Annotated in this window: 99 protein-coding genes, 5 tRNA genes, 1 other RNA gene and 2 pseudogenes; 72 read left to right on the top strand and 35 right to left on the bottom strand. The window is 74.3% G+C overall.

Annotated elements, in window-relative coordinates; all coding sequences use genetic code 11:
- Window positions 1-135 precede the first annotated feature (135 nt).
- The 4 genes from ACFQ80_RS04440 to ACFQ80_RS04425 form a co-directional block, all read right to left on the bottom strand.
- Window positions 136-1,926, bottom strand: a complete 1,791-nt coding sequence (locus ACFQ80_RS04440; protein ID WP_430562701.1) for an acetyl/propionyl/methylcrotonyl-CoA carboxylase subunit alpha — start codon at window positions 1,924-1,926, stop codon at window positions 136-138.
- A gap of 176 nt (window positions 1,927-2,102) precedes the next feature.
- On the bottom strand, window positions 2,103-2,765 hold the full coding sequence (locus ACFQ80_RS04435) for a nucleoside triphosphate pyrophosphatase (RefSeq protein ID WP_430562700.1): 663 nt from the start codon (window positions 2,763-2,765) through the stop codon (window positions 2,103-2,105).
- 50 nt (window positions 2,766-2,815) lie between these two features.
- Window positions 2,816-3,742, bottom strand: a complete 927-nt coding sequence (locus ACFQ80_RS04430; RefSeq protein ID WP_430562699.1) for an AEC family transporter — start codon at window positions 3,740-3,742, stop codon at window positions 2,816-2,818.
- A gap of 33 nt (window positions 3,743-3,775) precedes the next feature.
- Window positions 3,776-5,509: a DUF885 domain-containing protein gene (locus tag ACFQ80_RS04425; protein WP_430562698.1), complete on the bottom strand. Its 1,734-nt coding sequence runs from the start codon at window positions 5,507-5,509 to the stop codon at window positions 3,776-3,778.
- 71 nt (window positions 5,510-5,580) lie between these two features.
- Here ACFQ80_RS04425 and ACFQ80_RS04420 point away from each other — a divergent pair, with 71 nt between their 5' ends.
- Window positions 5,581-6,774, top strand: a complete 1,194-nt coding sequence (locus ACFQ80_RS04420; protein WP_430562697.1) for a glycerate kinase — start codon at window positions 5,581-5,583, stop codon at window positions 6,772-6,774.
- Window positions 6,775-6,778: 4 nt separating this feature from the next.
- On the opposite strand, the gene ACFQ80_RS04415 is transcribed toward ACFQ80_RS04420, so the two are convergent.
- The 4 genes from ACFQ80_RS04415 to ACFQ80_RS04400 are packed head-to-tail and all read right to left on the bottom strand — an operon-like array spanning window position 6,779 to window position 9,836.
- Entirely contained in the window at window positions 6,779-7,351 is a 573-nt protein-coding gene (locus ACFQ80_RS04415; RefSeq protein ID WP_430549708.1) for a hypothetical protein, read from the bottom strand.
- Window positions 7,348-7,590: an acyl-CoA carboxylase epsilon subunit gene (locus ACFQ80_RS04410; RefSeq protein ID WP_430549709.1), complete on the bottom strand. Its 243-nt coding sequence runs from the start codon at window positions 7,588-7,590 to the stop codon at window positions 7,348-7,350. Before ACFQ80_RS04410 ends, ACFQ80_RS04415 begins: the two co-directional genes overlap by 4 nt.
- Window positions 7,587-8,159 carry a hypothetical protein gene (locus ACFQ80_RS04405; RefSeq protein WP_430562696.1) on the bottom strand — a complete coding sequence of 191 codons (573 nt, stop codon included), beginning with the start codon at window positions 8,157-8,159 and terminating at the stop codon, window positions 7,587-7,589. The genes ACFQ80_RS04410 and ACFQ80_RS04405 overlap by 4 nt, the downstream gene beginning before the upstream one ends.
- A 45-nt stretch (window positions 8,160-8,204) precedes the next feature.
- Window positions 8,205-9,836: an acyl-CoA carboxylase subunit beta gene (locus ACFQ80_RS04400; RefSeq protein ID WP_430562695.1), complete on the bottom strand. Its 1,632-nt coding sequence runs from the start codon at window positions 9,834-9,836 to the stop codon at window positions 8,205-8,207.
- A 120-nt stretch (window positions 9,837-9,956) separates the two neighbouring features.
- On the opposite strand from ACFQ80_RS04400, the gene ACFQ80_RS04395 reads away from it, so the two are divergent.
- Complete coding sequence (locus ACFQ80_RS04395) at window positions 9,957-10,835, top strand: biotin--[acetyl-CoA-carboxylase] ligase (protein ID WP_430562694.1); 879 nt, start codon at window positions 9,957-9,959, stop codon at window positions 10,833-10,835.
- A 13-nt stretch (window positions 10,836-10,848) separates the two neighbouring features.
- Entirely contained in the window at window positions 10,849-11,910 is a 1,062-nt protein-coding gene (locus ACFQ80_RS04390; RefSeq protein WP_430549713.1) for an adenylate/guanylate cyclase domain-containing protein, read from the top strand.
- A 24-nt stretch (window positions 11,911-11,934) separates the two neighbouring features.
- Here the strand turns inward: ACFQ80_RS04390 and ACFQ80_RS04385 are convergent, their stop codons facing one another.
- Window positions 11,935-12,792, bottom strand: coding sequence for a helix-turn-helix transcriptional regulator (locus tag ACFQ80_RS04385; RefSeq protein ID WP_430562693.1), 858 nt, complete (start codon window positions 12,790-12,792; stop codon window positions 11,935-11,937).
- 149 nt (window positions 12,793-12,941) lie between these two features.
- Here ACFQ80_RS04385 and ACFQ80_RS04380 point away from each other — a divergent pair, with 149 nt between their 5' ends.
- Window positions 12,942-13,697, top strand: a complete 756-nt coding sequence (locus ACFQ80_RS04380) for an SDR family NAD(P)-dependent oxidoreductase (protein WP_430562692.1) — start codon at window positions 12,942-12,944, stop codon at window positions 13,695-13,697.
- 6 nt (window positions 13,698-13,703) lie between these two features.
- On the opposite strand, the gene ACFQ80_RS04375 is transcribed toward ACFQ80_RS04380, so the two are convergent.
- Entirely contained in the window at window positions 13,704-14,516 is an 813-nt protein-coding gene (locus ACFQ80_RS04375) for an SOS response-associated peptidase (protein WP_430562691.1), read from the bottom strand.
- Between the two features lie 92 nt (window positions 14,517-14,608).
- Here ACFQ80_RS04375 and ACFQ80_RS04370 point away from each other — a divergent pair, with 92 nt between their 5' ends.
- Window positions 14,609-15,838: a multidrug effflux MFS transporter gene (locus tag ACFQ80_RS04370; RefSeq protein WP_430562690.1), complete on the top strand. Its 1,230-nt coding sequence runs from the start codon at window positions 14,609-14,611 to the stop codon at window positions 15,836-15,838.
- Between the two features lie 28 nt (window positions 15,839-15,866).
- Here ACFQ80_RS04370 and ACFQ80_RS04365 read toward each other — a convergent pair whose 3' ends face one another.
- Entirely contained in the window at window positions 15,867-17,219 is a 1,353-nt protein-coding gene (locus ACFQ80_RS04365; protein ID WP_430562689.1) for a permease prefix domain 1-containing protein, read from the bottom strand.
- On the bottom strand, window positions 17,219-17,599 hold the full coding sequence (locus ACFQ80_RS04360) for a PadR family transcriptional regulator (RefSeq protein ID WP_430562688.1): 381 nt from the start codon (window positions 17,597-17,599) through the stop codon (window positions 17,219-17,221). The genes ACFQ80_RS04365 and ACFQ80_RS04360 overlap by 1 nt, the downstream gene beginning before the upstream one ends.
- Window positions 17,600-17,773: 174 nt before the next feature.
- Between ACFQ80_RS04360 and ACFQ80_RS04355 the strand changes: the two genes are divergently transcribed.
- Together ACFQ80_RS04355 and ACFQ80_RS04350 are read left to right on the top strand one after the other, a co-directional pair.
- Window positions 17,774-20,080 (top strand): esterase-like activity of phytase family protein, encoded by a 2,307-nt coding sequence (locus ACFQ80_RS04355; RefSeq protein WP_430562687.1) that lies wholly within the window; start codon window positions 17,774-17,776, stop codon window positions 20,078-20,080.
- A gap of 81 nt (window positions 20,081-20,161) precedes the next feature.
- Window positions 20,162-21,436, top strand: coding sequence for an LCP family protein (locus tag ACFQ80_RS04350; protein ID WP_430562686.1), 1,275 nt, complete (start codon window positions 20,162-20,164; stop codon window positions 21,434-21,436).
- A gap of 19 nt (window positions 21,437-21,455) precedes the next feature.
- Here ACFQ80_RS04350 and ACFQ80_RS04345 read toward each other — a convergent pair whose 3' ends face one another.
- Window positions 21,456-22,406: a LysR family transcriptional regulator ArgP gene (locus tag ACFQ80_RS04345; RefSeq protein ID WP_430562685.1), complete on the bottom strand. Its 951-nt coding sequence runs from the start codon at window positions 22,404-22,406 to the stop codon at window positions 21,456-21,458.
- Window positions 22,407-22,490: 84 nt separating this feature from the next.
- On the opposite strand from ACFQ80_RS04345, the gene ACFQ80_RS04340 reads away from it, so the two are divergent.
- A complete protein-coding gene (locus ACFQ80_RS04340; protein ID WP_430562684.1) occupies window positions 22,491-23,120 on the top strand; it encodes a LysE/ArgO family amino acid transporter in 630 nt (209 codons plus the stop codon).
- A 96-nt stretch (window positions 23,121-23,216) separates the two neighbouring features.
- On the opposite strand, the gene ACFQ80_RS04335 is transcribed toward ACFQ80_RS04340, so the two are convergent.
- Entirely contained in the window at window positions 23,217-24,440 is a 1,224-nt protein-coding gene (locus ACFQ80_RS04335; RefSeq protein ID WP_430562683.1) for a pyridoxal phosphate-dependent aminotransferase, read from the bottom strand.
- A gap of 95 nt (window positions 24,441-24,535) precedes the next feature.
- Between ACFQ80_RS04335 and ACFQ80_RS04330 the strand changes: the two genes are divergently transcribed.
- From ACFQ80_RS04330 to ACFQ80_RS04275, 12 genes are all read left to right on the top strand, one after another.
- Window positions 24,536-25,228: a TetR/AcrR family transcriptional regulator gene (locus ACFQ80_RS04330; protein WP_430562682.1), complete on the top strand. Its 693-nt coding sequence runs from the start codon at window positions 24,536-24,538 to the stop codon at window positions 25,226-25,228.
- Complete coding sequence (locus ACFQ80_RS04325; protein WP_430562681.1) at window positions 25,225-26,127, top strand: alpha/beta fold hydrolase; 903 nt, start codon at window positions 25,225-25,227, stop codon at window positions 26,125-26,127. Before ACFQ80_RS04330 ends, ACFQ80_RS04325 begins: the two co-directional genes overlap by 4 nt.
- Before the next feature lie 114 nt (window positions 26,128-26,241).
- Window positions 26,242-27,504 carry a CpaF family protein gene (locus ACFQ80_RS04320; RefSeq protein ID WP_430562680.1) on the top strand — a complete coding sequence of 421 codons (1,263 nt, stop codon included), beginning with the start codon at window positions 26,242-26,244 and terminating at the stop codon, window positions 27,502-27,504.
- A complete protein-coding gene (locus ACFQ80_RS04315) occupies window positions 27,504-28,361 on the top strand; it encodes a type II secretion system F family protein (protein ID WP_430562679.1) in 858 nt (285 codons plus the stop codon). The genes ACFQ80_RS04320 and ACFQ80_RS04315 overlap by 1 nt, the downstream gene beginning before the upstream one ends.
- Complete coding sequence (locus tag ACFQ80_RS04310) at window positions 28,358-29,299, top strand: type II secretion system F family protein (RefSeq protein ID WP_430549729.1); 942 nt, start codon at window positions 28,358-28,360, stop codon at window positions 29,297-29,299. Before ACFQ80_RS04315 ends, ACFQ80_RS04310 begins: the two co-directional genes overlap by 4 nt.
- Before the next feature lie 59 nt (window positions 29,300-29,358).
- The gene (locus ACFQ80_RS04305; RefSeq protein ID WP_430562678.1) at window positions 29,359-29,544 is read left to right on the top strand and encodes a hypothetical protein; all 186 of its coding nucleotides are present in this window, start codon (window positions 29,359-29,361) and stop codon (window positions 29,542-29,544) included.
- A 1-nt stretch (window position 29,545) separates the two neighbouring features.
- A complete protein-coding gene (locus ACFQ80_RS04300) occupies window positions 29,546-29,950 on the top strand; it encodes a VOC family protein (RefSeq protein ID WP_430562677.1) in 405 nt (134 codons plus the stop codon).
- A complete protein-coding gene (locus ACFQ80_RS04295) occupies window positions 29,947-30,444 on the top strand; it encodes a TadE family protein (RefSeq protein WP_430562676.1) in 498 nt (165 codons plus the stop codon). Before ACFQ80_RS04300 ends, ACFQ80_RS04295 begins: the two co-directional genes overlap by 4 nt.
- A gap of 131 nt (window positions 30,445-30,575) precedes the next feature.
- Window positions 30,576-30,980: a pilus assembly protein gene (locus tag ACFQ80_RS04290; RefSeq protein ID WP_430562675.1), complete on the top strand. Its 405-nt coding sequence runs from the start codon at window positions 30,576-30,578 to the stop codon at window positions 30,978-30,980.
- On the top strand, window positions 30,977-31,444 hold the full coding sequence (locus ACFQ80_RS04285; RefSeq protein WP_430562674.1) for a hypothetical protein: 468 nt from the start codon (window positions 30,977-30,979) through the stop codon (window positions 31,442-31,444). Before ACFQ80_RS04290 ends, ACFQ80_RS04285 begins: the two co-directional genes overlap by 4 nt.
- Before the next feature lie 97 nt (window positions 31,445-31,541).
- Window positions 31,542-31,985 (top strand): RrF2 family transcriptional regulator, encoded by a 444-nt coding sequence (locus tag ACFQ80_RS04280; protein ID WP_430562673.1) that lies wholly within the window; start codon window positions 31,542-31,544, stop codon window positions 31,983-31,985.
- 77 nt (window positions 31,986-32,062) lie between these two features.
- Complete coding sequence (locus ACFQ80_RS04275; protein ID WP_430562672.1) at window positions 32,063-33,277, top strand: globin domain-containing protein; 1,215 nt, start codon at window positions 32,063-32,065, stop codon at window positions 33,275-33,277.
- A 9-nt stretch (window positions 33,278-33,286) separates the two neighbouring features.
- Here ACFQ80_RS04275 and ACFQ80_RS04270 read toward each other — a convergent pair whose 3' ends face one another.
- Window positions 33,287-33,823 (bottom strand): putative glycolipid-binding domain-containing protein, encoded by a 537-nt coding sequence (locus ACFQ80_RS04270; protein ID WP_430549737.1) that lies wholly within the window; start codon window positions 33,821-33,823, stop codon window positions 33,287-33,289.
- Between the two features lie 104 nt (window positions 33,824-33,927).
- On the opposite strand from ACFQ80_RS04270, the gene ACFQ80_RS04265 reads away from it, so the two are divergent.
- The 8 genes and pseudogenes from ACFQ80_RS04265 (at window position 33,928) to ACFQ80_RS04230 (ending at window position 41,963) form a co-directional block, all read left to right on the top strand.
- The gene (locus tag ACFQ80_RS04265; protein WP_430562671.1) at window positions 33,928-34,311 is read left to right on the top strand and encodes an ankyrin repeat domain-containing protein; all 384 of its coding nucleotides are present in this window, start codon (window positions 33,928-33,930) and stop codon (window positions 34,309-34,311) included.
- 70 nt (window positions 34,312-34,381) lie between these two features.
- Window positions 34,382-35,497 (top strand): peptide chain release factor 2, encoded by a 1,116-nt coding sequence (gene prfB, locus ACFQ80_RS04260; RefSeq protein ID WP_430549739.1) that lies wholly within the window; start codon window positions 34,382-34,384, stop codon window positions 35,495-35,497.
- A 208-nt stretch (window positions 35,498-35,705) separates the two neighbouring features.
- A pseudogene (gene ftsE / locus ACFQ80_RS04255) lies at window positions 35,706-36,383 on the top strand (cell division ATP-binding protein FtsE); the annotation flags it as partial.
- A 281-nt stretch (window positions 36,384-36,664) separates the two neighbouring features.
- Window positions 36,665-37,576, top strand: a complete 912-nt coding sequence (gene ftsX, locus ACFQ80_RS04250) for a permease-like cell division protein FtsX (RefSeq protein ID WP_430549740.1) — start codon at window positions 36,665-36,667, stop codon at window positions 37,574-37,576.
- 8 nt (window positions 37,577-37,584) lie between these two features.
- Entirely contained in the window at window positions 37,585-39,048 is a 1,464-nt protein-coding gene (locus ACFQ80_RS04245) for a peptidoglycan DD-metalloendopeptidase family protein (RefSeq protein WP_430562670.1), read from the top strand.
- A 102-nt stretch (window positions 39,049-39,150) separates the two neighbouring features.
- On the top strand, window positions 39,151-39,651 hold the full coding sequence (gene smpB / locus ACFQ80_RS04240) for an SsrA-binding protein SmpB (protein WP_429762444.1): 501 nt from the start codon (window positions 39,151-39,153) through the stop codon (window positions 39,649-39,651).
- 130 nt (window positions 39,652-39,781) lie between these two features.
- Window positions 39,782-40,149: a transfer-messenger RNA gene (ssrA, locus tag ACFQ80_RS04235) on the top strand.
- A 101-nt stretch (window positions 40,150-40,250) separates the two neighbouring features.
- The gene (locus ACFQ80_RS04230) at window positions 40,251-41,963 is read left to right on the top strand and encodes a beta-N-acetylhexosaminidase (protein ID WP_430562669.1); all 1,713 of its coding nucleotides are present in this window, start codon (window positions 40,251-40,253) and stop codon (window positions 41,961-41,963) included.
- A gap of 17 nt (window positions 41,964-41,980) precedes the next feature.
- Here the strand turns inward: ACFQ80_RS04230 and ACFQ80_RS04225 are convergent, their stop codons facing one another.
- The gene (locus tag ACFQ80_RS04225; protein WP_430562668.1) at window positions 41,981-42,979 is read right to left on the bottom strand and encodes a DUF4349 domain-containing protein; all 999 of its coding nucleotides are present in this window, start codon (window positions 42,977-42,979) and stop codon (window positions 41,981-41,983) included.
- 202 nt (window positions 42,980-43,181) lie between these two features.
- Between ACFQ80_RS04225 and ACFQ80_RS04220 the strand changes: the two genes are divergently transcribed.
- From ACFQ80_RS04220 to ACFQ80_RS04170, 11 genes are all read left to right on the top strand, one after another.
- Window positions 43,182-44,333 carry an ROK family protein gene (locus tag ACFQ80_RS04220; RefSeq protein WP_430549744.1) on the top strand — a complete coding sequence of 384 codons (1,152 nt, stop codon included), beginning with the start codon at window positions 43,182-43,184 and terminating at the stop codon, window positions 44,331-44,333.
- Between the two features lie 85 nt (window positions 44,334-44,418).
- Window positions 44,419-45,768: an extracellular solute-binding protein gene (locus tag ACFQ80_RS04215; RefSeq protein ID WP_430562667.1), complete on the top strand. Its 1,350-nt coding sequence runs from the start codon at window positions 44,419-44,421 to the stop codon at window positions 45,766-45,768.
- Between the two features lie 109 nt (window positions 45,769-45,877).
- Window positions 45,878-46,807, top strand: a complete 930-nt coding sequence (locus tag ACFQ80_RS04210) for a carbohydrate ABC transporter permease (protein WP_430562666.1) — start codon at window positions 45,878-45,880, stop codon at window positions 46,805-46,807.
- Window positions 46,804-47,745, top strand: a complete 942-nt coding sequence (locus ACFQ80_RS04205) for a carbohydrate ABC transporter permease (RefSeq protein WP_430549746.1) — start codon at window positions 46,804-46,806, stop codon at window positions 47,743-47,745. Before ACFQ80_RS04210 ends, ACFQ80_RS04205 begins: the two co-directional genes overlap by 4 nt.
- Before the next feature lies 1 nt (window position 47,746).
- Window positions 47,747-48,763: an ROK family protein gene (locus tag ACFQ80_RS04200; RefSeq protein ID WP_430562665.1), complete on the top strand. Its 1,017-nt coding sequence runs from the start codon at window positions 47,747-47,749 to the stop codon at window positions 48,761-48,763.
- The gene (locus ACFQ80_RS04195; protein ID WP_430562664.1) at window positions 48,760-50,091 is read left to right on the top strand and encodes an extracellular solute-binding protein; all 1,332 of its coding nucleotides are present in this window, start codon (window positions 48,760-48,762) and stop codon (window positions 50,089-50,091) included. Before ACFQ80_RS04200 ends, ACFQ80_RS04195 begins: the two co-directional genes overlap by 4 nt.
- A gap of 114 nt (window positions 50,092-50,205) precedes the next feature.
- Window positions 50,206-50,988, top strand: a complete 783-nt coding sequence (nagB, locus tag ACFQ80_RS04190; RefSeq protein ID WP_430562663.1) for a glucosamine-6-phosphate deaminase — start codon at window positions 50,206-50,208, stop codon at window positions 50,986-50,988.
- A gap of 74 nt (window positions 50,989-51,062) precedes the next feature.
- Window positions 51,063-51,380 carry a DUF3039 domain-containing protein gene (locus ACFQ80_RS04185; protein WP_380244530.1) on the top strand — a complete coding sequence of 106 codons (318 nt, stop codon included), beginning with the start codon at window positions 51,063-51,065 and terminating at the stop codon, window positions 51,378-51,380.
- A gap of 89 nt (window positions 51,381-51,469) precedes the next feature.
- Entirely contained in the window at window positions 51,470-53,251 is a 1,782-nt protein-coding gene (locus ACFQ80_RS04180; protein WP_430562717.1) for a DEAD/DEAH box helicase, read from the top strand.
- Window positions 53,252-53,327: 76 nt separating this feature from the next.
- Complete coding sequence (locus ACFQ80_RS04175) at window positions 53,328-54,008, top strand: TetR family transcriptional regulator (RefSeq protein WP_430562662.1); 681 nt, start codon at window positions 53,328-53,330, stop codon at window positions 54,006-54,008.
- Window positions 54,001-56,730: an MMPL family transporter gene (locus tag ACFQ80_RS04170; protein WP_430562661.1), complete on the top strand. Its 2,730-nt coding sequence runs from the start codon at window positions 54,001-54,003 to the stop codon at window positions 56,728-56,730. Before ACFQ80_RS04175 ends, ACFQ80_RS04170 begins: the two co-directional genes overlap by 8 nt.
- On the opposite strand, the gene ACFQ80_RS04165 is transcribed toward ACFQ80_RS04170, so the two are convergent.
- Window positions 56,717-58,165: a nicotinate phosphoribosyltransferase gene (locus tag ACFQ80_RS04165; protein WP_430549752.1), complete on the bottom strand. Its 1,449-nt coding sequence runs from the start codon at window positions 58,163-58,165 to the stop codon at window positions 56,717-56,719. The genes ACFQ80_RS04170 and ACFQ80_RS04165 overlap by 14 nt on opposite strands.
- Window positions 58,166-58,314: 149 nt before the next feature.
- Here ACFQ80_RS04165 and clpS point away from each other — a divergent pair, with 149 nt between their 5' ends.
- From clpS to ACFQ80_RS04140, 5 genes are all read left to right on the top strand, one after another.
- Window positions 58,315-58,656 (top strand): ATP-dependent Clp protease adapter ClpS, encoded by a 342-nt coding sequence (gene clpS / locus ACFQ80_RS04160; protein ID WP_430562716.1) that lies wholly within the window; start codon window positions 58,315-58,317, stop codon window positions 58,654-58,656.
- Window positions 58,653-59,363, top strand: a complete 711-nt coding sequence (locus ACFQ80_RS04155) for a DUF2017 family protein (RefSeq protein ID WP_430562660.1) — start codon at window positions 58,653-58,655, stop codon at window positions 59,361-59,363. The genes clpS and ACFQ80_RS04155 overlap by 4 nt, the downstream gene beginning before the upstream one ends.
- A 135-nt stretch (window positions 59,364-59,498) precedes the next feature.
- On the top strand, window positions 59,499-60,302 hold the full coding sequence (gene murI, locus ACFQ80_RS04150; RefSeq protein ID WP_430562659.1) for a glutamate racemase: 804 nt from the start codon (window positions 59,499-59,501) through the stop codon (window positions 60,300-60,302).
- Window positions 60,299-61,105, top strand: a complete 807-nt coding sequence (locus tag ACFQ80_RS04145; protein WP_430562658.1) for an MBL fold metallo-hydrolase — start codon at window positions 60,299-60,301, stop codon at window positions 61,103-61,105. Before murI ends, ACFQ80_RS04145 begins: the two co-directional genes overlap by 4 nt.
- A 17-nt stretch (window positions 61,106-61,122) precedes the next feature.
- Window positions 61,123-61,530, top strand: a complete 408-nt coding sequence (locus tag ACFQ80_RS04140) for a DUF3054 domain-containing protein (RefSeq protein ID WP_430562657.1) — start codon at window positions 61,123-61,125, stop codon at window positions 61,528-61,530.
- Between the two features lie 17 nt (window positions 61,531-61,547).
- On the opposite strand, the gene rdgB is transcribed toward ACFQ80_RS04140, so the two are convergent.
- Window positions 61,548-62,237 (bottom strand): RdgB/HAM1 family non-canonical purine NTP pyrophosphatase, encoded by a 690-nt coding sequence (gene rdgB, locus ACFQ80_RS04135; RefSeq protein WP_430562656.1) that lies wholly within the window; start codon window positions 62,235-62,237, stop codon window positions 61,548-61,550.
- 2 nt (window positions 62,238-62,239) lie between these two features.
- Window positions 62,240-62,995, bottom strand: a complete 756-nt coding sequence (gene rph, locus ACFQ80_RS04130) for a ribonuclease PH (RefSeq protein WP_430549758.1) — start codon at window positions 62,993-62,995, stop codon at window positions 62,240-62,242.
- Window positions 62,996-63,032: 37 nt separating this feature from the next.
- Here rph and ACFQ80_RS04125 point away from each other — a divergent pair, with 37 nt between their 5' ends.
- From ACFQ80_RS04125 to ACFQ80_RS04115, 3 genes are all read left to right on the top strand, one after another.
- Window positions 63,033-64,703 (top strand): ATP-binding cassette domain-containing protein, encoded by a 1,671-nt coding sequence (locus ACFQ80_RS04125; RefSeq protein ID WP_430562655.1) that lies wholly within the window; start codon window positions 63,033-63,035, stop codon window positions 64,701-64,703.
- A gap of 73 nt (window positions 64,704-64,776) precedes the next feature.
- A complete protein-coding gene (locus ACFQ80_RS04120; protein ID WP_430562654.1) occupies window positions 64,777-65,748 on the top strand; it encodes a ketopantoate reductase family protein in 972 nt (323 codons plus the stop codon).
- Window positions 65,745-66,371, top strand: coding sequence for a CGNR zinc finger domain-containing protein (locus tag ACFQ80_RS04115; RefSeq protein ID WP_430562653.1), 627 nt, complete (start codon window positions 65,745-65,747; stop codon window positions 66,369-66,371). The genes ACFQ80_RS04120 and ACFQ80_RS04115 overlap by 4 nt, the downstream gene beginning before the upstream one ends.
- On the opposite strand, the gene ACFQ80_RS04110 is transcribed toward ACFQ80_RS04115, so the two are convergent.
- From ACFQ80_RS04110 to ACFQ80_RS04100, 3 genes are all read right to left on the bottom strand, one after another.
- On the bottom strand, window positions 66,356-66,913 hold the full coding sequence (locus tag ACFQ80_RS04110; protein WP_430562652.1) for a dihydrofolate reductase family protein: 558 nt from the start codon (window positions 66,911-66,913) through the stop codon (window positions 66,356-66,358). The genes ACFQ80_RS04115 and ACFQ80_RS04110 overlap by 16 nt on opposite strands.
- Before the next feature lie 67 nt (window positions 66,914-66,980).
- A complete protein-coding gene (locus tag ACFQ80_RS04105; protein WP_430562651.1) occupies window positions 66,981-67,622 on the bottom strand; it encodes a Pr6Pr family membrane protein in 642 nt (213 codons plus the stop codon).
- Complete coding sequence (locus ACFQ80_RS04100; RefSeq protein ID WP_430549761.1) at window positions 67,619-68,191, bottom strand: NUDIX hydrolase family protein; 573 nt, start codon at window positions 68,189-68,191, stop codon at window positions 67,619-67,621. The genes ACFQ80_RS04105 and ACFQ80_RS04100 overlap by 4 nt, the downstream gene beginning before the upstream one ends.
- A 111-nt stretch (window positions 68,192-68,302) precedes the next feature.
- On the opposite strand from ACFQ80_RS04100, the gene trxA reads away from it, so the two are divergent.
- Both trxA and ACFQ80_RS04090 read left to right on the top strand, forming a co-directional pair.
- Complete coding sequence (gene trxA / locus ACFQ80_RS04095) at window positions 68,303-68,680, top strand: thioredoxin (protein ID WP_430549762.1); 378 nt, start codon at window positions 68,303-68,305, stop codon at window positions 68,678-68,680.
- Between the two features lie 86 nt (window positions 68,681-68,766).
- Window positions 68,767-68,849 (top strand) — tRNA-Leu (locus tag ACFQ80_RS04090).
- A gap of 20 nt (window positions 68,850-68,869) precedes the next feature.
- Here the strand turns inward: ACFQ80_RS04090 and ACFQ80_RS04085 are convergent.
- Entirely contained in the window at window positions 68,870-69,280 is a 411-nt protein-coding gene (locus tag ACFQ80_RS04085) for a MarR family winged helix-turn-helix transcriptional regulator (protein WP_430562650.1), read from the bottom strand.
- A gap of 120 nt (window positions 69,281-69,400) precedes the next feature.
- On the opposite strand from ACFQ80_RS04085, the gene ACFQ80_RS04080 reads away from it, so the two are divergent.
- Window positions 69,401-70,486 carry a GNAT family N-acetyltransferase gene (locus ACFQ80_RS04080; RefSeq protein WP_430562649.1) on the top strand — a complete coding sequence of 362 codons (1,086 nt, stop codon included), beginning with the start codon at window positions 69,401-69,403 and terminating at the stop codon, window positions 70,484-70,486.
- A 21-nt stretch (window positions 70,487-70,507) separates the two neighbouring features.
- On the opposite strand, the gene ACFQ80_RS04075 is transcribed toward ACFQ80_RS04080, so the two are convergent.
- Window positions 70,508-71,014: a peroxiredoxin gene (locus ACFQ80_RS04075; RefSeq protein ID WP_430562648.1), complete on the bottom strand. Its 507-nt coding sequence runs from the start codon at window positions 71,012-71,014 to the stop codon at window positions 70,508-70,510.
- Between the two features lie 166 nt (window positions 71,015-71,180).
- On the opposite strand from ACFQ80_RS04075, the gene ACFQ80_RS04070 reads away from it, so the two are divergent.
- From ACFQ80_RS04070 to ACFQ80_RS04025, 10 genes are all read left to right on the top strand, one after another.
- Window positions 71,181-71,477, top strand: coding sequence for a GroES family chaperonin (locus ACFQ80_RS04070; RefSeq protein WP_429762689.1), 297 nt, complete (start codon window positions 71,181-71,183; stop codon window positions 71,475-71,477).
- 41 nt (window positions 71,478-71,518) lie between these two features.
- Entirely contained in the window at window positions 71,519-72,721 is a 1,203-nt protein-coding gene (locus ACFQ80_RS04065; RefSeq protein ID WP_430549766.1) for an acyl-CoA dehydrogenase family protein, read from the top strand.
- Between the two features lie 113 nt (window positions 72,722-72,834).
- Window positions 72,835-72,910 (top strand) — tRNA-Lys (locus ACFQ80_RS04060).
- An 88-nt stretch (window positions 72,911-72,998) separates the two neighbouring features.
- Window positions 72,999-73,074: transfer RNA gene (locus ACFQ80_RS04055), tRNA-Lys, on the top strand.
- 202 nt (window positions 73,075-73,276) lie between these two features.
- Complete coding sequence (locus ACFQ80_RS04050) at window positions 73,277-77,254, top strand: metallophosphoesterase (RefSeq protein ID WP_430562647.1); 3,978 nt, start codon at window positions 73,277-73,279, stop codon at window positions 77,252-77,254.
- Complete coding sequence (locus tag ACFQ80_RS04045) at window positions 77,251-78,522, top strand: HupE/UreJ family protein (RefSeq protein ID WP_430562646.1); 1,272 nt, start codon at window positions 77,251-77,253, stop codon at window positions 78,520-78,522. The genes ACFQ80_RS04050 and ACFQ80_RS04045 overlap by 4 nt, the downstream gene beginning before the upstream one ends.
- Window positions 78,523-78,539: 17 nt before the next feature.
- Entirely contained in the window at window positions 78,540-78,956 is a 417-nt protein-coding gene (locus ACFQ80_RS04040) for a pilus assembly protein CpaE (protein ID WP_430549769.1), read from the top strand.
- 35 nt (window positions 78,957-78,991) lie between these two features.
- On the top strand, window positions 78,992-79,771 hold the full coding sequence (gene trmB, locus ACFQ80_RS04035; protein ID WP_430562645.1) for a tRNA (guanosine(46)-N7)-methyltransferase TrmB: 780 nt from the start codon (window positions 78,992-78,994) through the stop codon (window positions 79,769-79,771).
- Window positions 79,772-79,923: 152 nt separating this feature from the next.
- Window positions 79,924-80,271, top strand: a complete 348-nt coding sequence (locus ACFQ80_RS04030; protein ID WP_430549771.1) for a DUF485 domain-containing protein — start codon at window positions 79,924-79,926, stop codon at window positions 80,269-80,271.
- 5 nt (window positions 80,272-80,276) lie between these two features.
- Window positions 80,277-81,920, top strand: a complete 1,644-nt coding sequence (locus tag ACFQ80_RS04025; protein ID WP_430549941.1) for a cation acetate symporter — start codon at window positions 80,277-80,279, stop codon at window positions 81,918-81,920.
- 65 nt (window positions 81,921-81,985) lie between these two features.
- On the opposite strand, the gene ACFQ80_RS04020 is transcribed toward ACFQ80_RS04025, so the two are convergent.
- The 3 genes from ACFQ80_RS04020 to ACFQ80_RS04010 all read right to left on the bottom strand — a co-directional run bounded on the left by ACFQ80_RS04020 (window position 81,986) and on the right by ACFQ80_RS04010 (window position 84,533).
- Window positions 81,986-83,023: a glycine betaine ABC transporter substrate-binding protein gene (locus ACFQ80_RS04020; protein WP_430549772.1), complete on the bottom strand. Its 1,038-nt coding sequence runs from the start codon at window positions 83,021-83,023 to the stop codon at window positions 81,986-81,988.
- A gap of 119 nt (window positions 83,024-83,142) precedes the next feature.
- Window positions 83,143-83,856 carry an ABC transporter permease gene (locus ACFQ80_RS04015; protein ID WP_430549773.1) on the bottom strand — a complete coding sequence of 238 codons (714 nt, stop codon included), beginning with the start codon at window positions 83,854-83,856 and terminating at the stop codon, window positions 83,143-83,145.
- On the bottom strand, window positions 83,853-84,533 hold the full coding sequence (locus ACFQ80_RS04010) for an ABC transporter permease (protein WP_430562644.1): 681 nt from the start codon (window positions 84,531-84,533) through the stop codon (window positions 83,853-83,855). The genes ACFQ80_RS04015 and ACFQ80_RS04010 overlap by 4 nt, the downstream gene beginning before the upstream one ends.
- Before the next feature lie 96 nt (window positions 84,534-84,629).
- Here ACFQ80_RS04010 and ACFQ80_RS04005 point away from each other — a divergent pair, with 96 nt between their 5' ends.
- Both ACFQ80_RS04005 and ACFQ80_RS04000 read left to right on the top strand, forming a co-directional pair.
- Window positions 84,630-85,670 (top strand): ABC transporter ATP-binding protein, encoded by a 1,041-nt coding sequence (locus ACFQ80_RS04005; RefSeq protein ID WP_430549775.1) that lies wholly within the window; start codon window positions 84,630-84,632, stop codon window positions 85,668-85,670.
- A 9-nt stretch (window positions 85,671-85,679) separates the two neighbouring features.
- A complete protein-coding gene (locus ACFQ80_RS04000; RefSeq protein ID WP_430562643.1) occupies window positions 85,680-86,585 on the top strand; it encodes a RimK family alpha-L-glutamate ligase in 906 nt (301 codons plus the stop codon).
- Between the two features lie 21 nt (window positions 86,586-86,606).
- Here the strand turns inward: ACFQ80_RS04000 and ACFQ80_RS03995 are convergent, their stop codons facing one another.
- From ACFQ80_RS03995 to ACFQ80_RS03985, 3 genes are all read right to left on the bottom strand, one after another.
- The gene (locus ACFQ80_RS03995) at window positions 86,607-87,338 is read right to left on the bottom strand and encodes an ankyrin repeat domain-containing protein (protein ID WP_430562642.1); all 732 of its coding nucleotides are present in this window, start codon (window positions 87,336-87,338) and stop codon (window positions 86,607-86,609) included.
- Window positions 87,335-88,615: an MFS transporter gene (locus ACFQ80_RS03990; RefSeq protein WP_430562641.1), complete on the bottom strand. Its 1,281-nt coding sequence runs from the start codon at window positions 88,613-88,615 to the stop codon at window positions 87,335-87,337. The genes ACFQ80_RS03995 and ACFQ80_RS03990 overlap by 4 nt, the downstream gene beginning before the upstream one ends.
- Before the next feature lie 77 nt (window positions 88,616-88,692).
- Window positions 88,693-89,079 (bottom strand): DUF1801 domain-containing protein, encoded by a 387-nt coding sequence (locus ACFQ80_RS03985; protein ID WP_430549779.1) that lies wholly within the window; start codon window positions 89,077-89,079, stop codon window positions 88,693-88,695.
- 174 nt (window positions 89,080-89,253) lie between these two features.
- Between ACFQ80_RS03985 and ACFQ80_RS03980 the strand changes: the two genes are divergently transcribed.
- From ACFQ80_RS03980 to ACFQ80_RS03970, 3 genes are all read left to right on the top strand, one after another.
- The gene (locus ACFQ80_RS03980) at window positions 89,254-90,474 is read left to right on the top strand and encodes an MFS transporter (protein ID WP_430562640.1); all 1,221 of its coding nucleotides are present in this window, start codon (window positions 89,254-89,256) and stop codon (window positions 90,472-90,474) included.
- A 64-nt stretch (window positions 90,475-90,538) separates the two neighbouring features.
- Window positions 90,539-91,012, top strand: coding sequence for an SRPBCC domain-containing protein (locus ACFQ80_RS03975; RefSeq protein WP_430549781.1), 474 nt, complete (start codon window positions 90,539-90,541; stop codon window positions 91,010-91,012).
- Window positions 91,009-91,341: an ArsR/SmtB family transcription factor gene (locus ACFQ80_RS03970; RefSeq protein WP_430549782.1), complete on the top strand. Its 333-nt coding sequence runs from the start codon at window positions 91,009-91,011 to the stop codon at window positions 91,339-91,341. The genes ACFQ80_RS03975 and ACFQ80_RS03970 overlap by 4 nt, the downstream gene beginning before the upstream one ends.
- Window positions 91,342-91,437: 96 nt before the next feature.
- On the opposite strand, the gene ACFQ80_RS03965 is transcribed toward ACFQ80_RS03970, so the two are convergent.
- The 4 genes from ACFQ80_RS03965 to ACFQ80_RS03950 form a co-directional block, all read right to left on the bottom strand.
- A tRNA-His gene (locus ACFQ80_RS03965) sits at window positions 91,438-91,510 on the bottom strand.
- 71 nt (window positions 91,511-91,581) lie between these two features.
- Entirely contained in the window at window positions 91,582-92,220 is a 639-nt protein-coding gene (orn, locus tag ACFQ80_RS03960) for an oligoribonuclease (protein WP_430562639.1), read from the bottom strand.
- 154 nt (window positions 92,221-92,374) lie between these two features.
- Window positions 92,375-92,554, bottom strand: a complete 180-nt coding sequence (locus ACFQ80_RS03955; protein ID WP_430549784.1) for a hypothetical protein — start codon at window positions 92,552-92,554, stop codon at window positions 92,375-92,377.
- Window positions 92,555-92,759: 205 nt separating this feature from the next.
- Window positions 92,760-92,833, bottom strand: a tRNA-Arg gene (locus ACFQ80_RS03950).
- A gap of 68 nt (window positions 92,834-92,901) precedes the next feature.
- Between ACFQ80_RS03950 and ACFQ80_RS03945 the strand changes: the two are divergent.
- Window positions 92,902-93,135 (top strand): annotated as a pseudogene (locus ACFQ80_RS03945) (group I intron-associated PD-(D/E)XK endonuclease); the annotation flags it as partial.
- Between the two features lie 26 nt (window positions 93,136-93,161).
- On the opposite strand, the gene ACFQ80_RS03940 reads toward ACFQ80_RS03945, so the two are convergent.
- The gene (locus ACFQ80_RS03940) at window positions 93,162-93,542 is read right to left on the bottom strand and encodes a winged helix-turn-helix transcriptional regulator (protein ID WP_430549785.1); all 381 of its coding nucleotides are present in this window, start codon (window positions 93,540-93,542) and stop codon (window positions 93,162-93,164) included.
- A gap of 140 nt (window positions 93,543-93,682) precedes the next feature.
- On the opposite strand from ACFQ80_RS03940, the gene ACFQ80_RS03935 reads away from it, so the two are divergent.
- The 6 genes from ACFQ80_RS03935 (at window position 93,683) to ettA (ending at window position 101,053) form a co-directional block, all read left to right on the top strand.
- A complete protein-coding gene (locus ACFQ80_RS03935; protein WP_430562638.1) occupies window positions 93,683-94,579 on the top strand; it encodes an NAD(P)-dependent oxidoreductase in 897 nt (298 codons plus the stop codon).
- Window positions 94,576-95,442: an NAD(P)-dependent oxidoreductase gene (locus tag ACFQ80_RS03930; RefSeq protein WP_430562637.1), complete on the top strand. Its 867-nt coding sequence runs from the start codon at window positions 94,576-94,578 to the stop codon at window positions 95,440-95,442. The genes ACFQ80_RS03935 and ACFQ80_RS03930 overlap by 4 nt, the downstream gene beginning before the upstream one ends.
- A gap of 60 nt (window positions 95,443-95,502) precedes the next feature.
- Window positions 95,503-97,179: a GTPase gene (locus tag ACFQ80_RS03925; RefSeq protein WP_430562636.1), complete on the top strand. Its 1,677-nt coding sequence runs from the start codon at window positions 95,503-95,505 to the stop codon at window positions 97,177-97,179.
- Complete coding sequence (locus ACFQ80_RS03920) at window positions 97,176-98,765, top strand: GTPase (RefSeq protein ID WP_430549789.1); 1,590 nt, start codon at window positions 97,176-97,178, stop codon at window positions 98,763-98,765. Before ACFQ80_RS03925 ends, ACFQ80_RS03920 begins: the two co-directional genes overlap by 4 nt.
- Window positions 98,766-98,813: 48 nt before the next feature.
- Window positions 98,814-99,242 (top strand): single-stranded DNA-binding protein, encoded by a 429-nt coding sequence (locus ACFQ80_RS03915; protein WP_430549790.1) that lies wholly within the window; start codon window positions 98,814-98,816, stop codon window positions 99,240-99,242.
- A 128-nt stretch (window positions 99,243-99,370) separates the two neighbouring features.
- Window positions 99,371-101,053, top strand: coding sequence for an energy-dependent translational throttle protein EttA (gene ettA / locus ACFQ80_RS03910; protein ID WP_430549791.1), 1,683 nt, complete (start codon window positions 99,371-99,373; stop codon window positions 101,051-101,053).
- The last annotated feature ends 48 nt before the right edge of the window (window positions 101,054-101,101 follow it).

Here is a 101,101-nt window from a genome sequence, read left to right as displayed (position 1 = left end):
CCCGTGCTACCTCGCGGGGACCCGTGCTACCTCGCGGGGACCCGTGCTACCTCGCGGGGACCCGTGCTACCTCGCGGGGACCCGTGCTACCTCGCGGGGACCCGTGCTACCTCGCCGAGGGGGTGCTCCCTCGGGTCAGTCGACGATCTCGCAGATGGCGGCTCCGGCGGTGACGCCGTCGCCGGGCGCGGCGGACAGCGAACGCACGGTGCCGGCCTTGTGCGCCAGCAGCGGCTGCTCCATCTTCATGGCCTCGAGCACGACGACGAGGTCGCCCTCGGCCACCTGCGCGCCGTCCTCGACGGCGACCTTGACGATGGTGCCCTGCATCGGTGAGGCGAGGGTCGCGCCGCTCGCCGCGGAGGACGCGCGGCCGTTGCCGCGGCGGGCGGGACGGCGGGCGGCGCTCGCGCGGCGCGCTCGACCGGCGGCCACGCCGAGCCCGGCGGGCAGCACGACCTCGAGCCGTCGGCCGCCGACCTCGACGACGACGCGCTCGGCCAGCTCCTCGGCCGGCTCCTCGGCGTCGGGCACCGGCGCCGGGGCGGCCGGGGCGAGCTTGCCCAGCTCGTCGGCGAAGTCCGTCTCGATCCAGCGGGTGTGCACGCGGAACGCCGAGCCGTCGGTGGGGACGAAGTCCTCCGCCTCCATCACCGCGCGGTGGAACGGCACGACGGTGGGGATGCCCGCGACCTCGAGCTCGCGCAGCGCGCGGCGGGCGCGCTGCGCCGCCTGCTCGCGGGTGGCGCCCGTGACGATCAGCTTGGCGATCATCGAGTCGAAGGCGCCCGAGATCGTGTCGCCCTCGACGACGCCCGTGTCGACGCGCACGCCCGGGCCCGACGGCCAGCGCAGCGTGGAGACGGTGCCGGGGGAGGGCAGGAAGCCCGCGGCCGGGTCCTCGCCGTTGATGCGGAACTCGAAGGAGTGACCGCGCGGGGCGGTGCTGTCGTACCCGAGCGGCTCGCCCGCCGCGATGCGCAGCTGCTCGCGCACGAGGTCGATGCCGGTGATCTCCTCGGTGACCGGGTGCTCCACCTGGAGGCGGGTGTTGACCTCGAGGAACGACAGGGTGCCGTCCGTCCCGACGAGGAACTCGCAGGTCCCGGCGCCGACGTAGCCCGCCTCGGTGAGGATGGCCCGCGAGGCGCGGTCGAGCTCGGCCTCCTGCTCCGGGGTGAGGAACGGCGCGGGCGCCTCCTCGACCAGCTTCTGGTGGCGGCGCTGCAGCGAGCAGTCGCGGGTGGAGACCACCACGACGTTGCCGTGCGCGTCGGCGAGGCACTGCGTCTCGACGTGCCGGGGGCGGTCGAGGAAGCGCTCCACGAAGCACTCGCCGCGACCGAACGCCGCCACGGCCTCGCGCACCGCGGACTCGTACAGCTCGTCGATCTCGTCGGCGCTGCGGGCGACCTTGAGGCCGCGGCCGCCGCCGCCGAACGCCGCCTTGATCGCGATCGGCAGGCCGTGCTCCGCGGCGAAGGCGTGCACCTCGTCCGCGCCGTTCACGGGGTCGGACGTGCCCGGGACCAGCGGCGCGCCCGCGGCCTTCGCGATGTGCCGCGCGCTCACCTTGTCGCCGAGGGACTCGATCGCCGCGGGCGGCGGGCCGATCCACACCAGGCCGGCGTCGAGGACCGCCTGGGCGAACTGGGCGTTCTCCGACAGGAACCCGTAGCCGGGGTGCACCGCGTCCGCGCCCGAGCGGCGCGCGACGTCGAGCAGCTTCTCGACGTCGAGGTAGGTGTCGGCCGCGCGCTGGCCCTGCAGCGCGAACGCCTCGTCGGCGAGCCGCACGTGCAGCGCGTCACGGTCGGAGTCGGCGTAGACGGCGACGGAGGCGATCCCGGCGTCGGTGCAGGCACGGGCGATGCGGACGGCGATCTCGCCGCGGTTCGCGACGAGGACCTTGCTGATGGTGGGCACGGCTCACGGTAACGCGTGCGCCGCCGTCCTCCGGCACCTGCGGGACGCCCGCGCCGAAGTCTGTGCCGGGTACCAACGACGATCCGGGCCGTTTGGAGGGATCCCACATGGACCCGGGCGGTAGGTGGTGCCGGATGCTCCCGGAGTTGGTGGTTTCGACAGTGGATTCGACAGGCTCAGCGGGGGTCGCGGAGCGAGCGCCAGGGGACCTCCAGCTCGCCCAGCAGCTCGCGCAGCAGGGGCAGGCTCAGCCCGACGACGCCGTGGTGGTCGCCCTCGATCCGGTCCACGTACGGGCCGCCGAGGCCGTCGATCGTGAACGCGCCCGCCACGTGCAGGGGCTCGCCCGTCGCGACGTAGGCGTCGATCTCGTCGTCGTCGACGTCGGCGAAGTGCACGGTGGTGGACGACGAGGCGCCGAGCGTGCCGCCCGTGCCGCCGTCCTCGGGCGCGCGGAGGTCCACGAGCCAGTGGCCGGTGTTCAGCACGGCCGCGCGGCCGCGCATCGCGCGCCAGCGGCGGCGGGCGTCCGCGGCGTCGGCCGGCTTGCCCAGCACCTCGCCGTCCAGCTCGAGCATCGAGTCGCAGCCGAGCACGAGGGCGGACACCTCGTCGTCGTCCTCCTCCAGGCGCGCGCTCACGTCCTCCGCCTTGGCCTGGGCCAGGACGAGGACGGCGTCCGCGGGCTTGAGGTCGCCGCCGAACCCTGCGCGCGCCGCGCCGAGCACGGCGGGCTCGTCGACGGCGGAGACGACGACCCGGGGCGTGACGCCGGCCGCGGCCAGCGTGGCCAGGCGGGCGGGGGACTGGGAGGCGAGGACGAGGCTCACGGAAGGCACGGGTCGCACCCTACCGATCGGACGGCGGCCGGACCGGCGACCGGACCGGCTCAGCCCGTGTGCAGCAGCAGGGACGACACCAGCAGGACGACCGGCGAGGCGACGGTCGTGACCAGGATCGTGTCGCGCGCCAGCAGCTCGCCGGTCCGGAAGCGCGCCGCGTAGTTGTACACGTTCTGCGCCACGGGCAGCGCGGCGAGGGTCACGGCCGAGGCGACCTGCGCGGCGTCCAGCCCGAACGCGTACCGCGCGAGGACGAACGCGACCGCCGGCATGACCGCGGCCTTGAGCACGGACGCCACCACGACGGCCGTCCGCCCGCCAGGCTGCTGGAACGGGCGCGACCCGTGCAGCGACATCCCGAACGCGAGCAGGATCATCGGCACCGCCGCGCCGCCGAGGATCTCCAGCGGCGCGAGCACGGGCGCCGGGACGTCCCACCCGGTCAGCGAGACGACGGCGCCCGCGAGCGACCCGAGGATGATCGGGTTGCGCACCGGCTGCGCGAGCACGAACCGCACCGACACCCGCCCGGACGTCTGGGCGTCCAGCACCAGCAGCGTCACGGGGGCGAGGATCAGCAGCTGCAGCAGGATCACCGGCACGACGACGGCCGGGTCGCCCAGCACGTACACGGCCACGGGGAGGCCGATGTTGTTGGCGTTCACATAGCCGGCCGAGACGGCGCCGATCGTCGCCTCCGCGGCGGGCCGGCGCAGCCACAGCAGGTTGGCGACGACGAAGAGCCCGGCGACCGCCACCGCGGAGAGCGCCTGCACCAGCAGGGGCGCCTGGAAGAGCTCGCCGACGTCGGCGTCCGCGATGACAGTGAACAGCAGCGCGGGGCTGGCGACGAAGAACCCGATGCGGTTGAGCGCGGTCCGGGCGTCGGGGCCGCCGAGGCGCAGGCGCGCCGCGACGTACCCGACGGCGATGACCACGCCGATGATCGCGAAGCCGGTGAGGATGCCTTCCATGCCGGTCGACCTGCGGGGCGGGGGCGCGCCGCGTCAGCGGGCGTCGCGCAGGGCGCCGGTCAGCACGTCGAGGCCCACCGAGCCGAGGCTCAGCGCCCGGGCGTGGAACGCCCGCAGGTCGAACTCCTCGCCGCGCGCCCGCGCCGCGGTCCGGGCGTCGTCGCGGGCCTGCTCCCACAGGCGCTGGCCCACCTTGTACGACGGTGCCTGGCCGGGCCAGCCCAGGTAGCGGTTGAGCTCGAACCGCACGAACGACTCGGGCATGTTGACGTTCGCCTGGAGGAACGGCCACGCCTTGTCCGCGTTCCACACGCCCCCGCCCCAGCGCTCGGGGGCGGGCTTGCCGAGGTGCACGCCGATGTCGAGCACCACGCGGGCGGCGCGCATCCGCTGCGCGTCGAGCATGCCGAACCGGTCGCCCGGGTCGTCGAGGTGGCCGAGGTCGGCCATGAGCCGCTCGGCGTACAGGGCCCAGCCCTCGCCGTGCCCGGAGACCCAGCACATGAGGCGGCGCCACGAGTTCAGGGTGTCGCGCGCGACGACGGCGGCCGCGCACTGCAGGTGGTGGCCGGGGACGCCCTCGTGGTAGACGGTCGTCTTCTCGCGCCAGGTGTTGAACTCCGTGACGTCGGCGGGCACGGACCACCACATGCGGCCCGGCCGCGAGAAGTCGTCGCTCGGGGGCGTGTAGTAGATGCCGCCGGTCTGGGTGGGGGCGATGCGGCACTCGATGGTGCGCACGGGGCCCTCGATGTCGAAGTGCGTGCCCGCGAGGTCCTCGATCGCGGCGTCGGCGGTCTCCTGCATCCAGCGGCGCAGCGCGTCCGTGCCGTGCAGCGTGCGGGCCGGGTCGGCGTCCAGAGCGGCGACCGCGTCCTCGACGCTCGCGCCCGGGCCCGCGATCTGCCGGGCCACGGCCTCCTGCTCGGCGACGATGCGGGCGAGCTCGTCGAGACCCCACTCGTACGTCTCGTCGAGGTCCACCTCGGCGCCGAGGAACTCGCGGGAGAAGCGCGCGTAGCGCTCGCGGCCCACGGCGTCGCGCTCCGGCGCCTGCGGCGCGAGGTCGCGCTCGAGGAACTCGGCGAGGCGGGCGTAGGCACCGCGCGCGGCCGTCGCGCCACGCTCCAGCTCGGCGCGCACGAGGCTGCACGCGGCCGACTCGTCGAGCACCGCGGCGGCGTCCTCGCCGCGCACGAGGCCCAGGAAGAAGGAGTCCTCGCCGGCGAGCTCGCGCGACTGGGACACGCCCTCGCGCACCTGCCGGATCGCGGCGACCTGGCCGCGCCGCGCCGCCTCGGTGAGCGACGCGACGTAGCCGTCGATCGCGTCGGGCACCGCGTTGAGCCGCGCGGCGACGTTCTCCCAGGCCTCGACCGAGCCGGTGGGCATGAGGTCGAAGACGTCGCGCAGCTGCTGCACCGGCGACTCGATGTTGTTGAGGCTCGCCAGCGGCTCGCCCGCGTCGTGCAGCTCGAGCGCCAGGCCCACGCGCTCGCGCATCGCGGCCAGGGTGACCTGGTCGACGGCGTCGAGCCGGCCGCCGTCGCGCTCGGCCGCGTCCAGCTCGCGCAGCACGGCGCGGTCGGACTCGGCCCGGGCCTCGTGCCCGGCGGGGGACAGGTCGGTCATGCGGTGGTCGTGACCCGGCAGGCCGATCGCCGTGGCGAGCAGCGGGTCGAGCTCGGCGGACCGGGCGACGTACGCGTCGGCGACGGCGTCGACCGCGGAAGGGGTGCGGGGCGGGAGGGGGGTGCTCGAGGTCACAGGACGCACCCTATCGACCCGGCCCGAGACGGCGCGCCGCCTTTCCACCCCGCCGGGTACGGTCTGTCCTCGTGCACGAGGACGTGAAGAACACCCCCGGCCCCCGGACCCGACCCCTGAACGTGGTGGTCGCCCCCGACTCGTTCAAGGGCAGCGCCACGGCGACGCAGGTGGCCGCGGCGCTCGCGGCCGGGGCCCGCGCCGCCCTGGGCGCCGACGCCGACGTGCGCGCCGTGCCGTTCGCCGACGGCGGCGAGGGCACCCTGGACGCGATCCTCGGGGCGTGGGGCGAGGACCCGCGCACCTGTGCCACGACCGACGCGCTGGGCCGGCCCACGACGGCGCGCTACGGCGTCTCGCCCGACGGCCGCACCCTCGCGGTCGAGGCGGCGGAGGCCTACGGGCTGCCGAAGGTGTCGGACGTCGCGCTGCGTCCGCTGGACGCGACCAGCCACGGCGTCGGCACCGTGGTGCTCGCCGCTCTCGACGCCGCGCCGGAGGCCGAGGAGGTCGTGCTGTTCGTCGGCGGCTCCGCCACGACCGACGGCGGCGCGGGCGTGCTCGAGGCGCTCGGCGCGGTGCTGCTCGACGCCGACGGCTCGGCGGTGGCGCCGGGCGGCGGCGGCCTGCGCTCGCTGGCGCGGATCGACCTGGACGGCCTCGACCCCCGCGCCCGCGCGCTGCGGTGGCGCATCGCGTGCGACGTCGACAACCCGCTGCTCGGGCCGCGCGGCGCGGCCGCCGTCTTCGGGCCGCAGAAGGGCGCGACGGCCGGCGACGTCGCGGTGCTCGACGACGGGCTCGCGCACCTCGCCGACGCGCTCGCCGCCGCGACCGGTCACGACGCCCGCGACCTGCCCGGCGCCGGAGCCTCCGGCGGGCTGCCGGTCGGCCTGTCCGCCGCGCTCGGGGCCGAGCTGGTGCCCGGCGGGGAGCTCGTCGCCGAGGCGGTGGGGCTGGCCGAGGCACTGGCGGGGGCCGACCTCGTGCTCACCGGGGAGGGCCGCCTCGACGAGCAGTCCCTGCACGGCAAGGTCGTGGACACCGTGGCGCGGCTCGTGGCCGGCCGGGCGGCGGTCGTCGTCGTGGCGGGCGGCGTGGAGCTCACGCCCGCGCAGGTCGCGGACGCCGGGATCGCGGCGGCGTTCTCCCTCGCACCGGGGCCGCGCACGCTCGCCGAGCTCTCCCGCGACGCCGTGGTCGAGCTGGAGCGCACGGCGGCGCACGCGTGCCGGCTGTTCGCGGCGGGCCGCGCCTCGCGCTGACGCGTCAGCGCTTGCGGGTGCGCCGACGCACGGCGTCGGCCCAGCCGCGGTGGTACCGCACCACGACGGTCTCGGTGCCCGGCGCCCACCAGACGGCGACGGGGTCGCCGTCGCGCGGCGGCGGGAGCTGCTCCTCCTCGTCCCGGCGCACCAGGTGAGAGAAGGCGCGGTCGGCGGTGCCGTCGTCCGTCGGGTAGGACACGAGGCCGCTGAGCAGGAGGCCGGAGCTCGTGCGGCGCTCGTTCACCGAGACCGTCCCCGTGGCCGCCCGGGGGGCCGCGCCGAACGCCGCGGCGTCGCGCCCCTCGGCGGCCTGGCGCTGGTCGTCCCGGTAGCGGACCAGGGCGGCGACGGCGGTGATCATGAGGCCGGCGAGCATGGCCATGAACAGCCAGAGCTCGACCTCGCCGGACGGGTCCTCGATCGTGCGTCGCAGCACGTAGAGGGCCGCGGTCACGACCAGGGCGGGCGCCCACAGCCACCGTCGCAGCCAGCCCGGGCGCGGAGGAACGGGCAGCTCCGCCAGCGGGGCGTCGACGTCGTCGGGGCTCTCGACCTGCTGCCAGACGACGCTCACGAGTGCAGGCTCCAGCGCCACGCGTCGGCGTTGTGCCGTCCCCAGCGACCGCCGAAGCTCTTCGCCGTCACGCCCGCGCCGTTGCCGCGCACCGTGCGGGCGCGGTTGGTCCACTCCTCGACCGGCGTCTCGTCGTCGGGCAGTCCGCTCGCCGACGCGACCGCCGCGAGCCCGGCCACGAGGGCGGCGACCTCGACGTCGTCGGGCCGCCCGCGCACCACGCGCACCTCGTTGCTCATCGGGCACCTCCGAGCGGGTCGTCGCCGTCCTCGTCGTCCAGCTCGTCGTCCAGGTCGTCGTCGCCGAACTCGACGGCCGCCCCGCGCGACGTCGCCCACTCCGCGACCTCGTAGCCGCCGTCGAACAGCCGCTGCGCGACGTCGCCGCCGGCCTCGTCCAGCAGCTCGACGACGCCGTCCAGGGTGCCGGGCGAGCCGGGTGCCGGGTCGGCCACGACGAAGCCGAGGTAGAACACCTCGGCCGGCACGGCGCCCTCCGGGGCGTCGTGCGCGTGCTCGGGCTCCTCGTCGTCGCCCTCCCACACCGAGCTCGTGAGGTCGGGGTGCATGCCGAGGCCGTCGTGCAGCGCGTCGAAGACGGCGGCGTTGAGCTGGCCCACCCGGTTCTCCAGCGCGAGCACCCGCGGGTCCTCGTCCGCCTCGGAGGCGCCGAACTCGGCGCGCACGCCGACCGCGGTCTGCACGTACTCGTGCAGGGCGGCGGCCAGCGCGTCGACGGCGTGGTGCATGGGCTCGGGGTCGACCGACCCCAGCGGGGCGGGTCCGTGCGTGGCGTCCTCGTGGCTCATCTGCTCATTCTTCCCGGTTTCGACGGTGCTCAACCACCGGCGGCGTCACAGGGGGATGTTGCCGTGCTTCTTGGGCGGCAGGCTCGCGCGCTTGGTGCGCAGCGCCCGCAGCGCGCGCACCACCTGGACCCGCGTCTCGGACGGCCGGATGACGGCGTCCACGTAGCCGCGCTCGGCCGCGTCCCACGGGTTGACGATCGCCTCGGTGTACTCGTCGGTGAGGCGCTGCCGCTCCGCCTCGACGTCGCCGCCGGACTCCGCGACCTCCTTGAGCGCCGAGCGCTGCAAGATGTTCACCGCCCCCGACGCGCCCATGACCGCGACCTGCGCCGTCGGCCAGGCGAGGTTGACGTCCGCCCCGAGCTGCTTGGAGCCCATGACGATGTACGCGCCGCCGTAGGCCTTGCGCGTGATGACGGTGACCAGCGGCACGGTCGCCTCGGCGTACGCGTAGATGAGCTTGGCGCCGCGGCGGATGATGCCCTGGTGCTCCTGGCCGACGCCGGGCAGGAAGCCGGGCACGTCGACGAACGTCAGCACGGGCAGGTTGAACGCGTCGCACGTGCGCACGAACCGGGCCGCCTTCTCCGCGGCGTCGATGTCGAGCGTGCCCGCCATGGACAACGGCTGGTTGGCGATGATGCCCACCGACTGCCCCTCCACGTGGCCGAAGCCGATCAGCACGTTCTGCGCGAACAGCGGCTGCACCTCGAGGAACGACTCCGGGTCGAGGACGGCCTCCACGACGGCCCGCATGTCGTAGGGCTGGTTGTCGCTGTCGGGGACGAGGACGTCGAGCGCCTCGTCGTCCTCGGTGACCTCCAGAGGCGTCTCGTCCTCGGGCGGGAACGACGGCGCGTCGCCCAGGTTGTTCTGCGGCAGGTAGCCCACGAGGTGGCGCACGTAGTCGATCGCGTCGTCCTCGTCCGCGCCCAGGTAGTGCGCCACGCCGGACTTGGCGTTGTGGGTGCGGCCGCCCCCCAGGGTCTCGAAGTCGACGTCCTCGCCCGTCACCGTGCGGATCACGTCCGGGCCGGTGATGAACATGTTGGACGTGCCGTCCGCCATGACGATGAAGTCGGTCAGGGCGGGGGAGTAGACGGCGCCGCCCGCGCTGGGGCCGAGGATGAGCGAGATCTGCGGGATCACGCCGGAGGCCGCGACGTTGCGCCGGAACATCTCGGCGAACTGCGTGAGCGCGGCCACGCCCTCCTGGATGCGCGCGCCGCCGCCGTCCGAGATGCCGATGATCGGCACGCCGGTGCGCAGCGCGAGGTCCTGCACCTTGGCGATCTTCTCGCCGTGCACCTCGCCCAGCGAGCCGCCGAAGACCGTGAAGTCCTGGCTGAACACGCACACCTGGCGCCCGTCGATCGTGCCGTGGCCCGTCACGACGCCGTCGCCCGCCACGCGCCGCTTGTCGAGGCCGAAGTTGCGGCTGCGGTGCACGGCGAGGGCGTCGAGCTCGACGAAGCTGCCCTCGTCCAGCAGCGCCTCGATGCGCTCGCGGGCCGTCTTCTTGCCGCGCGGGTGCTGCCTGGCCTTCGCCTTCTCCTCGGCGTCGGTCACGGCCTGGGACCGGCGGCGCTCCAGGTCGGCGAGCTTGGCGGCGGTGCCGGAGAGGGCGGGCGGCTCGATGTCGGTCGTGGGGCCGGTCGAGGGGGTGGCATCGTTCACCCGACCGACCCTAGTTGGTGGGTTGCCACGCATCGATGCGCGACAGGCTGCGGCCCGCCCGGATTCTTTGGAGGGACCCCACAAAGGGTCGGTGGCCGGCCGATGGGGCACGATCGGACCGTGACCAGTGCTCCTCGCCGTGACCCCCTCGACGTCCCCGCGCTGCGCCGCGCCCTGCTCGCGCCGGCGGGCCCCCTCGCCCGCCTCGACGTCGTCGAGGTCTCCGGGTCCACGAACGCCGACCTCGTCGCGGGCGTGCGGCGGGCGCCGGGGGAGTGGCCGGCGCCCGCGGCCCTCGTCGCCGAGCACCAGGTCGCCGGGCGGGGCCGTGCGGGGCGCGCCTGGGAGACGCCGGCACGCGCCGCGCTCACCGTCTCGGTGCTGCTGCGTCCGCGGCTCGGTCCCGCCCGGCTGGGCTGGCTGCCCCTGCTCGCCGGGCTCGCGGTCGCCCGGGCCGTCGACGCCGCCGGGGTGCCCGGCGCCGCGGTGAAGTGGCCCAACGACGTGCTGCTGCCGGCCGCTGACGACGTGGCCGGGCTGGGGCCGTTCCGCAAGGTCGCGGGGGTGCTCGCGGAGGTGGTGCCGGCCGCCGGGGTCCAGGGCGTCGTCGTCGGCGTCGGGCTGAACGTCGACCAGGCCGCGGCCGAGCTGCCCGTGCCGACCGCGACGTCGCTGGCGCTCGCGGGGGCGGGGGCCTCCCGCGAGGCCCTGCTCGAGGCGCTCGTGCGGGGCCTGGTCGAGGCCGTCGGCGCGCTGGAGGACGCCGGGGGCGACGCGGGCGCGGCGGGCCTCGCGGCGGCGTACGCGGCGCGGTCGGCCACGCTCGGTCACCCGGTGCGCGCCGAGCTGGCCGGTGGCACCGACGTCGTCGAGGGCGAGGCGCTGCGGGTCGACGCGGACGGCAGCCTCGTGCTCGCGACGGGCGCGGGCGAGCGGGCCGTCACCGCCGGCGACGTGCACCACCTGCGCCGCTCCCAGCCGGGGCACAGCCCGCGCTGACTACAGTGGGGGCGTGACGAGCGACACCACGACGGGACCCGGCCTGCCGACGGACGACGACGCCCGGCGGGCGGGGGACACCGCGGCGCGGCTGGACGAGGCGATCCTCGGTGGTCCCCGCCGGTACACGCTGTCGGACCTCGTGGAGGGCACCGGTCTGTCGCAGGAGTTCATCGAGAACTACTGGCGCTGGCTGGGGCTGCCGGTCACCCACCCCACCGAGGTGGGGTTCACCGACGCGGACATGCGGGCGCTGCGCGAGATCGGCGAGCTCGTGGACACGGAGCGGCTGGACGAGCAGGCCCAGATGACGCTCATCCGCTCCCTCGGGCACACCACCGACCGGCTGGCGCTGTGGCAGGTGGAGGCGTTCGTGGAGCACCTCAGCCGCCGCGACGGCCTCGACGACGTGAGCGCGCGGCTCGCCGCCATCGACCGCATGCCGGACCTCACCTCGCAGCTCTCCCGTCAGCTCGAGCACGCCTGGCGACGCCAGCTCGCCGCGCTCACGGGGCGGCTGGCCACCGAGTTCGGGGGCGCGCGGCGCGGCACGCAGGAGGCCCACGGCGACGAGCTGCCGCTGCCGCGCGCCGTCGGGTTCGCGGACATCGTGTCGTTCACCAAGCGCACCGCGGGCCTCGGGTCGCAGGAGCTGTCGGAGTTCGTGCAGCTCTTCGAGTCCCGGGCCCGCGACGTCATCACCGAGGCCGGCGGCCGCGTGGTCAAGACCATCGGCGACGCGGTGCTGTTCGTGGCCGACGACGTGACGACCGGCGCCGAGGTGGCGCTCGGCCTGGCGGCCCCGCACGCGACCGAGCCCGAGATCCCCGTGCGCGTCGGGTTCGTGTGGGGGCGGGTGCTGTCCCGGTTCGGCGACGTGTTCGGCTCCGACGTCAACCTGGCCTCCCGCATCACGGAGCTCGCGGAGCCGGCCACCGTGCTGGTGGACCCGCACACCGCGTCGCTGCTCGCGTCGTCGTCCCGCTACGCCCTGACGGCGCAGCCGCCGCAGGAGGTGCAGGGCATCGGCGAGATCACGCCGGTGCGGCTGCAGCGCGCCTACACCGGGGCCTGACGGCCGCGCGGCGGCGGACCGCCGTCAGGAGGCGTCCGAGCGCACCACGCGGAGGGTGCGGTCGCCGACGGCCAGGTCGTCCAGCGCCCGCTCGGTCGCCGCGTCCGCCGGGAGCAGCAGCTCGATCCGCAGGTGCTCGCCGCCGCCGGGGACCAGCACCTGCGGCACCACGCGCAGGGCGCCGGCCTGCGGGTGGGTCAGCCGCAGCACGGCGTCCCGTCCCCGGTCGGCGACGGGGCGGGCCCAGCGCTCGGTGAACGCGGCTCCCGCCAGCACCGTGAGAGCGTCCACCAGCTCGCCCAGGATCGGGTCGGACGGGACCGACTCGCGCTGCAGGTCGGCCACCACGCGGTCCGCGACGGCGTCCCAGTCGGGGAGGAGGTCGTGGGCCCGGGGGTCGGTGAGGACGACGGGCGCCAGCCGCGGCTCCCCGTCGTCGAACAGGCCAGCGGGCGCGAGGAGCGCCCGGTAGGCGGGGGTGCACGCGAGCACGGTGCCGAACCGGTCGAGCAGGACGGCAGGGGCCGGGGCGAGCCGGTCGAGCACGGCGCGGGTGGTGGCCGGGACGTCGTCGTCCGGCGCGGTCGCCAGGCAGACGCCCGACCCCTGGACGTCCTTGGCGGCGAGCAGCAGCACGCGCCGTTCGTCGTGGCCGAGCCGGAGCGCGTCGGCGAGCGCGCCCATCACGGCGGGTGACGGGTGCCGGTCACGCCCCTGCTCCAGGCGGGTGAGGTACTCCACGCTCACGCCGGCGAGCACCGCCAGCTCCGCTCGCCGCAGGCCCGGGGTGCGGCGGCGCCCGCCCTCGGGCATCCCGACGTCCCGCGGGCGCACGTCCTCGCGGTACGCGCGCAGCAACGAGCCGAGGTCGCGGTCGGTCATGCGGCCAGGGTAGGCGCGCCGCGGCGTCGGAGAGTGGCCCTGGCGCGGCCAGCATGGCGGCGGCCTCCATGTGCCGTGTCGGCCGCGCGACGGTGGACGGCGTCGGCACCGACCGGTGGCCGACGCACATCCGTCGCGAGGAGAGCAGCATGGACCTGGGACTGCAGGGGCGCACCGTCGTCGTCACGGGGGCGTCCGGGGGGATCGGGCGGCACGTCGCCGCCCTGTTCGGAGCGGAGGGCGCCGACGTCGTCGTCACGTACCGCGAGTCGAAGGACGACGCCGCGCGGGTCGCGGAGGAGATCGGTGGACGCGCGCTCGTCGTCCGCTACGACCAGACCGAGGACGGCGCGGCCGAGGGGCTGCGCGACGCCGCCCTCGCGTGGACCGGCCGCGTCGACGTGCTGATCAACAACGCGGTGAGCTGGAGCCCGCCGGGGGCGGACGGTCCGCGTGACTTCGAGGACGTGCCCGACGACGCCTGGCTGGAGCCCGTGCGCGCGAACGTCGAGGGGGCCGTGCGGCTGACCCGCGCGGTCGCGCCGACGATGCGCGCGCAGCGGTGGGGACGCCTCGTGCACCTGTCGTCCATCCTGGTGCGCGACGGCGACGAGGGCACGACGTACTACGCCACGGCCAAGGCGGCGCTGCACGGGTTCAGCCGGTCGGTCGCGTTCGCGCTCGGGCGCGAGGGCGACATCCTGTCGAACGTGGTGCTGCCCGGCCTCACCCGGACGGTGCGCAACGCGGGGATCGTCGAGGCGTTCGGCGAGGCCTCGGCGGCGCGCGCCCCGCTCGGCCGGCTGCTCGACGCCCGCGAGGTGGCGAACGCCGTCGCCTACCTGGGTTCCGCGGCGAACACCGGCATCACCGGGCAGGAGGTCGCGGTGACCGGCGGCGCCTGACCGCGCTCACGACCGACCCGTCGCGACGACGTCCGGGTCCCGCGGGTCGGGGTCGACGTCGATGAGCGAGGGCCGGTTGTTCTGCACCGACCCGACGGCGTCGCCCACCGGGCGGGTGGCCATGCCGACCTGCGGTCCCGTGACGATGCCCATCGCCTGCTCGGCCCCGACGGCGGGGTCGAGCCAGGCGTCCCACGACGCGCGCGGCAGCACCACGGGCATGCGGTCGTGGATGCGCTCCAGGTCCTGCGACGCCGCCGTGGTGATCACGGTCGCGGAGACGAGCCAGCGGTCGGGGTCGTCGTCCGCCTTCGTCCGGTCCCGCCAGAACTCGTACAGGCCGGCGAGCGCCGCGACGCCGCCGTCGTCCGGGTGGATCCAGTAGGGCTGCTTCGGCACCTTGCCCTTTGACCCGCCCTTCGACCCGCCACGCTCGGGGGCGCCGGGCGGCAGCTCGAGCTTGCGCCACTCGTAGTAGCCGTCGGCCGGCAGCAGGCAGCGCCGGACGCCGAGCGGCTTCGCGAACGCCGACTTGTCGAGGAGGGTCTCGGTGCGCGCGTTGATCATGCGCGCGCCGATCGACGGGTCCTTGGCCCACGACGGCACGAGACCCCAGCGCGCCAGCCGCAGCGAGCGCGTGATCTCCCCGGTCTGTCCGCCCTCGAGCCGCTGCGGGCGCTCGACGACGATGCGCACGGCATCGGTGGGGGCGACGTTCCACGACGGGGGCAGGAGGCGCGCGTCCTCCGCGATCTCGGCGACGGCGAGGTCGTCGGCGATGTCCTGGGCGTCGCGGAAGGACGCGTAGCGGCCGCACATGGGTCCATCGTGACGCATCCCACCGACACCCGTGCGGGTGGCCGCGGGATTCTCCCTGGGCTCGGTCGTAACGATTCGATAGGATCGGGGTCATGCCCTCCGACTCCGCGAGACTTCCGCGCGCCCGCTCTCCGTACCGTTGGGTCATCATGCTCGGGGCGCTCGCAGCGCTGCCGGCGTTCACCGTCGACATGTACCTGCCGTCGCTGCCCGAGGTGGCGGCCGACCTGGGCTCCTCGGCGTCGTTCGCGCAGCTGTCCGTCTCCGTGATGCTCATCGGCGGCGCGCTGGGGCAGCTCACCATCGGGCCGCTGTCGGACCGCTTCGGGCGGCGGGCGCCCCTCATGTGGGGCCTGGCGCTGCACGTGGTCACGTCGATCCTGTGCGCGTTCGCGCCCAACATGACCATCCTCGTGGGCCTGCGCCTGATGCAGGGCTTCTTCAACGCCGCCTGCGGCGTCGCGGCGATGGCGGTCGTGCGCGACCGGTTCGTCGGTGCCGAGGCCGCGCGCATCCTGTCCCGGCTGATGCTCGTCATCGGCGTCGCGCCGATGCTGGCGCCGACCTTCGGCTCCGCGGTCGCCGCCGCGGCGGGCTGGCGCTGGGTGTTCGGCTTCCTCGCGCTCGCGGGCGTGGCGATGGGCCTGGTCGTGTGGCGGTTCATGCCGGAGACGCTCCCGGCCGGGCGCCGGCAGGCCGGCGGCGCGCGCGGCGTCTTCGCCGGCTACCGCACCCTCGTCAAGGACCGGCAGTTCATGGCGCTCGCCGTCATCCCCGGGCTCGGGCAGGCCGTGCTGATGAGCTACGTGGTCGGCTCGCCGTTCATCTTCCAGGAGGGCTACGGGCTGACCCACGGGCAGTTCTCCGTGCTGTTCGCCGTCAACGGCCTGGGCCTCGTGCTGTCCGCGCAGGTGAACGCCGCCCTGGTGCGGCGCGTGGCGCCCATCCGGCTGCTGCGGGCCGCGCTCGCGATCCAGGGGGTCGTCGGGGTCGGGCTGCTGATCGTGGCGCTCACCGGGGCGGGCGGGCTGATCGGGCTCCTCGCGATGCTCTGGCTCGTGCTCGCGTTCCAGGGCCTCATCCCTGCCAACGCGTCGGCCATCGCCCTGTCCCGGCACGGCGAGCGCGCGGGCACCGCGGCCGCCGTCATCGGCGCCGTCCAGTCCGGCGTCGCGGGCCTCGTCTCCCCGCTGGTGGGCGTGCTCGGCGGCGACGCCGTCGCGATGTCCTGGGTGATGCTCGCCGCGCTGGCCTGCGCGCTCGCCGTCCTCGCCTTCGCGACGCCGGCCTACCGCAAGGACGGCTGGGTCAAGCTGGCGTGATCGCTCGACGGCCCGACGCCGGACGAGCTCAGGCGAAGCCGAACACCGGCCCGAACGCGACCACCACGAACGCCGCCCACACCGCGTAGACGGGCAGGAAGCGCGTCTGCCACCGGACCAGCGCGCCGAACGGCTGCCGCTCGCGCAGGAAGCCGAGCAGGAGCAGCCCGGACCGGGCCAGGTGCACCAGCAGCAGCAGGTTGAGCCCCAGCGCGGCCACCTTGTTGGGGCTGAAGCCGAACTCGGCGATGCGGGTGAGCATCGCCGTGAGCGCGACGGCGTCCACGGCGAGCGCCGCACCGACGAGCACGAGCTGGAGCCCGTCGAACCAGCCCGGCCGGGCGAGCGAGTCGCGTGCCGACACCGAGTACAGCAGCAGGCAGAGCACGAGCACGAGGATCGCGTCCATGAGGATGAGCAGCTCGCGCTCGACGTCCGCGAGCCCGCCGGCGCCGAGGAGCACGACCAGCGTCACGAGCAGCATCACCGTCGTCAGCGGCGTGAAGACGCGCGTGAGGACGGGGGCGATGTTCTCCACCACGTCCTGCTTGGCCTCGACGAGCCACGCCCCGACGACGACGGCGCCCGGCACCGCGAACGGCATGATCCAGTCCTCCATCGCGGGCTCGATGTCCACGCCGACGAGGCTCAGCGTCGCGGCCGTGAGCCCCAGCAGGACCCCGCCTCCGATCGCGAGGAGCGTGACGTACACGACGAGCTCGCCGGTGAAGCGCGCGAAGTCCATCCGCGGGTCCTGGTCCCGCCACCGGCCGCCCACGTAGACCACGCCGACCAGCGCCCACAGCACGACGGGGGCGTGCAGGGCGGCGAGCACGACCGTCGAGCCCGTGTCGACGTACGGGTAGACGTTGAGCACGACGGCGAGCAGCGCGTACGGGACCAGCAGCGCGGCGACCACGCGCCACGCGACGCGGCGCTTCCACACGAAGTAGGCGGCCAGGAACGGCGCCGTCATCAGGGGGACGTTGCGCAGCAGCGCCGAGTCCGTGTCGAATACGGCGAGCGCGGCCTTGAGGGCGATGCCCGCGCCGACGGCGAGCGCGAGGACGACGGCGAGCTCGCGCCAGGCCGGGCCGGACGCCTGCGCGGGGTCGTCGTCCGGGACGAGGACGAGCTGCTTCCACAGCCGCTCCGAGTGCTCGCGCGCGAACTCGTGCGAGACGGCGTCGAGGTTGCCCATGCGGCGCACCGCGACGAGGAACGCCTCCTCGTCGTCGAGACCCGTCGCCACGAGGTCGGACACCCGCCCGCGCAGGTGGTCCTCCATCTCGTCCACGTCGGCGGGCGCGATGGCGCGGTGGCGCTGCACGTACGAGCGCCACTGGTCGATCTGCGCCTCGAGGCGCTCGTGCTCGGCCATCAGGCCCAGCCCTCCGCGACGGTCGGCCGGGCCGGGGCCTGGGCCGCCTGCTGCGCGGACCGCCAGACCTGGTGCAGCACGTCCGCGACGACGGACCACTGCTCCTGGCGCTCGGCGAGCGCGTCGCGCCCTGCCGGGGTGAGCGCGTAGTGCTTGCGGCGCCGGCCGGCCTCGGAGGTGCCCCAGGTCGCGACGACCAGGCCCAGGCGCTCGAGCCGGTGCAGGAGGGGGTAGAGCATCCCGTCGGTCCACTGCATCCGGCCGCCCGAGAGCTCCGTGACCCGTTTGAGGATGGCGTACCCGTACGACTCGCCCTCCGCGAGGATGCCGAGCACCAGCGGGGTGGCGGACGCCGCCACCAGGTCCTTGTCGAAGCGCACCGCGGGCTCCTATGTCTAGATCTGCTAGGGGTGTTGAACCTAGCAGATCTAGGCATTGCTCGGGAGGGGGCGACCGGGTGGTCCGGCGCCGGGCTCCTCAGGCGCCACGGGATCGTCGCCCGGCGTTCATCCAGGGTTCGTCGAGCCGTCGCGGAGCGCCGGTGGGATCGGGCCATGACTCGCTCCCCGAACCAGGCTCGCGCCCTGCGCCTCGTCGCGGCCGGCGCCGCCGCGGCGGTCGCGCTCACCACCGCGGCCGGCACCGCCGCCATCGCGGCCGGTCGCCCCGGCGACCACGGCACGCATCACGCGGCGCCCGGCCACGGGCGACCGGGCGCCGTCACGACCCACCTCGTCCCGACGCTCGAGGGCCGCGCGACGCTGTCCGCGGACTTCCTCGCCGAGGGCCCGCCGTCCGGCGCCCAGGCCTCCGCCGCCAACGGCCGGCAGGGCCCCTGGGACGGTCAGGTGATCCCCGGCTTCTCGGCGATGGTCGACAACGGCGACGGCACGTTCTGGGCGCAGCCGGACAACGGCTTCGGCAGCCAGGGCAACTCCGCGGACTTCCTGCTGCGCAGCTACCTCGTGAAGCCCGACTGGGACACGGGGCGCACGGGCTCCGGCTCGGGCGAGATCGAGGTGCTCGACCACATCTCCTACAACGACGAGAACGAGGTGCTGGACTTCGACATCGTTCACGGGGACACGGACGAGCGGCTGCTGACCGGCGCCGACTTCGACGTCGAGTCCGTGGTGCGGGCCGACGACGGCACGCTGTGGGTGGGCGAGGAGTTCGGCCCGTTCCTGCTGCACTTCGACGCCGACGGGACGCTGCTCGAGAAGCCCTACCCGCTGCCGGGCGGGCTGCGGTCGCCGCAGAACCCGTACCTGGCCGACGGCGAGGAGCCCACCGTGCGCGCCAGCCGCGGCTTCGAGGCGATGGCGGGCGTGCGCGGCGGGCGCTACCTGTACCCCGTGCTCGAGGGCGCCCTGGTCGGTGACGCCGACCAGCGCCGCCGCGTGATCCACGAGTTCGACACCCGGCGCGGGGAGTACACCGGCCGCACCTGGGACTACCAGGCCGACCAGGAGGCGAACGTGCTCGGCGACGCCTTCGCCGTGGGCAAGGACTCGTTCTGGCTGGTGGAGCGCGACGACTTCGAGGGGCCCGCGTCGGTCACCAAGCGCGTCTACGAGATCGACCTGAGCAGGACGGACCGCGACGGGTTCGTCCGCAAGGAGCTGGTCCTCGACGCGCTGCGCGTCGAGAACCCGCGCGGGATCGACGCGGGGGAGGGCTACGGCCTCGGCGAGACGTACGCCCTGCCCGTGCAGTCCTTCGAGACGGTGCTGCGCCTGCGCGACGGCCGCGTCCTCATCGGCAACGACAACAACTACCCGGGCAACTCCGCCCGGCACCCGGGCACGCCCGACGACACCGAGATGGTCGTGATCGACCTCGAGAAGCAGCGCACCCGCGACGACGGCGTGACCGTCATCGGGCACCGCGGCGCGTCCGGCGACCGGCCCGAGCACACGCTCGCCGCCTACGAGCAGGCGATCCTGCAGTGCGCGGACGTCATCGAGCCGGACGTCGTGCCGACCAAGGACGGCGTGCTCGTCGCCCGGCACGAGAACGAGATCGGCGGCACCACCGACGTCGCCGAGCACCCGGAGTTCGCCGACCGTCGCACCACGAGGACGATCGACGGGACGGCGGTCACGGGCTGGTTCACCGAGGACTTCACGCTCGCCGAGCTGCGGACGCTGCGTGCCACGGAGCGGCTGCCCGAGCTGCGCCCGGGCAACACGGCCTTCGACGGGCTGTACCAGGTGCCCACCCTCGACGAGGTGCTCGACCTCGCCCGGCACTCGGAGACCTGCGACGGCGAGCCGGTCGGCGTGGCGCCGGAGACCAAGCACCCCACGTACTTCGCGTCGATCGGCCTGCCGCTGACGGACCCGCTCGTGGCGGAGCTCGCCGCGAACGGCCTCGACTCGCGGCGCGCCCCCGTCGTCGTGCAGTCCTTCGAGACCACCAACCTGCGCGAGCTCGACCGGCGGACCGACGTGCGCCTCGCGCTCAACGTCTCCGCCGCCGGCGCGCCGTACGACCTGGTGGCGGCCGGCGACCCGCGCACCTACGCCGACCTCGTCACCCCGCGCGGCCTGCGCGACCTCGCCCGGTACGCCGACATCGTGAGCCTGGAGAAGAACGTCGTCGTGCCGCGCGCCGCCGACGGGACGCTCGGCCGGCCGACCTCGGTCGTCCGCGACGCGCACCGCGCGGGGCTGGAGGCCTACTCCTGGACGTTCCGCGCCGAGAACCAGTTCCTGCCGGCGGAGCACCGCTCGTCCGCGGACCCCGCCGCGCACGGCGACCTGGCGGCCGAGCTCGACACGTTCCTCGACACCGGCCTGGACGGCATCTTCTCGGACCAGCCGGGCCTCGCGGTCGACGCCGTCGCAGCCAAGCGATGACCGGTCGCGCGGGGGGTGAACCTGTGGTTGCACGGGGCACCCCTCGCGCGAACGCGCTGCTCAGGCCCTAGGATCGCGCTTGTGCGGACCCTGCCACGGCACGCGTCAAGCCTCGCCTCGCACCGGGTCGTCCGCACGATCGCCCTCGTCGTCACCGCGGTGGTGGCGTTCGTGGCGGCGACCGCGGTCGCGTCGTTCGTCGACCTGCGCTCCCAGATCGGCGTCTCCGACGTCGACGACCTCCTCGCCGGCGACGACCGGCCGCCGGAGGTGCCGGTCGAGCAGGACCCCAGCGACCCCTTCGCGGGCAAGGACCTCAACATCCTGGTGATGGGCACGGACTTCCGCGACGAGGCCAACGCGGAGATCGCCGGGGCGGGCGACGAGTTCCACTCCGACACCACCCTGCTGGTCCACATCTCCGGCGACCGCAGCCGGATCGAGGCCGTCTCCATCCCGCGCGACTCCCTCGTGGACATCCCGGCCTGCAAGCTGCCCGGCGGCGGTGAGACCGCGCCGCAGTCGAACGCCATGTTCAACACGGCCTTCGCGCTCGGCGGGGGGCCCGAGAAGGACGTCACGGGTGCCGCGGCCTGCACGATCCGGACCGTCGAGAAGCTCACCGGGGTGCGGATCGCCGACCACATGGTGGTGCAGATGACCGGCGTGATCGGCGTCGTCGACGCGATCGGCGGCGTCACGATGTGCCTGCCCGAGCCGGTGAAGGGCCAGCGCGTGGACCTCGACCTGCCGGAGGGGAAGCAGAAGCTCGACGGGTACACGGCCATCAACTTCCTGCGCGCCCGCAAGGGCGAGGGCATGGGCCTGGAGATCGGCAGCGACCTCAAGCGCATCGAGCGGCAGCAGGCGTTCTTCGACGCCGCGATGCGCGAGATCCTGTCGCAGAACGTCATCACCGACTCGCCACGCCTGTACCGGATGGTGCGCGAGGTCCTCGGCTCCATCTCCACGGATCCGGAGCTCGCCAGCCCGACGGCGCTCGCGGGTCTGGCGTGGAGCATCCGCGACCTCGACCCGTCGCGGATCGTGTTCACCTCGGTGCCGGTCGTCGACTCGGTGAGCCAGCCCGGCCGGGTCGAGTGGACGTCCGAGGCCGACGCGATCTGGGAGCGGATCCGCGCCGACGAGGCTCCGCCCGGCACCCCCGAGCCGGACCGCGACGCCGGCGCGACCCCGTCCGGCGCGACCGCCGTCGACGACGACGTCGCGTCCCCGGACGCCGGTGGCGACACGGGTGGCGACACGGGTGGCGACACGGGTGACGACAAGGACGGCGAGGGCGCGTCGCCCGACCCGTCGCCCAGCCCGTCCGTGCTGCCGGGCGTCTGCGCCTGATCGCCGCCGCGCCCGGAGGTCAGTGCTGGGGCAGGGCGCGGCGTGCCTCGAGCCGCAGGGCCTCGGCGACCCGGTCGAGGACCGTCGAGCGCAGCTTCCACTGCTGCAGGTAGACCGGGACGTCGACGACGGCGTCGTCCTGCAGCAGCACGACCTGGCTGCCGGCGTCGCCCGGACCGCCGTCGAGCATGCCGAAGCGCGCCCCCGGGCCGGGGAGCGGGCCCCACATGCCCCACCCCAGGCCGCGGCGGATGCCGTCCACGTACTCGGGGGTGCTCGGCACGTGGTGCCGCGGCGGGTCGGGGACGGCGGCGCCCGCCGCGGCGGCGCGCTCGCGCAGCCAGGCGTCCTGGAGGTCGTCGGCCCGGTTGAACACGAGCATCGGGGCGCGGCCCAGCGCCTCGACCGTGGGGCCGTCCGGGAACCAGCGGTCGACCACCGCCCGGGTGGCGGCCGGGCGGTAGCGCGTGATGCCGAGGAACGTCGAGGTGCAGCCCTGCACCGGGTCGCGTTGCGACGTGATCGCGGCCATCACGACGCCGGCCGGCAGCAGGTCGACCGTGCGGTCCTGGTCGTCGCGGTGCAGGTCGAAGCACACGCCCTCGACGCGGGCGAGCGCCGGCATCACCCAGGTCGCGAGGGAGTCCGCGTTGACGGCGACTGGCACCGTGACCGGGCGGGGAGGGCTGCCGGTGCCGTCGTCGTCGGCGTCCCGGGGGCCGAGCTCGCGGCTCGCCTCCGCGCCGAGCAGCTCGACCTGGCGCGCCAGGCGCAGCAGGGTGCGCCCCGGCTCGGTGGCTGCGACCGGGCGGGTGCGGCGCACCAGCACGGAACCGGCGGCATTCTCGAGCGCGCGGACGCGCTGGCTGACCGCCGACGGCGTGACGTGCAGCGCGCGGGCAGCGGCCTCGAACGATCCCTCGGTGACGACGGCGGCGAGCGCCTCGAGCTGGCGGGAGTCCCATCGCATGCGCTGAGCCTAGATGAAGGAGTGCTTCGCCAGATGAAGAAACCGTAGATGGACTTCACGACATTGCCGACCTAGCGTCGAGGGGTGCTCACCCTCCTCGCCGGCCTCGGCCTCGGCCTGTCCCTCATCGTCGCCATCGGCGCCCAGAACGCCTTCGTGCTGCGCCAGGGCGTGCGCCGCGAGCACGTGGGCCTCGTCGTCGCCGTGTGCGCGGCGTCCGACGTCGTGCTGTATCTCGCCGGGACGGCCGGGCTCGGCGCGCTGGTCGTGAGCCACCCCGCCGTCGTGGAGGTGGCGCGGTGGGCGGGCGCCGTCGTCGTGCTCGGGTACGGCGCGCTGGCCGCGCGCCGGGCGTGGCGCGGTGACGAGACCGGGCTGGCCGCCGCGTCGGACGGCGCGGTGCCCGACGCCGGACGGCGCGCGCGGCCGGTGCTGCTCACGGCGCTCGCGCTCACCTGGCTGAACCCGCACGTGTACCTCGACACGGTCGTGCTGCAGGGCTCGCTGGCCGCGTCGTACGGCGACGGGCGCTGGCTCTTCACCGCCGGCGCGATCGTCTCCAGCATCCTGTGGTTCGTCGGCCTCGGCTACGGCGCGCGGCTGCTCGCGCCCGTGCTCGAGCGGCCCGGTGCCTGGCGCGTCGTCGACGGCGTCGTCGCCGCGATCATGCTGGTCGTCGCCGTGAGCCTGGTGCTGCCGGCGCTCATGCCGTAGATCCCGTCAGTTCGGCAGCTCCTGCATCTGTTCGGCATGGCCTCGTGCCGAACAGATCGACGCGGTGCCGAACAGATCGGGGCCGACGTGGTGGGGTCAGCGCGTCAGACGGTGCAGGCGGTCGACCGCGTCGCGCAGCACGTCCTCGCGCTTGACGAACGTGAAGCGCACGCGGGAGGCGAGCGCCTCGGCCGTCGTCGAACCGGCGCGGCAGAAGGCGGAGACGGGGACGCCGACGACGCCCGCGAGCTCGGGGAGGCGGCGGCACAGCCCGTGACCGTCGGCGACGCCGAGCCGCTCGAGCAGGTGCGCGCCGTCCGCCACGACGAAGTACGTGCCCTGCGGGACGACGACGTCGAACCCGGCGGCGGTCAGCCCCTCGCACAGCAGGTCCCGGCGGGAGGCGAGCGACGTCGCCAGCGCGCGCGGCGCGTCGTCGTCGGCGAGCGCCTTCGCGATGGCCGGCTGGAAGGGCGCGCCGGAGGTGTACGTGAGGAACTGCTTCACCGTGCGCACGGCCGTGACGAGCTCCGCGGGGCCGTGCGCCCAGCCGACCTTCCAGCCCGTGAGGCTGAACGTCTTGCCGCTGGAGGAGACGGTGAGGGTGCGCTCCGCCATGCCGGGCAGGGTCGCGATCGGCACGTGCACGGCGTCGTCGAAGGTGAGGTGCTCGTAGACCTCGTCGGTGAGGACGACGACGTCGGCCTCGCGCGCGACGGCCGCGACCTGCTCCAGCTCGGCCCGCGTGAGCACCGTGCCCGTGGGGTTGTGCGGGGTGTTCAGCACGATGAGCCGCGTGCGCGGGGAGACCGCGGCGCGCAGGGCCGCGGCGTCGAGCCGGAAGCCCTCCGCGGTGAGCGGCACCGGCACGTGCGTCGCGCCCGCCAGGGCGATGCTCGCGGCGTGCGAGTCGTAGTACGGCTCGAGGGTGATCACCTCGTCTCCCGGTCCCGCGAGCGCGAGGATCGACGCGGCGAGCGCCTCCGTGGCGCCGGTGGTGACCAGCACCTCGCCGTCCGGGTCGACGTCGAGCCCGTAGCGGCGCCGCTGGTGGTCGGCGATCGCGCGCCGCAGCTCCGGCACGCCGTCGCCGGGCGGGTACTGGTTGCGGCCCGCGTCGATCGCGTCCTTGGCGGCGTCCCGGATGAACGCCGGACCGTCGACGTCGGGGAAGCCCTGGCCCAGGTTGATCGCGCCCGTGCGGGCGGCGAGCGCCGTCATCTCCGCGAAGATCGTCTGCGCGACGGCGCCGTCCGCCCCGAGCAGTCCCGTCGCGCGGGCGACGTCGTTCCAGCGGCCGGGCGGGGGAGAGGTCGGCATGGTCCTCGACCCTAGCCCCGGCCGGTGGCGGGCGCGGCCGCTGTCCGGCTACCGTAGTGACCAGATTTGATGATTGGGTCACTACGGAGGTCCTGATGCCCCGTCCGCTCGTCCCCGACCGCCGTGCGCGCATCCTCGACGCCGCCCGCGCCCTGATCCTCGAGCACGGCTGGCCCCGCACGACGGTCGCCGACGTCGCGGCGCGAGCCGGCATCGGCAAGGGCGCCGTCTACCTCGAGCTCCCCGACAAGGCCGCGATCCTCGACGCCGTCCTGCGGCGCAGCACCCGGGACCTCACCGCCGAGGTGCGCCGACGCGTCGTCGAGGCCGCCGGGGTGGTCGACCTGCCCGCCGTCTACCGGTTCGGCACGGAGGCGCTGCTGGGCGACCCGCTGATGCGGGCCCTCTACGTCGGCGACGAGACGCTCCTGGGCGACCACGTGCGCGACGTGGCCGGCGGTGCCGGCGGCGACCGGTACGTGGGGCGGCTCGGGTGGCTGTCCGAGTACGTCGCACGGCTGCAGGACGCCGGGATCGTGGACCCCGCCGTCCCCACGGCGACGGTGGTGCGGGTCCTCGGCATCTTCAGCGTCGGCCTGGTGCACGCGCCGGGCACGATCGGCGCGGCGTCGGACGACGAGCTGCGCGACGCCGTCGCGCTCTTCGCCGACCTCGTCGGTCGCGGGCTCGCCGTCGACCTCCCCGCCGACGTCGAGGCCGCCCGTGCCGCGCAGCTCGGCCTCCTCGCCCGCCTCGACCACCAGCTCGACCTCCTGGAGGAACCGTGACCGACCGTGCCGTGGCGGGCGTCTTCGCCACCTGGACCGACCTCACCGTGGCCGGCGGCCCCGTGCGGCACTACCGTGCCGGCGACACCGGCCCGCCCGTCCTGCTGCTGCACGGCGGCATGCTCGACACGGCGGCGGGGGTGTGGCGCCACGTCGCGGGCGACCTCGCCGCCGACCACCGCGTGCACGTCGTCGACCTGCCGCGGCACGGCGGGAGCAGGCCGTGGGAGGGACTGCTCGACGACGCGTTCTACCGCACGTTCCTCGGCGAGCTGCTCGACGCCCTCGGGTTGGAGCGGGTCGCGCTGGTCGGGCTCTCCCTGGGGGCCGGCGTGTCGGTGGGGTTCGCCCTGGACCACCCGGAGCGCGTCGACGCGCTCGTGGCGATCGGGCCGGGCGGCATCGGCCGGCGGCGCCCGGCACAGCTGCTCACCTGGCTCGCCCTGCGCACGCCCGGCCTGCTGCGGCTCACCAGCCGCTGGCTGGCACGGCGACCCGCCGTGGTGCGCCGGTCGATGGTGGACAACCTCGCGGCCGGAGAGGCCACGGACGGCTTCGAGGAGATCGTCGCGCTCGTCCAGCAGGAGGCGCGGGCGAAGGCGACCCACCGGGAGCCCGCGCTCGACGACTGGATGGTCCGCGCCTACGGGCCGTTCGCCATGGCGCTCGACCACCTGCCCCACCTCTCCGGGCTGCGGGTGCGGTCGCTGTGGGTGCGCGGCGACCGCGACCCGCTGGTCGGGCACGAGGAGCTCGCCGCGGCCGCCGCGGCGGCACCGGGCGCCCGCCTGACCACCATCCGAGACGCCGGCCACATCGTCACCTACGACCAGCCGGAGGCAGCGTCGGCGCTGGTCAGAGAATTCTTGGCAGCCTCCCGCGGAGGCGGTCCCGGGTAGCGGTACGAGACCTTCGCCCGGGTTGTCCACAGGGCGGACCCGGGCGATTGCCCGGGTCCCCTACTCTGGTGCCGCTTTCGCCGCCGATGAGGGCACCGACGAGAGGACAGATCAGTGTCGATCGACACGACGGCGCCTGCCGACGCCGCCGCACTGCTCGAGCACGAGGTGCGCGAGCTCGTGCGCCGCCGCGCCCTCGACCCCGTCCGCGACCGGCCGGGCCTGGAGCGCCTCGTCGCGGAGGCCTCCGCCGACTACACCGAGCGCGCCACCCGCGGCGTCGTCCCGGCGCTCGCGGACCCGCAGGGCACCGCTCGCGCCGTCGTCGACGCGCTCGGCGGCCTGGGCCCGTTGCAGCGCTACCTCGACGACCCCGAGGTCGAGGAGATCTGGATCAACGCGCCCGCCAAGGTGTTCGTCGCGCGACGCGGGGTCCCCGAGCTCACGACGACGATCCTCACCGCTGCGCAGGTGCGCGACCTCGTGGAGCGGATGCTCAAGGCGTCCGGCCGCCGCCTCGACCTCAGCAGCCCATTCGTCGACGCCTCGCTCCCCGGCGGCGAGCGCCTCCACGTCGTGATCCCCGGCGTCACACGCGACCACATGGCCGTCAACATCCGCAAGCACCTGGTGCGCGCGGACCACCTCGACCACTTGGTGCGGCTGGGCTCCCTCACCGCCCATGCCGCCGCGTTCCTCGACGCCGCGGTGCGCGCCGGGCTGAACGTGCTCGTGTCCGGGGCGACGCAGGCGGGCAAGACCACGATGCTCAACGCCCTCGCCGGCTCGATCCCCGCGGGGCAGCGGGTGATCTCCTGCGAGGAGGTGTTCGAGGTCCGCTTCGCGGCCCGCGACCACGTCGCCATGCAGTGCCGCCAGCCCAGCCTCGAGGGCACGGGCGAGATCCCGCTGCGTCGGCTGGTCAAGGAGGCGCTGCGGATGCGACCGGACCGGATCGTCATCGGGGAGGTGCGCGAGGCCGAGAGCTTCGACATGCTCGTCGCCCTCAACGCCGGCATCCCCGGGATGTGCACCGTGCACGCGAACTCGGCGCGCGAGGCCGTCACGAAGATGTGCACGCTGCCGCTGCTCGCGGGGGAGAACGTGTCCGACCGCTTCGTCGTGCCGACCGTCGCGTCGGCGATCGACCTGGTGGTGCACCTCGACGTGGCCTCGGACGGCTCCAGGCAGGTGCGGGAGGTCGTGGCCGTGACGGGACGTGTCGAGGGGGACCGGGTCGAGACCGCCGGCATCTTCCACCGGCTGCCGGCCGAGCAGGGTGGCGAGCTGGTGCGCGGCGACGGCTTCCCGCCCGGTGAGGAGCGCTTCGCGCGCGCCGGCGTCGACGTCCGCGCCCTGCTGGCCGGGGGCCGCTGATGGGCGTCGTCGTGGGGCTCCTGCTCGGCGCCGGCCTGGCGTGCGTGTGGTTGTCGTGCTGGGAGGCGCCCGCGCGTCCGCGCCGTCGCGCCGGTCGTTCGGCCGCCGTCCAGGACCTGCTCGTCCAGGCCGGTGCGCCCTCGGTGACCCCGGCAGCCCTGTGGTGGCTCAGCGCGACGGCGGGCGTCGTCGTGCTGCTCGCAGGGCTGGCGCTGACCCGCTCGCCCGCCATCGCCGCCTGCTTCGCGCTGATGGCTGCGGCCGCGCCAGAGCTGCTGGTGCGGGTGCGGGCCAGGAAGCGCCGGCGGGACCTGCGCGAGGTCTGGCCGGAGGTGGTCGACCACCTCGCGTCGGGCGTGCGGGCCGGGCTCTCGCTGCCGGAGGCGGTGGCACAGCTGAGCGAGCGCGGCCCGGTGGAGCTCCGTGAGCCGTTCGCGCGGTTCGCGGCGGACTACCGGGCGACGGGTCGCTTCGGTGAGTGCCTCGACCTGCTGAAGGCGCGCCTGGCGGACCCGGTGGCGGACCGGATCGTGGAGGCCCTCCGGCTGACGCGCGAGGTCGGCGGCACCGACCTGGGGCGCCTGCTGCGCACCCTGTCGTCGTTCCTGCGCGAGGACGCGCGGACGCGGGGCGAGCTCGAGGCGCGGCAGTCCTGGACCGTCAACGGCGCGCGGCTCGCGGCCGCCGGGCCCTGGGTGGTCCTGGCGTTCCTCGCGACCCGGCCGGAGACGGCGCAGGCGTACAACTCGGCGGCGGGGGTCGCGGTCCTCGCCGCCGGGGCGGCCACGTCGGCGCTCGCGTACTGGTCGATGCGCCGGATCGGGCGGTTGCCCGAGGAAGGCCGGGTGCTGCGATGACGGTGCCGGGGATCTCCGGCGCCGGCGCCCTCGTCGGGCTGCTCGGCGGGCTCGGCCTGCTGCTCGTGATCGCGCGTCTCCGCGCCCGCCGGACGACCCTCGACCAACGGCTGGCCCCGGCGCTGCGCCCGCGCGACGCGACGTCCGGGCTGCTGCGGGAGCAGCCCACCCACACCCCGTTCCCCGTGATCGAGCGGCTGCTCGCCCCCTGGGTCGCGGACACCGCGCACTGGTTCGAGCGGCTCGGGTCCTCCCGCGCGGACGTGCGTCGACGGCTCGACCGCGCCGGCTGGCACGAGAGCGTCGAGGCGTTCCGGGCACGGCAGGTCGTCTCGACGGCCCTGGGTCTGGCGGCCGGGCTCGTGCTCGCGCTGCTCCTCGCCGCCACGCGCGGGTCCGCACCGGTCCCGCTGGCGGCGCTCGTGCTGCTGTGCGGCGCCGGCGGGTTCGTCCTGTGCGACCAGTGGCTGAGCCGCGCCGTCCACCGTCGGGAGGAGCGGATGCTCGCCGAGTTCCCGACGGTCGCCGAGCTGCTCGCCCTCGCCGTCACGGCGGGCGAGGGGCCGGTGCCCGCGCTCGAGCGTGTCGCCGCCACCGCCCGCGGCGAGCTGTCCGGCGAGATCTCCGTGATGCTCGCCGACGTCCGCGCCGGGGCGCCCATCGCCGCCGCCCTCACGGCCATGGCCGACCGGACCGGCCTGCCGTCGCTCACCCGCTTCGCCGAGGGTGTCGCCGTCGCGCTGGAGCGCGGCACGCCGCTCGCCGACGTGCTGCGCGCGCAGGCGCAGGACGTGCGTGAGTCGGGGCGCCGGGCCCTCATGGAAGCGGGGGGCAAGAAGGAGGTCGCGATGCTCGTGCCCGTGGTCTTCCTCATCCTGCCGATCACCGTCGTCTTCGCCGTCTTCCCGTCCCTCGCCACCCTGCAGATCGGCTTGTGAACGTGCGTGCCGACATCCGAACCCGCCGCCCCCGCGCGGTGCCACCGAAAGGACCGACCATGCACGACGAGACCGAGAACCTGACGGAGCGCCCCGACGCGGACGACCCGGAACGCGGGGACGTGCCCGGCTGGGTGCTCGTGACGCTGATGACGGCGGGGCTGGTCGTCGCGCTGTGGGCGATCGCCGGCCCGCTGCTCGAGGACACGTTCACGCGGGCGATCACGAGCGTCACGGGTCCGTGACATGGCCATCGGCAGGCTGCACCACCTGGTGATCGACTGCCCGGACCCGCGGGGCCTCGCGGAGTTCTGGTCGGCCGTGCTCGGCCAGGACGTGACGTACGCGGACGACGACTTCGTCGTGGTGGCGCGCAGCGACCGGCACTCCGGCCTCGCGTTCCAGCGCGCCCCCGACCATCAGGCACCGGACTGGGGCGATCCGGCACGGCCGCAGCAGATGCACCTGGACGTCATGGTCGACGACGTGGCGGAGGCCCACGCGCGCGTGCTGGCGCTCGCCGCCCGCCGGTTGACGGCCGCGGCGCCGGGCTCGGGGGAGGGCGACGTGTACGCCGACCCTGCCGGCCACCCGTTCTGCCTCATCCCGCGGCCCGGCTGGGCGCCGCCGGTCGAGGCGGGCCGGGCGTGACGGGACGGGCCGGGCCCGTCCAGACCGGGCCCGTCCAGGCCGAGCCTGTCCAGACCGGGCCCGTCCAGGCCGGGCCTGTCCAGACCGGGCCTGTCCAGGTCGGGTCAGCCTCGACCGGACGGCGGGACGGCGAGCGGGGGTCCGCCGTCGCGGAGTTCGTCATGGTGTCCGCGCTGGTGATCGCGCTGTTCCTCGCCGTGGTGCAGGTCGCGCTGGCGATGCACGTGCGCGCGCTGGCGATCGACGCCGCCGCGGAGGGTGCCCGCGTGGCGGCCCGTGCCGACCGGGACCTGGCGAGCGGCGCCACCCGGACGCAGGAGCTGCTGACCGCCGCGCTGGGGTCCCGGTACGCCGACGACGTCTCGGTGCGCCGCACCGTGCAGGACGGCCTCGAGGTCGTCGAGGTGACGGTGCAGGTGCCGCTACCGGTGGTCGGGCTGATCGGGCCGTCCGGGATGCTCACGCTCCAGGGCCACGCGCTGGAGGAGGCGTGAGAGCGTGCGCTGCGCAGCCGCGCGGACCTCGGGCGGCGCAGGGAGCAGCCCGGAGGACACCCGACCCCGCGGCGCCCGACCAAGAGGCTTCGGACCCCGAGGCACCGGACCCCGAGGCCGGCTCCGCACTGGTGGAGTTCCTCGGCACGGCGGTGCTGCTCCTGGTGCCGCTGGTGTACCTGGTGCTCACGGTCGCGCAGGTGCAGGCCGGGGCGTTCGCCGTCGAGGGCGCGGCGCGGGAGGCGGGCCGGGCGATGGTGACGGCCGACTCCTCCGAGGCGGGCGCGCAACGGGCCCGCGCGGCGGCCGGGATCGCTTTCGGGGACCAGGGGTTCGCCGTCGTCGACGGCTCGGTGTCCCTGGAGTGCTCGTCCGACCCGTGCCTCACGCCCGGCGCGACGGTGGGGGTCCGGACGCGGCTGGCGGTGCCGCTGCCGTTCGTGCCCGAGGCGCTGCGTGGCTGGCTGCCGCTGGAGATCCCGGTCACCGCGACGCACGTCGCGACGGTGGACGAGTACGGGACGGCGCGGTCGTGAGCCGGGGCGGGCCCGAGGGCGAGCCCGAGGACGGGCGGATCATGCTGCTCACGGCCGGTGTGGTGGCGGTGGCGCTGATGCTGGTCGGCATGGTGGCGTCGGCGACGGCCGTGCACCTCGACCGCAAGCACCTGTACGACCTCGCGGACGCCGTCGCGGCCGACGCGGCGGACGCCGTGCCCCCGGAGCGGTTCTACGACGGGACGGCCTCGTCGCCGGGGGAGGCCGTGCTGACGCTCACCGACGCCGACGTCGAGGCGTCGGTGCGCGACTACCTCGCCGCGCACCCGGGGGAGGCGGAGGGGCTCGACCACCTGCGCCTGGTGGAGGCGACCTCGCCGGACGGGCGGACGGCGCAGGTCGGTCTGGCGGCCACGTCGCGCCCGCCGCTGCTGCGGTGGTTCACGGATGCGTTCGGCGGCGGGTTCACCGTCGCCGCGACGTCGTCGGCGCGCGCGGGCTGAGCCCCGCGGGAGGCTCGCGGGATCCGGGTGGGCAGGTGTGGAACTTCCCACACCGTCAAAGGCGCATCCAGGATGCCGATTTGGCTAGCCTGCGGGTGTGCAGCTCACCGCGTTCACCGACCTCGGCCTGAGGATCGTCATGCGCCTCGCCGTGCTCGACGCCGAGCAGACGGCCACCACCCGCGTGCTCGCCGAGCAGCTGAACGTGCCCGCGACGCACGCGGCGAAGGTGGTCACCAGGCTGGGGCACCTCGGCGTCGTCGAGGCCCGCCGCGGCCGGTCCGGCGGGCTGCGCCTCGCGGACGGCGCCCGCGACCTGTCCGTCGGGTTCGTCGCGCGCGCCCTCGAGGGCGACGGCGAGGTCGTCGAGTGCGAGGGCGCGAACCCGTGCCCGTTGCGCGGCGGCTGCCGGCTGCGCGGCGTGCTGGCCCGCGCCCGCGAGGCGTTCTTCGCGGCCCTCGACCCGGTGACGATCGCCGACGTCTCCGCCGCGCCCACCCGGGACCTGCTGCTCACCATCGGTGCGCGCCCGCCCGGCTGACGTCCGCGCCGGGCGCCCCCACGAGGCGCACCCACCAGGCGCGGAGATCCCCGAAGGAAGAGACAGGAGAGTCGCCCATGCTCACCCCCGAGTCCGCCGCCGTCGTCCGCGCCACGCTGCCCGTCATCGGCGGCGCGATCGGCGACATCACGCCGATCTTCTACCGGCGCATGTTCGCCGCGCACCCCGAGCTGGAGCGCGACCTGTTCAACCGCGGCAACCAGGCCCGCGGCGATCAGCAGCGGGCGCTCGCCGGGGCCATCGCGGCCTACGCGACCCTCCTCGTCGACGGCGGCGCGGACCCGCGCGCCGTCCTGGCCCGCATCGCGCACAAGCACGCCTCGCTCGGGATCCTCCCGGAGCAGTACCCGATCGTGCACGAGCACCTGTTCGCCGCCATCGTCGAGGTGCTCGGCGACGCCGTCACGCCCGAGGTCGCCGCGGCGTGGGACGAGGTCTACTGGGACATGGCCGACGCGCTCGTCGAGATCGAGCTCGGCCTCTACGCCGAGGCAGGGGTGGCGCCCGGCGACGTGTGGCGCACCGCCTACGTGCGCCGGCGGGTGCAGGAGTCGCCCGACACGATCTCGCTCGAGCTCGTCTCCTCGGACGGCGCCCCGCTCCCCGCCGCGCGACCCGGGCAGTACGTCTCGGTCGCCGTCACCCTGCCCGACGGCGCGCGGCAGATCCGGCAGTACAGCCTCACGGGCGCCGGTGCGCCCGGCGCGTGGGCCGTCTCGGTGAAGGCGATCCTCGCCGGCGCCGTCCCGGGCGGCGTCACGCCCGCGGGCGAGGTCTCCAACCACCTGCACGACAACGTGTTCGAGGGCGACGCCCTCGAGGTCTCTTCCCCGTTCGGCGAGCTCGCCCTGGTCGAGGGGGAGAACCCGCTGGTGCTGGTCTCGGCGGGGATCGGCATCACGCCGATGATCGGCTTCCTGCACCACCTGCGCGACGTCGGCACCTCGCGCCGCGTCGTGGTGCTGCACGCCGACCGGTCGCCGTCGCGCCACGCGCACCGCGCGGAGCTCCGCGCGCTCGTCGACGACCTCCCGACGGCCGAGCTGCACCGCTGGTACGAGGACCTCGGGACCCGTCCGGTGCAGGACCGGCTGCGCTCGGGGTACATCGACCTGGACGGCGTCGACGTCCCGCACGACGCCGACGCCTACCTCTGCGGCCCGGCGCCCTTCATGGCGGTGGTCCAGTCGGCCCTGCTCGGCCGCGGCGTCACCGCCGACCGCATCCACCACGAGGTCTTCGGCCCCGGCCGGGAGATCGCCGCCGCCTGACCGGTCCGCTCATCCGTCGTCGGCGAGGCGGGTGAACAGGCCCGGGTAGTCCACGACGAGGCCGTCGGCGTCGACGGAGATCTCGCGGTGGAAGTCGCCGTCGCGGGACTCGTAGACGTACCGGTCGGTGTCGAGCCGGGTGTACCGCTGCGGGTCGGGCGAGACCTCGAAGGTGTCCCCGTCGACGTACGCCGTGACGATGTCGGCCGCCGTCCCGACCGCGAGGTCGAGGCGGCGGATCGGCAGCGTGTTCGTGAACGGGCTGAACGAGAGGTCCACGTCCACGGCGTCGGCCAGGTCGGTCCGGGCGGCGCCGTCGACCCACCAGGAGCCGTCGTCGTCCCGGCCGAGGTCGAGCTGGCGGCGGTCCGACGAGCGCAGCCGCAGGCCCCGGAAGGTCCAGGTGGCGTCGAGCTCCATCGCGTACTCGAGCCGCACGGGCCCGAGGTCCACGACGGACCGGGCGCGGAGCCGGTCGTCGCGGGGGAGCAGGTCGAGGTGCTCGACGCCGCCGGACCCGAGCCGCCGCCACCGGTACGTCGCCATCCCCGCCCGCCTCCGTGCTCCGTCGTGGCGCGGACCCCGTGCACGGGGTCCGCTCGGTCCAGGATCGACCCGGACCGCCGTCCCCGCCCGGTAGATTCGCGCGCATGACCGACGACAACCCGCCCGTCGACAAGCTGCCGGTCGACCTCGACCAGATGTTCGACCTCGCCCGCGCGGGCGCCGACCTGCTGCTGGAGTTCGTCGACGCCGGCGTCCCGGCCGACCACGCCGACGCCGCGGGCAACACGCTGCTCATGCTGGCGGCGTACCACGGGCACGCCGGCCTGGTACGCGGCCTCGCCGAGCGCGGCGCCGACGTCGACCGCGTCAACGGGCGCGGCCAGTCGCCCCTCGCGGGCGCGGTCTTCAAGGGCTCCGACGACGTCGTCGCGGCGCTCCTCGCCGCCGGCGCCGACCCCGACGCGGGGACGCCCAGCGCCCGGGACACCGCGCAGATGTTCGGCCGCGCGCTGCCCGAGCGGGGCTGACTCCGGCCGCGGGCAGCCCGCCGACGTCGTCGGGCGGGACCGGGCCGCGTGGCGGGTAACCTTGAGGATCGTGGCCACCATCGACTTCCCCGCAGAGATCAAGGCGCTCCGCGCCACCCTCGACTCCATCGAGGCCGTGAGCGACCCCACGGTGCTGCAGGCGAAGATCGACGACCTCACGGAGCAGGCCTCGGCCCCCGACCTGTGGGACGACCCGGAGAAGGCCCAGAAGGTCACCTCCGCGCTGTCCACCGCGCAGGCCGAGCTGCAGCGCGTCGAGAAGCTCGGGCGTCGCATCGACGACGTCGAGACGCTCGTCGAGCTCGGTCAGGAGATGGAGGACGAGGACTCGCTGACCGAGGCCGAGGCCGAGGTCGCGGCGATCCGCAAGGACCTCGACGCCCTCGAGGTGCGCACCCTGCTGTCCGGCGAGTACGACGCCCGGGACGCCGTCGTCACGATCCGCGCGGGCGCCGGCGGCGTCGACGCGGCGGACTTCGCCGAGATGCTGATGCGCATGTACCTGCGCTGGGCCGAGCGGCACGGCTACTCGACGAAGGTGATGGACACCTCGTACGCGGAGGAGGCCGGGCTGAAGTCGGCCACCTTCGAGGTGAACGCGCCGTACGCCTTCGGCAACCTGTCCGTCGAGGCCGGCACGCACCGCCTGGTGCGCATCTCGCCCTTCGACAACCAGGGCCGCCGCCAGACGTCGTTCGCCGCGGTCGAGGTGGTGCCGCTCATCGAGCAGACCGACTCGATCGAGATCCCCGAGTCCGACCTCAAGATCGACGTCTTCCGGTCCTCCGGCCCGGGTGGCCAGTCCGTGAACACGACGGACTCCGCCGTGCGCATGACCCACCTCCCCACCGGCACGGTCGTGTCGATGCAGAACGAGAAGTCGCAGATCCAGAACCGCGCCGCGGCGCTGCGCGTCATGCAGTCCCGCCTGCTGCTCATCCGGCAGCAGGAGGAGGCGGCGAAGAAGAAGGAGCTCGCCGGCGACATCAAGGCGAGCTGGGGCGACCAGATGCGCTCCTACGTGCTGCAGCCCTACCAGATGGTCAAGGACCTGCGCACCGAGCACGAGTCCGGGAACACGCAGGCCGTGTTCGACGGCGCCATCGACGACTTCATCGAGGCCGGGATCCGCTGGCGCCGCTCGGGCGGCGCCGACGCCGCCTGACGCGCTCCCCGCGGCCGACGACGCCGCCCGGACGCCTTGAACGGGTGCCCCGGGCGTCATCCCTGACCCGCGACACACCGGCGTGTCCTTCGCGCCACCCTCGCCGCCGGGTGCGACTCTCGGGAATCGGGCGGCCCCGGCCCAGGCGCGACGTGACGTCGTGCCCGCTCCGGTGCCGCACGGTCGACTGGCAGGGGAGAGGCACGTCGTGATCCGGTTCGAGAACGTCTCGAAGGTCTACGCCCGAGGGGCACGGCCCGCGCTCGACGACGTCTCCGTCGACGTCTCGCGCGGGGAGTTCGTCTTCCTCGTGGGCGCGTCCGGCTCGGGCAAGAGCACGTTCCTGCGGCTCGTGCTGCGCGAGGAACGGCCCACGGGCGGCACCGTGTACGTCGCGGGCCGCGACCTGTCCCGGCTCTCGAGCTGGAAGGTGCCCTCCCTGAGGCGCAGCATCGGCGTCGTCTTCCAGGACTTCCGCCTGCTGCCCGGCAAGACGGTCTACGAGAACGTGGCGTTCGCCCTCCAGGTGATCGGCAAGCCGCGGCACACGATCCGCACCACGGTGCCCGAGGTGCTGGAGATGGTGGGCCTGGACGGCAAGGAGAAGCGGCTGCCGCACGAGCTGTCCGGCGGCGAGCAGCAGCGCGTCGCGATCGCGCGGGCGTTCGTCAACCGGCCCCAGATCCTGCTGGCGGACGAGCCGACCGGCAACCTCGACCCCACCACGTCGCTGGGCATCATGCGGCTGCTCGACCGGATCAACCGCACGGGCACGACCGTGGTCATGGCCACGCACGACGACGAGATCGTCAACGAGATGCGCAAGCGCGTCGTCGAGCTGTCGACCGGGTCGGTGGTGCGCGACGAGGTCGACGCGGTCTACGGCGAGCGGGAGTCGATCCTGCCGCAGGTGGGGCAGACGCCGGTGCTGGACGCCCCGGGTCGCGGCGAGCGGGCGGTGCAGCGGGTGCAGGTCTCGCCCGAGCCGGCGGACCTCGAGGCCGAGCGGGCCGCCGAGGCGGCGGCCGCGAGGGCGGCCGCCCAGGAGCCCGAGGAGCCGGCCGCTCAGCCGCTGGTCCCGGAGCCGGCGGGCGCGTCCGCGGACGAGGTTGTGCAGCAGGTGCTGCGCGAGCACGAGCGCGTGCGCGCGGGACGGGAGGCCTGAGGGTGCGGCTCCAGTTCGTCCTCACCGAGGTCCTCCAGGGCCTGCGACGCAACCTGTCGATGGTGATCTCGGTCGTCCTCGTGACGTTCGTGTCCCTGACCTTCGTCGGCGCGGCGGCGCTGCTGCAGACACAGGTCACCAAGCTCAAGGGGGACTGGTACGACCTCGTCGAGGTGTCCGTCTTCCTCTGCCCGGACGGCTCCACCGCGCCGACGTGCGCCGACGGCGAGGCCACGAAGGAGCAGGTCGCCGGGCTCGAGGAGCTCATCGACACCGAGCTGTCCGACGTCGTCGCCGCCACCTACTTCGAGAGCAAGGCGGACGCCTTCGAGGCGTTCACGCAGCTCTACCCGGACGGCTACCAGGGCACCCAGCTCACCGAGGACGACATGCAGGCGTCGTTCCGGCTCAAGCTCGTCGACCCCGAGCAGTACCAGGTGGTCGACGACGTCCTCGAGGGCCGCGCGGGCGTCGAGGTCGTGGAGGACCAGCGCGAGGTGTTCGAGCCGTTGTTCCTCGCGCTCGGGCGGGCGTCGCTGCTGGCCGCGGGGCTCGCGGGCGTGATGCTCCTCGCGGCGGTGCTGCTCATCACGACGACGATCCGGCTCTCGGCCGTGTCGCGACGTCGTGAGACGGGCATCATGCGCCTGGTCGGCGCGTCGAACCTGTTCGTGCAGCTGCCGTTCATGCTGGAGGGCGCGATCGCCGCGCTGGTGGGCGCGCTGCTCGCCGTGGGCGGGCTCTGGCTCGCCGTGCAGTACCTGGTGACGGACTGGCTGCAGGACTCCGTCGACTGGGTGGCCTACGTGGACGTGGGCGACGTCCTGATCGTCGCGCCGCTGCTCATCGGGATCGCCGTGCTCCTGGCGGTGGTGTCGTCCGTGGTGACGCTCAACCGGTACACGAGGGTGTGAGATCGCAGATGACGACCCTGAGGATGTCCCCCGGCGTCGGCCGGCGCGCGCTCGGCGGGCTCGTGGCCGCCGTCCTGGTGCTGGGCGGCGCGACGACGTCGGCGACCGTGTCCGCCGGGGTGTCGGCACGCACGGCGGCCGCGGACGACATCGACGACCAGCGGGCCGCCGCGGAGGCGAAGCAGCGCGCGAAGGAACGCGAGCGCGACGGCCTGCAGGAGGAGCTCGAGGACACCAACGCCAAGTACCGCCAGGCGGTGCTGGACCTCAACGAGGTCGAGGGCCGGCTCCCGGTGGCGCAGGCCGAGCTCGCGGCCGCCGAGGCGGCGCTCGAGGAGGCGCGGCGCAAGGCCGCGATCCTCGCGCAGCGGTTGTCCGACGCCGAGGCCGAGGAGGCCGCCGTCGCCGGACAGATCGAGGCCGGCAAGGGCAAGGTCGACGCGGCGCGCGCCGACGTCGTGCAGATGGCGCGCCAGGCGTACCGCAACGGGGACGACACGAGCACCCTCGGCATCGTCACCGGAGCGCAGTCCACCGAGGACTTCCTCGAGGAGTTCGCGGTGTCGTCGTCGGCGGCGCGCAGCCAGGCGCGCACCCTGACCGACCTGCAGGACGCCGAGGCGGTGGCCCGCAACCAGCAGGCGCGCCTCGACGCCATCCGGTCCGCGATCGAGGATCTCAAGCGCGAGGCCGACGCCAACGTGGTGGCCGCGGAGAAGGCTCAGCGGCAGGCGGCGGACCGCAAGGCCGAGGTCGAGCGCCTCATCTCCAAGCAGCGCAAGCTCAAGGCGTCGATCGAGGCGCAGAAGGCGAACGCCCTCGAGGAGCTCAAGGCGAACGAGCAGGCGCAGCAGAGCCTCGAGGCGCAGCTCAAGGACATCATCGCCAAGCAGAAGGCCCGCGACGCCCGGCTCGCCGAGGAGCGTCGCAAGGCCGAGGAGGCGGAGCGCAAGAGGCAGGCGGCCGCCGAGCGGCGGAGCAACAGCGGCGGCGGTGGGGGCGGCGGCTCCAGCAGCGGCGGCGGCTCCGGCGGAGGCGGCGGTGGCGGCGGTGGCTCGTCGTCGTCCGGCCCGTTCCTCGGCTGGCCGACGAACTACCACGTCGTCACCAGCTCCTACGGGATGCGTTTCCACCCGACCCTGCACTACTGGCGGCTGCACGCCGGCACGGACATCCGCACGTACTGCGGCACGCCGATCTACGCGGCGCAGAGCGGGTACGTCGAGCAGGCGCACTACACGTCCGGCGGCGGCAACAACGTGCTCATCAACCACGGCGCGTACAAGGGCCGCAACGTGATGTCCCGCTACCTGCACCTGACGTACGACACCGTGAGCGTGGGCGAGAAGGTCAGCAAGGGCGAGATCATCGGCTACTCCGGGTCGACCGGGACCTCGGCCGCGTGCCACCTGCACTTCGAGGTCTACGTCAACGGCAGCACCACGGACCCGATGGGCGGCTGGCTGAACTGACACCCCGGGTGTGTTCGCAGGGCGCGGAAAAGCCCTGGCCGTGACGGGGGGCTCCCGTATCCTGGGTCGTCGCGAGACCGCGCGAACCGGGAGGAGGAGACCATGTCCAACAAGGCCAAGGGCGCCAAGAAGAAGCAGGGCGACCCGCGCACGATCGTGGCGAACAACAAGAAGGCCCGCCACGACTACGTGATCGAGGACGTGGTCGAGGCCGGGATCGTGCTGTCCGGCACCGAGGTCAAGGCGCTGCGCATGGGGCGCGCGTCGCTGCTCGACGGGTACGCGGCGATCGACAACGGCGAGGCCTGGCTCGAGAACGTGCACATCCCCGAGTACTTCCAGGGCACCTGGAACAACCACGCCCCGCGGCGCAAGCGCAAGCTGCTGCTGCACCGCGAGGAGATCGACCGGCTGGGCGTGAAGTCCCGGGAGAAGGGGCACACCCTCGTCCCGCTGAGCCTGTACTTCCTGGACGGGCGCGCCAAGGTCGAGATCGCGCTGGCGCGCGGCAAGAAGGAGTACGACAAGCGGCAGACGCTGCGCGAGCAGCAGGACATGCGCGAGGCGCAGCGCGCCATCCGGCACCAGGAGCTGCTGGGCTGAGGCGTCCCCGTCCCGGCGCGGCCTGCGGAAATAAGGGCGCGCCCGCGGTGGTTGATCCACTAGACTGGACGACGTCGGCACGGGTTCCCCGTGGCCGGCGGGGTCGGCAGACCCGGTTGACAAATGCACAGGGGCTGATCGGTTTCGACGGTGGTCGTGCTTCGAGGAGAAGCGGGCCGAGGATGCAGGCTCATCTCGTGAACGCTTGCCTGCAAACCTATAGGTGCCGATAACAAGCGCACCGACTTCGCCCTCGCCGCCTGAGCGAGCTCCGAAGTCCGTGAGCCCGGGATTGCTCTCGACCCGGTAGCTCACGTCATCTAGAGAGCCACTGCTCGTCGCCCTCGTCACCGGGGCGGCGGGGACACCTAGGTGACTGGGCCCGTCCGCACCTTGTCTGCGTGAGTGCGGGGGCCGAGAAAATCACAGCAGACTGCGCCCGGAGAAGTCCTCGAATAGCGCCACCGGACCCGGGTTCGATTCCCGGCAGCTCCACCCCTGCGAAGGCGGGCCACCCTCGGTGGCCCGCCTTTCGTGCGTCCCGGCCCGAGCGGAGAGGCCCATTGCTTCGGAGCCCGAACATTTTCTAGGGTGGCCGGATGCCGTACGCCGCCGACGTCGTCCCCGCCCCTGTGTCCCTCCGCGCCGACGGAGAGGTGCTCGCTCTGCGCGACGGTGCCCGGGTCGCCGCCGACCCGGACCTGCGCGCCGCCGCCCGGTGGTGGAGGCGGGTCGGCGAGGACGCGTTCGGGCTCGATCTCGTGCCGGTCGGACGCGGCGCTGCGGACGACGAGGACGCCGACGTGACCTTCGCGCTGGACCGGCTCGTCCCCGCCGGGGGCTACCGGCTGGCCGTCACCGACGGCGGCGGTCGCGCGGTCGTCCACGTCGCCGCGGGTGACGCCGCGGGAGCGCACGCGGCCGCGCAGACGCTGCGGCAGCTGGCCGGCCCGCAGGCGTTCCGCCGCGCCGGTCACGCGCCGCTCGCGCTGCCGGTCGTGACCGTCGACGACGCCCCGCGGTTCGGCTGGCGCGGCGTGCTGCTCGACGTGGCCCGGCACTTCCTGCCGAAGGCGGACGTGCTGCGGTTCGTCGACCTCGCCGCCGCCCACCACCTCAACGTGCTGCAGCTCCACCTCACCGACGACCAGGGCTGGCGGATCGAGGTGGAGCGGTACCCGCGGCTCACGGAGGTCGGGTCGTGGCGGCGCGAGTCCGGCGTCGGGACCTGGCGCGCCGAGCGGTACGACGGGCGCCCGCACGGCGGCTACTACACGCGCGACGACCTGCGGGAGATCGTGGCCTACGCGCGCGAGCGCGGCGTCACCGTGGTGCCCGAGATCGGCTCGCCCGGCCACGTCCAGGCTCTGCTCACCGCCTACCCGGAGCTGGCCGCGCGCCCCGGCGCGCACGAGGTGCGCACCACCTGGGGCATCAGCGAGGACGTGATCGACCCGTCGGACGCCGCGGTCGACTTCTTCACGGGGGTCCTGGACGAGGTGATCGAGGTCTTCGACGCGCCGTTCGTCTCGCTCGGCGGGGACGAGGTGCCCACGACGGCGTGGCGCGAGCGTCCCGACATCGTGGCGCGTGCCGCCGCGCTCGGCCTGGTCGGCCCCGACGGGGAGGGCGACGTGGCGCGGCTGCACGGGTGGTTCCTCGCGCGGCTCGCCGCGCACCTGCGCTCGAAGGGCCGCCGCGCCGTCGTGTGGGACGAGGCCTTCGGGCCCGATCTGCCGCGGGACGTCGTCGTCACCTGCTGGCGGGGGCACGCCGTGGCCGCGGACGCCCTCGCGGCCGGGCACGACGTCGTCATGGCCCCCGAGCAGGAGGTGTACCTCGACCACCGCGCCGCCGAGGGCGTCGACGAGCCCGTGCCCGTGGGCTTCGTGCGCACGGTTGCCGACGTGCGGGCGTTCGAGCCCCTGCCGGCCGGGCTGCTGGAGGCGCGACCCGAGCTGGCCGGCGACCTGCCGGGCACGGTGCTGGGGGCCCAGGCGCAGGTCTGGAGCGAGCACCTCGACTCGGCGCGCCGGGTCGACTACGCGGCCTTCCCGCGCCTCGTCGCGTTCGCGGAGGCGGTGTGGAACCCCGCGGCTCCGGGGTTCGAGGAGCGTCTGCGGGGCGGTCACCTCGCCCGCCTCGACGCCGCGGGCGTCGAGTACCGTCCGCTCGACGGGCCGCGGCCCTGGCAGCGCCGCCCGGGGGTCGCGGGGTGGCCTCGCGATCTCGCCGCCGAGCGCGCGAGCGCCGGCTGGGCCGGGATGGGCGGCTGGGTCGAGGGGCGTGACGGCGCGGAGCCGGGGGAGTAGCGGCGAGGGCCGACCGGTCAGCGGCCGGCCGGCACCGGCTCGGGGGCCTCGTCGGGCGCGGCGGGGCGCGGGGCGTCCGGGCCGTCGGCGTCGTCGTCCGGGCCGTCCGAGGGGTCGTCGCCCGCGCCCGGGCGGGCGCGCCCCCGCAGCCAGCGGTAGCCGAGGTAGCCGAGCCCGCCCAGCGCGAGCCACGGGAGCAGCACGCCCAGCACGAGCACGACCGTCTGGATCGTCGTGACGAGGGCGCCCCAGCCCGAGGCGAGGCCTCCGAGGAACCCACCGCGCGACTGCGCGGCGGCGACGGGCTCGGGCACGATCTCGACGTCGAGCGTCGACATCGCCACCTGGTCGGACAGGCGCTGGCGCTGCGCGGTGAGCGCGTCGAGGTCGGCCTGGCGTTCGGACAGCTCCTGCTCCACCTGGAGCAGGTCCTCCGTGCTGCCGGCGGCCTTCATGAGGTCGCGCAGCCGGTCCGTCGACGTGGTCAGCGCGGCGATGCGGGCGTCGAGGTCCTGCCCCTCGCCGGTGACGTCGGTGCTGTCCATGTCGACGCTCTCGACCGTGCCGAGCGTGTCCAGGGCCTCGACGGCGCCGGTCATCCGGTCGGAGGGCAGCCGCACGGTCAGCGACGCCGACCCCGCCGAGTCGTCGGTGGCAGCCGTCTCGGAGCGTCGCTCGACGCGACCGCCGGCCTGCTCGACCAGCCGCGCGAGCTTCGTCGCGGCCGCCGCGGGGTCGTCGGCGACGACGGTCGCGCGGCCGGTGGTGACGATCTCGCGCGCCGCGGCCGCGCCGGGCTCCGCGGCGCTCTCCGCGACGGAGGAACCGTCCGCCGCCTGCTCGGCGCTGCCGACGTCCGCGGCCGCGCCGGCGCTGTCGGCCTCCACCGCGGAGGACCCACCGCCCGAGTCGGCCCCGCCCGAGGAGCACGCCGTGACGACCAGCAGGAGCGTCGCCGCCAGAGCCGTGCGGAGCGGTGCACGGCGGGTCCGGGCCTGGCGCGGGGTGGCGGGCATGGCTCAGAGCGTAGGGGGCGGCGGGTTCGCGCCCGGCCTGCTCCGCACGATCGTGACCCGACCGTGCCGAGACCGTGACCTAGGGCGATGTCGTCCGGTCGCCGATCCGCCGCCGTCGGCGCGTCACGATCCGATCACGCCTTCCCGTGGGCCGGGGATCGCGGATTGACAGAGGGCTAGTTAAGACGCTGTACTAACAAACATGTCCACGCCGACGACGCGCACAGCACGACGAGGTCTGGGTGCCGGCCTGCGAGCCACCTCCAAGGTGCTCCCCGAGCACGCCCGGGCGCACAACCGCTCCCTGGTGCTCCAGCACCTGTTCCACGAGGGGCCGACCTCCAGGGCCGACCTGGCCCGGGCCACCTCCCTGACCCGCGTGACCATCTCCGACCTGGTGAACGTCCTCCTCGCCGAGGGGCTCGTCGAGGAGCTGGGCGTGCAGCCCGGCCGGCGGGTCGGCAAGCCCGCGATCCTCGTGGGGATGCGGACCGACGCCTACCAGATCGTGGCGGTCGACCTGTCGGACGACGCCGTCATGCGCGGCGCGGTCATGACCCTCACGGGCGAGGCCGTCGTGCGCCGCTCCCTGCCGGTGGCGGGGCACGTCGGCGACACGCTCGTGGACCTGCTCACGCGCTTCGCGCGCACCCTGATCTCCGCCGCGACCCGCCCCGTCATCGGCGTGGGCGTCGGCTCGCCCGGCGTCGTGGACGACTCCGGCCGCGTCGTCGAGGCGCCCAACCGGCAGTGGACCGACCTGCCGCTGGCCGCGATCCTCACCGACCGGCTGGCCCTGCCGGTGCACGTGGCCAACGACGCGAACTCCGCCGCCCTCGGCGAGTACACCTACGGCGGCGCCTCCGACTCCATGCTCGTGCTGACGGTCGGGCAGGGCGTGGGAGCCGGGGTGATGGTCGACGGCTCGCGGGTGCACGGCTCCGCCGACGCCGCGGGCGAGCTCGGGCACGTCACGGTCGTGGACGACGGCGAGCTCTGCGCCTGCGGCCGTCACGGCTGCCTGGAGACCGTGCTCGCCGCCCCGGCGCTCCGCCGCGCCGTCGCGGGGCTGGACCCCGCCGCCGCGGACGAGGCGCTCGCCGGCGTGGGCCGCACCCTCGGCGTCGCCCTCGCGCCCGTCGTGGGCGCCCTGAACCTCGGCGAGGTGCTGCTCAGCGGCCCCGCCGACCTGCTCGACGGCGCGCTGCGCACCGCCGCCCTGCAGACCCTGACGGACCGCACGATGCCGGCCACGGCCGCCGGGCTGCGGTTGCGGATGGCCACGCTCGACGAGGACGTCGTCCTCGCCGGTGCGGCCGTCCTGGTGCTGGCCGCCCAGCTCGGCGTCTCCTGACCCCGACGAAGGACCTGCACCCGCGGCGCCGTCCCCGGCGCCGCGGTGCTCGGATCGACCCCAGAAAGATCGAGAGGAATCCCCAGTGAAGAGGACCCGTGTGGTCGCCACCGGCGTGGCGACGAGCCTGACCCTGGCGCTCGCGCTCGCCGCGTGCGCGCCCGCCGACGACGAGGGGACCGGCGAGACCGGCGGCACCCCCGAGGCCGGCGACATCACCCTGTGGCTCGCCGGTGCCGACACCAACGACGACCTGCGCAAGTACCTGGTCGACACGTTCGCCGAGGAGAACCCCGGCTCGACGCTGACGATCGAGGAGCAGGACTGGACCGACCTGGTCACCAAGCTCACGACCGCGCTGCCCGACGCCGCGAACACCCCGGACGTCGTGGAGATCGGCAACACGCAGGCGCCGACGTTCACCTACGCGGGCGCGTTCCGCGAGATCTCGCCGGAGCTGTACGACGAGCTGGGCGGCGACAAGCTGCTGCAGTCGTTCGTCGACGCGGGCTCGATCGACGAGGCCAAGTACGCGCTGCCCTACTACTACGGCTCGCGCTACATGTTCTACCGCAAGGACATCTGGCAGAAGGCCGGCCTCGAGGTGCCCAAGACGCTGGAGGAGTTCGGCGACTCCGTCAAGGAGCTCACCTCCAAGAAGCAGTCCGGGTTCGCGATGGGCGGGCAGGACTGGCGCAACGGCATCTCCTGGGTCTTCGCGAACGACGGCGAGCTCGCCGTCAAGGACGGCGACCAGTGGACCTCCACGCTGTCCGACCCGAACACGGTCAAGGGCCTCGAGCAGTGGCAGGACGTCTTCGAGAACGCGTCGAACCTGCCGGCGACGGCCAAGGACGAGGCGTACTGGGACTTCATCAACGACGGCACCGACGGCGAGGCGCCCGAGGGCGCGACCATCATGGCGCCGGGCTGGGCCCGCTGGTCCATCGGCGACCTCACGAAGGGTGACGACGGCAAGGAGGTGCGCGACGGCATGGCGGACGACAAGAAGTTCGACATCTTCGCGCTGCCGGGCGTCGACGGCGGCGTGGCCCCCGTGTTCGCCGGCGGCTCGAACGTCGCGGTGTCCGCGAAGTCGCAGCACCCGGAGCTCGCGGAGAACCTGCTGCGGATCATCTACTCGGACGAGTACCAGACGATGCTCGCCAAGGCGGGCCTGGGGCCGGCCAACACGGACTTCAACAAGCTCATGACCGTGGACGCCGACGGCAACCCGGACAAGTTCGGCGAGGTCACCGTGGAGACCGCCGAGGCGTCGAAGCTCACCCCCGCCGCACCCGGCTGGGCCGCCGTGGAGGGCGCCTCGGTCTACGAGGAGCTCTTCCAGAAGATCGCCGAGGGCGGTGACGTGACGGCACTCGCCAAGCAGTACGACGAGAAGCTCACGCCGATGCTCAACGGCCAGGCGGGCTGACCCCCTTCAGCCCCCACCCCTGACGGGCGGAGCGGTGCCACGTCGCTGGTCCCCCCCACCAGCTCCACCGCTCCGCCCGTCATCCACGACCACCGGGAAGGAGGACCGCATGACCACCGCGACACCCGCGTCCACCATCGCGATCCGCCGTCGGCGCCAGCCGGCCACCCCTTACCTCCTGCTGCTCCCCGCGGTGCTGATCCTGCTCGTCGGTCTCGGGTACCCCGTGTACTGGCAGGTCGTGACCTCGCTGCAGGAATACGGGATGATGCAGCAGTTCGGCGCGCCCCCCACCTTCGCCGGGCTGGACAACTACGCGCGGATCTTCTCCGACGACCGGCTCTGGACCGTCGTGGGACGTTCGATCCTCTTCTGCCTCGTGAACGCGTTCCTCACGGTGGCGATCGGCCTCGGGCTGGCGCTGCTGATAAAGGCCGTGCACGCCGCCGTGCGCATCACGCTGCAGATCGTGCTCCTGCTGGCCTGGGCGACCCCGCTCGTGGCCGCGGTGACCGTCTTCCGGTGGCTCTTCGACTACCGCTCCGGCGTCGTCAACTGGCTGCTCGTGCAGATCGGCCTCGACCAGTACCAGGGTTACGCCTGGCTCGCGCAGCCGCTGACGTTCTTCGTCGTCGCGACCCTGGTCATCGTGTGGATGTCGGTGCCGTTCGTGGCGATGTCGCTGTACGCCGGCCTCACGCAGGTCTCCGAGGAGGTCCTCGAGGCCGCGCGGCTCGACGGCGCGCGGCCCGCGCAGATCCTGCGCCACATCCTGCTGCCGCTGGTGCGCCCGGTGCTCGCCATCGTGCTGCTGCTGCAGATCATCTGGGACCTGCGGGTGTTCGCGCAGATCCGCCTGCTGCAGGACGCCGGCGCCCCGATCTCCGAGACGAACCTGCTGGGCAACTTCATCTACGAGCTCGGCATCGGCAGCCAGGACTTCTCCGGCGCTGCCGCCGTCTCGATCTTCGTCCTGCTGCTCACGGTGCTGCTCGCCGCGCCGTACGTGCGCAGCCTCATGAAGGAGGACGCCGCGTGAGCGCCGCGACCGAGACCGGGACCGAGACTGCGCGGCCCGCCGCCACGCCCGTCGTGCGCGACGCCGGCCAGGCGGTGCGCCGCCCCCGACCGCGGGTCGGCAAGATCCTGCTGGGCGTCCTGGGCATCGTCCTGTCCCTCGTGTGGGCGTTCCCCGTCTACTGGATGCTGCTGTCGGCCGTCACCCCGGCCGCGCGCCTCAAGGCGAGCACGCCGAGCTTCCTGCCCACCCACTTCACGCTCGCGAACTTCACCAGCGTCCTGACGGGCTCCGGCTTCGGCGGTGCCCTGCGCATGAGCCTGATGATCACGGGTGTGACGATCGTGCTCGTCCTCGCGTTCGCGTTCCTCGCCGCGCTGGCCATCAGCCGCTGGCGCTTCCGCGGCCGCACGAGCTTCGTCCTGGCCGTGCTGTTCATCCAGATGCTGCCCGCCGAGGGCCTGTTCATCGCGCAGTACAAGATGCTCTCGACGGTGGGGGCGAGCACGCCCGTGCTCGGCCTCAACTCGGTGCTCGGCATCTCGATCCTGTACACGGCGATGCTGGTGCCGTTCACGATCTGGATGCTGCGGGGCTTCGTCGCCGGCATCCCGGCCGAGCTCGAGGAGGCGGCCATGGTCGACGGCCTCTCGCGGACCAAGGCGTTCCTGCGGATCACGTTCCCGCTGCTCGCGCCGGGCCTCGTCGCCTCGGGCGTGTACGCGTTCCTGCAGGCGTGGAACGAGTTCACGACGGCGCTCGTGATCCTGCCCGCCGAGGACCGGCAGACGCTGCCGATCTGGCTGCGCAGCTTCCTGTCGGCGTCGGCGAACCGCGGCATCGACTGGGGCGAGGTCATGGCGGCCTCGACCCTCATCGCGGTGCCGGTGATCGTCTTCTTCCTCTTCGTGCAGGGCCGGATGACGTCCGGGCTGGTCTCCGGGGCGGTGAAGGGCTGACGTGGACGACGCCACACCCCTGAACCCCCTGAACCCGCCGGGCCGCACAGGCCCCACGGTCGGGCTCGACATCGGCGGCACCAAGACCCTCGCCGTCCTGCTGGACGCTGCCGGCGCCACCGTGGCGCAGGCCCGGCTGGCCACCGAGCGCGGCCCGGCAGGGGTCGTCGCGGGCGCGGCCCGCGCCGTGCGCGGCGTCGCGCGGCAGGCCGGCGTCGACGTCGCGGACGTCGTCGGCGTGGGCGTGGGCATGCCCGGCCTCGTCGACCCGGCCGCCGGGACCGTGCGGCACGCGGTGAACGTGGGCGTGGACGCCTCGCCGCTGGCGCTCGCCCGGCTGCTGGGCGACGAGCTCGGCGGCATCCCCGTCGGGCTGGAGAACGACCTCAACGTGGCGGCGCTCGGTGCCGCGCACCTGGAGGCGGCCGCGGCGGGCACGCCGCGGGCGCGGGTCGACCTGGCGTTCCTCGCGCTCGGCACCGGCCTGGCCGCGGGCCTCGTGCTCGACGGCGAGCTGCGGCGCGGCTTCGGCGGCGCGGCCGGCGAGATCGGGCACGTCCCGGTGGACCCGTCGGGCCCCGTGTGCCCGTGCGGGCAGCGCGGCTGCCTCGAGCTGTACGCGTCCGGGACGGCCGTCGCCCGGCTGTGGCCGGCCCGGACCGGCCGCCCCGCGCCGGTGGAGCTGTTCGAGGCGGCCGAGCGCGGCGTCCCCGGGGCGGTCGAGGCGCGCGACGTCTACGCCTCCGCCGTGGCGGCGGCCGTACGCATGCTGGTCCTCACGGTCGACGTGCGGCACGTGGTGCTCGGCGGCGGCGTCGCGCAGCTCGGGGAGCCGCTCCTCGACGCGGTGCGCGCCGCGCTGGTCCGCGAGTCGCGGGACTCCGGGTTCCTCAGCTCGCTGCGCCTCGCGGACCGCGTCCGGCTCGCCCCGGGCCGCGTGCCCGTGGGCGCCGTCGGCGCCGCCGTCGTGGGACGGACGGTCGCCGGCCGTGCCCCGCTGAACGGGGTGGCGTCGTGACCGCGCGCCGGGCCGGGTCCCTGACCGGTGCCGTGACCGCGGGCCTGCTCACGGTCGCGCTGACCGGTTGCTCCGCGCTCGGCACGGGGGCGGAGCCCGTGGCGCCGGACACGGACCTCACGATGTGGCTGGTCGGCGAGGACACCACGCCCGAGCTCCGCGAGTACCTCGTGCAGAAGTTCGAGGACGAGCACCCGGGCGCGACCCTCACGATCGAGCAGCAGGAGTGGGGCGACCTCGTCGCCAACCTCACGGAGGCGCTGGAGGACCCGGCGACCACGCCGGACGTCGTCGAGATCGGCAACACGCAGTCGCCGACGTTCACCACCACGGGTGCGTTCCGCGAGATCTCGCCGGAGCTGTACGACGAGCTGGGCGGCGACAAGCTGCTGCAGTCGTTCGTCGACGCGGGGTCGGTGGACGGCCGCCACTACGCGCTGCCGTACTACTTCGGCTCGCGGTACGTCTTCTACCGCAAGGACGTGTGGGGCGCGGCGGGGCTCGAGAAGCCGTCGACGCTGGCCGAGTTCGGCGAGTCCGTCAAGGCGCTCACGGACGACGACCACGCCGGGTTCGCGATGGGCGGCCAGGACTGGCGCAACGGCATCTCCTGGGTGTTCGCCGCCGGCGGGGACCTCGCGGTGAAGGAGGGCGACGGCTGGGTCTCGACCCTGTCCGACCCGAAGACCGTCGAGGGCCTCGAGATGTGGCAGGACGTGTACGAGAACGCGTCGTACCTGCCGTCCACGGAGAAGGACGTCGAGTACTGGGACTTCCTCAACGACGGCGTCGAGGAGGCGCCGCCCGCCGCCGCCACGATCATGGCTCCCGCGTGGGCGCGGTGGTCGATCGGCCACCTCGTGCGCAACGACGAGGGCGAGCTGGTGCGCGACGGGATGAAGGACACCGACACGTTCGGCATCTTCGCCCTGCCCGGTCTGGACGGCGGCCTCGCCCCCGTCTTCGCGGGCGGCTCGAACATCGCGGTCTCGGCCACGTCGCCGAGCCCCGAGCTGGCCGAGGACGTGCTGCGCGTCGTCTTCTCCGACGAGTACCAGGAGAAGCTCGCCGCGGCCGGGCTCGGGCCCGCGAACGAGGACGCCCAGGAGCTCATGAAGGGCGACAGGTACGGCCGCCTCATGGTCCGCACGGCCGCCGCGTCGAAGCTCACCCCGCCTGCGCCCGGGTGGGCCTCGATCGAGGACGCCGGGGTGTACGAGGACCTGTTCGGCCGCATCGCCGACGGCGGTGACGTCGCGACCCTCGCGCAGGAGTTCGACGCCCGCCTCACGCCGATGCTCAACGCGCCCGCGGCGGCCGAGGACTGACCCGTCCGCGTGGAGCGGCGCGGACCACGCACGATGCCGGCACGATGACGGCACGATGACGGCACGACGACGGGATGATGGACCGGATCCCGTACCCGAGAGACTGGAGCCCCCATGGAAGTCGTGATCGCCCCCGCCGAGGAGCTGGCCGTGCTGGCGGCCGACGCGATCGAGGCGTTGTTGCGGCGCAACCCGGCCACCGTGCTGGGGCTGGCGACGGGGTCGAGCCCGCTGAAGGTGTACGACGAGCTCGCGCGTCGCCACCGCGAGGACGGGCTGTCGTTCGCCGACGCCCGGGGCTTCATGCTGGACGAGTACGTGGGCCTGGACGCGGCGCACCCGCAGCGGTACCGCAACGTGATCGAGACGGAGATCGCCTCGCGGGTCGAGTGGCCGGCGGACCAGGTGTCCGGGCCCGACGGGCTGGCGCAGGACATCCCGGCGGCGTGCGCGGCCTATGAGGCGGCGATCACCGACGCGGGCGGGGTGGACCTGCAGCTCCTGGGGATCGGCACGGACGGGCACATCGCGTTCAACGAGCCGGGCTCGTCGCTCGCGTCGCGCACGCGGATCAAGACGTTGACGGCGCAGACGCGGGTGGACAACGCGCGGTTCTTCGGCGACGACGTGGACCAGGTGCCCACCCACTGCCTCACCCAGGGGCTGGGCACGATCATGGCCGCACGGCACCTGGTGCTGCTGGCCACGGGCCGGCAGAAGGCCGAGGCGGTGCACCAGCTCGTGGAGGGTCCGATCTCCGCGATGTGGCCGGGCACGGTGATGCAGCTGCACCCGCACGCGACGGTGCTGGTCGACGACGCGGCGGCCTCCCGGCTGCAGCTCGGGGACTACTACCGCCAGACGTTCGCGTCCAAGCCCGACTGGCAGGGCCTGTGATCCGTGCCCGGATCCGCGGCACGAGGGCCGGCGAGGCGGGGGAGCGTCGGGGGGTGGGTCGTAGACTGCCCGGCATGAGCGATCCCCTCTCCACCCCGCCCGCCGACCCCTCGCAGGACACCGGGGCCGGCACCAGCGTGCTGGAGCGCCCCGACACCCGCGAGCAGGCTGCGGAGCCGGGCGACCACGAGCGCTTCGCGCACTACGTGCGCAAGGAGAAGATCATGGAGTCGGCCCTGTCGGGCAAGCCCGTGATCGCGCTCTGCGGCAAGGTGTGGGTGCCGGGTCGTGACCCGTCGAAGTTCCCGGTGTGCCCGGTCTGCAAGGAGATCTACGACGGCCTCCGCGACCCGCAGGACGGCGAGGGCGGCGAGGGCGACTCCGGCAAGTGAGCGCGCAGCCGCTGAACGAGCCCGAGTCCACCCCCGATCACGACGGTTTCGACCTCTTCGCCGCGGCTGCGGAACCGGCGGCCAAGCCGCTGCCGCAGTCGCCGTCGTCGTCGGCGGCGTCCCACCTCAGCCCGGCGTTCCCGCGCCGCGCGCCGTGGGGCACCGCGTCCAACCTGCGTGCCTGGCAGGCCGAGGCGCTCGAGCTGTACCGCAGGCGTGACCCGCGCGACTTCCTCGCCGTCGCGACCCCCGGCGCCGGCAAGACGACGTTCGCGCTGCGCGTCGCCACCGAGCTGCTCGAGGCGGGCGTCGTGCGCCGCGTGACCGTCGTCGCGCCCACCGAGCACCTCAAGCACCAGTGGGCGGACGCCGCCGCGCGCGTCGGCATCCGCATCGACCCCTCCTTCAAGAACAGCCAGGGTCGGCACGGCTCGCACTACGACGGCGTCGCCCTCACGTACGCCCAGGTCGCCGCCAAGCCGGCCCTGCACCGCGCGCGCACCGATGCGGCGCGCACCCTCGTCATCCTCGACGAGGTGCACCACGGCGGAGACGCGCTGAGCTGGGGCGAGGCCGTCCGGGAGGCGTTCGAGGACGCGACCAAGCGCCTCGCCCTGACGGGCACGCCCTTCCGGTCGGACACGGCGCCGATCCCGTTCGTCACGTACGAGGAGGACCGCGAGGGCATCCGCCGCTCCAAGGCGGACTACACCTACGGCTACGGCGACGCGCTGCGCGACCACGTCGTGCGTCCGGTGCTGTTCATGACGTACTCGGGCAACATGCGCTGGCGCACGAAGGCGGGCGACGAGGTCAGCGCACGCCTCGGCGAGGCGATGACGAAGGACATGCACGCCCAGGCCTGGCGCACCGCGCTGGACCCGAACGGCGAGTGGATCCCGTCCGTCCTCGCGGGCGCGGACAAGCGGCTCACCGAGATGCGTCGTGCCGTCCCCGACGCCGGCGGCCTGGTCATCGCGACGGACCAGACGGACGCCCGCGCGTACGCCGGCCACCTCGCCCGGCTCACCGGCCAGAGCCCGACCGTCGTCCTGTCGGACGACGACGGCGCGAGCGCCCGCATCGACGAGTTCGCGCAGGGCGACTCGCGCTGGATGGTCGCCGTGCGGATGGTGTCCGAGGGCGTGGACGTACCGCGGCTCGCCGTCGGCGTCTACGCCACGAGCACCTCGACGCCCCTGTTCTTCGCGCAGGCCGTGGGCCGGTTCGTGCGCGCCCGCAAGCGCGGCGAGACGGCGTCGGTCTTCCTGCCGAGCGTGCCGCTGCTGCTCGAGCTGGCCAACGGCATGGAGCTCGAGCGCGACCACGCGCTCGACCGCCCGAAGACGGCCGAGGAGCAGGGGATCGAGTACGACCCCGAGGCCGCGCTGCTCGCGGCGGCGAACAAGGAGGAGAAGGCGTCGGGGGAGCTCCTCGGCTCCTTCGAGGCGCTCGAGGCGCAGGCCTCGTTCGACCGGGTGCTGTTCGACGGCGGCGAGTTCGGCACGGGGGCGGACGTCGGTTCCGCCGAGGAGCTGGACTTCCTCGGCCTGCCGGGCCTCCTCGAGGCGGACCAGGTCACCACCCTGCTGCGGCAGCGGCAGGCGCAGCAGGTGCGCGGGCGGGGCGGCGCCACGGCGTCGGAGGCGGCGCTCGAGCAGTCGGAGGCCGAGCACCGCCGCGCCGCCGACCTGCGCAAGGAGCTGTCCAAGCTGGTGTCCGCCTGGGCGCGCAAGAGCAGCACGCCGCACGGCTCCGTGCACAACGAGCTGCGTCGCCGGTGCGGCGGGCCCGAGGTGCCGCTGGCCACCGCCGACCAGCTCACCGCCCGCGTCGAGATGGTGCGCGGCTGGTTCGTCGGACGACGCTGAGCGACGCCGGGAGCAGGGCGCACCTCACAGTGCACTCAGTGCATTGATGCACTGAGTGCACTGTAGGGTCCGAGTCGTGCCCCCGCCGACCGCGAACCCCGCACCCGACCCCACGCCGGACCGCAGGGCCGCCGCCAAGGCGCGCATCCGCCGGGCGATCGTCGACGGTGCCGCGGCTCTCATGGACGAGACCGGTGGCCTCGCCTTCTCGGTCGACGACCTCGCGTCCCGGGCCGACGTGGCCCGCCGCACCGTCTTCAACCACTTCGAGTCGCTCGACGACGTGATCGCCGCGGTCGCCGCCGACGCGTTCGCGAGCATCCACGAGGCCCTCGTCGCCGCGCCCGTCCCCGCGCAGGCCGGAGCGCCGCTCGCGGCCGTGCGTGCGGACCTGGTCGCCGCCGTCCGCCGGGCCGACCTGGTCGGCCCGATGGCGTCGCTCGCGCGAGGGCTCGGCCTGCCGGCCGAGGCGGCAGTCCCTCCGCACCAGACGGTGCTGATCCTGCGCGCGGTGGCCGACGTCGGGCTGTCGCTGACCGCCGACCTGCGCCGCCGCCACCCGGGTGTCGACCCCGTCGACGTCGAGCTCGAGGTCGCCCGCGTCACCAGCGGCCTCGTCGTGCTCAGCCACCACTGGTACACCACCACCGGTGGCGCCACCGGCCACCGCGCACGCGCGGTCTGGTCCGACCTGATCCTCCGGCTCGACGCTGCGCCGGCAGCCCCCACGCACGCTCCGGAAGGACATCATGGCTGAGCTGCTCTACCGCCTCGGACGCTTCGCGTCCCGGCGCACCAAGACCGTGTTCGCCGCATGGATCGCCGTCCTCGCGCTCGCCGGTGCGGGGTTCGCCGCCGGGGCCGGGACGCTGAGCGACAGCTTCACGATCCCCGGCACGCCGACGCAGGAGGTCACCGACCACCTCGCCGACGAGCTGCCCGAGGCCGCGGGCGGGGCCGGGACGGTCGTGCTGAGCACGGACGACGGCGCGGAGTTCACCGCCGACCAGGAGAAGGCCCTGGGCGAGGTCCTCACCGGGGTGACCGATCTCGACGGCGTCCAGGGTGCCGTCGACCCGTTCACCACCGAGGCGGACCGGCAGGAGCAGGCCGACCAGCTCGCCGACGGCGAGCAGCAGATCGCGGACGGGCGCGACCGGCTCGCGGCCGGCCGGGACCGGCTCGCGGCGGGTCAGCAGCAGCTCGACGACGCCCGCGCCCAGCTCGAGGCCGGTCAGGACCAGCTCGACGACGCCCGCGCCCAGCTCGAGGCCGGTCAGGACCAGCTCGACGACGCCCGTGCGCAGGCGGAGGCCGCCGGCCAGGTCGAGCTCGCCGCCCCGCAGCTCGACGCCCGGCAGGAGCAGCTCGACGCCGGCCTCGCAGAGCTCGGCACGCAGCAGGACACCCTCGACGAGAAGGCTGCGGAGCTCGAGGACGGCGCCGCCGAGCTCGACGAGCAGGCCGCCCGGCTCGACCAGGGCAAGGAGCTGCTCGAGCTCGCCTCGGGGATCACGCTGGTGTCCGACGACGGCTCCACCGCCGTGGCCACGGTGATGTTCACCGACGACCTGATGTCCGTCCCCCAGGAGACCAAGGACGCCGTCATCGGCGCCATCGAGGACGGGGTGGCGGACGTCGACGGGGTGGGCGTGGAGCTCGGGTCCGACATCGCGCAGGAGACGCCGTCGGTCGTGGGTCCGGGCGAGGTCGTCGGCCTCGTCGTCGCGGCCGTCGTGCTCGTCATCATGCTCGGCACCTTCATCGGCGCGGGCCTGCCGCTGCTCACCGCGCTCGTCGGCGTCGGGGTCGCGGCGATGGGCGCCCTGGCGTTCTCGGGCGTCGTGCAGATGTCGTCCGTGACGCCGGTGCTCGGCCTCATGCTCGGCCTCGCCGTCGGCATCGACTACGCGCTGTTCATCGTCAACCGCCATCGCCACCAGCTCAAGGACGGGTACGAGGTCCGCGAGTCGGTGGCGCTCGCCAACGGCACGTCGGGCAACGCCGTCGTGTTCGCAGGCGCGACGGTGGTCATCGCCCTGCTCGCGCTGAACGTCACCGGCATCCCGTTCCTCGGCCTCATGGGCACCGTCGGCGCGGCCTCGGTCGCGGTCGCCGTGCTGGTCGCGGTGACGCTCACCCCGGCGCTGCTGTCGGCCATCGGCATGCGGATCCTCAGCCGCAAGGAGCGGGCGCGCCTGGCGGCGTCCGACCCGTCGGACGGCAGGGCCACGCACGCGCACGACGCCGGACACGCGGCGGCGCGGTCCCCGAAGCCGGTGAAGCCGATGCGGACCTCCGTCGCGGTGGGCCGTGTGGTGCTCGGCGTCGCGATGCTCGGCGTCGTCGCCGTCCCGGCGCTCGACCTGCGGACCAACCTGCCGGACGGGTCCTCGGCCCCCGAGGACTCCACGTCCTACGCGGCGTACACGACGGTCGCCGACAAGTTCGGCGCCGGTGTGAACGGGCCGCTGCTCGTGGTCGCGGACGTTCCGGACGCGGTCACCGAGGACACGGAGGTCGCGACCCAGCTCGCGCTCGCCCAGCAGCTCGCCGCGCAGGACGACGTCGTCGCGGTCGCGCCGGCGGGGACGTCGGAGGACGGCTGGACGCTCGCGTTCCAGGTGGTGCCGGCCGAGGGGCCGACGAGCGCGTCCACCGAGCAGCTCGTGCACACCCTGCGCGGCCTGTCCCCGCTCGCCGTCGACGTGCAGGGCGCGGGCGACGCGTCCGTGACGGGCGATGTCCAGATCGGCGTCGCCGGGGCGGCGTCGGGCAACATCGACATCTCGGAGAAGCTGTCCGACGCGTTGCCGCTCTACCTCGGCGTGGTCATCGGGCTGTCGTTGCTGATCCTCGTCGTCGTGTTCCGGTCGATCCTGGTGCCGGTCATCGCGACCCTCGGGTTCGTGCTGTCGTACTTCGCGGCCCTCGGCGGCGTCGTGGCCATCTACCAGTGGGGCTGGCTCGCCGACGTCTTCGGGGTCCACCAGCCCGGGCCGATCCTCAACTTCCTGCCCACGATCCTCGTCGGCATCCTCTTCGGCCTGGCCATGGACTACATGCTGTTCCTCGGCTCGGGCATGCGGGAGGCGTACGCCCACGGCGCGCCCGCGCGCCTCGCCGTCGCGCAGGGCTTCCGCGCCGGCCGCTCGGTGGTCACGGCGGCGGCGATCATCATGATCTCCGTGTTCGGCGGGTTCGTCTTCGCCGAGGACGCGATGATCCGGTCGATCGGTTTCGCGCTCGCGTTCGGCGTCCTCGTGGACGCGTTCGTCGTGCGGATGCTCGTGGTTCCGGCGCTCATGCACCTGCTGGGCGACGCCGCGTGGTGGCTGCCGCGCCGGCTGGACCGCATCCTGCCGGACGTGGACGTCGAGGGCGCCTCGCTCGAGCGTCGGCACCCGCACGTCGCGCAGGGCGAGTCGGAGGACGGCGACCGGGAGCCGGCCCCCGCGTCGGCCGTCAGCCGAGACTGAGCTCGACCGTCGGGATCGCGGGGTCGCCGGCCGAGAGCCGGCGGCCGCCGCGCGGCAGCTCCGCGCGGGCCTGGAGGTGGTGGCGGGCCGCGTTCTGCACGCCGTAGGCGCCCACCCAGCGCGAGTCGACGGCGCCGTCCACGACGAGCGGCACGAGGAGGCTGCGCAGGTCGGGGCGCTCGCCGTCGGCGGGCTCGTCGGTCTGCTCCCCGTGCAGGGAGCCGCCGTCCTCGGGGGACCAGGCCACGACCAGGTCGTCCGGACCCGTGACGAGGACTTCTTCGACGGCGCGCCCGTCGGGCCCGTAGCGGCGCGCCGCACCCTTGCGGCCGCCCTGGCTCGTCTTGTGCGCGGACGCCTTCGCCACGGGCTGCAGCACGCCGGAGGGGTCGGCGCGGGCGACGAGCTTGTAGACCATGCCGCAGGTGGGTGCGCCGGAGCCGGTGACGAGCGACGTCCCGACGCCGTAGACGTCCACGGGCATCGCCGCGAGCCCGGCGATCGCGTGCTCGTCGAGGTCGGACGTCACGACGATCTTCGTGCCGGTGGCCCCCAGGTCGTCGAGCTGGCGTCGCACCTCGACGGCGAGGACGCCGAGGTCGCCCGAGTCGAGGCGGACCGCGCCGAGCGACGTGCCGCCCGCGGCGATCGCGTTCTCGACGCCGCGCCGCACGTCGTAGGTGTCGACCAGCAGGGTGGTGCCCGACCCGAGCGACGCGATCTGCGAGTCGAAGGCCGAGCGCTCGTCGTCGTGCAGGAGCGTGAACGCGTGCGCCGCGGTGCCGATGGTGTCGAGCCCGTACCGCATGCCCGCCTCGAGGTTCGACGTGCCCGTGAAGCCGCCGACGACGGCGGCGCGCGCGGCTGCGACGGCGGCCTGCTCGTGGGCGCGCCGGGAGCCCATCTCGAGCACCGGGCGGTCCACGGCGGCGCTGGTCATCCGCGACGCGGCGGACGCGATGGCCGAGTCGTAGTTGAGGATCGACAGGATCAGCGTCTCGAGCAGCACCGCCTCGGCGAACGTGCCCTCGACCTGCAGCACCGGCGAGCCCGGGAAGAAGATCTCGCCCTCCGCGTAGCCCTGGATCGACCCCGTGAAGCGGTAGCCGCGCAGGAAGTCGAGGGTCCGGTCGTCGACGACGCCGGCGCGTTCGAGGTACGCGAGCTCGGCGTCGCCGAATCGGAAGTGGGCGAGCGCCTCGAGGATGCGTCCCGTGCCCGCGAGCACGCCGTACCGCCGGCCGGCGGGCAGCCTCCGCGTGAACACCTCGAAGACGCAGTGCCGGTGCGCGGTGCCGTCCGCGAGGGCCGCCTGCAGCATCGTCAGCTCGTACCGGTCGGTGAGGAGGGCGACCGAGGGGCGGACGGACGGGAGCGGGGCGGCCGGCACGGCCTGCAGCGACGGGGCGGCGCCGCCCCGGGGCTCGTCGGTCATGGGGACACGGTAGGGCTCCTGCGCTGGTCCGGCAGGGCGAGGCCCGCCAGTCGGACGGTCGACGACCGCCGGTCGGCTGTGCCTAGGGTGGGCGGGTGAACGGGCAGACGACGACGCGCGCGGCGATCTCCGCGACGACGGCCGCGAGGATTGCCGTGACGACGGCAGCCGCGGCGACCGAGGTGGAGCGCGAGACGCGGTCCGACGCGGCGACGGCCGTCGCGGACCCGTGGGTGACGATCGTGTGGAACGACCCGGTGAACCTCATGTCGTACGTGAGCTACGTCTTCGAGAGCTACTTCGGCTACCCGCCGGCGAAGGCGCAGAAGCTGATGCTGCAGGTGCACCACGACGGGCGCGCCGTCGTGTCGTCGGGCCCGCGCGAGCGGATGGAGGTGGACGTGCAGGCGATGCACGGGTTCGGGCTGTGGGCCACGCTGCGGCAGTCGGGCTCGTCCGACGGCGGTACGACCGACGGAGGCGCGGCATGACGCCGTTCCGGTCCGCGCCGGCGGGCTACGTCGCCCGGTGGGACGACGTCGAGCGCGAGGTGCTCGGGCGGGTCGCGCGGGACGTCGCCGAGCTGGTGCGCGCGGAGTCGGGGCTGGAGCCGGGCATCGAGGTCGGCGACGGCGTCGCGTTCACCGGCGTCGCACGGGTGCCGCAGGACCCGGCGGTACAGCGCCTGCTGCCCGACGCGCACCAGGAGGATGCCGACGTCGCCGCCGAGTTCCGGCACCTGACGCAGACGGACCTGGCGGCCGGGAAGGTGGCCCGCCTCGTCGCGTTCGCCGACGCGATCGACTCCCCGGACGTGCTCCCGGACGACCCGCGGGACGGGGCGGAGCTCGTCGTGCCGCGCGAGTCGGCGCAGGACTTCGCGGGCGCGCTGACCGACGTGCGGCTCGTCCTCGCCGAGCGGCTGGGGCTAGTCGACGACGCGGACGTCGAGTCCCTGCACGACGACGTCCTGGCCGGCATCGACGACGACACCGAGGACGACGAGACCGACGACGCCGACGACGACCCGGACGACGCCGACGACGCCCCGGACGAGTACGCCGGCTGGGAGCGGGTCGGGCTGTCCGGCCGGGAGCGGCGGTACTGGGGCGGGGTGTTCGTGGCCGCGGGGTTCGCGCAGGAGTCGCTGGTCGACGAGATGCTCGCGGACCTGAGGGCCGGGCGCGCGCGGGACTGACCGCGCGACGCCGGCCGCGTCGGCGTGACGGCCGGCGCGTCACCGCAGGCCGGGGCGTCGCTGTGGCGGGCGCCACGCCGTGTCGCCGCTCACTCCCCGGGGTCGTGACGGTCCGTCGCGACTAGGCTTCCTCGCGTGAACGACGCCCCCATCGGGATCTTCGACAGCGGCGTCGGCGGGCTGACCGTCGCGCGCTCCATCCTCGACCAGCTTCCCCACGAGCAGGTGCTCTACCTGGGGGACACGGCGAACAGCCCGTACGGGCCGAAGCCGCTCGCCGCCGTGCGCGCGATGGCGCTCGCGGTGATGGACCGGCTCGTCGACGAGGGCGTGAAGATGCTGGTCATCGCCTGCAACTCCGCCACCGCGGTGGCACTGCCCGACGCCCGCGAGCGGTACACCGTGCGGCGCGGCATCCCCGTCGTCGAGGTGATCCGGCCCGCCGCCCGGCGCGCGGTGCTCACGTCGAGGACGGGGCGCATCGGCGTCATCGGCACCAAGACCACCATCGACTCGCGGGCGTACGACGACGCGTTCCACGTGACGCCGGGGCTGGAGATCACCACGCAGGCGTGCCCGGACTTCGTGCCGCTCGTGGAGCGCGGGCTGACCTCGGGCCCGGAGGTGCTGGAGGTGGCCCACCGCTACCTCGACCCGGTGAAGGCCGCGGGCGTCGACACGCTCGTCCTCGGCTGCACGCACTACCCGCTGCTGGCAGGCGCCGTCTCCTACGTGATGGGCGAGGACGTCACGCTGGTCTCCAGCGCCGAGGAGACGGCCAAGGACGTGTACCGCAACCTCGTGCAGCACGGCCTCGAACGCTCGCCCGGCGCGCCCGCTCCGGTGCACCGGTTCCTCGCCACCGGGGAGCCCGAGCCGTTCGAGCGGCTCGCGCGCCGGTTCCTGGGGCCGGAGGTGACCCTGGTGGAGGCCGCATGAGGCTCGTCACCGTGGGGGTCTCGGGGTCGTTCCCGGGCCCGGCGTCGCCCGCGTCCGCCTATCTCCTGCAGGCGCACGACGGCGAGCGGGACTGGAACGTGCTGCTCGACCTCGGCAACGGGGCGCTCGGCGCCCTGCAGCGCCACGTCGACCCGCTCGACCTGGACGCCGTCGCGTTGTCCCACCTGCACCCCGACCACTGCGCGGACCTGTCCGGGCTGTACGTGTACCTGCGCTACCACCCGGAGCGGGGCGGCACCCGCACCGGCGTCGGGCGGCGGCTGCCCGTGCTCGGGCCGAGCACGACGGCGGACCGGGCCGCGGCGATGTACGGCCTCGCGCCCGGCGAGTCGATGGACGGCGAGTACGACGTGCGCGCCTGGCGGCCCGGCGTCGCAGTGCACGTCGGGCCGTTCGAGCTGGAGTCCTTCGCGGTGTACCACCCGGTCGAGGCGTACGGCATCCGCGTGACGGGGCCGTCGTCGGTGCGCCCGGGGGAGCGGGTCACGCTCGTCTACTCCGGCGACACGGACGCGTGCGACGGCCTGGTCGCCGGCGCCCGCGGGGCGGATCTCTTCCTGTGCGAGGCGGCGTTCCAGGAGGGGCGCGACGACGGCGTCGAGCGCGGCATCCACCTCACCGGCCGGCGGGCGGGCGAGGCCGCCGCGGCCGCCGGGGTGCGGAGCCTGCTGCTCACGCACCTGCCGGTGTGGAACGCGCCGGACGTCGCCGTGGCCGAGGCCCGGTCGGCGTACGACGGTCCCGTCGCGGTGGCGACGGCCGGCGGGGTGCACGAGCTGTGAGCGGTAATCTCGGGGCCGTGAACGACGCCTCCGCCCCCGCCTCCCCGACGTCGCCGGCGACCCGGCCCGCCTGGCCCGCCGCCGTCTGCGACCTCGTGTGCGTGCTCGTGTTCACCGTGGTGGGCACGCTCAGCCACGACACCGCGGGCGTCGGGCACGTCGCGCTCGTCGGGCTGCCGTTCGTCGTGGGGCTCGCCGTCGGCTGGCTCGCGACGCGCGCCTGGCGCGCCCCCGCGCAGGTGTGGCCCACCGGCGTGGCCGTGTGGTTCGCCACCGTCGTGCTGGGCCTGGTGCTGCGGCCCGTGCTCGGCATCGGCGGCGTCGAGACGGCGTTCGCGATCGTCACCGCCGTCTTCCTGGGCGTGACCATGCTGGGCTGGCGCGCCCTCGCGTCCCTCGCCGCCCGCCGTCGCACCACTCGTTGATCTAGTCGGCGATCTCGTCAGCCGAGGGCTTCGGCGACCGCCGGGGCGAGGGCGCGGAACGCCTTGCCGCGGTGGCTGATGGCGTTCTTCTCCGCCGGGGTGAGCTCGGACGACGTGCGCGTGCCGGGCGTGCCGTCGGCGGCCGGGGTCTGCTCGACGGGCACGTGGATCGGGTCGTAGCCGAAGCCGTGGCTCCCGCGCGGGGCGCGCACCAGGGTGCCGGGCATCTCGCCGAGGCACACCTCCTCGCGGCCGTCCGGGGTCACGAGCGCGGCCGCGCAGACGAACGCCGCCGCACGGTGCTCGTCGTGCACGTCGGCCAGCTGGTCGAGGAGGAGGCGGAGGTTCGCCTCGTCGTCGCCGTGCCGGCCCGACCAGCGGGCCGAGAAGATCCCGGGCGCGCCGCCCATGACGTCCACGCTCAGGCCGGAGTCGTCCGCGACGGCGGGCAGCCCGGTCGCGCGGGCCAGCGCGCGCGCCTTGATGAGCGCGTTCTCGACGAACGACACGCCGTCCTCGACGGGCTCCGGGGCGCCGAGCTCGCCCGCCGTCACCACGGCGTCGTCGGGCAGGGCGTCCAGGCCCGGCTGGTCGCGCAGGATGGCGCGCAGCTCCACGAGCTTGCCGCGGTTGTGCGTGGCCAGCACGAGGCGGGCGCCGGCGGGGACCGTCACGCCGGTGGTCGCGTCCGGGGTCGCGTCGGCCATCGTCACAGCTCCTGCGCCAGCGCGGCGCGCTGGATCTCGGTGAGGTCGGCCGTGCCCGCGACGGCGAGGTCGAGGAGGGCGTCGAGCTCGGCGCGGTCGAACGGCGCGTGCTCCGCGGTGCCCTGCACCTCGACGAACGTGCCCGAGCCCGTCGTCACGACGTTCATGTCCGTCTCGGCCCGCACGTCCTCGACGTAGGGCAGGTCGAGCATCGGGGTGCCGTCGATGATGCCGACGCTCACGGCCGCGACGGAGTCCGTGAGGACCTTCTTGCCGCCGGTGACGTGGCCGTGGCGGGTGCCCCACGCGACGGCGTCGGCGAGCGCGACGTACGCGCCCGTGATGGCCGCGGTGCGGGTGCCGCCGTCGGCCTGCAGCACGTCGCAGTCGAGGACGATCGTGTTCTCGCCGAGCGCGGTCACGTCGACGACGGCGCGCAGCGCGCGGCCGATGAGCCGGGAGATCTCGTGCGTGCGGCCGCCGATCTTGCCCTTGACGGACTCGCGCTGGCTGCGGTCGTTGGTGGCGCGGGGGAGCATCGCGTACTCGGCGGTCACCCAGCCCTCGCCGGAGCCCTTCTTCCAGCGCGGCACGCCCTCGGTGAACGACGCCGTGCACAGCACGCGGGTCTTGCCGAACTCCACCAGCACGGAGCCCTCGGCGTTCTCGGTCCAACCACGCGTGATGGTCACGGGGCGGAGCTGGTCGGGCGTGCGGCCGTCGGCGCGCAGCACGGCCTCGGAAGCGGGGGAAGTCATGCGGCCACCCTATGCGAGCCGCACGTAGGGTTGTCCGGTGCAGCTCACCGCCACGGACCTCGCGTTCGCCTATCCCGGCCGCCCGGTGCTCGACGGCGTGAGCCTGCGCGTCTCCGACGGCACCCGTCTCGGCGTGGTGGGGGAGAACGGGTCCGGCAAGTCGACGCTGCTGCACCTCCTGGCCGGCGGGCTCAAGCCCGCGCGCGGTGAGCTCCGGCGCAAGGGGAGCGTCGCGCTGGTGGAGCAGGAGCTCGCGACCTCGGCGGGGGAGACCGTGGGCGACCTCGTGCGGCGCACGCTCGCCGACCTGCGCGCGCTCGCCGCCGAGATCGAGAAGGAGGCCGCGGGCTTCGACCACGAGACGGGCGACCTGCGGCGGCTGTCCGGGCTCCTGGCGCGCGCCGAGCACCTGGCCGCGTGGGACGCGGACCGGCGCGTCGACGTCGCGCTCACCCGCCTCGGCGCGGTGCGCGACCCCGACCGGCGCCTCGACACCCTGTCCGTGGGTCAGCGGTACCGGGTGCGCCTCGCGTGCCGGCTCGCGGAGCGGGCCGACCTGCTGCTCCTGGATGAGCCCACCAACCACCTCGACGACTCCGCGATCGAGTTCCTCACCGGTGAGCTGGTCGCCTGGCACGGCGGCGTGGTGGTCGTGACGCACGACCGTGAGCTGCTCGACGACGTGGCCACCGCCATCCTCGACCTCGACCCGTCGATGGACGGCAAGCCGGTGCTGTACGGGCAGCCGGGCTACCTCGCGTACCGGTTCGCGAAGAACCAGGCGCTGCACCGGTGGCGGCAGCGCTACCGCGCGGAGCAGGAGCGCGCCCGGGTGCTCGCCGAGCGGCTGGACGCGTCGTACGAGGGGCTGTCGGACGAGTGGCGGCCGCCCAAGGGGTCGCAGAAGCACCGCCGCGCCACGCGGGCCCGCATCCACGTCAAGGCCGCCGACCGGCTGATCGAGAAGCTCGAGGCCGAGGCCGTCGAGGTCCCCGTGCCGCCCGCGCGCCTCGCGTTCCCGGACCTGCCGTCGATGTCGCCCGGCTGGGACCCGGGCGACCCGCTCGTCGAGCTCCGGTCCCCGCGGGTCGTGGCGGAGGACGGCGACCGGGCGGGCACCGTCCGCGTCGACCTGCCAGGCACGCGCGTCGCGGTGCCGCCGTCGGGTCGCCTGCTGGTCGTCGGCCCCAACGGGTCGGGCAAGTCGACGCTGCTCGCGGCGCTCGCGGGCCGGGTACCGCTGGCCCGCGGCACCCGGTCGGTCACGCCGGGCGCGAGGCTGGGCGTCGTCGTCCAGGAGGCGACGGCCCCGGAGGGCCTCGCCGGGACGACGACGGGCGACGGCGCGGCGCCGACGGGCTTCGACGCCTACGCGGCCGAGGCGCTGGGCCTGCTGGAGCGCGGCGAGCTGGACCCGGAGCACGTCGTGCCCGTGGCGGCGCTCGGGCTGCTGAGCGAGGAGGACCTCGAGCGGCCGCTCGCGGAGCTGTCGGCCGGGCAGCGGCGCCGGTTCGAGGTCGCGCGGGCGCTGCTGCACGCGCCGCACCTGCTCCTGCTCGACGAGCCGACCAACCACCTGTCCGTGGACCTCGTGGACGAGCTGACCCGGGCCCTGGTCGCCACCCCCGCCGCCGTCGTCGTCGCCACCCACGACCGGCGCATGCGTGCCGACCTCGCGGACTGGCCGGTGCTCGACCTCGGCTCCTGACGCCCGGTTGGCGCCTCGCCGACGTCACGCATAACCTGCTCGTTATCCGTGACAGCGACGAGGGGACGACGACGTGCCGCACCGGTTCCAGACGGCCGACCGACTGAGGGTGTTCGTGCACGGCGCCGGCGGGATCGGGCTGTACGCCGCCGCGCGGCTCGCGCAGGCGGGGCACGAGGTGACGCTCAAGGGCCGCGCGGCCACGGTCGAGGCCCTGCGCGACGGCGAGCTGCGCGTGCTGCGCGACGGCGCCGCCACCGCGGCCCCCGGTGTCCGCGCGGTGGACCGGGTGCCGCACGAGGCGCCGTTCGACCTCGTCGTCGTGGCGACCAAGTCGTGGCAGGTGGCCGACGCCGCCCGCGAGCTCGCGCCGGCGGTCGGCCCCGGCACCCGGGTGCTCACGACACAGAACGGCGTCGACGCGCCCGCCCGGCTCGCCGCGCACCTGCCGGCGGAGGCGGTGCTGGCCGGGACCGTCGTCGTCATCGCCCGCCGGGTGGAGCCCGCGGTGGTCGAGGTCGTCGGCAGCGAGGCGACCGTCACGGTCGGCTCGACGGCGCGCGCCGAGGCCGACGTCGCGGACCTGCGCGTGCTCGCCGCCCTCGAGGGTGCGGGGATCGGCGCCCGGTGGACCGGCGACGTCACCAGCGCGCTCTGGAAGAAGCTCGCGCTCATCGCCTCGTACGGCGGCGTCGGGGCGCTCGCGGGCGCGACCGTCGGCGAGACCCGCGCCACCCCCGAGACCCGCGCCCTGGTGGAGGCCGCGATGCGGGAGGTGCTCGCCGTCGGCAACGCCGAGGGGGCCCGCCTCGACGAGGCCGACCTCGCGGACCTCCTGCGCACGTACGAGTCCGGCTTCGCGCCCGGCACCACCGCCTCGATGCAGCGTGACCTCGCCGAGGGGCGGCCGTCGGAGCTGGCGGACCAGAGCGGGGCCGTCGTGGCGCACGCCGAGGCCGCGGGCGTCGACGTCCCCGTGCACCGCACGATCTACGCCTCCCAGCTCCCGCGCGAGCGCGCCGCGCGGCGGGCGGCAGCGTCGTGAGCGGTGTCGTCCGCGGTGTCGTGAGCGGCGGGCACGGCGTCCCGACCCTCTCGCTCACGTGCGTGACCGGGCTGGTGAACGAGTGGGGCGCCGTGCCGCAGCGCGTCTCGTCCCGGCCGTGGGACGGGTACCCGGGCGCGGCCTCGGCGGAGCGGCGGCTGCTCGCGGAGGAGTGGGGCGCCGCGCGGGACGGCGGCCCGGCGCCCGACGACGCGGCGGTCGTCGCGGCCGCGGAAGCCGTCCACCCCGTGTTCGCGGCGACCCGGCCGGCCGAGCGCGCGCGGCTGCTGGACGCGCTGGTGTCGTCGCTCGGTCTCGTCCCGCGGGTCGAGGTGCACGGGGCGGACGACCTCGCGCTGGGGTGGGCCGTGCCCCGGCGGGGAGATCGCCTGACGGCGGCGCTGGTCGTCGCGCTGCTGCCCGCGCCCGCGGGCCCGCACGCGGCCCGTGCGCCGCGCCTGGGCACGTGCGGCGCGGACCGCTGCGCGGACGTGTTCGCCGATGTCTCGCCCCGGCAGGACCGGGCGTACTGCTCGCCGCGCTGCCAGGCCCGCGAGCGGGCGCGCGCCCGGCGCGCGGGGGCTCGCGAGCCGTTCGCCGGACCGGCTCAGCGCGTCCGGTAGCGCGCGTAGATCAGACCGTTGGCGAAGGGGCGCTCCTGGACCAGGTCGAGGTCGAGCTGCACGCCGTCGGGGAAGAACCGGGTACCGCCGCCCACGACGCTCGTGGTGACGAACAGGTGGTACTCGTCCACCAGGCCGGCCCGGATCGCCTGCGCGGCGAGGTTCGGGCCGTCGACGGTGAGGTCGTGGTCGGACTCGGCCTTGAGCCTGCGGACGGCCTCCGGGTCGAAGGTCCGCTCGATCCGGGTCCGCGCGCTGGACACCGTCTCGAGCGTGGTGGAGTACACGACCTTGTCGGTCGCCTGCCACTCGCGGGCGAACTGCGCGATGTGCGGGGGCAGGTCGGGGTCGGCGTCGGCGGTCTCCCAGAAGACCATCGTCTCGTACATCCGCCGGCCGTAGAGGTACGTGCCGACGTCGCGGAAGACGTCGCTGACGAACAGGTGCACCTCCGGGTCCTCCGCGGCCGCGCCGAGGTCGCCGTCGGCCGCTTTCGCGTAGCCGTCGAGCGAGGTGATCATCGAGTAGACGAGCCGTCCCATGCGAGTCCTCCGGTCCCCGGCGCCGATGCGGCGTCGCGGGGGGTGAGACCAGCGCGGGGCCGGGAACTCATCGCGTGACCGGTGCGGCGGGCAATCGCCGGTCCGCCCAGAGCGCGGCGAGCGCGAGCAGGAGGAACATCGCGGCGACGAGCCCGGCGTTGACCAGGGCGCGGGCCAGGCCCAGCTCGCCGACGTCGAGGAACGGGTACGGGTACCAGCCGACGACGGCGCCCCGCACGAACGTGTAGGCGATCCAGGCGAGCGGCCCGACGACGGACCAGCCCACGGTGCGCGCGTCGACCCGCGGCCGCGGGCCGGCGAGCAGCCACACGACCACCGCGAGCACGGGAGACGCCAGGTGCAGCAGCACGTTGGACAGCTGGCCCGCTTGTGTGAGCCCCGGCACCGTGCCTGCCAGGACGGTGTTGTAGACGATGCCGGTGACGACGATGCACAGCAGGGCGTCGAGACGGGCGACGCGCAGCAGGCGGCCGTCGCGGGCCGGGTCGAGCGCGAGGAGCACGGACACGACGCCGATGCCGACGTTCGACAGGATCGTGAAGTAGGAGAACAGCCGCACGAGCCGCTCGGCCGTGGTGCCCGCGGCGCCCGGCCCGTCGACCACGGCGATGACGAGCTCCATGAGGACTCCGCCGAGAGCGGGGACGGCGACGAGCAGGTGACCGACCGACGCCGCCCGCCGGTTCACGACAGTCGTCCCACCCAGGCCATCGCCTGCTTCACGATCGTGCCCTGGCCGTGGATCATCTCCGCCTGCACGGTGTCGCTGCACGCCTCCTCGGGGGTGAGCCACGCGAGGTCCAGCGCGTCCTGCTGCGGGCGGCAGTCGCCTGTCACCGGGACGACGTAGGCCAGGGACACGGCGTGCTGGCGGGGGTCGTGGTACGGCGTGATGCCGGGGGTGGGGAAGTACTCCGCGACCGTGAACGGCTGGGGCGACGGCGGGACCTGCGGCAGCGCGACCGGGCCGAGGTCCTTCTCGATGTGTCGCAGCAGCGCGTCGCGCACCCGCTCGTGGTAGAGCACGCGACCGGAGACGAGGGCCCGCGTCATCGTGCCGAGCGGGGTGACGCGCAGCAGCAGCCCGACGGCGACCACGTCGCCGGAGTCGTCCACGCGCACGGGCACGGCGTCGACGTAGACGAGCGGGAGCTGCGCCCGCACGGCGGCGAGGTCCTCCGGGCTGAGCCAGCCCGCGGGCTGCGGCTCGTCGCGGTAGAACTCGTCGTCGGGGGGAAACTCGGCCGTGTCCGTCACACGTCGTTTCTACCAGCCCGGACGGCGCGCCAGCGCGCGGGCAGGCCGCGGCGGGAATACTCGGGGCGGCGCCGATGCTGTGCCGAGGAGACCCCCATCGGAAGGACACCCATGGCCACCGTCGAGCTCACCGACGACACGTTCGAGAAGACCGTCACCGACAACGACATCGTGCTGGTCGACTTCTGGGCCGAGTGGTGCGGCCCGTGCAAGCAGTTCGGTCCCGTCTTCGAGGCCTCGTCCGAGGAGAACACGGACGTGGTGCACGCGAAGCTCGACACCGAGGCCCACCAGCGCATCGCCGCCGCCGCGGGCGTGAGCGCCATCCCGACGCTCATGGCGTTCCGCGAGGGCGTGCTCGTCTTCAACCAGGCCGGCGCGCTGCCCGCGCCCGCGCTCAAGCAGGTCGTCGAGGCCGTCAAGGGCCTCGACATGGACGACGTGCGCGCCCAGATCGCCGCCGCGAACAACGGTTCGCCGCAGGCCTGATCGCCGCACCACCCGCAGCACACGCGACGGCCGCCCCGGGATCCCCGGGGCGGCCGTCGTGCGTCGCCTAGACTGACCGGCGCTCGGCCGGAGTGATGGAATTGGCAGACATGCGGCGTTTAGATCGCCGTGCCCTCAGGGCGTGCGGGTTCGACCCCCGTCTCCGGCACCCGGGCCCTCCCGACGCGGTCAGCCGCCGAGGGGAGCGGCCGTCCCGTGCTCGTCGCCGAGCCTGTCCGCGATCCGCACCAGGTCGCGCAGGTCGTCCGCGTCGAGGCGGTCGGCGAACCGCCGGCGGACGGACTCCAGGTGGGTCGGCGTCGCGTCGCGCAGCGCCTCGCGACCTGTCGCCGTGAGCGAGAGCAGGCAGCCCCGGCCGTCCGCGGGGTCGGGCGCCCGGGCGATGAGCCCCCGGCTCTCCATGCGGCTCGCGTGCCGCGACAGCCTGCTGCGCGACCACCCCATCTTCGTGGCCTGCTCGTGCAGCGTGCTGGTGGTCCCCGGTCGCTCGACCAGCGTGCTCAGCACCTCGTAGTCGGGCTCCGAGAGGCCGGTGCCGGCGAGGTCGCGCGCGGTGTCCGCGCGGACGGAGGTCGTCATCCGCCGGAAGGCCCGCCAGGCACGTTCCTGGTCTTCGTCGAGCCAGGGTGCGGCCGACCCGGGCCGCCGGTCTCGCGAAGTCGTTGACATGTCATCATCCTAGGACCTAGGTTCATTGACATGTCAACGAATTCGGTGCGCATCATGCTCCTCACCTGCAGCACCCGGCCCACGGCCCTCGGGCCGGCGGTCGCGGAGTGGTTCGGCCGCACCGTCGCGCCGCTCGCGGAGGACCTCGGCGTCGAGCTGGTCCCCGTGTCGCTGGGGGAGCTCGACCTGCCGCTCCTCGACGAGGAGGAGCATCCGTCGTCGGGCGTCTACCGGCATCGGCACACTCGGGAGTGGAGCGCGCTGGTGGACTCGGTGGACGGTGTCGTCGCTGTGACGCCGGAGTACAACTTCGGCATGCCGGCCACGCTCAAGAACGCGCTGGACTACCTCGGCCGGGAGTGGGCCTGGAAACCGATCGGCTTCGTCAGCTACGGCAACACGTCGGCCGGGACCCGCTCCGTCCAGCACGCCAAGCAGGTCGTGACCACGCTGCGGCTCGTGCCGCTCGGCGCGACCGTCGCGCTCCGGATCGGGGACGCCGTCGTGGACGGCCGGGTCCGGCCCGACGCGCGGTGGGACGGCGCGGCCGCCCGGGTGCTCGGCGAGGTCGCCCGGCTGGCCCAGGCGCTGCGTCCGCTGCGAGAGGCGGCGGACGACGATGCCGTCGAGGGGCCGGTGCCCGGCTCCTACCTCCGGCGCCTCACGCCCGGCGACGCCGCCGAGGTGGTGGTGCTCCAGCGCTGCTGCTGGGTCGACGAGGCGCTGGCGAACGACACCCTGGCGCTGGGCCCCCTGCACGAGAGCCTCGACGACGTGCGTGGCTGGCTGACCGAGTGGCGCACGACCGGGCTGTGGCGCGACGGGCGGCTGCTCGGGATGGTCCGCACCCGGCACGACGACGGCACCGTGCACGTGGGCCGCCTCGCCGTCGTCCCCGACCTGCGTCGCGCCGGCGTCGGTCGATGGCTGCTGCGCCGTGCGCAGGCCGACCTCGATCCGGGTCTCGAGCGGGTGGTGCTCAGCACCGGCGCGCGCAGCGAGAGCAACCTCCGCCTCTACGAGAGCGAGGGGTTCGCGCGCGAGGGCGGGGCCGTGGACGGCGTCGTCCGGCTCGGCAAGCCCGTGCCGTCCCCGAGCGCCGCGCTCGCACGCTGAGGACGCGGCGCCCGGCGGCGCTCAGTCCAGACCGAGGGTCTTGCGCACCCGGGCGACGTGGCCGGTGGCCTTGACGTTGTACTGCGCGACGGCGACCTTCCCGTCCGGGTCGACGACGACGGTGGAGCGGATGACGCCCACGTACGTCTTGCCGTAGTTCTTCTTCTCTCCCCACGCGCCCCAGGCCTCGAGGGCCTCGTGCTCGGTGTCGGCGAGGAGGGGGAACGTCAGGGCGTCGCGCTCGGCGAACTTCGCGAGCTTGTCGACGCCGTCGGGGGAGACGCCGACGACGGCGTAGCCGGCGCCCTGCAGCGAGGCGAGGGAGTCGCGGAAGTCGCACGCCTCGGTGGTGCAACCCGGCGTCATCGCGGCGGGGTAGAAGTACACGACGACGCCCCGGCGGCCGGGCTCGGCGAGCGCGTCGGCGAGCGAGAACGTGCCGGTGGTGTGCCCGGTGCCGGCGGGCTCGGGCAGGACGGCGGGAAGCTCGAGGGCGGGGGCGGCGTCGCCGACGGCGAGACGGGTCACGGGTGCTCCTTGGTGTCGAGAACGTGCGGGGCGCGGCGACCGGGTTCGCGAGACGGTCGCGGGCGCGCGCTCGGCGTCGAGCCTAAACGCCGCCGTCGTCTAGCGTGGAGCCGTGACCGACCGCGCACCCCGCTCCACGCCCGACAGCAAGCCGCTGCCCATCCGCATGCTGCACGACCGGCTGCTGGTGCAGCCGGAGGTCGACTCGGCGGAGCGGCAGTCGACGGCGGGCCTCGTGATCCCCGCGACCGCGGCCGGGGCCAAGCGCCTCGCGTGGGCCCAGGTGGTGGCGAAGGGCGAGCACGTGCGGCAGGTCGCCGTGGGCGACCGCGTCCTGTACGACCCGGAGGACCGTGCCGAGGTGGACCTCGGCGGCACCGACTACGTGCTGCTGCGCGAGCGCGACGTGCACGGCGTCACCGAGACCGAGGACGAGGGCGGCGCGACCGGCCTGTACCTCTGACGTCGCCTGGCGACCCTGCCCGCCGTCGCTACGGTGGGCGCATGACCGGCGACGACGCCCGAACCGCGGACCCCCTCGACCTGCTGGCGCTCGACGACGAGCTGAGCCCGACCGAGCGCGAGACCCGAGACCGGGTGCGCGCGCTGGTCGACGAGCACGTCCGCCCCCACGTCGCGCGCTGGTTCGCCGACGGGGTGTTCCCGCTCGACCTGGTGCCCCGCCTCGCGGAGGCCGGGCTGCTCGGCATGCACCTGCACGGGTACGGCTGCGCGGGCCGGTCGGCGGTCGAGTACGGCCTGGCGATGGCGGAGCTCGAGGCGGGCGACTCCGGCATCCGCACCTTCGTGTCGGTGCAGGGCTCGCTCGCGATGACGGCGATCGCGAAGCACGGGTCGCCCGCGCAGCGGGAACGCTGGCTGCCGGGGATGGCGGCGGGCGAGACGATCGGTTGCTTCGCGCTCACCGAGCCCGGGGCCGGCTCCGACCCCGCCTCGATGACGACGACGGCGACGCACGTCGGCGACGCGTGGGTGCTGTCGGGCCGTAAGCGCTGGATCGGGCTGGCGTCGGTGGCGGACGTCGCAGTGGTCTGGGCGCGCGCCGTCGACCCGGACGACGACGCCCGGCCCCGCGTGCGCGGCTTCCTGGTCCCGACGACGACGCCCGGGTTCGCCGCGACGCCGATCGAGCCGAAGCTCTCGCTGCGCGCGTCGGTCCAGTGCGACGTCGTGCTCGACGACGTCCGGCTGCCCGCGGACGCGATCCTGCCGGAGCACCCCGGCCTGGCGGGGCCGTTCGCCTGCCTGGCGGAGGCGCGCTACGGCATCGCGTGGGGCGCGACGGGTGCCGCGCGCGACAGCCTCGGCGCCGCGCTGCGGCACGCGGGGGAGCGGGTCCAGTTCGGCCGCCCTCTGGCGGCGTTCCAGCTCACGCAGGCGAAGCTCGTCGACATGGCCCTGGAGGTGTCGCGGGCGCAGCTCCTCGCGCTGCGGCTCGGGCGGCTGAAGGACGCCGGGCGGCTGGAGCCGCACATGATCTCGGCGGGCAAGCTCGCGAACGTGCGGTCCGCGATCGAGGTCGCCCGGACCGCCCGCACCGTGCTCGGGGGCGACGGCATCACTCTGGAGCACTCGCCGATGCGGCACGCCGCGAACCTCGAGTCGGTCCGCACCTACGAGGGCACCGACGAGGTGCACACCCTGATCCTGGGCCGGCACCTGACCGGCCACCAGGCGTTCCGGTGACGCGCGGGCGACCGGTCGCGGCCCTGCCGTGGCCTGTCGCGGAGGTCACAGCCCTGACCGGCCACGACGGTTTCCCGGCAGCCCCGCGCGGCTGGTAATGTTTCTCACCGCCAGCGCCATTAGCTCAATTGGCAGAGCAGCTGACTCTTAATCAGCGGGTTCGGGGTTCGAGTCCCTGATGGCGCACCAGCACGAGGTCCCCGTACCGCGGGGACCTCGTCGCGTGAGGACCTCTCCGGTGCGAGCCTGCGGGCGTCCTCTGGCCATGCACCACCAAGCGCCATTAGCTCAATTGGCAGAGCAGCTGACTCTTAATCAGCGGGTTCGGGGTTCGAGTCCCTGATGGCGCACCACCAAGCCCCGCCCGGCACCGCCGGGCGGGGCTTCGTCGTGCCGGGGGCAGGTGGCGTCCAGTGGTCGTCCAGAGTTCTCCCTGTCGCCTCCGGCACGCACCGGAGAGTTCACCCGCCGCCACCACGCTGTGGTCCCGGGTGAGCCCGGGCTGCCTGGCGGGAGCGCCCTTCCCTCATCGACGACAGGAAGGACGGCACGCTGATGCGGCCGAACCCCTCAGGACGCCTGCGCGCGTCCACCCTCGCCGCCTGCGTGGTGGCGACGGCGCTCGCGGTCCCCGCCGCCGGCGTCGGGCCCGCCGCGGCGGCGGTACCCGCGACCCCCGACCCGGGAGCGGCGACGAGGGCCGACGACCGGTTCCCCGGGTTCCCCGGCTGGCCGGAGAGCAGGCCCGGGTCCTCGGAGCGCGGGACGAAGCCGGGCAAGCCCGCCGAGCCGGGCACCGCGCCCACGCTGACCCCGGCGGACGGCGCCCACCTGGAGGGCACCGTGCGGTTCGCGGCCGACCCGACCACCGCGGGCGACCCGGTCGGCCGGATCACCATCGACGGCGCGGACCTGACCGGCCTCGAGGCGACGACGGGCACGTCCGCCCTGACGTTCGACGTCGGGAGCAACTCCGCCGACGTCGCGTTCGGCAACTACCTCGTGGTCAACGGCCACCGCGTCGAGCAGGACCGCACCTGGGTGTCGGAGCGCGTCTCCGTGCCCGTGCCGAACGAGTGGCTCGTCGAGGGCACCAACACGGTCGAGATCCACGCGGGCGGCCTGGACTCGTCCTGCGGCGTGAACTTCGACGACTTCGTGGTCTCGGAGCTGCAGCTCGAGCTGCTCGGCGAGACCGCCGGTGACGCCGGGAACTCCTTCGGGCACTCGATGGGCGACGGCTCCTGCGGCAGCAACACCTCCTACGTCAAGGAGGCGACGGCGACGTTCGAGGTCGAGGCCGCGCCGGGTGCGACCGCGGGGCTCGCCGCCGACGTCGACACGACGACGCTCGCCAACGGCGCGCACGAGGTGGTCGCGACGACCCGCTCGGGGGCGACCGCCGCGCACACGGTGCGCGTGAACAACTCCCCGGTCGGCGCCCCGGCGCTCGCCCCGGAGGACGGGACGCTCACGCGCGGCGTGCAGACCGTCACGGCGTCCACCCCCGCGGACGGGGAGGGCGGCACCGCGTCGCTGACCGTCGACGGCGCACCCGTCGCGGGACCCGCCACCCTGGGCGAGGGGGTGTCCGTGTTCGCGTTCGACGTCGGCACGAACGCGATCGAGACCCGCTACCAGAACCACCTGCTCGTCAACGGCACCCGGCTCGACCTGCGCGGCGAGGGCGGCCGCGACCTGGTCTCCGAGCGCGTCCAGGTGGGCGTGCCGAACCGGCTGCTGCGCCCCGGCGCGAACACGATCGCGCTGGTCGCGGGCGACGTCTCGGCGTCGTGCGGGGCGAACCTCGACGACTTCGCGGCGTCGAACCTCGCCCTGAGCGTCGCCGACGGCACCGTCACCCCGCCGGCCGACCTGCAGACCACCTACGCCATGGGCGACGGGAGCTGCGGCTCCAGCAGCACGGCGCTGCCGAAGGTCGAGCTGACGTGGACGATCGACGCCCCGGCGGAGACCTCGTTCCCGGCGCTCGGGCACGGCGCGGCGACCGTGTCGTTCGTCGTCGGCTCCAACTCGCTCGACGGGTCGGCGCAGAACCTGCTGCGCATCAACGGCATCGAGCGCCGCATCGACCAGACCATCGTCGGCGGCCGCGGGGAGATCACCTTCCCCAACGAGTGGCTCCTGCCCGGGTGGAACGAGATCGACGTGGTCACGGGCGCCTTCGAGAACGACTGCAACCTCGACGACTTCACCGTCTCGGACGTCGTCCTGACGCCGGCGGACGGCACGGCGCGGCAGCAGAACGCGGCGGCGTCGTACGGGCTCGGCGACGGCACCTGCGGCTCGAACCTCAACTCCTTCCGCCAGGTCGACCTGCACTTCCTGGTGGACGCCCCGGCGCGCGGCCTGCGCGCGGACGTGGACACCGCGGACCTGAAGGACGGGGAGCACGAGCTCGCGGCGGCGTCCACCACGGGCGAGACCGCCACGCGCGTGCTGGAGACGGACAACTCCGCGCCGCGCGTCGCGTCCTCGGTCCCGGCCGACGGCGCACGGATCACGTCCGCCGTGCCGCTCGCGGTGGAGCTCGACGACGCGCACGGGGTGGTCGGGGACGCGCAGGTCACGCTCGACGGCGAGGCCGTCGGGCTCGGTGCCCCGGTCGGCCCGGGGCTGCCCGCGGGTGAGCACATCCTCGAGGTGGCGGCCGCGGACTCGCTGGGCAACGCGGCGACGCGGGAGATCACCTTCACCAGCGCCGGCGTGCCCGACGTGCCGACCGACCTCGCCCCCGCCCGCGGGACGACGGACGTCGACTCGCCGGTGACGCTGTCGGCCCGCGTCGCCGGCCCGGACGACGGCACCGTCACGGCGACGTTCGCGCAGGCGGACGTGCTGCTGCCCGGTGAGGTCCGGCAGGGCACGGCCGACGCCGTCCCGACGGAGCTCGACCCCCGCGGCGCGAAGAAGGTCTCGGCGAAGGGCTTGGCCGCGGGCGACGGGAAGACCCTCGCCTCCCCGCAGGCCGACGCCGTCGCCTACCAGCGCTTCGACGTCCGGGTGAAGTCCCGCGAGGAGCGCCCGGTGGTGCGCTGGAGCGGCGCCGCCGACCCGGCGCGCGAGGTCTCGCTGCTGGTGTGGGACACGAAGGCGAAGGCCTGGGACGCGCTCGCGGCGTCGCGCGGCTCCGCCGACGGCGACACCGTGCTGGTGGCGCCGGCCGGGCCGGAGCACCGCGACCGCGGCGTCGTGCACGTCATGGTGACGGCCACGGACCCGTTCGCGGACGACCTCGACGCCGGGGCCGAGGGCTTCGCCGACCCGGCGGACTACGACTTCTCCATCGCGCACCTGACGGATACGCAGTACCTGTCCGAGGGCGCGGTGGAGCAGGAGACCGCCGAGGAGCGGGAGATCTGGGAGTCCGCGTACGCGGGGGTGACCGGGTGGATCGCCGAGAACGCCGACGAGCGCAAGATCTCGTTCGTCTCGCACACCGGTGACCTCATCGAGAACAACATCCGCGAGCCGCAGGACGACGCCATGCGGGACCAGGTCACGGGCGAGTTCGAGGTCTCGTCCCGTCAGCAGGCGACGATCGACGGCATCCCCAACTCCGCCGTCGCGGGCAACCACGACAACTGGTCCGGGGCGGACGGCGGCGCCGACCTGTACAACCAGTACTTCGGCCCCGACCGGTACGAGGCCGCGGCCGCGTCCTGGGAGAACGCCGAGTACCGCTCCTGGCGCGAGGGCGACAACTCCAACCACTACGTCCTGTTCTCCGCGGGCGGGCTGGACTTCGTCGCCGTCGGCATGGGGTACGGCGTCACCCGCGAGGAGGCCGAGTGGGCCGACGGGGTCTTCGAGCGGTACTCCGACCGCAACGGCATCCTCATGACCCACGCGTACCTCGCCGCCAGCACGCAGAAGGACGGCCGGAACGCGGGTTTCGCCGCCCCGGACGGCTCGCCGCTGTACAAGTACGTGGTCGAGCCGAACGACAACGTGTTCCTCGTGCTCGCCGGGCACGTGCACGGCGTCACGACCAACGTCAAGCCGAAGGTCGGCGAGATCGCGGACGGCGTCGTGGAGCTCCTCGCGGACTACCAGGCGTTCACCGTGCCCGCGCAGCGCGTGGGCCTCGGCTCGATCGGGGGCTACGACCCGTCCGAGCGGCTGCGGTTCGGCGCCTCGTACTTCCGGCTCCTGCAGTTCGACGTCGACCGGGCCGAGATGAGCGTCGACACCTACTCGCCCCTCCTCGACGACTTCGGGGCCGACGAGTGGGACCCGGACGCCCGCTACGACTCGACGGCCGACAACGCCGTGCTCCCGGTGGACCTCACCACCCGCACGACGTCGCTGGTCACGGACTCGCTGGCCGTCTACGCGCCGACCCGGGTGATCGGGACGAAGGCCGTGACCTCGGGGGACGTCGCGTCCGTCCGCTGGGACCGGCTGAAGCGGGACACGCAGTACGCGTGGATCGTCACGGCCACCACGCGCGGCGGCGGCGTCACCGCCGCCGAGCCGGCCTTCTTCACCACCCGGGGCGGCAAGCGGTGACGTCCACCACCCCGGCCAGGACGGCGTCGCGTCGCGGCGCCGTCCTGGCGGCCCTCGGGCTCACCGTGGTCGGCACGGTCGTCGGCACGGTCGTCGGCATGGTCGGCACGGCCGGTCCGGCCGCGGCACACGACGCCACGACCGACGCCTACGCGCGGGTCACGGCGGGCGCCGCCGCCGACGTGCACGTCGAGCTCGACCTCGAGTACGACCTGCTCATGAAGTCCGCGTGGCTCACGGCCGAGGCGTACGACGCCCGCGGCGAGGCCGCGCAGGAGGCCCAGCTCGCCGAGCACGCCGACGAGGTCGCCGCCTACGTCACCGAGCGCTTCCAGGTGGCGGCGGGCGACGACCTCTGCACCCCGGCGCTCGCGGCGGACCCCACGGTCGTCGACCGGGGCGGGAAGGCCTTCGCCACGGTCGCGCTCGACTACGCGTGCCCCACCCGGGACGAGGAGGGGACAGGGACGCACGCGCTGTTCAGCGCCCTGTTCCCGGACACCGAGTCGTTCGTGCACACCACCGAGACGATGGTGACCTACGACCTCGACGGCGAAGAGGGCTCGGCGGTGCTCACGCCGTCCGACCCGACCGTCACGACGGGCGGGCAGGGCACGTGGCACCGGCTGGGGGAGTTCTTCGTGCTGGGCGCGGAGCACCTGCTGCTCGGCCCCGACCACCTGCTCTTCCTGCTGGCCCTCATCGTCGGTTCCCGGCGCCTGCGCGACGTCGTCCTGGTGGCGACGTCGTTCACCGTGGCGCACTCCGTGACGTTCCTCCTCGCGGCGACCGGTGCCGTGAGCGCGCCCGGGGCGGTGGTCGAGCCGGTCATCGCGCTCTCGATCGCCGCCGTGGCCGCGGGGCACCTCTGGGCCGTGCGGCCGGGCGCGCCGCCGCGGCTCGGCGCGCTGGTCGACGTCGCGACCGAGCCACGTCGCCAGGTCCGGCGGCGCTGGCACGACCTGTCGCGGTCCGACGTCACCCGGCTCGCCGTCGTGTTCGCCTTCGGCCTCGTGCACGGGCTGGGGTTCGCCGGGGCCCTGGGGCTCGACGAACCCTGGTCGTGGGGGCTGCTCGGGTCGCTGCTGGTCTTCAACGTGGGGATCGAGGCCGTGCAGCTCGGCATCATCGCCGCGCTCTTCCCGCTGCTCGTGCTGCTGCGACGGCGCGCGCCCCGCGCCGCGCGGTGGGCGACCGGCGTCGCGGCGGCCGGGGTCGCCGTCGTCGGGCTCGTCTGGTTCGTGCAGCGGGTGCTCGGGCTCGGGTGAGGGTCCAGGATGGGGCGATGATCTCCACCGAGCTCGCGGCCCGGCTGCGCGACGCCGGGCTGGTGTGGCGGCCCGCCGACGGCGACCGGTTCCGCATCGACGCCGCCGACCTGTCCGCCGACGTCTTCACCGTCAGCACGATGACGATCGAGGCGCACGACTACCCGACCGGCACCATCCTCGGGTTCAACGGCACCACCGAGTGGGCGCTCGACTCCGTGGCCATCGAGGACGCGCTGTGGCTGCCGCGCGAGGACCAGCTGCGCGAGCTGCTGCGCTCCACCTTCCGCGGGCTGACCCGCACGGGCGAGGGGGAGGCGGAGGGCTACGAGGTCGAGGTGGAGCTGCTCGGCGAGCCGCGGACCTTCACGGCCACGGATCCCGCCGAGGCGTACGGCGCGGCGTTGCTCGCCCTCGTGGAGCTCAGCGTCTGAGCTCCGGTGCCCGGCCGCCCGCTTACCCTGGGGGCGTGCCCGATCCCGTGACGTCCGAGCCCGTCGACCCGCGCTACCGCCGCCAGCCCGTGAGCTTCGTGCGCCGCAGCGCGCGTCTCACGACCGCGCAGGGCAAGGCGTGGGACACCCGCCGAGACCGGTACCTCGTCGACGTGCCGCGCGGCGCCGCGGTGACCTCGGTCGACCCGTCCTGGACGTTCGACCCGGTGCAGGTCTTCGGTCGCACCGCCCCGCTGGTGGTGGAGATCGGGTCGGGCCAGGGCGAGGCGATCGTCGCCGCCGCGGCCGCGCACCCCGAGCGCGACCACCTGGCCGTCGAGGTGTACACGCCCGGCCTGGCGCAGACCATCGTGCGCGCGGGCCACGCCGGCGCCGACCCGGGCCGGGACGGCGGCGCGCCGGGCAACGAGCTCGACAACCTGCGCCTGGTCCAGGCGGACGCCGCGGAGCTGCTGGCCACGGCGCTGCCGGAGGCGTCGGTCGACGAGCTGTGGGTCTTCTTCCCGGACCCGTGGCACAAGTCCCGTCACCAGAAGCGGCGGCTCGTCACGCCGGCGTTCGCCGAGGTCGTCGCCCGCGTGCTGCGGCCCGGTGGCGTGTGGCGGCTCGCCACCGACTGGTCGCACTACGCCGACCAGATGCGCGAGGTGCTCGAGGCCTCCGACGACTTCCGCAACGCCCACGGCCCGGGGGAGCCCGCGCCGCGGTTCGAGGGGCGCGTGCTCACGAGCTTCGAGAAGAAGGGCTCCGCCGCGGGCCGGGGCGCGACCGACCTGGAGTACGTGCGCCGCTGAGCCCTGCGCCGGGACGGACGCGCCCCCGACCTGGGGACGCGCCCACGAAGTGACTTGCGCCACACGGCCCGGCTCTAGCAAGGTGTGCCACGCGAATCGTTATCGAGCGGGGCAGCGTGGCCCCGTCGGACGCCTGAGCCAACGGAGGCATCATGAGCGACCTGTCCACCGCGGAGCCACCACCGGGAGAGACCGAGTACCAACGGGTGCAGCGGTCGGACGAGTTCCAGGGGCTGCGACGCGCCTTCCGGAACTTCGTGTTCCCGATGACGGCGCTGTTCCTCGTCTGGTACTTCGTCTACGTCCTGCTCGCCAACTACGCCCACGACTTCATGAGCATCCGGCTGGGCGACAGCAACATCACGGTGGGGCTGCTGTTCGGCCTCGGCCAGTTCGTCTCCACGTTCGTGATCACCATGCTCTACGCCCGCTGGGCGAACAAGAGGTTCGACGCGCGGGCCGACGCGCTGCGCCGTGAGATCGAGGAGGGCGAGCTGTGAGCGGCATCCTGACCGAGTCCCTCGCGGGGACCCCCGTCGTCTCCGCCGCCGAGGCCACGGACATCGGCAACCCCTGGGTGAACATCGGCATCTTCGGGGCGTTCGTCCTGGTCACCCTGGTGATCGTGTTCCGGGCGTCCCGGCAGAACAAGTCCGCCGCCGACTTCTACGCCGGCGGCCGCAACTTCACCGGCCCGCAGAACGGGACCGCCATCGCGGGCGACTACCTGTCGGCGGCGTCCTTCCTCGGCATCTGCGGCGCCATCGCGCTCAACGGGTACGACGGCTTCCTCTACTCGATCGGGTTCCTCGTCGCGTGGCTGGTGGCGCTCCTGCTGGTGGCGGAGCTGCTGCGCAACACCGGCAAGTTCACGATGGCGGACGTGCTGTCGTTCCGGCTGCGTCAGCGGCCGGTGCGGATGGCGGCCGCCCTCGCGACGCTGCTCGTGGTCTTCTTCTACCTGCTCGCCCAGATGGCCGGCGCCGGCGGCCTCGTGGCCCTGCTGCTCGGCGTCGACAGCCGCGCCGGTCAGAGCCTCGTCATCGCCGTGGTCGGTGCGCTGATGATCCTCTACGTGCTGGTGGGCGGGATGAAGGGCACCACCTGGGTGCAGATCATCAAGGCCGTGCTCCTCATCGCGGGCGCCGCCATCATGAGCGTCTGGGTGCTGGCCAAGTTCGGGTTCGACCTCTCGAGCCTGCTCGGCGGCGCGGTCGACGCGGCGGGCGAGGGCGGCGAGGCGCTGCTCGAGCCCGGCAAGCAGTACGGCGTGGACGGCACGTCCAAGCTGAGCTTCCTGTCGCTCGCGCTCGCCCTGGTGCTCGGCACGGCGGGCCTGCCGCACGTGCTCATGCGCTTCTACACCGTGCCGACGGCCAAGGAGGCGCGGCGCTCGGTGGTCTGGGCGATCTGGCTGATCGGCATCTTCTACCTGTTCACCCTGGTGCTCGGCTACGGCGCGGGCGCGCTGGTGGGGCCGGAGGCGATCAACAACGCCCCCGGCGGCGTGAACTCGGCGGCTCCGCTGCTCGCCTTCGCCCTGGGCGGGGAGATCCTGCTCGGGCTCATCTCCGCGGTCGCCTTCGCGACCATCCTGGCCGTGGTGGCCGGGCTGACGATCACCGCGGCGGCGAGCTTCTCGCACGACATCTACGCCAACGTCATCAAGAAGGGGAAGGTCAACCCCGACTCCGAGGTGCGGATCGCGCGTTGGACCGTCGTCGTGATCGGCGTCATCGCCATCGTGGGCGGGATCTTCGCCCAGAACCAGAACGTCGCGTTCCTCGTGGCCCTCGCGTTCGCGGTGGCGGCGTCGGCCAACCTGCCGACGATCGTGTTCTCGCTGTTCTGGAAGCGGTTCAACACCTCGGGCGCGCTGTGGAGCATCTACGGCGGGCTGGTCTCGTGCATCGTGCTGATCGTCCTGTCGCCCACGGTGTCCGGCAACGAGAAGGCGATGTTCCCGTCGGCGGACTTCGACGTCTTCCCGCTGACGAACCCGGGCCTCGTGTCCATCCCGCTGGGCTTCCTGCTCGGGATCGTCGGCACCTTCCTGTCGAAGGAGAAGCCGCACCCGGAGAAGTTCGCCGAGATGGAGGTCCGCTCCCTCACCGGCGCCGGCGCCGAGAAGGCCGTGGCCAAGCACTGACGGCACCCCCGGCACGACGAAGGGCCCCGAGCTCGCTCGGGGCCCTTCGTCCGTCCGGGAGCGGGTCAGCCCGCCGACGTCGAGAGCGAGCCGTCGGAGCTGAACACCAGGCCCAGGGTGATCTCACCCTTCTGCAGCGCCGCCTTGGTGAGCGGGCCGCCCGCGTCCAGCGAGCGGAACTCGGAGAACGTCAGGCCGTACGTCTCCTCGAGGCCCGGCTGGCAGAACGGCCGCTCCGTGCACTCCGGGCCGGCGCCGAGCACCAGCCCGCCGCACGCCTCGGCGAGGTCGGTGAGGGTGGTGAGCGAGTGCTCGTCGGCGAACGCCTGCGTCACGGCGAACGCGTTCTGGTCCTGCGCGGGGGACGGGGCGCCGAACGTCAGGCCCGCCGCGTCGCCGAGCTCGGTGAGCGCGGCCACGGTCGCGTCGAGGTCGCCGCTCGCCACCGGCTCGGCGTCGGCCCCGTTGGCGTCCTTGTTGAGGAACTCCGTGAGGGTGCCGACGTACTCCGGCACCATCTGCACCTGCTTGCCCTCGAGCAGGGCCGGCAGGTACGTCTCGCGGTTGCCGATCGTGGTGACGGTCGCGTCGTAGCCCGCGCTCTTGAGCACGTCGGCGTACACGTTGCCGAGCGTGGCGCTCTCGGCGAAGTCCGCGGCGCCGATCGCGACCGTGACGCCCTCGCCCTGCGACGCGTCGTCGGCGGCGAGCCCGGCGTCCTCGACGAACTTCGCGGCGACGTCCTCCGACGTCTGGCGCTCGATGTCGACCGCCTTGTTGAGGCCGATGAGGGTGTCGGTGTCGAGCGCGGCCGACACGGTGTCGAGCAGCGGGATCAGGTCGGGCGCCTGGGACGCGAGGTCGGCGTTGACGGCCGGGATGATGTTGTCGACCGTCTGCAGCTTCTTGTCGTCCTCGAGCACCACGAGCGCGTCGCCCGGGACGGCCTCGCAGGTCGCCGCGGCGGCCGAGGCGGTGGACGTGGATCCGCCGCCACCGGCCGAGCCGGGGTCGCCGCAGGCGGCGAGCAGCCCGGTGGCGCCGACGACGGCGGCCAGGGCGGCCGTCGTGCGGCGCAGGGGGGTCGTGCGATGGAGGGTCATCGTGCTCTCCGTCCGTGGGAGGGGGACCGGCGTGGGTGGTGCGGGTGGAGATGAGGGGGAACCGCCCCATTCGACCGCGGGGGTCCGGTGGTGGCAACCGGTTTGTGGCGGATCGACGGTCACCGCCGGGCGGCGGCGCGCAGGGGTGCGGGGGTGACGAGGCGTTGCACGACGGCGAACACGCCGTCGAGCACCAGGGCCAGGGCCGCGACGAGGACGCCGCCGGCGAGGACCTGGCCGTAGCGCTGGGTGCCCATCCCGAGCGCGATGATCTGCCCGAGGCCGCCGCCCCCGGCGAGCGCGGCGAGGGGCACGGTGGCGCTGACCTGCACGACGGCGGTGCGCACCCCCGCGGCCACCAGGGCCGTGGCGAGCGGCAGCTCGACCCGGGTGAGCACCTGCCTGCCGGGCATGCCGAGGCCCACCGCGGCGTCGCGCGCCGACGGGTCCGCGCCGCGCACGCCCTCGTACGTGTTGACGAGCAGCACCGGGACGGCGAACAGCGCCGCCGCGACGACGGTGGCGCCGTCGCCGAACAGGCCCGCCGTGGCGAGCAGCAGGATGATGCCGAGCGTCGGGACGGCGCGGCTGGCGTTGGTGAGCCACACGGTGACGCCGCCGCCCCGGCGGCCGTGGCCCAGCCACGCGCCCACCGGCAGCGCCACGACCGCCGCGACGAGCACGGCCGCCCCGGTGAGGGCCAGGTGCTCGCGGCCGAGCTCGAGGATGCCGCCGGGCCCCGTCCAGCTCAGGGGGTCGTTGAGGTAGGCGATCGCCTCGCCGACGACGCCGGTGCCCTCGGCAGCGGCGACGGGTGCTGCCGCGACGCTCATGCGGACCTCCCGCGCAGCCAGGGGGTGAGCGCGCGTCCGGCGGCCCACAGCACGAGGTCGAGGACGAGGGCGAGCAGCACGCAGGCGAGGGTCGCCGTGAGGATCTCCGCCCGGTAGAAGTTGTTGCGGAAGCCCTGGAACATCAGCTGTCCCAGGCCGCCGTAGCCCACCACGACCCCGACCGTGACGAGGGCGACGGTCGTGACGGTCGCGAGCCGGAGCCCGGCGACGATGCTGGGCAGCGCGTTCGGCAGCCGCACCCGGGCCAGCACCTGCAGCGGGCCGTGCCCCACGCCGCGGGCGGCGTCCACGGCGGCCGGGTCCACGCCGTCGAGCCCGGTGACCGTGTTGCGCAGGATGACGAGCAGCGCGTACAGCACGAGGCCGAGCAGCACGGGCTGGCGGCCGATGCCCATGATCGGCGCGAGGATCGCGAAGAGCGCGAGCGACGGCACCGTGTAGAGGATCGCGGCCGTGCCGAGCAGGGGCCCGGCGAGCCAGCGCACCCGCGAGGCCAGCAGCCCCAGGGGGATCGCGACGAGCGCGGCGATGGCGACCGCCTCGATCGTCAGCAGCGCGTGCTCGGTGGTGCGCGCCCACAGCACGTCGGCGTTGTCGGTCACGTACGACCAGGAGAACCACGGGTTGTCCGCGGCGGTGGCGACGGCGGTGACCATGGGCTCGACCGTAGCCGCAGCCCCCGACGCGGGCCCGGGCGGCGCACCGGCGTGCCGCGGGCCGGCGTGCGGGACCGCCTCGATAGCCTCGCAACCATGCCGACCCCCGCCCCCGCCCGGCTGTCCGCCGGCATCGAGCTCGACGCCGTCCGCAAGGCCTACCCGGACGGGACGGTCGCGGTCGACGGCCTGAGCCTCACCGTGGAGCCCGGGGAGGTGCTGGCCCTGGTGGGCCCCTCCGGCTGCGGCAAGTCCACCACGCTGCGGATGATCAACCGCCTCGTGGAGCTCACGTCGGGCCGCGTCCTCGTGGACGGCGAGGACGTCACGCAGATGGACCCCGTGGCGCTGCGCCGCCGTACGGGCTACGTCATCCAGGACGTCGGGCTGCTGCCGCACCGCACGGTCGCCGCGAACGTCGGGACCGTGCCCCGGCTGCTCGGCTGGGACCGGCAGCGGGTGCGCGACCGGGTCGACGAGGTGCTCGACCTCGTCGGCCTCCCCGCGGCGCAGTACGGCCGTCGCTACCCCCACCAGCTCTCGGGCGGGGAGCGCCAGCGCGTCGGCGTCGCCCGCGCCCTGGCCACCGACCCGCCCGTGCTCCTCATGGACGAGCCGTTCGGCGCCGTCGACCCCGAGCGGCGCCGGGACCTGCAGAACCAGGTGTCGCGCATCCTCGCGGAGGTCGGCTCCACGGTGGTGCTGGTGACGCACGACGTCGACGAGGCGGTGCGCCTGGGCGACCGGGTGGCGGTGCTCTCCCGCGGCGGCCACCTGGAGCAGGTCGCCTCGCCGCTCACCGTCCTCGCGCACCCCGCGACCGACCGCGTGCGGGACTTCGTCGGCGCCGGCGCGCACCAGCGGATGCTCGCGCTCGCGGCCGTGGAGCGGGCGGACCTGGAGGACGCGTCCCTGGTCGTGCAGCCCGCGCCGCCGGCCGTGCCCCTGGGCGCCAGCCTCGCCGAGGCCTTCGAGGCCGTGGCCGCGCTGCCGACGTCGTCCCAGGGGCGGGTTCCGGTGGTCGACGACGACGGCGCCGTCGTCGGGTCGCTCACCGCGGCCGGCATCCTCGGCGGCCTGCGCCGCGCCGCGGACGCCGCCGCCCCCGCAGCGGGCGCAGCGGCCGCCGCCGACTAGGCTCGGCGCGTGACCACGACGCGCATCGGCCTCGCCACCTGCTCCGCCCTGCCCCGCCTCGACAGCGACGACCGCCCGCTGCTCGCGGCGCTCACCGAGCGCGGCGTGGTGGCCGAGGCCGTCGTGTGGGACGACCCCGACGTCGACTGGTCGGTGTACGACCTCGTCGTCGTGCGCTCCACCTGGGACTACTCGCCCCGGCGCGACGAGTTCCTCGCCTGGGCGCGCCGCGTGCCGCGCCTGGAGAACTCGGCCGACGTGCTGGCCTGGAACACCGACAAGGGCTACCTGCGCACCCTCGAGGAGGCGGGCGTGCCCGTCATCCCCACGATCTGGCTCGACCCCGACCGGCACCTGTCGAAGCGCGCGGTGCACACGCGGATGCCCGCCTTCGGCGACTTCGTCGTGAAGCCGGTGGTCAGCGCCGGCGCCCAGGACGCGGGCCGCTACCAGCCGGTGTCGGCGCAGTCGCGGGCGCTGGCGATCAAGCACGCGGTGGACCTGCTCGACCAGGGGCGCGCGGTGATGATCCAGCCGTACGTGACGTCGGTGGACACCACGGGCGAGACCGGGCTCGTCTTCGTGGACGGCGAGCTGCGGCACGCGGTGCGCAAGCACGCGCTGCTCACCGGTCCGGCCGAGGCCAGCGAGGCGCTCTACGCCGCCGAGCGGATGGAGCCCGCGACCGCCACGCCCGAGCAGGTCGACGTCGCGGAGAAGGCGCTCGCCGTCGCGCGGGAGCAGGTCGGCGGCGAGCAGCCGTTCCTCTACGCCCGCGTGGACCTCGTGACCGGAGACGACGGCACGCCGATGGTCATCGAGCTCGAGCTCACCGAGCCGTCGCTGTGGATGCAGCACGCCGGCACGGCCGCCACCCTCGACGCGTTCGCGGACGCGATCGTCGCGCGTGCCTGAGCCCGTGCCCCGGGCGGGGCGTCAGCGCCCGCGGTCGAGCTCGGCGACGATCGCGTCGTAGCCGCGGGAGGCCGCCAGGTCGCGGGGGAGCACGCCCTGCCCGTCGCGGACCGTGGGGTCGGCGCCCGCGTCGAGCAGGAGGCGCACCACCTCGACCTGGTCGGCCGACCCGTCGCCGAGGACGATCGCCTCGTGCAGCGCCGTCCACGACAGGTCGTTGACATGGTCCACCGGCACGCCGGCGTCCAGCAGGATGCGGACCGTCGACACGTGCCCGTGCTCGCTCGCGGGGATGAGCGCGGTGCCGCCGAACCGGTTGGTGCTCGTCACGTCGGCGCCGTGCTCGAGGGTGAGCCGCAGGATGTCGTCCAGGCCCTCCGCGCCCGCGTAGAGGAACGCCGAGTCCTGGAGGCGGTCCTGCGCGTCGGGGTCGGCGCCGGCCTCCAGCAGCAGGCGGGCGAGCCCGGCGGAGCCCTGCCGCGTGGCGGCGAGGAGCGGGGTGCGCCCGTCGGCGTCGCGGGCGTCGACGGCGGCGCCCTCGTGCAGCGCCGTGGCGACGGCGGCGGCGTCGTCGTCCGCGACGGCGCGGTGCAGGGCGGCGCCGGTCGGGGCGCCGGGGGTCGAGGACACGCGGGCCTCGGACGGGTCGGACGGGTCGGACGGGTCGGACGGGTCGGGTTCGGGCGTCGTGCAGCCGCCCAGCGCGGCCGCGAGGGAGACGCCGAGCACCACGGCGGCCGCGAGGCGCCTCACGCGCCCGCCTCGGCGTCGTCGGTGCGGCCGATCCGCAGCAGGGCGGGGACGGCGAGCATGAGGACGACCAGGCACGCGACCAGCGCGAGGCTGGCGCCGAGCGCGGTGTGCGGCACCCCGACCCGCTCGGCGACGGCACCGATCGCGAGCGTCGCGGCGGGCATGATGCCGATCACGAGCTCCTGCAGGCCGAGCGCGCGACCGTGCACGGCGGGCTCGGTGACCATGAGCAGCAGCGTGGTCTGCAGCACGCCGAACGCCGCGCTGGCCAGCCCGATGACGGCCATGAGGACGAACGCGGGGGCGGGAGACGTGGCCAGCGAGAAGGCGGCCCAGGCCAGCCCCCACACGGTCGTGCCGAGCACGAACAGCGCGCCCTTGAACCGGAAGTCGCCGAGCGCCGCGATGACCAGCGAGCCCACGAGGCCGCCCACGCCTGCGCACGTCAGCAGCGCGCCCAGGCCCGCGGCGTCGAGCCCGAACGACTCGGCCGCGAAGACGGGCATGAACGACTGGAACACGGGCCACAGGAAGATGTTCGCGGCCAGGGTGACCAGCAGGACGGCGACGGCGAGGCGGTTCCCGGCGACGGCGCGGAAGCCGCCCGCGACCATGGCGAGCACCGACGTCGAGGCGTGGCCGCCCGGGCCGGTGCGGGTGCGCAGGCGTCGCAGCGGCAGCATGAGAAGCAGCGACGCCACGTACCAGGCGGTGGAGACCCACAGGGCCGCGGGCGCGCCGATCGCCGCGATCATGGCGCCGCCCAGCGCGGGCCCGATCACCTGCGTCATGTTCATCGCCATCGAGTTCAGCGCGTTCGCGTTCGAGAGGTTCTCGCGGCCCACGAGGTCGAGGACCAGCGACATCCGGGCCGGCTGGGAGGGGGACTGGGCGATGCCGATGGCGAAGCCGCCCGCGACGAGCGCCCAGTACGGCAGCAGGTCGGCGGTCGCGAGGGCGGCGACCACGGCCACGGCGCCGGTGGCCCAGGTGCAGGCGACGAGCAGGAGGCGGACGCGGTCGTAGCGGTCGGCGAGCGCCCCCGCGACCGGTCCGAGCAGCATGGGCGCCAGCCGAGCCGCCGTGTAGACGGCGACGAGGAGCTCGGACCCGGTGAGCTCGTAGGCGAGCCACCCGAGCACCAGCGTCTGCGTCCAGACGCCGCCGAAGAAGAACAGGTTCGAGGCCCACAGGAGCTGGAAGGGGCGGTTGCCCCGGAGGGAGGAGAACGCGCCGGAGGGTCCGCTCGGTCGGGCGGGAACGGACTGTCGTGCCACGGCGGCGGGGTCTCCTTCGGGTCGGGGACCGCGTCCCGCGGCCGGGACGATGGTATACCGGGACGCCGGAGTCGAGGTCAGGGGCGCGGGGTGCGCCGTGCCGCGGCGAGCAGGAGCTCGCGGACGCCCGGCCGGTCGACGTCCTCCTCGGTGCGGAACGTGACGTGCCGCGCCCGCCTGCCGGTGCCCTCCAGGAGCCCGTGCGGGTCGTCGTCCGCCAGCTCGGCGCCGCGCGCGAGCAAGAGGTTCACGTGCGCGCGGTACGGCGCCACCGCCGCGATCAGCCCCACGTACGTGCCGGGCCGGTAGGTGTACCCGAGGAGGCGGGCCGACGGGTCCGGTTCCTCGACGGCGTCGGGCAGCGCCTCCGCCACGAGGGAGCGCAGTCGCGCGGTGACGGCGAGCACCGGGGGAGCGAGGCCCTCCAGCACCGCGGCCACGTCGTCCCGCCGGTCGTCGCCCATGGTGCCGACGCTAGCGGCGCCGCTCGCTCCGTGCCGGACGGGGGTGCGGTCGTCGCTCGCCGCCCGGGGCGACCGAGCGTGGCGAGAAATCTGCAACCGAGGGGTTGCATAGTGACCGAAGGTCGTGCGACTGTGTTATGCAACCGTAGAGTTGCATGATGAGGAGGGGTTCCGATGAGTGATCGACAGAGTCGTCGTCCGCAGGTCGGCCGCTCACGGGTGACGCTCGCCCTGGGCGTGCTGTTCGCGGGGACGTTCGTGACGGGGTGTGCCGAGATGCTCGTGATGGGCATGCTCGATCTGATCGCCGTGGACCAGGCCGTACCGCTGTCGGCCGTGGGCGTCCTGGTGTCGGCGAACGCGCTCGGCATCGCGGTCGGCGGTCCGACGCTGACCTTCCTGACCGCCCGGCTCGACCGGCGGCCGGTGCTGCTGACCGCGCTCGCCGTGTTCACCGGGCTGAACGCGCTGCCCGCCCTGGGAGCCGGCCTGGACGCCTTCGTCGCCGCCAGGGTCGCGATCGGTGCCGTGGAAGGGCTCTTCATCGCGGCGGCGATCACCACGGCGACCTCGATCGTGCCCCGCGAGCGGGTCGGTCGGGCGATGGCCGTGGTGATCTCCGGGTTCGCCGTCTCCGGCGCGGTGGGGATGCCGCTGGGCCGGTTGCTCGGCGAGGCCGTGGGCTGGCGTGCGTCGTTCCTCGCCGTCGTCCTCGCGGCCGCCGCGGTCCTCCTGGTCGCCCTGGTCGTGGTGCCCCGGGTGCACGCCGGGACGGAGGTCGGGCTGCTGGGCCAGCTGAGGTCCGCGTTGGCCCCGCGCGTGCTGGCGGTGCTCGCCGTGGGCGTCCTCCTGTTCGCGGGCGCCTCGGCGGCGCAGACCTACCTCGTCCCGTTCCTGGACGAGATGGCCGGGGTCTCCGGGCCGTGGATCGGGGTCTGCCTGATGGGCTTCGGGATCGCTGCTGCGGTCGGCTCCTTCGGCGGCGGCAGGTTCGCCGACGCCGGTGCCGTGCGCGCCCTGACGCTCGGCACGGTCGGCGTGACGGCGTCGCTCGTCGCCATGGGCGTCGCGGGCGTCAGCCCGGTGATCGCGGTCGCCGCGACGGCCGGTCTGGCCGTGTGCGGCGCGGGAGTCACGAGCCCGTGGCAGCACCGCGTCGAGGACCTCGCCGGGCCCGGCGCGATCCTCGCGGCGTCGCTGCCCGCGTCGGCCGGCAACCTCGGCGATGCCGTCGGCGCCTTCCTCGGAGGGCGGATGATCGACGTGGGCGGCGTCCCGGCGGCGGTGCTCACCGCCGCGGCCCTCGCCGCGCTGTCCATCGTTGCCGCGATCGCCAGCCGCGCCCTGCGGCCCGCGCCCTTGCCGCGGGAGCCCGAGCCTGCGACCGTCCACTGACCGCCGAGCGCGACGAGAGCACGACGACAGCACGACGAGAGCGCGACAAGAGAAGGAGAAGCAGATGGAGAGCGCGCGGAACCCTCAGGCCGTGGTCGACGCCGACACCTTCAGCGTGCGACGCACGATCCACATCCAGGCGTCTCGCGACAAGGTCTGGCGCACCGTCACCGAGCCCGAGCTGATCTCGCAGTGGTTCGGCCGGCTCGTCCTCGACGGCGGCGGTGCCGGCGCCGCCGGCACCGTGGGCTGGCCGGGGGAGCGCCGGGTCCCCATCCGGGTCGAGACGTTCGACCCGCCGTCGGAGGTGTCCTACCGGTGGTGCAACGAGGACGGCCCGCTGCCGAGGACCGTCGACGACCCGCGGGCGACGGTGTTCACGTTCACGCTCGAGGAGGCCGTCGGCGGCACCCGGCTCACCGTGGTCGAGACAGGGTTCGAGCGCACCGGTGACCCGGTGGGACTCATGGCCGACCACCGTGACGGCTGGGACGGGGAGCTCGACAAGCTCGTCGACCTGGTCGAGGGCCGCGCATGAGCGGCGGGTCGCCGGCGGACGGGACGGTGGTCGCGATGTGCAGCGCGCTCGGCGACGAGACGCGGTGGAGCATCCTGGCCGCCCTCGGCGAGGGCGACGCCTCGGCGTCCGCCCTCGCCCGGCGCCTGCCTGTCACCCGGCAGGCCATCGCGAAGCATCTCGCGGTGCTGCACGAGGTCGGCCTCGTGGAGACGGTCCAGGTCGGGCGCGAGGTGCGGTACCGGGTCATCGGGACGCGGCTCAGCGCCACCGCCCGGCGTCTCGACGCCATCGGCGCCGCATGGGACCGCCGTCTCGCCGCGCTCCAGCACGTCGCCGAGAACCTCTGACGCGCTCGTGGCGGACAAGGTCCGGGAATGACGAACGGCGGGGTCCGAGGGGACCAGAGAAATCTCTCTGGCCGCTCTCGGACCCCGCCGCATCGGGGTGGCTAACCGGGCTTGAACCGGCGACCTCCTGGACCACAACCAGGCGCTCTACCGACTGAGCTATAGCCACCATGGCCCTGTGACTGCGACCGAAGCCGAAGCACCGGGCCGTCGAAAAGTGTACATGCTCCGCGGGGCGGTTCAGGCCTCCGTGCGGTGCCGGGTGACGGACGTCTCGCTGACGCGCTCGGCGACCGCGCGTGCCGTCTTGGTGTCCGGCCCCGGCTGGGGCACGAACAGCGCCTCGCGGTAGTACCGGAGCTCGTCGATGCTCTCCAGGATGTCCGCGAGCGCGCGGTGGCCGCCGTCCTTCTTGGGGGCGGCGAAGTACACGCGCGGGTACCAGCGGCGGGCGAGCTCCTTGATCGACGACACGTCGACGATCCGGTAGTGCAGGTGCCCCACCAGCTCGGGCATGTCCCGGTCGAGGAACATCTTGTCCGTGCCGACGGAGTTGCCGGCCAGCGGCGCCTTGCCCGGCTCGGGCACCCATTCGCGCACGTAGTCGAGCACCGCCTGCTCGGCGTCGGCGAGGGTCATGCCGCCGGAGAACTCCTCGATGAGGCCGGACGAGGTGTGCATGTCACGGACGAAGTCGTTCATCTGCTCGACGGCTTCCGAGGGAGGCGCGACGACGACGTCCACCCCCTCGCCGAGCACGTTCAGCTCGGAGTCCGTGACCACGGCGGCGACCTCGACCAGCGCGTCAGCGCGCAGGTCCAGGCCGGTCATCTCGCAGTCGATCCACACGATGCGTTCGTTCGGGTTCGCGGGGCTCACGGGGCCAGCCTACGGTCCGCGCGCCGGGGGGAAGGCGGGGGACATGACGAGGGCCCCGCTGCTCCGGAACGTTCGGGGAACGGTCCGGGCCGCGGGGCCCTCGTGGCGGTGTCACCGCCGGGTCGGTACCCGGCGGGCGCTCGCCCGGCGGGTGTCATGCGGTCAGCCGGTCGAACAGCGACCGGGAGAGACCGGTGCGCGGGCGACGGGCGTGCGGCTGCCGGCGCTGCTTGCGCTGCTCCTGCAGTCGGCGGACGGTGCGTTCGCGTTCGGCCTCTTCGAGGCGTTCGCGCTGGATGACCTGCACGAGAAGCAGGTTCTCCGGGGGAAACATGGTGATGGTGTCCTTCGTGACGTGGGGTCGTCGGTCCGGGCCAGGGACCACCCGTGCGACCGGTGTCTGACCGGCCGCGCGTCACCGCGGTGCAGGAAAGAGTCTGCCGGGACGTCGTCGTCGGGCGCACGGCTTTTTCCCAGGTCATCACGCCGGCGGGGTGGCGCGACGTCGGTGTCGGCCACATGCCGCCGTTGCGTATCGGTGCCTCCGGCAGGATTCGAACCCGCGACCCGGTCATTAGAAGTGACCCGCTCTATCCAACTGAGCTACGGAGGCAAGCGACCAGAGTTTAGCCCAGTCGGTGCTGGTCACGACCGTGCTGGGTGCGCCCCTGGTCGCGGAGCATGGGAAGACCCATCGACAAGGACAAGGGCGATCTTGGCGTGGCGAAGGCCCATGCCGGCGCGATCACCGTCCACTTCCGATCGGTTTGGAACGACCGCCAGGGCACCCACGCCAAGCCGACGGACAAGACCGCGATCGACGTCGTCCGCATCTCCTGTCCCGAGACCGACGAGTGCTACTACGGGTCAGCGCAACGGTGTGCTCGACGCCGCCACGTTCCGAGACCTTGCCGTCCTCGCGCAACGGCGCCCGTGACAGGTCAGGGCCGGGGCATCGCCGCCGCGTCGGCGTGGTCGACCAGCTCGCGACCCTCGCGCCGGATGCGTTCGGAGCCCCAGGTGCCGAGCGGGGCGAGCGCGTCGTTGAGCGCCCGGCCGTGCTCGGTCAGCGCGTACTCGACGCGGGGTGGCACCTCGGCGTAGACGGTGCGCACCACGAGGTCGTCGGCCTCCATCTCGCGCAGGTGCTGGGTGAGCATCTTCTCGCTCACGCCGGGCAGGCCGCGGCGCAGCTCGGCGAAGCGGCGCACGCCGTGCTCCTCGAGCTCCCAGAGGATGAGGCCCTTCCACTTGCCGCTCACGACGTCGAGCGCGGCGTCGATGCCGCAGACGTAGGGGCCGCGGCGGGTGCTGACGGTCATGGGTGCTCCTCGGCCGGGGTACTTCCCTCGAGGTAAGTACCGCAGTAATTAGTGCGTACTTCTCAGCGTCTCCGTACCCCCAGAGCATGGAGGCACAGCGGCATCACCACAAGGCACGACGCACCAGAGGAGCACCGCGCATGACTGCACAGCACGCACCGGTCACGGTCATCGGCCTCGGCCCGATGGGGCAGGCGATGGTCCGCAGCCTCCTGACCGCCGGCCACCCCGTCACCGTCTGGAACCGCACGACCTCCCGCGCCGACCACGTGGTCGCCGACGGCGCGCTCCTCGCCCCCACGCCGCGTGCGGCGCTGGAGGCGGCGGAGCTCGTCCTGCTCAGCCTCACCGACTACGCGGCGATGGACGCGATCCTCGACGGCGCGACCGACGCGCTCGACGGCCGCACGCTGGTGAACCTGAGCTCGGACACCCCGGAACGCACCCGCGAGGCCGCGGCGTGGGCGTCGGCGCACGGTGCGGCGTTCCTCACCGGGGGAGTGATGAGCCCCGCTCCGACGGTCGGCACCGACGACGCGTACGCGTACTACTCGGGCCCCCGGGACGTGTTCGACCGTCATCGCGAGGTGCTGGCGGAGCTCGCGGCGCCGCGGTACGTCGGCGCGGACCCCGGGCTGGCGCAGCTCATGTACCAGGCGCAGCTCGACGTCTTCCTCACGGCGCTGTCCGCCCTCATGCACGCCACCGCCCTCGTGGGCAGCGCCGGCATCCCGGCACGGGACTTCCTCCCCGAGGCGCTGACGACGCTGACCGACATCCCGGCGATGCTCGCGGCAGGAGAGGGCGGGCGGGAGAGCACCGGTGCGCAGATCGACGCCGGGCGGCACCCGGGCGACCTGAGCACGGCGACCATGATGGGCGCCACCGCCGACCACCTGGTCGCCGCCAGTGCGGCGGCCGGGATCGACGTCGGCCTGCCACGGGCGGTGCAGGAGCACTACCGCCGCGCGATCGACGCGGGGCACGGGGCCGACGGCTGGACCCGCATCGTCGACGGCATCCGGGACCCGCGATGAGCCGCGGGACGGAGCCGGTCGCGCTGCTCGGGCTCGGCGTCATGGGACGCGAGCTCGCCGCGGCGCTGCTGGAGGCCGGTCACGAGGTGACGGTGTGGAACCGGTCGCCCGGCCGGGACACGGAGCTCGTGGGGCGCGGCGCCCGCCGCGCCCCCGACGCCCGGGACGCCGTCCTCGCGGCGCCGACCGTCGTCGTCTGCCTCTACGACCACGCGTCGGTGCACGAGACGCTCGAGCCGCTCGCCGAGCAGCTGCGTGGTCGCGTCGTGGTCAACCTGACCACGACCACCCCGAACGAGGCCCGTGCGGTCGCCTCCTGGGCGTCCGACCACGGGGTGCGCTACCTCGACGGCGCGATCATGGCGACCCCGCCGATGATCGGCCGCCCCGGCGCGGAGATCCTGTACAGCGGCGACGAGGGCGTGTTCCGCGAGACGCGCGGCGTCCTGGACCGCTGGGCGACGAGCACCTTCGAGGGCGCGGACCCAGGGCGGGCGTCGCTGCTGGACCTCGCGATGCTGTCCGGGATGTACACGATGTTCGCGGGGTTCCTGCACGGCGCCGCGATGGTCGGTGCCGACGGTGTGGACGCCACCGGCTTCGCGCGGCGTGCGGCGCCCTTCCTCGCCGCGATGACCGAGGCGTTCGCGCTCGACGCGGCGGTGATCGACGGCGGCGACTACTCCGCGCCCGTGCAGAGCCTGGACTGGTCCGACCTCGGGCACCTGGTGCGCGCGAGCGAGGAGCAGGGCGTGGACCCCGCGCCGATCGCGATGGTGGAGGAGCTGCGCCGGCGCCAGGTCGACGCGGGGCACGGCGCGGAGGACTTCGCGCGCATCTACAAGAGCCTGCGCCGCCGCTGAACCCGCCGGCGACCGGCGCGCGCGTTTGGCACGGAACGCGCCAGCGGGAAGGATGTGCCCGTGACACCTTCCCTGGAGACCCGTGCCTCGCGCCGTGCCGCGAGCAGGAAGGACGCCGGGGCTGGCGAGGAGATCGGCGTCACCGTCCACGACGTCGCCCGCGACCTGCGTCGTGACGTCGCGGCGGTCGAGCTCCCCCTCCCGATCGACGGGGCGCAGGAGGCGGCGGCCTCCCGCGACCGGCTGCTCGCCCAGCTCGACGAGCACCTGCTGCCGCGCCTCAAGGAGCTGTCGTCGCCGGCGGTCGTCGTCGTCGCCGGGTCGACGGGCGCGGGCAAGTCCACGCTGTACAACTCGCTGCTGGGGGAGGCCGTCTCCGAGGCGGGCGTGCTGCGCCCCACGACGCGCGAGCCGGTCCTCGCCCACCACCCCGCGGACACCGACGTCATGTCGGCCGGACCCGTCACGGACCTGTCGCGCGTGGTGCAGCACGAGGGCGTGCCGCGCGGGACGGCCCTGCTGGACGCGCCCGACCTGGACTCGTTCGTGCAGCAGAACCGCTCGACGGCGCAGCAGCTGCTCGAGGCCGCCGACCTGTGGCTCTTCGTCACCACGGCCGCGCGCTACGGCGACGCGCTGCCGTGGCAGGCGCTGGCCCGCGCCACGGAGCGCGGGGCGTCGGTGGCGATGGTGCTCAACCGGGTGCCGAAGGAGACGCTGACCACGGTCCGCGGCGACCTGCTGCAGCGCCTGCGCGAGCACGGCATGACCGACGTCCCGCTGTTCGTCGTCCCCGACGTCGGTCCGCACGAGGGGCTGCTCGACCCGTCCGTCGTGCAGCCGGTGCGGCGCTGGCTCACCATGCTCGCCGGTCCGGACCGCTCGCGCGCCGTCGTCGTGCGCACCCTCAAGGGCGCGCTGGGCGCGCTGCCCGGCTGGGTGACGTCGCTCGCGGACGCGATCGACGCGCAGCAGGAGGCCGTGCAGGTGCTGCGCCGCCGCGTCACGGAGGAGATCCCCGCGGCGGAGCAGCTCGCCCGCGACGCGGTGGCGGCCGGTGTCGTCGCCGGGGCGTCGGTCGAGGCGCGCTGGCGGGAGCTGTCCGGCACCGTCGGCGTCGACCGCGTCAAGGTCCGCGGCGACCGGGCGCGCAGCACGCGCCGCGCGGGCCGCGCCCGCGAGGCCGCGCTCGAGGGCCTCCGGTCCGACGTCGTCGACGCCGCCACGCGCACCCTGGCGGCGTCCGGCGCCCGGGTCGAGGAGCGGCTGCGCGCCGTCCTCGCCGGCCCGGGCGCTCCCGCCGGCGGCGAGGCCGTCGCCCCCGACGGCGCGGACCGCACGGCGGCCCGCGAGGCCGACGTGCCGGGTCGGGTCGCGCAGTGGGCCGACCGGGCCGACGCCGTGGTCTCCGAGCTGGTCGGGGAGCTCACCGGCGACGCCGCGTCGGGCGCCCGGGTCGAGGCCGCCGTCAAGGCGTTCGGGGCGCGCGGGCTCGCCACCCTGTTCCTCGCCTCCGCCGCGGGCAGCGGCGACGCCGACCGCCTGCTGGAGCGCGTCCTGGGGGACCTGGCCGCCCAGCCCGTCGCCACCCTGCGCGACGACCTCGGCGACCGCGCGGCCGCCGTCGTCGACGCCGAGGTGCAGGCCGTGCTGGACGACCTCGGTCCGTCCGAACCCGCCGACGACGCGGCCGCGGGGCTGCGCGTGCGGCTCGCCGAGCTCAGGAGGCTGACATGACCGAGAGCCCGTCCCACGACGCGACGCTGCGCGCCCGCACCGAGGACCTCGCGCAGGCGCTCGAGATCGCCGGGCCGCGGCTGGACGACGCCACGTCGCGGCGCGTGTCCGCCGCGGTCGAGGGCGTGCGGGAGCGGCTCGCGCTCGGCGTCGACCACACGGTCGTGGCGTTCGCCGGAGGCACGGGCTCGGGCAAGTCCAGCCTGTTCAACAAGGTGTCGCGGCTGAGCTTCGCCGACGTGGGCGTGAAGCGGCCGACGACGGCGCGCGTCACGGCGTGCTCCTGGTCGGACGGCGCGGAGGCGCTGCTGGACTGGGTGGGCGTGGACCGCGAGCGGCGCATCACCCAGGGCGGGGAGCTCGACGGCGGGGACGAGGAGAAGCTCGCCGGGCTGGTGCTGCTCGACCTGCCCGACCACGACTCCGTCGAGCCCGCGCACCGCGAGGTCGTGGACCGCGTGCTGCCGCTCGTGGACCTGCTGGTGTGGGTCGTGGACCCGCAGAAGTACGCGGACGACGCGCTGCACTCGGGGTACCTGCGGGACTCCGTGGGCTCCGAGTCGTCGATGGTGGTGCTGCTCAACCAGGTCGACACGGTGCCGGACGCGCAGCGGGAGAACCTGCTGGCCGACCTGGCGCGACTGCTCGAGGACGACGGCCTGACCGGCGTGTACGTGCAGGGGGTGTCCGCGAGGACGGGCGAGGGGATCGACCGCGTCCGGGGCCTGCTGGAGGAGGCGTGCGCGCGGCGGTCGGTCGCGGCGGGTCGCGCGGCCGCCGAGCTGGACGTCGCGGCGCGGCTGCTGCTGGCCCAGACCCCGGCGGAGGTGCCGTGGCAGATGGGCCCCGCCGTCGAGCGCGAGCTGGACGCGCTGGTGGCCGCGACGGGGCTGGCCGCGGTCGCGAGCCAGGTCGGCAACGCGGTGCGCAACGGCTACGGCCGGCCCGAGGTGCCGCCGCCGGACCGGGACGCCGTCGCGCTCTCGCGGGCCCGCTGGCTGACCCGGGCGGGCGCGTCGCTGCGGCCGGGGTGGCAGCGGTCGCTCGCCTCCTCGGTGGCGGGGGCGGACCAGCTGCGCACGTCGGTGGCGGGTGCGCTGCGCGGCGTCGCGCTCGACACGCGGGGCCCGTCGGCGGCCCGCGCGCTGCGCCGCACGGCGTGGGTGCTCGGCGCCGTCGCGGTGGTCGCGGCGGTCGTGGGAGCCCTCGCACTCACGGGCGTGCTCGACCTCGCCTCGCCCTGGCCGGCCGTGGTGCTCGCGGTGGCCGGCGTCCTGGCCGTGGCCGCCGTGGTGGTGGCGTTCGCGGGCACGGCATCGCGGCGCACGCTGGCGCGCAAGCGCGAGCAGGCCGTGGCGTCCGCGGGCCGGGCGGCCCTCGAGCGCGTGCTGGCCGAGGGGCTCGGTGAGCCGACGCAGAAGCTGCTCCACGAGCACCGCCGGGTGCGCGAGCTCGCGCAGGCGGCCACCGAGCTGCCGACGTCGCAGCCGCTCACCGGGTCCCTGAAGCTGCCCACAGGTTCCGAGCTGGCGCCGTCGTCCACAGCCACGCCGAAGGCGGGGGCGCACCGGGCCTCGGGCGACTGATCCTGGGGGCCCGTCGGCGCCTGCCGGCGGCGGACCCAGGAGGAGCGCATGAACGAGGTCAGCATCACGGTGAACGGGTTCGTCGGGACGAAGCCGACGCTGCACCGGTCCGACGGCGGCGTCGAGTGGACCACCTTCCGCGTGGCGAGCACGCGGCGTGTGCGCGACCCGCGCAGCGGTGAGTGGTCCGACGGCCAGACGCTGTGGTTCACGGTGAAGTCCTTCCGCGCCGGGGCCCGCAACGTGGCGGAGTCGCTGGCGCAGGGCGACCCCGTGGTCGTCACGGGCCGGCTGTCCACCGAGGAGTGGACGGACAAGGACGGCAAGGACCGCTGGCAGCTGGTCCTTGACGCGCACGGTGTGGGCCCCGACGTCACCCGCGGGCTGGCGCGGTTCACGCGCGTGGTCGACCGGACGGATCCCGAGGACGTGCCGGAGCCCGATCGGCAGCCCGAGCCGGTGCCGGTCGGCGTGTGAGGCCCGAGGTCGCGTAGGCTGGTGGACCGGCCGCCATGCCGGTCCTCCAGCCTGCCCGCTGGAGCCTCGAACCTCTCGGACCCGATCCCTCGGGTTCGCCGCGCGATCGAACGGTGGAAGCAGAGCCAGTGGCTGAGTTCATCTACTCCATGTACAAGGCGCGCAAGGCGCACGGCGACAAGGTCATCCTCGACGACGTCTCGCTGAACTTCCTGCCCGGCGCCAAGATCGGCGTCGTCGGCCCCAACGGCGCCGGGAAGTCGACGATCCTCAAGATCATGGCGGGCCTCGAGCAGCCGTCGAACGGTGAGGCGCGCCTCTCCCCGGGGTACACGGTCGGCATCCTCATGCAGGAACCGCCGCTCAACGAGGACAAGACCGTGCTCGGGAACGTCGAGGAGGCGGTCGGCCCGCTCAAGGCGAAGATCGACCGGTTCAACGAGATCTCCGCCCTCATGGCGGAGCCCGACGCCGACTTCGACACCCTGCTGGCCGAGATGGGCACGCTCCAGGAGGACATCGACGCCGCCGACGCGTGGGACCTCGACTCCCAGCTCGAGCAGGCGATGGACGCCCTGCGCTGCCCGCCGCCGGACGCCGACGTGAAGGTGCTCTCCGGTGGTGAGCGACGCCGCGTGGCGCTGTGCAAGCTGCTGCTGGAGAAGCCGGACCTGCTGCTGCTCGACGAGCCCACCAACCACCTCGACGCCGAGTCGGTGCTGTGGCTCGAGCAGCACCTGGCCTCCTACCCGGGCGCCGTCCTCGCCGTCACGCACGACCGGTACTTCCTCGACCACGTCGCGGAGTGGATCTGCGAGGTCGACCGCGGCCGCCTCTACCCGTACGAGGGCAACTACTCCACCTACCTGGAGAAGAAGCAGGCCCGCCTCGAGGTGCAGGGCAAGAAGGACGCCAAGCTCGCCAAGCGCCTCAAGGACGAGCTCGACTGGGTGCGCTCCAACGCGAAGGGCCGCCAGACGAAGTCGAAGGCGCGCCTGGCCCGCTACGAGGAGATGGCCGCGGAGGCGGAGCGGACGCGGAAGCTCGACTTCGAGGAGATCCAGATCCCCGCGGGCCCTCGCCTGGGCAGTGTCGTCCTCGAGGCCAGCAACCTGCAGAAGGGCTTCGACGGCCGCCAGCTCATCGACGGCCTGAGCTTCACGCTGCCGCGCAACGGCATCGTCGGCGTCATCGGTCCGAACGGCGTCGGCAAGACCACGCTGTTCAAGACGATCGTCGGCCTGGAGCCGCTCGACGGCGGCGACCTCAAGGTCGGCGAGACCGTCAAGATCTCCTACGTCGACCAGTCGCGCGGCGGCATCGACCCGAAGAAGACGCTGTGGGAGGTCGTCTCCGACGGGCTCGACTTCATCAAGGTCGGCAACGTCGAGATCCCGTCGCGCGCCTACGTGGCGTCGTTCGGCTTCAAGGGGCCGGACCAGCAGAAGCCCGCGGGCGTGCTGTCCGGTGGTGAGCGCAACCGCCTCAACCTGGCGCTGACCCTCAAGCAGGGCGGCAACCTGCTGCTGCTCGACGAGCCCACCAACGACCTCGACGTCGAAACCCTCGGCTCGCTGGAGAACGCGCTGCTCGAGTTCCCGGGCTGCGCCGTCGTGGTCTCCCACGACCGGTGGTTCCTCGACCGCGTCGCGACGCACATCCTCGCGTACGAGGGCACGGAGGAGGACCCGGCGAACTGGTACTGGTTCGAGGGCAACTTCGCCTCGTACGAGGAGAACAAGGTCGAGCGCCTGGGCGCGGACGCCGCGCGCCCGCACCGCGTGACGTACCGCAAGCTCACGCGCGACTGAGCGCGCGGGCTCCGCGCCCGCACGACCAGCGCGACGCCCCCGGCACCC

This window comes from Isoptericola sp. NPDC056578, from assembly GCF_042793275.1.
In the GTDB taxonomy this organism is placed as follows: Bacteria; Actinomycetota; Actinomycetes; order Actinomycetales; family Cellulomonadaceae; genus Isoptericola.
This window is presented reverse-complemented; position numbering and strand designations above follow the sequence as displayed.

Excerpts from the sequence above, each read along its gene's own strand:
- ACFQ80_RS04265 (WP_430562671.1), top strand. The coding sequence starts at position 33,928 with ATGACCGACGACAACCCGCCCGTCGACAAGCTGCCGGTCGACCTCGAC.
- ACFQ80_RS04405 (WP_430562696.1), bottom strand. The coding sequence starts at position 8,159 with ATGAGCCACGAGGACGCCACGCACGGACCCGCCCCGCTGGGGTCGGTC.
- ACFQ80_RS04020 (WP_430549772.1), bottom strand. The coding sequence starts at position 83,023 with ATGACCCTCCATCGCACGACCCCCCTGCGCCGCACGACGGCCGCCCTG.
- ACFQ80_RS04315 (WP_430562679.1), top strand. The coding sequence starts at position 27,504 with ATGGGCGTCGTCGTGGGGCTCCTGCTCGGCGCCGGCCTGGCGTGCGTG.
- ACFQ80_RS04015 (WP_430549773.1), bottom strand. The coding sequence starts at position 83,856 with ATGAGCGTCGCGGCAGCACCCGTCGCCGCTGCCGAGGGCACCGGCGTC.
- ACFQ80_RS04380 (WP_430562692.1), top strand. The coding sequence starts at position 12,942 with ATGGACCTGGGACTGCAGGGGCGCACCGTCGTCGTCACGGGGGCGTCC.
- ACFQ80_RS04030 (WP_430549771.1), top strand. The coding sequence starts at position 79,924 with ATGAGCGACCTGTCCACCGCGGAGCCACCACCGGGAGAGACCGAGTAC.
- ACFQ80_RS04370 (WP_430562690.1), top strand. The coding sequence starts at position 14,609 with ATGCCCTCCGACTCCGCGAGACTTCCGCGCGCCCGCTCTCCGTACCGT.
- ACFQ80_RS03955 (WP_430549784.1), bottom strand. The coding sequence starts at position 92,554 with ATGTTTCCCCCGGAGAACCTGCTTCTCGTGCAGGTCATCCAGCGCGAA.
- ACFQ80_RS03970 (WP_430549782.1), top strand. The coding sequence starts at position 91,009 with ATGAGCGGCGGGTCGCCGGCGGACGGGACGGTGGTCGCGATGTGCAGC.
- rdgB (WP_430562656.1), bottom strand. The coding sequence starts at position 62,237 with ATGGCCGACGCGACCCCGGACGCGACCACCGGCGTGACGGTCCCCGCC.
- ACFQ80_RS04335 (WP_430562683.1), bottom strand. The coding sequence starts at position 24,440 with ATGCCGACCTCTCCCCCGCCCGGCCGCTGGAACGACGTCGCCCGCGCG.
- ACFQ80_RS04210 (WP_430562666.1), top strand. The coding sequence starts at position 45,878 with ATGACCACCGCGACACCCGCGTCCACCATCGCGATCCGCCGTCGGCGC.
- ACFQ80_RS03915 (WP_430549790.1), top strand. The coding sequence starts at position 98,814 with ATGAACGAGGTCAGCATCACGGTGAACGGGTTCGTCGGGACGAAGCCG.
- ACFQ80_RS04345 (WP_430562685.1), bottom strand. The coding sequence starts at position 22,406 with ATGCGATGGGACTCCCGCCAGCTCGAGGCGCTCGCCGCCGTCGTCACC.
- ACFQ80_RS04305 (WP_430562678.1), top strand. The coding sequence starts at position 29,359 with ATGCACGACGAGACCGAGAACCTGACGGAGCGCCCCGACGCGGACGAC.
- ACFQ80_RS04300 (WP_430562677.1), top strand. The coding sequence starts at position 29,546 with ATGGCCATCGGCAGGCTGCACCACCTGGTGATCGACTGCCCGGACCCG.
- ACFQ80_RS04410 (WP_430549709.1), bottom strand. The coding sequence starts at position 7,590 with ATGAGCAACGAGGTGCGCGTGGTGCGCGGGCGGCCCGACGACGTCGAG.
- ACFQ80_RS04365 (WP_430562689.1), bottom strand. The coding sequence starts at position 17,219 with ATGGCCGAGCACGAGCGCCTCGAGGCGCAGATCGACCAGTGGCGCTCG.
- ACFQ80_RS03920 (WP_430549789.1), top strand. The coding sequence starts at position 97,176 with ATGACCGAGAGCCCGTCCCACGACGCGACGCTGCGCGCCCGCACCGAG.
- ACFQ80_RS04355 (WP_430562687.1), top strand. The coding sequence starts at position 17,774 with ATGACTCGCTCCCCGAACCAGGCTCGCGCCCTGCGCCTCGTCGCGGCC.
- ACFQ80_RS04385 (WP_430562693.1), bottom strand. The coding sequence starts at position 12,792 with ATGACCGACCGCGACCTCGGCTCGTTGCTGCGCGCGTACCGCGAGGAC.
- ACFQ80_RS04155 (WP_430562660.1), top strand. The coding sequence starts at position 58,653 with ATGACGCCGTTCCGGTCCGCGCCGGCGGGCTACGTCGCCCGGTGGGAC.
- ACFQ80_RS04275 (WP_430562672.1), top strand. The coding sequence starts at position 32,063 with ATGCTCACCCCCGAGTCCGCCGCCGTCGTCCGCGCCACGCTGCCCGTC.
- ACFQ80_RS04270 (WP_430549737.1), bottom strand. The coding sequence starts at position 33,823 with ATGGCGACGTACCGGTGGCGGCGGCTCGGGTCCGGCGGCGTCGAGCAC.
- nagB (WP_430562663.1), top strand. The coding sequence starts at position 50,206 with ATGGAAGTCGTGATCGCCCCCGCCGAGGAGCTGGCCGTGCTGGCGGCC.
- ACFQ80_RS03935 (WP_430562638.1), top strand. The coding sequence starts at position 93,683 with ATGACTGCACAGCACGCACCGGTCACGGTCATCGGCCTCGGCCCGATG.
- ACFQ80_RS04170 (WP_430562661.1), top strand. The coding sequence starts at position 54,001 with ATGGCTGAGCTGCTCTACCGCCTCGGACGCTTCGCGTCCCGGCGCACC.
- ACFQ80_RS03930 (WP_430562637.1), top strand. The coding sequence starts at position 94,576 with ATGAGCCGCGGGACGGAGCCGGTCGCGCTGCTCGGGCTCGGCGTCATG.
- ACFQ80_RS04110 (WP_430562652.1), bottom strand. The coding sequence starts at position 66,913 with ATGGGACGGCTCGTCTACTCGATGATCACCTCGCTCGACGGCTACGCG.
- ACFQ80_RS04165 (WP_430549752.1), bottom strand. The coding sequence starts at position 58,165 with ATGACCGACGAGCCCCGGGGCGGCGCCGCCCCGTCGCTGCAGGCCGTG.
- smpB (WP_429762444.1), top strand. The coding sequence starts at position 39,151 with ATGTCCAACAAGGCCAAGGGCGCCAAGAAGAAGCAGGGCGACCCGCGC.
- ACFQ80_RS04040 (WP_430549769.1), top strand. The coding sequence starts at position 78,540 with ATGATCTCCACCGAGCTCGCGGCCCGGCTGCGCGACGCCGGGCTGGTG.
- ACFQ80_RS04050 (WP_430562647.1), top strand. The coding sequence starts at position 73,277 with ATGCGGCCGAACCCCTCAGGACGCCTGCGCGCGTCCACCCTCGCCGCC.
- ACFQ80_RS03975 (WP_430549781.1), top strand. The coding sequence starts at position 90,539 with ATGGAGAGCGCGCGGAACCCTCAGGCCGTGGTCGACGCCGACACCTTC.
- ACFQ80_RS04230 (WP_430562669.1), top strand. The coding sequence starts at position 40,251 with ATGCCGTACGCCGCCGACGTCGTCCCCGCCCCTGTGTCCCTCCGCGCC.
- rph (WP_430549758.1), bottom strand. The coding sequence starts at position 62,995 with ATGACTTCCCCCGCTTCCGAGGCCGTGCTGCGCGCCGACGGCCGCACG.
- ACFQ80_RS04085 (WP_430562650.1), bottom strand. The coding sequence starts at position 69,280 with ATGACGACCTCCGTCCGCGCGGACACCGCGCGCGACCTCGCCGGCACC.
- ACFQ80_RS04070 (WP_429762689.1), top strand. The coding sequence starts at position 71,181 with ATGCTGCACGACCGGCTGCTGGTGCAGCCGGAGGTCGACTCGGCGGAG.
- ACFQ80_RS03980 (WP_430562640.1), top strand. The coding sequence starts at position 89,254 with ATGAGTGATCGACAGAGTCGTCGTCCGCAGGTCGGCCGCTCACGGGTG.
- ACFQ80_RS04145 (WP_430562658.1), top strand. The coding sequence starts at position 60,299 with ATGAGGCTCGTCACCGTGGGGGTCTCGGGGTCGTTCCCGGGCCCGGCG.
- ACFQ80_RS04010 (WP_430562644.1), bottom strand. The coding sequence starts at position 84,533 with ATGGTCACCGCCGTCGCCACCGCCGCGGACAACCCGTGGTTCTCCTGG.
- trxA (WP_430549762.1), top strand. The coding sequence starts at position 68,303 with ATGGCCACCGTCGAGCTCACCGACGACACGTTCGAGAAGACCGTCACC.
- ACFQ80_RS04225 (WP_430562668.1), bottom strand. The coding sequence starts at position 42,979 with ATGCCCGCCACCCCGCGCCAGGCCCGGACCCGCCGTGCACCGCTCCGC.
- ACFQ80_RS04185 (WP_380244530.1), top strand. The coding sequence starts at position 51,063 with ATGAGCGATCCCCTCTCCACCCCGCCCGCCGACCCCTCGCAGGACACC.
- ACFQ80_RS04005 (WP_430549775.1), top strand. The coding sequence starts at position 84,630 with ATGCCGACCCCCGCCCCCGCCCGGCTGTCCGCCGGCATCGAGCTCGAC.
- ACFQ80_RS04245 (WP_430562670.1), top strand. The coding sequence starts at position 37,585 with ATGACGACCCTGAGGATGTCCCCCGGCGTCGGCCGGCGCGCGCTCGGC.
- ACFQ80_RS03940 (WP_430549785.1), bottom strand. The coding sequence starts at position 93,542 with ATGACCGTCAGCACCCGCCGCGGCCCCTACGTCTGCGGCATCGACGCC.
- ACFQ80_RS04080 (WP_430562649.1), top strand. The coding sequence starts at position 69,401 with ATGTCAACGAATTCGGTGCGCATCATGCTCCTCACCTGCAGCACCCGG.
- ACFQ80_RS04220 (WP_430549744.1), top strand. The coding sequence starts at position 43,182 with ATGTCCACGCCGACGACGCGCACAGCACGACGAGGTCTGGGTGCCGGC.
- ACFQ80_RS04330 (WP_430562682.1), top strand. The coding sequence starts at position 24,536 with ATGCCCCGTCCGCTCGTCCCCGACCGCCGTGCGCGCATCCTCGACGCC.
- ACFQ80_RS04430 (WP_430562699.1), bottom strand. The coding sequence starts at position 3,742 with ATGGAAGGCATCCTCACCGGCTTCGCGATCATCGGCGTGGTCATCGCC.
- ACFQ80_RS04310 (WP_430549729.1), top strand. The coding sequence starts at position 28,358 with ATGACGGTGCCGGGGATCTCCGGCGCCGGCGCCCTCGTCGGGCTGCTC.
- ACFQ80_RS03985 (WP_430549779.1), bottom strand. The coding sequence starts at position 89,079 with ATGGGCGACGACCGGCGGGACGACGTGGCCGCGGTGCTGGAGGGCCTC.
- ACFQ80_RS04375 (WP_430562691.1), bottom strand. The coding sequence starts at position 14,516 with ATGTGCGGCCGCTACGCGTCCTTCCGCGACGCCCAGGACATCGCCGAC.
- ACFQ80_RS04065 (WP_430549766.1), top strand. The coding sequence starts at position 71,519 with ATGACCGGCGACGACGCCCGAACCGCGGACCCCCTCGACCTGCTGGCG.